The organism is Chryseobacterium gotjawalense (genome assembly GCF_030012525.1).
Taxonomy (GTDB): domain Bacteria; phylum Bacteroidota; class Bacteroidia; order Flavobacteriales; family Weeksellaceae; genus Kaistella; species Kaistella gotjawalense.
Genome location: NZ_CP124855.1, coordinates 1,153,431 through 1,268,773, shown reverse-complemented (window position 1 = coordinate 1,268,773; position 115,343 = coordinate 1,153,431). Strand labels below are relative to the sequence as shown.

98 protein-coding genes, 1 tRNA gene and 1 pseudogene (1 of these 100 only partly in view) are annotated in these 115,343 nt (G+C 37.6%); 69 read left to right on the top strand and 31 right to left on the bottom strand.

Translation table 11 applies throughout. From position 1 onward, the window contains the following. The first annotated feature begins 389 nt into the window (after positions 1–389). The 16 genes and pseudogenes from secD to QGN23_RS05680 all read left to right on the top strand — a co-directional run bounded on the left by secD (position 390) and on the right by QGN23_RS05680 (position 17,795). On the top strand, positions 390–3,311 hold the full coding sequence (secD, locus tag QGN23_RS05750; protein WP_282906041.1) for a protein translocase subunit SecD: 2,922 nt from the start codon (positions 390–392) through the stop codon (positions 3,309–3,311). Positions 3,312–3,515: 204 nt separating this feature from the next. Further along, entirely contained in the window at positions 3,516–4,403 is an 888-nt protein-coding gene (locus QGN23_RS05745) for an AraC family transcriptional regulator (RefSeq protein WP_282906040.1), read from the top strand. 73 nt (positions 4,404–4,476) lie between these two features. Continuing rightward, complete coding sequence (locus QGN23_RS05740; protein ID WP_282906039.1) at positions 4,477–5,658, top strand: muconate cycloisomerase family protein; 1,182 nt, start codon at positions 4,477–4,479, stop codon at positions 5,656–5,658. A gap of 1 nt (position 5,659) precedes the next feature. Beyond that, positions 5,660–5,950, top strand: a complete 291-nt coding sequence (locus QGN23_RS05735; RefSeq protein ID WP_282906038.1) for a muconolactone Delta-isomerase family protein — start codon at positions 5,660–5,662, stop codon at positions 5,948–5,950. Positions 5,951–5,989: 39 nt separating this feature from the next. Then, a complete protein-coding gene (gene catA / locus QGN23_RS05730) occupies positions 5,990–6,913 on the top strand; it encodes a catechol 1,2-dioxygenase (protein ID WP_282906037.1) in 924 nt (307 codons plus the stop codon). Between the two features lie 148 nt (positions 6,914–7,061). Next, positions 7,062–8,402 carry a Rieske 2Fe-2S domain-containing protein gene (locus QGN23_RS05725; protein ID WP_282906036.1) on the top strand — a complete coding sequence of 447 codons (1,341 nt, stop codon included), beginning with the start codon at positions 7,062–7,064 and terminating at the stop codon, positions 8,400–8,402. Between the two features lie 12 nt (positions 8,403–8,414). Further along, positions 8,415–8,900 (top strand): benzoate 1,2-dioxygenase small subunit, encoded by a 486-nt coding sequence (gene benB / locus QGN23_RS05720; RefSeq protein ID WP_282906035.1) that lies wholly within the window; start codon positions 8,415–8,417, stop codon positions 8,898–8,900. A gap of 12 nt (positions 8,901–8,912) precedes the next feature. Next, positions 8,913–9,923 (top strand): benzoate 1,2-dioxygenase electron transfer component BenC, encoded by a 1,011-nt coding sequence (benC, locus tag QGN23_RS05715; protein WP_282906034.1) that lies wholly within the window; start codon positions 8,913–8,915, stop codon positions 9,921–9,923. 9 nt (positions 9,924–9,932) lie between these two features. After that, complete coding sequence (locus tag QGN23_RS05710) at positions 9,933–10,718, top strand: 1,6-dihydroxycyclohexa-2,4-diene-1-carboxylate dehydrogenase (protein WP_282906033.1); 786 nt, start codon at positions 9,933–9,935, stop codon at positions 10,716–10,718. Between the two features lie 18 nt (positions 10,719–10,736). Beyond that, positions 10,737–11,516, top strand: coding sequence for a 3-oxoadipate enol-lactonase (gene pcaD / locus QGN23_RS05705; RefSeq protein WP_282906032.1), 780 nt, complete (start codon positions 10,737–10,739; stop codon positions 11,514–11,516). Positions 11,517–11,528: 12 nt separating this feature from the next. Then, positions 11,529–12,875, top strand: coding sequence for a 3-oxoacid CoA-transferase (locus QGN23_RS05700; RefSeq protein ID WP_282906031.1), 1,347 nt, complete (start codon positions 11,529–11,531; stop codon positions 12,873–12,875). A 9-nt stretch (positions 12,876–12,884) separates the two neighbouring features. After that, positions 12,885–13,403, top strand: coding sequence for an FUSC family protein (locus tag QGN23_RS05695; protein WP_282906030.1), 519 nt, complete (start codon positions 12,885–12,887; stop codon positions 13,401–13,403). Positions 13,404–13,411: 8 nt separating this feature from the next. Next, entirely contained in the window at positions 13,412–14,626 is a 1,215-nt protein-coding gene (gene pcaF / locus QGN23_RS05690; RefSeq protein ID WP_282906029.1) for a 3-oxoadipyl-CoA thiolase, read from the top strand. 33 nt (positions 14,627–14,659) lie between these two features. Beyond that, positions 14,660–15,199 carry a TetR/AcrR family transcriptional regulator gene (locus QGN23_RS05685; RefSeq protein WP_282906028.1) on the top strand — a complete coding sequence of 180 codons (540 nt, stop codon included), beginning with the start codon at positions 14,660–14,662 and terminating at the stop codon, positions 15,197–15,199. Positions 15,200–15,263: 64 nt separating this feature from the next. Further along, positions 15,264–15,356: pseudogene (locus tag QGN23_RS14900) on the top strand (DUF417 family protein); the annotation flags it as partial. Positions 15,357–16,529: 1,173 nt separating this feature from the next. Next, on the top strand, positions 16,530–17,795 hold the full coding sequence (locus QGN23_RS05680) for a M20 family metallopeptidase (RefSeq protein WP_282906027.1): 1,266 nt from the start codon (positions 16,530–16,532) through the stop codon (positions 17,793–17,795). Between the two features lie 390 nt (positions 17,796–18,185). On the opposite strand, the gene QGN23_RS05675 is transcribed toward QGN23_RS05680, so the two are convergent. Both QGN23_RS05675 and QGN23_RS05670 read right to left on the bottom strand, forming a co-directional pair. Next, a complete protein-coding gene (locus QGN23_RS05675; protein WP_282906026.1) occupies positions 18,186–19,133 on the bottom strand; it encodes an aldo/keto reductase in 948 nt (315 codons plus the stop codon). A gap of 30 nt (positions 19,134–19,163) precedes the next feature. Then, positions 19,164–19,958 carry an SDR family NAD(P)-dependent oxidoreductase gene (locus QGN23_RS05670; RefSeq protein ID WP_282906025.1) on the bottom strand — a complete coding sequence of 265 codons (795 nt, stop codon included), beginning with the start codon at positions 19,956–19,958 and terminating at the stop codon, positions 19,164–19,166. 94 nt (positions 19,959–20,052) lie between these two features. On the opposite strand from QGN23_RS05670, the gene QGN23_RS05665 reads away from it, so the two are divergent. The 11 genes from QGN23_RS05665 to QGN23_RS05615 all read left to right on the top strand — a co-directional run bounded on the left by QGN23_RS05665 (position 20,053) and on the right by QGN23_RS05615 (position 33,309). After that, positions 20,053–20,958 carry a LysR family transcriptional regulator gene (locus tag QGN23_RS05665; RefSeq protein WP_282906024.1) on the top strand — a complete coding sequence of 302 codons (906 nt, stop codon included), beginning with the start codon at positions 20,053–20,055 and terminating at the stop codon, positions 20,956–20,958. Between the two features lie 273 nt (positions 20,959–21,231). Further along, positions 21,232–22,476 (top strand): cation:proton antiporter, encoded by a 1,245-nt coding sequence (locus QGN23_RS05660; protein WP_282906023.1) that lies wholly within the window; start codon positions 21,232–21,234, stop codon positions 22,474–22,476. 528 nt (positions 22,477–23,004) lie between these two features. Then, positions 23,005–24,228, top strand: coding sequence for a TCR/Tet family MFS transporter (locus tag QGN23_RS05655; protein WP_282906022.1), 1,224 nt, complete (start codon positions 23,005–23,007; stop codon positions 24,226–24,228). A gap of 94 nt (positions 24,229–24,322) precedes the next feature. Then, positions 24,323–24,646, top strand: a complete 324-nt coding sequence (locus QGN23_RS05650) for a Sec-independent protein translocase subunit TatA/TatB (RefSeq protein ID WP_282906021.1) — start codon at positions 24,323–24,325, stop codon at positions 24,644–24,646. Position 24,647: 1 nt separating this feature from the next. Next, positions 24,648–25,235: a phosphatase PAP2 family protein gene (locus QGN23_RS05645; RefSeq protein WP_282906020.1), complete on the top strand. Its 588-nt coding sequence runs from the start codon at positions 24,648–24,650 to the stop codon at positions 25,233–25,235. Between the two features lie 470 nt (positions 25,236–25,705). Then, positions 25,706–28,537: a DNA polymerase I gene (polA, locus tag QGN23_RS05640; RefSeq protein WP_282906019.1), complete on the top strand. Its 2,832-nt coding sequence runs from the start codon at positions 25,706–25,708 to the stop codon at positions 28,535–28,537. 100 nt (positions 28,538–28,637) lie between these two features. Continuing rightward, entirely contained in the window at positions 28,638–28,901 is a 264-nt protein-coding gene (locus QGN23_RS05635) for a YciI family protein (RefSeq protein ID WP_133438456.1), read from the top strand. 193 nt (positions 28,902–29,094) lie between these two features. Further along, positions 29,095–29,559: a transposase gene (locus QGN23_RS05630; protein WP_282906018.1), complete on the top strand. Its 465-nt coding sequence runs from the start codon at positions 29,095–29,097 to the stop codon at positions 29,557–29,559. A 93-nt stretch (positions 29,560–29,652) separates the two neighbouring features. Further along, a complete protein-coding gene (locus QGN23_RS05625; RefSeq protein WP_282906017.1) occupies positions 29,653–30,531 on the top strand; it encodes a glycosyltransferase family 2 protein in 879 nt (292 codons plus the stop codon). Positions 30,532–30,537: 6 nt separating this feature from the next. Further along, the gene (locus tag QGN23_RS05620; protein ID WP_282906016.1) at positions 30,538–32,232 is read left to right on the top strand and encodes an amidohydrolase; all 1,695 of its coding nucleotides are present in this window, start codon (positions 30,538–30,540) and stop codon (positions 32,230–32,232) included. Positions 32,233–32,250: 18 nt separating this feature from the next. Beyond that, the gene (locus tag QGN23_RS05615; RefSeq protein WP_282906015.1) at positions 32,251–33,309 is read left to right on the top strand and encodes a hypothetical protein; all 1,059 of its coding nucleotides are present in this window, start codon (positions 32,251–32,253) and stop codon (positions 33,307–33,309) included. A 4-nt stretch (positions 33,310–33,313) separates the two neighbouring features. On the opposite strand, the gene QGN23_RS05610 is transcribed toward QGN23_RS05615, so the two are convergent. Then, a complete protein-coding gene (locus QGN23_RS05610; protein ID WP_282906014.1) occupies positions 33,314–34,792 on the bottom strand; it encodes a lipopolysaccharide biosynthesis protein in 1,479 nt (492 codons plus the stop codon). A 289-nt stretch (positions 34,793–35,081) separates the two neighbouring features. Between QGN23_RS05610 and QGN23_RS05605 the strand changes: the two genes are divergently transcribed. Together QGN23_RS05605 and QGN23_RS05600 are read left to right on the top strand one after the other, a co-directional pair. Beyond that, positions 35,082–36,707 (top strand): alpha-amylase family glycosyl hydrolase, encoded by a 1,626-nt coding sequence (locus QGN23_RS05605; RefSeq protein WP_282906013.1) that lies wholly within the window; start codon positions 35,082–35,084, stop codon positions 36,705–36,707. 2 nt (positions 36,708–36,709) lie between these two features. Continuing rightward, complete coding sequence (locus QGN23_RS05600) at positions 36,710–37,234, top strand: TlpA family protein disulfide reductase (RefSeq protein WP_133438450.1); 525 nt, start codon at positions 36,710–36,712, stop codon at positions 37,232–37,234. Here QGN23_RS05600 and QGN23_RS05595 read toward each other — a convergent pair. The 3 genes from QGN23_RS05595 to QGN23_RS05585 form a co-directional block, all read right to left on the bottom strand. Then, complete coding sequence (locus QGN23_RS05595) at positions 37,231–37,887, bottom strand: DUF2461 domain-containing protein (RefSeq protein WP_133438449.1); 657 nt, start codon at positions 37,885–37,887, stop codon at positions 37,231–37,233. The genes QGN23_RS05600 and QGN23_RS05595 overlap by 4 nt on opposite strands. Positions 37,888–38,056: 169 nt before the next feature. Next, positions 38,057–38,638 (bottom strand): cupin domain-containing protein, encoded by a 582-nt coding sequence (locus tag QGN23_RS05590; RefSeq protein WP_133438448.1) that lies wholly within the window; start codon positions 38,636–38,638, stop codon positions 38,057–38,059. A 96-nt stretch (positions 38,639–38,734) separates the two neighbouring features. Further along, a complete protein-coding gene (locus QGN23_RS05585) occupies positions 38,735–39,325 on the bottom strand; it encodes a DUF1572 family protein (protein WP_133438447.1) in 591 nt (196 codons plus the stop codon). Between the two features lie 227 nt (positions 39,326–39,552). Here QGN23_RS05585 and QGN23_RS05580 point away from each other — a divergent pair, with 227 nt between their 5' ends. Beyond that, positions 39,553–40,389, top strand: a complete 837-nt coding sequence (locus QGN23_RS05580) for a DUF3667 domain-containing protein (protein WP_282906012.1) — start codon at positions 39,553–39,555, stop codon at positions 40,387–40,389. A gap of 92 nt (positions 40,390–40,481) precedes the next feature. Further along, entirely contained in the window at positions 40,482–42,140 is a 1,659-nt protein-coding gene (gene glgP, locus QGN23_RS05575; RefSeq protein ID WP_282906011.1) for an alpha-glucan family phosphorylase, read from the top strand. 86 nt (positions 42,141–42,226) lie between these two features. On the opposite strand, the gene QGN23_RS05570 is transcribed toward glgP, so the two are convergent. Continuing rightward, positions 42,227–42,538 carry a DUF962 domain-containing protein gene (locus QGN23_RS05570; protein WP_282906010.1) on the bottom strand — a complete coding sequence of 104 codons (312 nt, stop codon included), beginning with the start codon at positions 42,536–42,538 and terminating at the stop codon, positions 42,227–42,229. A 4-nt stretch (positions 42,539–42,542) separates the two neighbouring features. Further along, positions 42,543–44,231, bottom strand: a complete 1,689-nt coding sequence (locus QGN23_RS05565) for an APC family permease (RefSeq protein WP_133438443.1) — start codon at positions 44,229–44,231, stop codon at positions 42,543–42,545. Between the two features lie 127 nt (positions 44,232–44,358). On the opposite strand from QGN23_RS05565, the gene QGN23_RS05560 reads away from it, so the two are divergent. Beyond that, positions 44,359–47,904, top strand: a complete 3,546-nt coding sequence (locus tag QGN23_RS05560; protein WP_282906009.1) for a T9SS type B sorting domain-containing protein — start codon at positions 44,359–44,361, stop codon at positions 47,902–47,904. Between the two features lie 198 nt (positions 47,905–48,102). Further along, on the top strand, positions 48,103–48,756 hold the full coding sequence (gene fsa, locus QGN23_RS05555) for a fructose-6-phosphate aldolase (protein ID WP_133438441.1): 654 nt from the start codon (positions 48,103–48,105) through the stop codon (positions 48,754–48,756). A 115-nt stretch (positions 48,757–48,871) separates the two neighbouring features. On the opposite strand, the gene QGN23_RS05550 is transcribed toward fsa, so the two are convergent. After that, a complete protein-coding gene (locus QGN23_RS05550) occupies positions 48,872–50,293 on the bottom strand; it encodes a T9SS type A sorting domain-containing protein (protein ID WP_282906008.1) in 1,422 nt (473 codons plus the stop codon). Positions 50,294–50,480: 187 nt separating this feature from the next. Here QGN23_RS05550 and QGN23_RS05545 point away from each other — a divergent pair, with 187 nt between their 5' ends. The 3 genes from QGN23_RS05545 to QGN23_RS05535 are packed head-to-tail and all read left to right on the top strand — an operon-like array spanning position 50,481 to position 52,002. Continuing rightward, a complete protein-coding gene (locus tag QGN23_RS05545; protein ID WP_282906007.1) occupies positions 50,481–51,113 on the top strand; it encodes an NAD(P)H-dependent oxidoreductase in 633 nt (210 codons plus the stop codon). A 29-nt stretch (positions 51,114–51,142) separates the two neighbouring features. Next, entirely contained in the window at positions 51,143–51,583 is a 441-nt protein-coding gene (locus QGN23_RS05540) for a MarR family winged helix-turn-helix transcriptional regulator (RefSeq protein ID WP_282906006.1), read from the top strand. After that, complete coding sequence (locus QGN23_RS05535; protein ID WP_282906005.1) at positions 51,580–52,002, top strand: organic hydroperoxide resistance protein; 423 nt, start codon at positions 51,580–51,582, stop codon at positions 52,000–52,002. Before QGN23_RS05540 ends, QGN23_RS05535 begins: the two co-directional genes overlap by 4 nt. Before the next feature lie 203 nt (positions 52,003–52,205). Here QGN23_RS05535 and QGN23_RS05530 read toward each other — a convergent pair. The 11 genes from QGN23_RS05530 to acs form a co-directional block, all read right to left on the bottom strand. Then, positions 52,206–52,279, bottom strand: a tRNA-Arg gene (locus QGN23_RS05530). Positions 52,280–52,336: 57 nt separating this feature from the next. Beyond that, on the bottom strand, positions 52,337–54,112 hold the full coding sequence (locus tag QGN23_RS05525) for a TonB-dependent receptor (protein WP_282906004.1): 1,776 nt from the start codon (positions 54,110–54,112) through the stop codon (positions 52,337–52,339). Positions 54,113–54,193: 81 nt separating this feature from the next. Continuing rightward, on the bottom strand, positions 54,194–57,157 hold the full coding sequence (locus tag QGN23_RS05520; RefSeq protein WP_282906003.1) for a tetratricopeptide repeat protein: 2,964 nt from the start codon (positions 57,155–57,157) through the stop codon (positions 54,194–54,196). A 276-nt stretch (positions 57,158–57,433) separates the two neighbouring features. Then, complete coding sequence (locus tag QGN23_RS05515; RefSeq protein ID WP_282906002.1) at positions 57,434–57,688, bottom strand: acyl carrier protein; 255 nt, start codon at positions 57,686–57,688, stop codon at positions 57,434–57,436. A 19-nt stretch (positions 57,689–57,707) separates the two neighbouring features. Further along, positions 57,708–58,979 carry a beta-ketoacyl-[acyl-carrier-protein] synthase family protein gene (locus QGN23_RS05510; protein WP_282906001.1) on the bottom strand — a complete coding sequence of 424 codons (1,272 nt, stop codon included), beginning with the start codon at positions 58,977–58,979 and terminating at the stop codon, positions 57,708–57,710. A 1-nt stretch (position 58,980) separates the two neighbouring features. Then, on the bottom strand, positions 58,981–59,415 hold the full coding sequence (locus QGN23_RS05505; RefSeq protein WP_282906000.1) for a 3-hydroxyacyl-ACP dehydratase FabZ family protein: 435 nt from the start codon (positions 59,413–59,415) through the stop codon (positions 58,981–58,983). Between the two features lies 1 nt (position 59,416). Further along, positions 59,417–60,214, bottom strand: coding sequence for an enoyl-ACP reductase FabI (locus QGN23_RS05500; RefSeq protein ID WP_282905999.1), 798 nt, complete (start codon positions 60,212–60,214; stop codon positions 59,417–59,419). Further along, positions 60,208–61,260 carry a type III polyketide synthase gene (locus tag QGN23_RS05495; protein WP_282905998.1) on the bottom strand — a complete coding sequence of 351 codons (1,053 nt, stop codon included), beginning with the start codon at positions 61,258–61,260 and terminating at the stop codon, positions 60,208–60,210. The genes QGN23_RS05500 and QGN23_RS05495 overlap by 7 nt, the downstream gene beginning before the upstream one ends. Continuing rightward, positions 61,257–61,970 carry a methyltransferase domain-containing protein gene (locus QGN23_RS05490; protein WP_282905997.1) on the bottom strand — a complete coding sequence of 238 codons (714 nt, stop codon included), beginning with the start codon at positions 61,968–61,970 and terminating at the stop codon, positions 61,257–61,259. The genes QGN23_RS05495 and QGN23_RS05490 overlap by 4 nt, the downstream gene beginning before the upstream one ends. Beyond that, positions 61,961–63,112 (bottom strand): NAD(P)/FAD-dependent oxidoreductase, encoded by a 1,152-nt coding sequence (locus QGN23_RS05485; protein ID WP_282905996.1) that lies wholly within the window; start codon positions 63,110–63,112, stop codon positions 61,961–61,963. The genes QGN23_RS05490 and QGN23_RS05485 overlap by 10 nt, the downstream gene beginning before the upstream one ends. Positions 63,113–63,422: 310 nt before the next feature. After that, positions 63,423–65,330 carry an acetate--CoA ligase gene (gene acs, locus QGN23_RS05480; protein WP_282905995.1) on the bottom strand — a complete coding sequence of 636 codons (1,908 nt, stop codon included), beginning with the start codon at positions 65,328–65,330 and terminating at the stop codon, positions 63,423–63,425. A gap of 457 nt (positions 65,331–65,787) precedes the next feature. On the opposite strand from acs, the gene QGN23_RS05475 reads away from it, so the two are divergent. From QGN23_RS05475 to argH, 8 genes are read left to right on the top strand one after another with little or no spacing between them, the layout of a single operon-like run. Next, positions 65,788–66,375, top strand: coding sequence for a GNAT family N-acetyltransferase (locus QGN23_RS05475; protein WP_282905994.1), 588 nt, complete (start codon positions 65,788–65,790; stop codon positions 66,373–66,375). Beyond that, complete coding sequence (locus QGN23_RS05470; RefSeq protein ID WP_282905993.1) at positions 66,347–67,540, top strand: argininosuccinate synthase; 1,194 nt, start codon at positions 66,347–66,349, stop codon at positions 67,538–67,540. The genes QGN23_RS05475 and QGN23_RS05470 overlap by 29 nt, the downstream gene beginning before the upstream one ends. Then, on the top strand, positions 67,537–68,499 hold the full coding sequence (argC, locus tag QGN23_RS05465) for an N-acetyl-gamma-glutamyl-phosphate reductase (protein WP_282905992.1): 963 nt from the start codon (positions 67,537–67,539) through the stop codon (positions 68,497–68,499). Before QGN23_RS05470 ends, argC begins: the two co-directional genes overlap by 4 nt. Positions 68,500–68,522: 23 nt before the next feature. After that, entirely contained in the window at positions 68,523–69,659 is a 1,137-nt protein-coding gene (locus tag QGN23_RS05460) for an aspartate aminotransferase family protein (protein ID WP_282905991.1), read from the top strand. 55 nt (positions 69,660–69,714) lie between these two features. Then, on the top strand, positions 69,715–70,671 hold the full coding sequence (locus QGN23_RS05455) for a Rossmann-fold NAD(P)-binding domain-containing protein (protein WP_282905990.1): 957 nt from the start codon (positions 69,715–69,717) through the stop codon (positions 70,669–70,671). 12 nt (positions 70,672–70,683) lie between these two features. Then, complete coding sequence (gene argB / locus QGN23_RS05450) at positions 70,684–71,481, top strand: acetylglutamate kinase (protein ID WP_282905989.1); 798 nt, start codon at positions 70,684–70,686, stop codon at positions 71,479–71,481. Beyond that, positions 71,456–72,538 (top strand): M20 family metallo-hydrolase, encoded by a 1,083-nt coding sequence (locus tag QGN23_RS05445; protein WP_282906370.1) that lies wholly within the window; start codon positions 71,456–71,458, stop codon positions 72,536–72,538. Before argB ends, QGN23_RS05445 begins: the two co-directional genes overlap by 26 nt. Positions 72,539–72,571: 33 nt before the next feature. Further along, on the top strand, positions 72,572–73,876 hold the full coding sequence (gene argH / locus QGN23_RS05440) for an argininosuccinate lyase (protein WP_282905988.1): 1,305 nt from the start codon (positions 72,572–72,574) through the stop codon (positions 73,874–73,876). Here the strand turns inward: argH and QGN23_RS05435 are convergent. Beyond that, positions 73,873–74,328, bottom strand: a complete 456-nt coding sequence (locus QGN23_RS05435; RefSeq protein WP_282905987.1) for an Lrp/AsnC family transcriptional regulator — start codon at positions 74,326–74,328, stop codon at positions 73,873–73,875. The two genes, argH and QGN23_RS05435, sit on opposite strands and share 4 nt — an antisense overlap. Positions 74,329–74,569: 241 nt before the next feature. Between QGN23_RS05435 and QGN23_RS05430 the strand changes: the two genes are divergently transcribed. The 7 genes from QGN23_RS05430 to QGN23_RS05395 all read left to right on the top strand — a co-directional run bounded on the left by QGN23_RS05430 (position 74,570) and on the right by QGN23_RS05395 (position 83,721). Next, positions 74,570–75,475, top strand: coding sequence for an aspartate carbamoyltransferase catalytic subunit (locus QGN23_RS05430; protein WP_282905986.1), 906 nt, complete (start codon positions 74,570–74,572; stop codon positions 75,473–75,475). Positions 75,476–75,578: 103 nt separating this feature from the next. Beyond that, positions 75,579–76,685, top strand: coding sequence for a carbamoyl phosphate synthase small subunit (locus tag QGN23_RS05425; RefSeq protein ID WP_282905985.1), 1,107 nt, complete (start codon positions 75,579–75,581; stop codon positions 76,683–76,685). A gap of 149 nt (positions 76,686–76,834) precedes the next feature. After that, on the top strand, positions 76,835–77,662 hold the full coding sequence (locus tag QGN23_RS05420) for a BRO-N domain-containing protein (protein WP_282905984.1): 828 nt from the start codon (positions 76,835–76,837) through the stop codon (positions 77,660–77,662). 43 nt (positions 77,663–77,705) lie between these two features. Next, complete coding sequence (gene carB, locus QGN23_RS05415) at positions 77,706–80,888, top strand: carbamoyl-phosphate synthase large subunit (protein WP_282905983.1); 3,183 nt, start codon at positions 77,706–77,708, stop codon at positions 80,886–80,888. A 277-nt stretch (positions 80,889–81,165) separates the two neighbouring features. Beyond that, a complete protein-coding gene (locus tag QGN23_RS05410) occupies positions 81,166–81,765 on the top strand; it encodes a DUF2911 domain-containing protein (RefSeq protein ID WP_282905982.1) in 600 nt (199 codons plus the stop codon). A 255-nt stretch (positions 81,766–82,020) separates the two neighbouring features. Beyond that, the gene (locus QGN23_RS14870) at positions 82,021–83,064 is read left to right on the top strand and encodes a bifunctional transcriptional activator/DNA repair enzyme AdaA (RefSeq protein WP_317622316.1); all 1,044 of its coding nucleotides are present in this window, start codon (positions 82,021–82,023) and stop codon (positions 83,062–83,064) included. A 111-nt stretch (positions 83,065–83,175) separates the two neighbouring features. After that, positions 83,176–83,721, top strand: a complete 546-nt coding sequence (locus QGN23_RS05395; protein ID WP_282905981.1) for a GNAT family N-acetyltransferase — start codon at positions 83,176–83,178, stop codon at positions 83,719–83,721. 2 nt (positions 83,722–83,723) lie between these two features. Here QGN23_RS05395 and QGN23_RS05390 read toward each other — a convergent pair whose 3' ends face one another. Continuing rightward, the gene (locus QGN23_RS05390; RefSeq protein ID WP_282905980.1) at positions 83,724–83,882 is read right to left on the bottom strand and encodes a hypothetical protein; all 159 of its coding nucleotides are present in this window, start codon (positions 83,880–83,882) and stop codon (positions 83,724–83,726) included. A gap of 218 nt (positions 83,883–84,100) precedes the next feature. Here QGN23_RS05390 and amaB point away from each other — a divergent pair, with 218 nt between their 5' ends. The 3 genes from amaB to QGN23_RS05375 all read left to right on the top strand — a co-directional run bounded on the left by amaB (position 84,101) and on the right by QGN23_RS05375 (position 87,554). Further along, positions 84,101–85,651, top strand: coding sequence for an L-piperidine-6-carboxylate dehydrogenase (gene amaB / locus QGN23_RS05385; protein WP_282905979.1), 1,551 nt, complete (start codon positions 84,101–84,103; stop codon positions 85,649–85,651). A 201-nt stretch (positions 85,652–85,852) separates the two neighbouring features. After that, complete coding sequence (gene lat, locus QGN23_RS05380; RefSeq protein ID WP_282905978.1) at positions 85,853–87,187, top strand: L-lysine 6-transaminase; 1,335 nt, start codon at positions 85,853–85,855, stop codon at positions 87,185–87,187. Positions 87,188–87,311: 124 nt separating this feature from the next. Next, positions 87,312–87,554, top strand: a complete 243-nt coding sequence (locus QGN23_RS05375) for a putative signal transducing protein (protein WP_282905977.1) — start codon at positions 87,312–87,314, stop codon at positions 87,552–87,554. A 135-nt stretch (positions 87,555–87,689) separates the two neighbouring features. Here QGN23_RS05375 and QGN23_RS05370 read toward each other — a convergent pair whose 3' ends face one another. Next, positions 87,690–89,057 (bottom strand): helix-turn-helix domain-containing protein, encoded by a 1,368-nt coding sequence (locus QGN23_RS05370; RefSeq protein WP_282905976.1) that lies wholly within the window; start codon positions 89,055–89,057, stop codon positions 87,690–87,692. Between the two features lie 535 nt (positions 89,058–89,592). Between QGN23_RS05370 and QGN23_RS05365 the strand changes: the two genes are divergently transcribed. From QGN23_RS05365 to QGN23_RS05325, 9 genes are all read left to right on the top strand, one after another. Further along, a complete protein-coding gene (locus tag QGN23_RS05365; RefSeq protein ID WP_282905975.1) occupies positions 89,593–89,823 on the top strand; it encodes a hypothetical protein in 231 nt (76 codons plus the stop codon). 461 nt (positions 89,824–90,284) lie between these two features. Continuing rightward, a complete protein-coding gene (locus QGN23_RS05360) occupies positions 90,285–92,714 on the top strand; it encodes an alpha-ketoacid dehydrogenase subunit alpha/beta (RefSeq protein ID WP_282905974.1) in 2,430 nt (809 codons plus the stop codon). 282 nt (positions 92,715–92,996) lie between these two features. After that, positions 92,997–93,185 carry a hypothetical protein gene (locus tag QGN23_RS05355; protein ID WP_282905973.1) on the top strand — a complete coding sequence of 63 codons (189 nt, stop codon included), beginning with the start codon at positions 92,997–92,999 and terminating at the stop codon, positions 93,183–93,185. Next, positions 93,186–93,851: a response regulator gene (locus QGN23_RS05350; protein ID WP_282905972.1), complete on the top strand. Its 666-nt coding sequence runs from the start codon at positions 93,186–93,188 to the stop codon at positions 93,849–93,851. Between the two features lie 373 nt (positions 93,852–94,224). Then, on the top strand, positions 94,225–95,616 hold the full coding sequence (gene lpdA, locus QGN23_RS05345; protein WP_282905971.1) for a dihydrolipoyl dehydrogenase: 1,392 nt from the start codon (positions 94,225–94,227) through the stop codon (positions 95,614–95,616). Positions 95,617–95,984: 368 nt separating this feature from the next. Continuing rightward, complete coding sequence (locus QGN23_RS05340; protein WP_282905970.1) at positions 95,985–96,236, top strand: type II toxin-antitoxin system RelE/ParE family toxin; 252 nt, start codon at positions 95,985–95,987, stop codon at positions 96,234–96,236. A 6-nt stretch (positions 96,237–96,242) separates the two neighbouring features. Then, positions 96,243–96,527 carry an addiction module antidote protein gene (locus tag QGN23_RS05335; RefSeq protein WP_282905969.1) on the top strand — a complete coding sequence of 95 codons (285 nt, stop codon included), beginning with the start codon at positions 96,243–96,245 and terminating at the stop codon, positions 96,525–96,527. Between the two features lie 155 nt (positions 96,528–96,682). Then, entirely contained in the window at positions 96,683–98,620 is a 1,938-nt protein-coding gene (locus QGN23_RS05330) for a S9 family peptidase (RefSeq protein WP_282905968.1), read from the top strand. A 70-nt stretch (positions 98,621–98,690) separates the two neighbouring features. Next, positions 98,691–99,476: a patatin-like phospholipase family protein gene (locus QGN23_RS05325; RefSeq protein WP_282905967.1), complete on the top strand. Its 786-nt coding sequence runs from the start codon at positions 98,691–98,693 to the stop codon at positions 99,474–99,476. On the opposite strand, the gene QGN23_RS05320 is transcribed toward QGN23_RS05325, so the two are convergent. The 6 genes from QGN23_RS05320 to QGN23_RS05295 all read right to left on the bottom strand — a co-directional run bounded on the left by QGN23_RS05320 (position 99,460) and on the right by QGN23_RS05295 (position 104,972). Beyond that, positions 99,460–99,813 carry a diacylglycerol kinase family protein gene (locus tag QGN23_RS05320; protein ID WP_282905966.1) on the bottom strand — a complete coding sequence of 118 codons (354 nt, stop codon included), beginning with the start codon at positions 99,811–99,813 and terminating at the stop codon, positions 99,460–99,462. The two genes, QGN23_RS05325 and QGN23_RS05320, sit on opposite strands and share 17 nt — an antisense overlap. After that, positions 99,813–101,177, bottom strand: a complete 1,365-nt coding sequence (locus QGN23_RS05315) for a M20/M25/M40 family metallo-hydrolase (protein ID WP_282905965.1) — start codon at positions 101,175–101,177, stop codon at positions 99,813–99,815. The genes QGN23_RS05320 and QGN23_RS05315 overlap by 1 nt, the downstream gene beginning before the upstream one ends. 56 nt (positions 101,178–101,233) lie before the next feature. Continuing rightward, a complete protein-coding gene (locus QGN23_RS05310) occupies positions 101,234–102,478 on the bottom strand; it encodes a DUF1015 domain-containing protein (RefSeq protein ID WP_282905964.1) in 1,245 nt (414 codons plus the stop codon). Positions 102,479–102,481: 3 nt separating this feature from the next. Further along, complete coding sequence (locus QGN23_RS05305; RefSeq protein ID WP_282905963.1) at positions 102,482–103,444, bottom strand: D-2-hydroxyacid dehydrogenase; 963 nt, start codon at positions 103,442–103,444, stop codon at positions 102,482–102,484. Beyond that, positions 103,445–104,509, bottom strand: coding sequence for a 3-phosphoserine/phosphohydroxythreonine transaminase (gene serC / locus QGN23_RS05300; RefSeq protein WP_282905962.1), 1,065 nt, complete (start codon positions 104,507–104,509; stop codon positions 103,445–103,447). 112 nt (positions 104,510–104,621) lie between these two features. After that, a complete protein-coding gene (locus QGN23_RS05295) occupies positions 104,622–104,972 on the bottom strand; it encodes a 4Fe-4S binding protein (protein WP_133441003.1) in 351 nt (116 codons plus the stop codon). Positions 104,973–105,500: 528 nt separating this feature from the next. Here QGN23_RS05295 and QGN23_RS05290 point away from each other — a divergent pair. Continuing rightward, positions 105,501–106,535, top strand: a complete 1,035-nt coding sequence (locus tag QGN23_RS05290) for an acyl-CoA reductase (protein ID WP_282905961.1) — start codon at positions 105,501–105,503, stop codon at positions 106,533–106,535. A 58-nt stretch (positions 106,536–106,593) separates the two neighbouring features. On the opposite strand, the gene QGN23_RS05285 is transcribed toward QGN23_RS05290, so the two are convergent. Then, complete coding sequence (locus tag QGN23_RS05285) at positions 106,594–106,908, bottom strand: DUF4286 family protein (RefSeq protein WP_282905960.1); 315 nt, start codon at positions 106,906–106,908, stop codon at positions 106,594–106,596. Positions 106,909–107,054: 146 nt separating this feature from the next. Here QGN23_RS05285 and gyrA point away from each other — a divergent pair, with 146 nt between their 5' ends. The 3 genes from gyrA (at position 107,055) to QGN23_RS05270 (ending at position 113,276) form a co-directional block, all read left to right on the top strand. Then, on the top strand, positions 107,055–109,652 hold the full coding sequence (gene gyrA / locus QGN23_RS05280; RefSeq protein ID WP_282905959.1) for a DNA gyrase subunit A: 2,598 nt from the start codon (positions 107,055–107,057) through the stop codon (positions 109,650–109,652). Positions 109,653–109,682: 30 nt separating this feature from the next. Beyond that, positions 109,683–111,071, top strand: a complete 1,389-nt coding sequence (locus tag QGN23_RS05275; protein ID WP_282905958.1) for a tetratricopeptide repeat protein — start codon at positions 109,683–109,685, stop codon at positions 111,069–111,071. A 432-nt stretch (positions 111,072–111,503) separates the two neighbouring features. Next, complete coding sequence (locus QGN23_RS05270) at positions 111,504–113,276, top strand: aminopeptidase P family protein (protein WP_282905957.1); 1,773 nt, start codon at positions 111,504–111,506, stop codon at positions 113,274–113,276. A 53-nt stretch (positions 113,277–113,329) separates the two neighbouring features. Here the strand turns inward: QGN23_RS05270 and QGN23_RS05265 are convergent, their stop codons facing one another. After that, positions 113,330–113,623 carry a hypothetical protein gene (locus tag QGN23_RS05265; protein ID WP_282905956.1) on the bottom strand — a complete coding sequence of 98 codons (294 nt, stop codon included), beginning with the start codon at positions 113,621–113,623 and terminating at the stop codon, positions 113,330–113,332. A gap of 308 nt (positions 113,624–113,931) precedes the next feature. Between QGN23_RS05265 and QGN23_RS14895 the strand changes: the two genes are divergently transcribed. Further along, on the top strand, positions 113,932–114,015 hold the full coding sequence (locus tag QGN23_RS14895; RefSeq protein WP_396127351.1) for a hypothetical protein: 84 nt from the start codon (positions 113,932–113,934) through the stop codon (positions 114,013–114,015). Between the two features lie 791 nt (positions 114,016–114,806). After that, positions 114,807–115,343, top strand: the 5' portion of a protein-coding gene (locus QGN23_RS05260; RefSeq protein WP_282906368.1) for a polyprenyl synthetase family protein. The gene runs 435 nt beyond the window's last position; the window shows 537 of its 972 coding nt (coding positions 1–537); its start codon is at positions 114,807–114,809; its stop codon lies beyond the right edge, outside the window.

Genomic DNA, 115,343 nt, shown 5'->3' with positions numbered 1-115,343 from the left:
ATCATGGACTCAATGTTATCGAAAACTTTATCGCCGACAAAATACGCAGTCGCAAAGGTTTGGGAAGGAAGATTAAAAGTAGCGACAGCGAACTTCCAACTTTGTCTTCCAACTAAAAAAACTGATTGTTTGCTAAAAGGGATTGAAAATGTAGCAGAAAAATAGGTTTCATTCGACCGGAATTTGAAAATGAATGATTACATAAATAATATTGTTTCCTGAAAAACAATAGGGATTATGCATTTACATGTTTGAATTTTCATCGCTGTGTTAAGGCTTTCTGCCCCTTGGTTTGTGAAATTTTGAAAATCAATTGTTAAATAATCCTTAATTATATTGAAAATCATTATATTTGCCGACTATAATTTTAATGTTGTAAACTATTAACGATGCAAGGAAAAGGACTTATTAAGCTGGTTGCGATTATTCTGGGACTTATTTGTCTTAACGAATTGTTACCAACGTGGTATGCTGGTAAAGTTGAAAGACAGGCCACTGCTATTGCGGGAAACAACCCCGAAAAATATAACAAGGAGATGGCTCGTCTTTCTAAAGACACTCTGAATCTTGGATTTACAAAATTGTACTATTCAAGAGCAAAAGAAAGAGAAATGAAGTTGGGTCTGGATTTGAAAGGAGGAATCAACGTTCTTTTGGAAATCAATCAGAGAGATTTGGTTAACGATTTGACCCAATATTCTACGAATCCGATTCTTTTGGAAGCGTTGGACAGAACAGATAAAGACCAAAAAAATTCTACGAAAAACTATATCGAGAATTTCTTTACTGAATTTGCTAATGTAAATAAAGAGAAAGGAACCAACTTGAAATTGGCAGATCCGGAAATCTTTGGGAATACCAATCTTACAGAAATTAAATACAACTCATCTGATGATGAAGTAAAAAATATCGTCAGAAGAAAAATCAGCGCTTCTGAAGGTGCCGCTTACGAAGTGATCAGAACGCGTATCGATAAAATGGGAGTTACCCAGCCAAACGTGCAGCGTGTTCCTGGAACAGGTAGAATCTCAGTAGAAATGCCGGGAAGTAAAGATATCGACCGGGTAAAGAAAATGTTGGCGACTTCTGCGAAATTACAGTTCTGGGAAGTACAGACGGTGCAGGAAGTTATTCCTTACTTAGAACAATTGTCAACAATTGTTCCTTTGAAAGCTGATTCTATCGGTGTTGCAAAAAATACCAATTTAATGAATATGCTTCAGTTGAACTCTTTGAGATCAAGTGGAGTTGGTAACATTAAATTATCAGATACTGCGGCAGTTAATAAAATATTAAATTCGAAAGTAGCGAAAGACCTTCGTCCTGCGAATATTAAATATACCCAATTCATGTGGGGTTATAAGCCGGAATCTACCGACGCAAATAATTTAGTGCTTTACGCAATCCGTGGTAATATCAACCAGAAAGCGCCAGTTGATGGTGCAGTAGAATCTGCGAGAGTAAATTATGACGAAATGGGTAGAGTAGTTGTTGACATGCAGATGGACTCTAAAGGTTCTAAAGAATGGAAAGCAATGACTGCCAAAAACGTGAACAAATCGGTAGCGGTTACTTTGGATAATGTAGTTTATACTGCGCCAAATGTTGTCAATGAAATCCCGAACGGTAGAACACAGATTTCCGGAAACTTCTCACAGGAAGAAGCGCAGGATTTAGTAAATGTTTTGGGAGCAGGTAAACTTCCTGCAAGTGCTAAAATTGTACAGGCGGATGTGGTTGGACCATCATTAGGACAGCAGTCAATCGACGCTGGGATGTTTTCTTTCTTTATCGCATTTTTGCTAATTGTGGTCTACATCATTTTCTATTACGGTGGAGCCGGAGTTTATGCGGTTATCGCGATGATAATTAATTTATTCTACATCTTTGGAATCATGGATTCGGTGGATGCAACATTAACTTTGCCTGGTATTGCAGGTATCGTGCTCTCCATGGCGATGGCGGTGGATACCAACGTAATTATTTATGAAAGAACCAAAGAAGAACTCTTCGCCGGTAAAAATATTCTGCAGGCTTACAAAGACGGTTTCAAACACGCATTGTCATCGATTATCGACGGTCACTCGACTACGATTTTAACGGCAATTGTTTTGTATATTTTCGGAACAGGTCCCATCAAAGGATTTGCGGTAACATTGATTATTGGTATTCTGATGACCTTCTTTACTTCGGTATTGTTATCAAGAGTAATGATTTTTGCCAGATTGAACAAAGGAAAAGGATTGTCGGTTTGGACTCCTTTAACGAAAAACTTGTTCAGAAATGTCTGGATCGATTTTATCGGAAAAAGAAAATATGCCTACATGATTTCTGCATTCCTTACTGTGGGAAGTTTACTTTCAATCGCAGTAAATGGATTTAAATATGGGATCGACTTTACAGGGGGTAGAAACTATGTGGTTAAATTCGATAAACCAGTAGATGCAACAAAAACGGAAGAAGCTTTGACGAAAATGTTTGCTACCGAAGACGGGAAATTGTCTGCCGTAGAAGCAAAAACTTTGGGAAGTGGTAATCAGCTGAAGATCTCTACGGATTATTTAATTGATGATGAATCTTTGAAAGCCGATCAAACGATTGAGCAGAAATTGTATGAAGGCTTAAAACCAAACCTTCCTGCCAACATGACTTTACAGGATTTCAAAGCCGCCGATAAAGATCACGCAGGAATTGTTTCTTCGACCAAAGTGGGACCAACCGTCGCCGATGATATTAAAACAGGAGGAACTCTTGCAGTAATCGCGGCCTTAGCGGGAATCTTCCTATATATTTTGGTGCGGTTTACCAAATGGCAGTTCTCATTGGGAGCGGTCGCGGGACTTGCGCATGATGCCATTGTTATTCTCGGAGTATATTCGTTATTGCACAAATACATGCCATTTAATATGGAGATCAATCAGGATTTTATTGCTGCAATTCTTACCGTTTTAGGGTATTCCATCAATGATACCGTAATTGTATTTGACAGAATCCGGGAATATTTAAGAGAGAAAAAATCCACTACATTGGCAGGATTATTTGATGATTCTATTTCAAGTACTTTGGGTAGAACCTTCAATACTTCATTCACCACTTTATTGGTAATTTTAGCGATCTTCATTTTCGGTGGAGAAAACCTAAGAGGATTTATGTTTGCTCTATTGCTTGGGATTGGTTTCGGTACCTATTCATCAATCTTTATCTCATCAGCAATCGCCTACGATTTCTTGAAAGGAAAAGGAAAAGAAGAAACTCCACACGGAAAAACTTCGGTAGATGTAGAAGTTATCGATAAAAGAACTAAGAAATAACTTATTATAATAGAATTTTAAATGTCCTTCGAAAGAGGGACATTTTTTTTGTACAAAAAGGAATGATGTTTTTTTATTCGGATAGTCTTTTTGGCTTTCAACTCATGTTTTGATTTGGTCTGGGTCTTTTAAACCAGACTGGCAGTTTACTGATCTTAAAAAAGGTGTATCTTTATTTCATCTTATTATTAAAAATCAATGATTATGAAAAATACGGATCGTACTTTTTTTGATGGATTATATGGAAAAAACTCTATTGAATTTGTAAAAGGTCTGGTTTTTATATATCCCTTTGGAGTTATTGGAAAAGAAAACAACAATAACGTAAAGCCACATATTCATAATAACCAGTTTCAAATTTTTTTAATTACCCAGGGCAGTACCGTATTACTTCATAATGACGAAAGGATTCCTGTGTCTGCACCTTCCTTTATAACCATTCCTAAAAATACCGAACACGGTTTTGAACATCAAACGGAAATGAAAGGCTGGATCATCAGTTTATCAGATGCGGTATTAGAGCACATGATTAAGAGAGAAACGGAAGCCGTGATTGCTATTGAAACTTTTCAGCTGACCGAAGTAATAAAGGATAGCTTTTCAGAAATCGTTTATAAAAATATGCTCGAGTGTGTAGATGAATATCATCAGGATAACATCGGTAAATTGTTGATGCTTGACAGCATGATCGGAAAAATTATAGTACAATTAAGTAGAATTCCTAAAAGCACGCCGCTTAGAATTTTCGACAAAGACAATTCCTCCATTATTTATTTCAGAAGGTTTTCACAACTCATTCGTGAAAGCCGTACCTACAAGAAATCGATTGAACAGTATGCTGCCGAACTTCATATAACCACCGGACGTTTAAACAGGGTTTGCAACATTATAGCCAGGCAGAATCCCAAAGAAGTGATCACGGACTACTTTATTAATGAATCAAAAGTGCTGCTGTCGGATATAGAAAAAAGTATCAATGAGATAGGGTACAGCATTGGTTTTGAAGACCCAAGTTATTTTTCCCGGATATTTAAAAAGAAGACGGGATTTACTCCCAATGAATTCAGAAAAACCATCGGAGGTATATCTTAATTAGCATTTATGAACTATTTGTCATAGTAATAAATTAAAAGTCCTATTCCTGAAACATACTTTCAAGGTAATTTTGTTATTAAGTAAGCGAGTGCTTACTAACGTGATGAAACACTTACTATTACAAGAAATTATGTCAGCCATTAAAATTACCGGAATTGAGACATTTATTGTTGATTTGCCCACTATAAGACCCCATCATCTTTCGATGACGGTCATGAGAAAACAGTCGTTGGTGATCATCAGACTTTTTTCTTCGGACGGAATTGAAGGGATCGGAGAAGCCACAACCATCGGTGGAATTTCGTATGCCGATGAATTCCCAGAAGGCATAAAATTAGCCATCGATACTTATTTTACACCATTACTTTTAAATCAAGATCCAACAAGCGTCAATTTTTTGATGAAACTTCTTGATAAAAATATTTCAGGAAATAATTTCGCCAAATCAGGAATTGAAACCGCATTATTAGATGCTCATGCCAAAAGACTTGGAGTGCCTTTGCATCAACTGTTTGGCGGTGCTATTTCAAATACCCTTCCAGTTCTTTGGACTTTAGCCAGTGGTGATACTGATAAAGATATTGCCGAAGCTAAAAAATTAATTATTGATAATAAACACAATGTCTTTAAACTCAAAATTGGAACTAAGACCCCCAGCGAAGATATTAAACACGTTGCTGCCATAAAAAAAGCGTTAGGTGCCGATATAAAATTGACGGTAGATGTGAATCAGGCCTGGAGTGAACAGGTGGCTAAAAGAGCCATACAAAAACTCCAAGATGCTGGCGTTGACTTGATAGAGCAGCCTTTAGCTAAGCATAATTTTGAAGGAATGGCCAGATTAACTTCTTATTTTGAAGTTCCAATCATGGCAGATGAAGCCGCCGCCACCGTTCAGGATGCTTTTAAATTAGCTAAACTGAATGCTGCCAGTGTTTTTGCCCTCAAAATCTCCAAATCAGGTGGATTAACAAATATAGCAAAACAAGCTGCCATCGCGCAAGGAGCAGGAATTTCACTGTATGGTGGTACCATGCTCGAAGGAACCATTGGAACTGCCGCTTCGGCGCACATTTTTTCCACACTGCCTAACCTTGATTGGGGTACAGAACTTTTCGGGCCGCTTTTATTAACGGATGATATTGTTAAAAAACCAATTACCTATGAAAATTTCAGTCTTGAAATTCCTAAAGGAGTAGGACTCGGAATAGAATTAGATATGAATCAAGTTGAAAAATACAAAAGAAAATAATATGGTTTACGTAGTAGAAATGGATGTGAACATCCCAGAAACCTGGAGCGACGAAAAACTGGCCGACGTTATTGCCAGAGAAAAAGAGTGCTCTCAAAAATGGCAAAACTCCGGAAAATGGAAATATTTATGGCGAGTAGCAGGGAAGTTTTCTAACATCTCCGTTTTGGAAGTGGAAAGTCCCGAAGAACTGCATCAGATCATCAGCTCTTTGCCTTTGTTTCCTTACATGACGATAAAAGTAACGAGTGTCTGCAAGCATCCCAATGCCCTAAGAGAAACAATCTTATAATTCAAATTTTAAAAATCTTAACCGAAAATAATTAATATTATGAAAAGAATTGATCAAAAAAGAATTGACGAAACATTAGCGCTGATAAAATCTTCAGAAAAAGAGGGTGCGGGAAATGAAAGAATTAAAACCATTGTTAACCGTCTTCTTGAAGATTTGTTTAATGCAATGGCCGATTTAGACATTACCTCTGAAGAAATGTGGAAAGCTTGTGACTGGCTTACCCAAACAGGAAAAAATAATGAATACGGATTGGTATTTGCTGGTTTAGGTATTGAAAAATTCATGGATGTTCAAATGGATTGGGAAGACGAACAAGCGGGTATCGAAAACAAAACTCCTCGTACGATTGAAGGTCCTTTATACGTAGCCGGTTCTCCGGAATCTACTTCTTATGCAACATTAGAAACAGAACCGGAACCAAATGGAGAGCGTTTATTTATGAGCGGAGTTGTTCGTGATGAAAAAGGAAATCCTATTCCTAACGCAAAAGTCGAAATCTGGCATTGCAACCTGAAAGGACTGTATTCTCACTTTGATTCTTCACAACCGGAATTCAATTTACGTCGTGCAATCAATGTAGTTGAAGATGGAAAATACGAATTCAAATCTTTCGTTCCTGTTGGATATGCCTGTCCACCAAATGGTTCTACAGATACCCTGATGCAGTTATTAGGCCGTCACGGAGCACGTCCGGCACACATTCACTTTTTTGTTACCGCTCCGGGTTATAGAAAGTTGACCACTCAGATTAATATTGAAGGTGATCCATTAACATTTGATGATTTCGCATTCGCGACGCGTCCGGAATTGGTTCCTCATATCGAAAGAATCTCTGCTGAAGATGCGGCCAAGTACGGAAAAGATGAAGCTTTCGCGAAAATTAATTTCGACTTTAACATGGTTCATGAAATAGCAAATGCTGCTCCTGGCGAAAACCACAGATCACATGCTACTGCATAATTGTAAACATAGTTTAACAATACGGCCCAAAGGATTTGCATAAAGAAAAGCGACAAATCCAGATTTCAATAAGGTTATATACTGAAAATTTGAATTGTTATAATTCGAATAAGGAGTTTATGGTCTTGAAATTTAAAAATTTTAAATTATGAAAAAAGTAACTTCTGAATACCTGGACAGCCTGATCGTTCACGACAAAGAGCATGGTATTTACCGTCATAACAGGGAATCTTTTACAAACGAAGAATTGTTTGAGTTGGAAATGAAATATATTTTCGAGGGCAACTGGGTTTATCTTGCTCACGAATCTCAAATCCCCAACATAAACGATTATTATACCACTTCCATAGGAAGACAATCCGTAGTCATTACCAGAGACAAACAGGGAGAATTAAATGCTTTAATCAATTCTTGTACCCATAAAGGAGCCCAGTTGTGCCGTTATAAAAAAGGAAACAAGTCCACTTTTACCTGCCCGTTCCACGGCTGGACTTTTAGTAATGCTGGAAAATTATTAAAAGTAAAAGACGGAAAAACAGGCGGCTATCCAGAACAGTTCAATTGCGAAGGTTCTCATGATTTAGTAAAAGTGGCAAAGTTTGAGGCTTATAAAGGTTTCTTATTCGGATCGCTTAATCCCGATGTACTTTCTTTGGAAGAATATTTAGGGGATTCAAAAATTATTATCGACCACATTGTAGATCAGGCACCGGAAGGATTAGAAGTGTTAAATGGTTCGTCTTCTTATGTTTACAATGGAAACTGGAAACTGCAAATGGAAAATGGAGCAGATGGTTATCATGTTTCATCCGTGCATTGGAATTACGTTGCAACTATGGGCAGACGCGATTACGAAAAGGAAGGAACCAAGGCTGTAGACGCCAATAATTGGTCAAAATCTGTAGCCGGTGTTTATGGTTTCGAAAACGGTCATATTTTATTGTGGACCAATAAATTAAATCCGGAAGTCAGCCCAATCTATCAACAAAAAGAGCGTCTGATTGCCGATTTTGGGGAAGAAAAAGCAGGCTTTATGGTAAATATGACCCGTAATTTAGGATTGTATCCCAATGTGTTCTTAATGGATCAATTCTCTACTCAAATTAGAGTAATCAAACCCATTTCTGTTAATGAATCCGAAATTACAATTTACTGTTTTGCACCAAAGGGAGAAAGCACCGAAGAACGTGCTACGCGTATTCGTCAGTATGAAGACTTTTTTAATGTAACCGGGATGGGAACACCTGATGATTTAGAAGAATTTCGTTCGTGTCAAATTGCCTACCAATCTTCTGCTTTAAAATACAATGACATGAGTCGTGGTGCTACCCACTGGATTTACGGACAGGATGAACAAGCAAAAAAAATGGACATTCAACCAATAATCTCCGGAATCAAATCTGAAGATGAAGGTTTATTTATTACGCAACACGAATTCTGGAAAGATTCTTTAAAAGAAGGCCTTTCTAAAGAAAATCTAGCAGTTTAAAAAATATAAATCATGACAAATTATCAAGATATACTGGCATTCTTATACGGGGAAGTCCGCCAATTAGATGACAAACAATGGGATGAATGGTTGAAATTTTATGATGAAGACTGTGTTTTTTGGATGCCAGGATGGGATGACGAAGATGAATTGACCAAGGATCCTCAAACCGAAATTTCTTTGATTTATTATCCCAATAAAGGCGGATTAGAAGATCGGGTGTTCCGCATCAAAACAGAACGTTCATCAGCATCTATGCCCGAACCGAGAACCTGTCATTACATCAGTAATGTGGAAATTATGGAAGAAAATGAGGAGGAGGTAAAAATTCGTTTCAATTGGAATACCTTATCATTTCGATACAAAACAACCGATACTTATTTCGGCGTTAGCTTTTACACGCTGAAAAAAAACGAGGATTCCTTCCTGATTTCAAATAAAAAAGTAATAATCAAAAACGATTACATCCGTCAGGTTTTAGATGTATATCATATTTAAAGAATAAAAATTATGGCAAAAGTTGCATTAAATTTTGAAGATGGCGTAACACGTTTTATTGAAACCTCGGGCGATGAAACCATTGCTGAAGCGGCCTACAGAGTAGGAGTCAATATCCCTTTAGATTGTGCCGATGGTGCTTGCGGAACGTGCAAATGCTTGTCAAAATCAGGCTCATTTGATCCTGGAGATTATATCGATGAGGCTTTGTCGGAAGAAGAAGCAGAAAAGGGTTTTGGATTAGCCTGTCAAATGCGTCCAGAATCAGATATGATCGTTGATATATTAGCAAGTTCGGCAGCCTGTAAAGTGGAAGTCTCAACCTATGAAACAGAAATCACCGAGCTCACTTTTCTATCTTCAGAAATTGTAAAACTAAAAGCCAAAATAAAAGACGGTTCAACCATTACTTTTTTACCCGGACAATATGCCAATATTTTAGTTCCCGGCTCTGAAGAAACGCGGTCTTATTCTTTCTCTTCCTTATCAGATACTGATGAAATGGAATTTATCATCCGACTGATTCCCAATGCTGGTTTAATGAGTGATTATCTAAGACAGGCAAAAGTGGGCGAAACACTGAGTATTACAGGACCTGTCGGTAGTTTTTACAGTCGGGAAATGAAACGTCAAACTTTATTTTTTGCCGGCGGAACGGGAATTGCTCCTTTCATTGCCATGTTAGAAAAGCTTAATAAAGAAGGAAATAACCAAACGATTAAATTATTTTATGGCGCAACAACAGCCGAGAATGTTGTTGAATTGGATCGTCTCAAAAATTATACAAATCTTACAATACAGACCTATCCTTGTGTATCCAATGAAAAATGTGGGAATTATGCATCAGGATTTGTGACCCAATGGATTAATAAAGAGGAATTATCTGCAGCGGTTTACGATATTTATATATGTGGTCCAAATGCAATGGTTGATGCCGTAAAATCTTCTCTAGAAGAACATCAAATACATTACGAAAATTTCTATACCGAAAAATTTATTCCAACAGGAATGGCAACCGTTTAATTTAAACTTATGATATTTCAAGATAGATTTAAAGATAAAATTGCCATTGTTACCGGTGCCGCACAAGGTATCGGTAAAGGTGTTGCCGAACGAATTGCTAAAGAAGGAGCTAAAACCGTTTTAGTTGATCGGTCGGATGTAGTGCTGGAAGTAGCGGAAAATTTAAAAAAAGAAGGATACAATGTTATTGCTGTACAAGCCGATTTAGAAACTCTTGAAGGTTTTGAAAAAGTGTCAAATCGTGCTATTGAAACTTTTGGCAAGATTGACATTCTGATCAATAATGTGGGTGGAACCATCTGGGCAAAACCTTTTCAACATTACCAAGAAGACGAAATCATTAAGGAAGTAAGCCGATCATTATTTCCAACCTTATGGGGATGCAGCAGCGTTTTACCCAATATGATTGCCAATGGTGGAGGCGTAATTGTTAATGTTTCATCGGTAGCGACACGATCTGTTAATCGGGTTCCTTATGCGGCTGCGAAAGGTGGCGTGAATGCCATTACCGCGTCTTTGGCATTTGAACAGGCAGCAAACAACATACGAGTTATTGGAGTTGCGCCTGGCGGAACTGAAGCTCCGCAACGGATAATTCCGAGAAATGAAAATACACAAACAGAAGAAGAGAAAATGTGGTACCAACAAATTGTAGATCAAACAAGGGAATCTTCTTTACAGAAAAAATACGGCGCCATCGACGATCAAGTGAGTACCATATTATTTGCAGCTTCTGACGAAGCCAAATATATCACGGGTGTGACCATACCGGTTGCCGGTGGAGATTTAGGGTAATGTTTTAAAAATAATAAAATGTCAAAAATTCAGTTAGAAAATTTTATTTGCAATTATAAATTAGAAAATTTCGGACATAAAAAAACATTGGTTCTTTCTAATTCATTAGGAACCAATTTTTCAATGTGGGAAGATAATATTGCCATTTTGAGTCACCATTTCAATATTTTGAGATACGATAAACGGGGTCACGGTGAAAGCACAATCAACCAGGACAAAGTTTCAATCGCCGATTTGGGAAACGACGTGATTGAACTGTTAAACTATTTAAAATTAGATAAAGTTTACTTTTGCGGACTTTCTATAGGAGGCTTAACCGGTCAATGGTTAGGAATTAATCATCCTGATCGTTTCGAAAAAATAATTATAAGTAATACTGCTGCAAAAATTGGAACAGAGGAAGGTTGGGCAGCTCGGATAAAACAAGTTACGGAAAATGGGTTGGGAAGTATAGTAACCGCAACAGCTGAACGTTGGTTTACTCCCGATTATAGAAGTAAAAATCCTGATAAAGTTCAAGAGGTTCTCCATGATTTTGAGGCTACTTCTTTACAAGGATATACCGCTTGTTGTTATGCCGTTGCTGGTGCAGATTTTAGGGAACAACTTCATAATTTAGAAGTTCCCACTTTAATAATCGCAGGTACACAGGATGAGGTGACCACTTTAGCCGATGGGAAATTCATACAAAAACGCACACCGATTGCCAGTTTGGTCACGCTTGACGCTGCCCATTTGTCGAATATGGAGCATCCGGAAGAATTCGCAAAACACATTATTCATTTCACACAACATTAAAAAAATATACTGATGAAGACCATACCACAAATATCTTTACAGCAAGCAGTTGCAATGGTAAAGGACGGAGATACTTTATTGCAGGGAGGATTCGGGATGACCGGAAATCCGGTTCATTTAATGCATGCCCTTGCCGAAACAAAAACTAAAAACTTGACTTTCATTGGAAATAACGTAGGCGAAGCAGGCATTGGCGGCGGAAGACTTCTTAGAAACGGACAACTCAAAAAGATGATAGGTTCTTTCTTCACTTCCAATCCCGAGGCTGTAAAAGCAGCTCAGGAAGGTGTCGTGGCATACGAATTATTGCCGCAAGGTACTTTGGCGGAAGCCATACGCGCGGGAGGTGCCGGTATCGGTGGGTTTTTCACCCCAACTTCGGCTGGAACTGAGTTAGCAAAAGGAAGAGAAACAAAAATACTGAATGGCGTGGAGCAGGTTTTTATTCCCGGAATCAGGGGAAACGTGGCATTTATCCGTGCTTGGAAAGCCGACACTGCCGGAAATCTTCAGTACCGAATGACGGAACAGAATTTTAACCGGGCCATGGCCACCGCGGCCGATTTGGTGATAGCTGAAGTGGAAGAAATAGTTCCAGTTGGAGAAATTGCCCCCGAAAGCATACATACTCCGGCATCCTACGTCGATTATCTGGTGCAAGCCACCTTGGAATTAGACGATCTTGGAAGTTCTGCAACCGTGTCCTCGAGCAAGAAAGTTTCTGAAACCCGAATAAACATGGCGAAAAGAGCTTTGAAGGAACTTAAAAAAGGCGATGTTGTTAACCTCGGAATCGGAATCCCGACACTAGTTGCCGATTTTATCTCGGACGAAGCCGGCATCATTTTGCATACTGAAAACGGAATGCTTGGCGTGGGCCCTGCGCCAATAGATGGTGGCGGCGCCATGGATTATCCTGTAAACGCCGGAAAAGTGCCGGTAACGGCTCTTAAAGGTTCTTCGTATTTTGATTCGGCAGAGTCTTTTGCCATGATACGCGGCAACCACGTTGACGTTGCCATTATGGGAGGATTACAGGTTGACGAAGCCGCAAACCTTGCCAACTGGGCAGTTCCCGGACAACCGTTACTGGGCGTGGGCGGTGCCATGGATTTGGCTTCGGGTGCTAAAAAACTGATCATCACCATGATGCATAATGAAAAAAACGGGGATGCCAAAATAGTTCCATTGTGCGATCTTCCGCTAACGGCTCTAAATACTGTTGACATGGTGATAACCGATAAAGCCGTTTTTGAATTCATCGACGGAAAACTTACTTTAACCGAAATTATGCCGGGAGCTACAGTAGAAGAAGTACGTGAAAAGACCACCGCTAAATTTACAGAAAGTTTATCATAATCCTAAAAAGTGTTTCAAAAAATAATACGAAATAGTATTGGTTCTGATTTGGTGATCTATATTTTTAGGTGCCTGATCGGTTTTTTAATTGGATATCAGCTTTATTTACAGTTTCCAAAATTTGAGGCCTATTGGACGCTGCTTTCCATCATCCTGGTCATTTCACCCGAAGCTAAAGATGCCAAACGCCTCTCTGTTGAAAGATTTAAATCCAATTTGATCGGATCCATCGTCGGCTTGGTATGTTTCTTTATATACGAGCCCAATATTTACCTCATGTTGACAGGTATTGCTCTTACAGTGTTGGTTTGTTATTTCTTTCAGTTGATGAATGTGGCCAGAACCGCAATGGTGGCCTTTGTTATTGTTACTATTCAGGAACAGGCACAACTGAGTTCATGGGCAGCGGTTTATCGGTTTATTTCGGTAACACTTGGTTGTCTGATCGGTTTATCGGTTACAGTGCTTACGTCGTACCTCATTAATTATTTGAGAAATAAAGTGGATCTCCCACATGAAAAATTATAAAAGAAAAGATGATGAATACAGAAGCTTATATTATTGATGGAATCCGAACTCCGATTGGAAGTTTCGGAGGTACTTTAAGTGCCGTCCGCGCCGATGATCTTGCGGCCATGGTCATTGAAGAATTGGTAAAAAGAAATCCGGCTATTCCAAAAGATGTCATTGATGATGTTATTTTGGGATGCCATAACCAGGCGGGTGAGGATAACAGAAATGTAGCACGAATGGCAGCATTGCTCGCCGGGCTGCCGGTTACTGTTCCGGGCGAAACGGTAAACAGGCTTTGTTCTTCGGGAATGTCGGCCATTATTCATGCGAACAGAGCAATCAAAGCTGGAGACGGAGATATTTTCATCGCTGGCGGTGTAGAGCACATGACCCGCGGACCATTGGTGATTTCAAAACCATCAAAAGCATTTGGTACCGATTCAAAAATGGAAGATTCTTCTTTCGGATGGCGTTTCGTAAATCCGAAAATGAAAGAAATGTACGGCGTAGATCCTATGGGAATTACCGCTGAAAATTTGGTTGAGCTGTATGGCATTTCGAGAGAAGATCAGGACAAATTTTCTTTAGCTTCTCAATTAAAAGCTTCAGCTGCCACTAAAAATGGCAGATTGGCAGAAGAAATTTTTCCAGTGGTTATTCCGCAGCGCAAAGGAGAGCCAATCGTTTTTGATAAAGATGAATTTGTCAGAGAAAATTCTACGTTAGAGTCGCTTTCGAAACTGAAACCAGCCTTTAAAAAAGACGGTACGGTAACCGCCGGAAACGCTTCCGGTTTAAATGACGGAGCTGCAGCAGTGTATGTGGCATCAGGAGAAGCCGTCAAAAAATATGGCTTGAAACCTTTGGCCAGAATTGTTGCCTCCGCAGTAACAGGCGTTGAACCTCGAATTATGGGAATAGGTCCGGTTACAGCAACCCAGAAAGCACTCAAAAAAGCGGGACTTACTTTGGATGATATTGGCGTTATGGAGTTTAACGAAGCCTTTGCAGCCCAGGCATTGGCGTGTACAAGAGCGCTAGGATTAAAAGATGACGATCCACGAATAAATCCTAATGGCGGTGCAATTGCATTGGGGCATCCATTGGGCATGTCCGGTACACGGATAACGTATTCTGCTGCGCTGGAGCTTCACAAGAAAAATGTAAGATATGCCTTAGCTACAATGTGTGTTGGTGTTGGACAAGGATATGCTGTTATTTTGGAAAAAGTGGACTAAGTAATTTATTTCTTAATACTATAGAATCAGAAAATGAGTAAGAAACAGGACATACTGGATGCCGCATTAAATATTTTTACGGAGGTAGGGACATCAGCTGCGTCAACGAAATCTATTGCTATAGAAGCCCATGTGTCTGAAGCGCTTATTTTTAAACATTTTAAAAATAAAGACAACCTTATTGAAGAAATTGTAAAATCGGGATACCGGGAAGCTACCAGATTGGTTGCGGAACATTTGGAATACAAAACACCTGAAAATTATATTTCTAATCTGCTCGATTTACCAAAAATACTCGTCCTTTCGAATAAAAACTTTTGGCAGATGCAGTATAAAATCACGCCACTTAACGTAATGGCCATGACGCATCATCAGCTGTTTATGAAATCGAGTCACGAATTGCTGGTAAAAGCTTTTGCGGCATTGGGCTATGAAGAACCAGAGTTGGAAGCAGAAATACTGTTGTTTATTATCGATGGTTTGTGGAAATATATTGCGGCCAATGAGTTCGATACGGATCATATCGATGCTATAATCCGACTTGCCAAAAAGAAATACAGAATATATTCCTAATAATCCATAGAATTCTAAACAAGTTTTCAATTACAGATTAGTCCTTAACCTAAGCCGAATCTAGATATTGGTTATAATGGCTTGGATTGGCGGATTGAAAATGTCTCAGGATGAGGCCGATGGAACTGCCGGCTTTATTGAAAACAGTCCTATGATGTGATTTTTCAATTATAAAAATTCAGAAGGGGAAACGTTCAGAAGAATGATTGGTGCTGAGAGATATTATCATGTTAGCTGGATTAATTTGCGCTGCGGACTGTGCTGAACAAATTACTCTAAAGCAACTGTGTACATGATGGAAGTTGCAAAACGCTGATATTTAATTATTTAAATAGATTTAGCAAAATTTTATTTAAATAATTAAAACATTTGAAAACACTAAAGGCCTTTCTTTGGTGTTTTTTAACTTTTATACATTTTATAGCTGCATCAACATGGTCACCAATTTTGTAGCACCAAACTAAGGCAGTCATTACAATCATAAAGAGTTTTTCCACTCTTTTTTGGTTTGCGACGTAGAGTTCCCGATGAAAGGACCAAACTGCTAATTCGGTTTAAATACTAAATTTACAATACCTAAAGTTTGTGTGCCATTAACTGGTATAAGAAACGCTGGGCAATTTGAGGAACTTTTTAGAATGATCAAAACAAAAGGATTTGAAGTCGAGTAAAGTCAACTTGCGGTTGTTTTAAACTCAAAAAGATATTCGTGACGACTCCGAAAGTTACTTTGCAAAATTATTGAATTACATGGAGAATCGCTCATAACAATGGTTCAATTGGTTGTGAATCACGAGTTGCGCCAGGTTATATCACAATAAAAAAAGGTTGGATAAATATCTATAATATCGAGGTTATTTAATGTTTCTATTGATTAGGATTTGTGTATTAAAATTACAAACTGCTTGGTGTTAGGATTTTAAATTACTACCTTTATTTTTTAAAATTGTATTTTCCTAGCTATCCGAAGATGATTCAATCTTTCTGCATTTTTCAACTTCACAGCAGATGTAGGCTCAAAAATAGCGGGGTCACTGCCGGGGAAATGGGTTATCAGAACCAATATTAAAATCACTTTGGTAATTTAATTCGTTGATTAAACTGAAGCATTCAAAGTACAAATTCCATCCACATAAAGAATTTTTTAATAATTTAGGAAATGGAGAATTTTAACTGGAGTGTCTTTAACAGCTTTGAATAGATGTAACTGTGGTTGTGCTCATGATGAGAAAAAAACCAATGAATATTTTGGGATAACCCAAGAACGACAATAAAAGCAATACTTGAACTGATATTCGAACCTCATTTTAAATTTTTAACATTAAAAATTATGGAAATCACCAAAATTAAAGCATTCAATGATACGATGGATCGCTTCATCGATCAACTGCTTCCGGAATTAGAAGAAATCTATAAAGATATTCATAGAAACCCCGAGCTGTCGATGCAGGAATTCCGCACGGCTAAAATTGCTGCGGATTATTTAACCAAGTATCAATATGAGGTTTCAACGGGGATAGGGGTAACCGGTGTGGTAGGCCTTTTGAAAAATGGAGAAGGGCCTACCGTGATGCTTCGTGCTGATATGGATGCGCTTCCCATTGCAGAATCTACGGGGTTGCCTTACGCAAGCACAAAAGTAGCCAGAGATGAAGAAGGTCTGGAGGTAGGGGTGTCGCACGTATGTGGCCATGATTTGCATGTGACTTGGCTAATGGGAGCTGCACGTTTATTTTCGGAGCACAAGGATCAATGGAAAGGAACGGTAATGGCGGTTTTTCAACCTGGAGAAGAAGTCGGCCGTGGCGCACAAGGTATGATAGATGATGGCATGATGGACCGTTTCCCCAAGCCAGACATCATTCTTGGGCAGCATGTAATGGTAGGCGAAGCAGGTACCGTTAGACATCGCAGTGGTGCCATATTATCCGCAGGAAACAGTCTGAAAGTTAAACTTTTTGGTCGTGGCTCACATGGTTCACAGCCACAAACATCCATTGATCCGGTGATTATGGCAGCGGCTACCACGATGCGCTTACAAACCATTATTTCACGTGAAGTAGCACCGATTGAAAATGCGGTACTCACCATAGGATCATTGCAGGCCGGTACCAAAGAGAATATTATTCCTGATGATGCCACCATAAAATTGAATATCCGAACTTTTGATGACGGCGTTAAAGATCATATCCTTTCAGCGGTCAAACGCATCTGTTGTGCAGAATGTGCAGCATCCAATGCACCAAGAGATCCTGAATTCACCACAATAGACAGCTATCCGATGACGGTGAATGATGTCGCATCTACCGCGAAAGTGGCCGAAGCCTTCGATGCTCAGTTCGGTGATAAATCATTTGAAACGCAGCCGGCTTCTGCCAGTGAAGATTTTAGTGTTTTTGGAACGAATTGGAAAGTGCCTTATGTTTTTTGGTTTGTTGGCGGAACGGATCCTACAATATATTTGGAAGCTCAAAAGAACAATCAAATAAACGCTATACCCAGCAATCATTCCCCCAAATATGCACCAGTAATCAACCCAACTCTAAAAACGGGTTTACAGGCTATGATGACAGCCGCTCTGGTATGGCTGGATTAAACTGCAATTATGGATCAATTACATGCGCTTTATAATTTTTTGATCGGGCAGGTACTTGTGTATTGGTCATAAGCGTAGCAGCAGGAGCAAAGCAGCAAGGTCTGGATGCACCATTGCATTTTCAGTATCATGTGGTGGAGAAATTATGTGTGATCTTGTAGTAACCGGTTATACCAACAGCCCGCGCTCAAAATTCTGAGAGAAAATTATAATTGCAAAAATGTTAGCTATCGCAGTTACCATCGGCGGTTCTTACGAGAAAAGTTCGGGAGCTCCTTGTATGCGTGAACAGAGCGAAATGTTTTGCTGGATAATTAGACACCGCTATTCCATTCGAAATTACAGCCACCTCATTATCACTAATAAGCCATAATCAGGTGACTGTTTTAGTTATTTACTTGCTTCATTCAATAATGCGAGGTCTTCATTATCTAAAGATAAACCGGGAGCTGCCAACAAGCCTTCTAATTGGAAAAGATTAGTAGCACTTACCACTGGAGCACCCACATTTGGTTGCGCAAGTAACCATGCTAAAGCAACAGTGCTTGGAGCCGATTGGTGTTTTTCTGAAATTTTATCCAAAGCTGCCAAAACAGCAAAACCTTTTTCATTGAGGTATTTTGCAGCGCCACCGCCACGGATACTTTTGCTAAAATCAGCTTCTGAACGGTATTTTCCCGATAAAAAACCAGATGCTAAAGACCAATACGGGAAAACACTCATACCATATTTTTCTGCCAATGGAGCATAGTTAGTCTCATAGTACGCTCGCTCTACCAAATTATAGTGCGGTTGTAATGCCTGGTATTTTGGCAGTCCATACTTTTCGGAAGCGTCAAAAGAGGCAGTTAAGCGTTCCGGCGAAATATTAGAAGCTCCAATATATCTGACTTTTCCCGACTTGATGATTTCATTGTAGGCTTCCAGCGTTTCCTCCACCGGTGTTTTTTCGTCATCATAATGGGTGTAATACAGATCAATATAGTCGGTTTGCAACCTTTTCAATGATTCGTCAACTGATTTCAGAATATGTTTTTTGCTGGTGTCAATTGGATGAACACCTGTTGCGCCTCCAACTTTTGTCGCTATAATCAGATTTTCTCTGTTTCCTCTCGCCTTCAACCATGCGCCAATGATCTTTTCAGATTGACCTCCGGAACCACCATCAACCCAAAATGAATACATATCGGCAGTATCAATAAAATTAAATCCGCCTGCTGTAAAAGCATCCAGGATTTCGAATGATTTTTTTTCGTCCAAAGTCCATCCGAAAACATTTCCACCTAAATTAATTGGTGCTGCTTCAAGGTCTGTTTGTCCTATTTTTATTTTTTCCATCGCTATATTTTTAAAATTTTAATTAAGGGATTAAAAAGCCGTATCTACCACACCGCCATCCACACGTAATGCAGCACCTGTCGTCGCCGAAGATAACGGACTGGCTACGTACACCACCATATTGGCTACTTCCTCTGTTTTTGCAAAACGTTGGATGATTGACGAGGGTCTTTTTTCCTGTATAAATGCCATCGGTGCTTCTTCTACGGAAATATTTTTCGCCGCAGCAATTTCCTCAAACATTTTATCGGTTGCACTGGCCAGCGTAGGTCCCGGCAAAACGGCATTCACGGTCACATTGGTTCCTTTCAGGTATTTGGCCAAGCCTCTGCTTAAGCCTAAATAAGCCGTTTTGGTCACGCCATACAGTATCATGTCTTCAGGAATATTAATGGCCGATTCACTGGAAATGAAAATAATACGCCCCCAGTTTTTTGCTTTCATCAGCGGCGCATAATGACGCGAGAGTCGCACGCCACTCATTACATTAATCTCAAAATCACGGAACCAGTGTGCATCGTCAGTAGTTTCAAACGGCTGATTTCCATAAACGCCCACATTATTTACCAAAATATCGATTTCAGGCAATTGTTCTATCAAAGCATTTACTTCTTCTACTTTTGAAAAATCAGCGACAATGCCGTCAACTGATGCATCAGCTACTGCTGACTTGATAGACTGAATCGCATTTCGCAAAGTTTCTTCCGTCCGGCTGTTGATATACACTGAGGCTCCTTCTTTTGCCAAGCCTAAAGCAATGGCATATCCGATACCGGAAGCAGAACCTGTTACTAATGCTGTTTTTCCTTTTAACTGTAAATCCATTCGATTATATTTTACATTATACCTGCAAATTTAAGGCTAATAGGTGTATAATAAAAATTATTTAACTTTGCCACTTATATAAGTTTAGTTATAGATGAAAACAAATTTAGAATGGTTTAGAAGTTTTAAAGCTATCTATGAGACAGGGACCTTAACCGCGGCGGCCAAACAATTGGCGCTTTCACAACCCGGTGTTAGTTTGCACTTAAATTCACTGGAAGTCTACACGGGTTTTCCGCTTTTTGAACGGAAGTCGAAAAAAATGTATCCTACAGAAAAAGGAAAGATTCTTTATAATCAGGTAGAAAATCTACTGACTTCTTTCGACAGTGTAGAAGAACTGTTACACAGAAAATCCGGGGATATTCGCCCTACCGTCAGTGTCGGTGTTTGCGTGGAACTGTTTCAGTATTTTTTAGAAGATCAATTATATCAATTCGATTTTAACCTGATTGCTAAATTTGATAACGATGATTATTTGAGACAGTTACTGGAAAAAAACATTTTGGATTTCATCATTACCAACAGAAAAAACAATGAAAAGGATTGGGAATATGAAGATTTTTTTGTAGAAAAATTAGTTTTGGTGGCAGGTAAAAATGCAGATGTAGCAACCATACAGAATTTAATGGATCAGAAAAAATGGAGCGAAAGCAAGGATTGGTTAAGAAATCAGAAATGGTACGGAACGGCAGCCGACATGGAACATGTCATCAAATATTGGAAAGTACATTTCAATGAAACTCCTGATTTTTCACCGAACTTTATCGTTCCCAATAAATTTTCGATCTTGAAAAGTTTGTCAAATGATAATGCGTTCTCTGTTTTACCTGCATTTTTATGTAAAAATCATCCCCATATACACCTCATCAACAGTCCCAAAGAAGTGAACAATCCGCTGTATCTCTGTAAAAGAAAAAAATTACAGAGCCCAATTGAAATCAACTGGATCACCCAATTTCTCCATGAAAAAGCTAAAAACTTATTGAATGACACCTAAGCGGCAAAAGTCCGCTGTGATGCACAAGTGAAACAGGGATTTGATGTGTTTCTGACACGGATCCCTACATTAAAAAAAAGGCGGATTACCAGATGAGGAAAGGAATAAATCATTTTCGGGAATAATGGGATGTTTCAGGAAAATAAAGCTGAAATGATCCCGGTTACATTTATAAATTAAGGTCTTCAATTACCGAAGTATAACCAAATCTTTTAGAAGTGAAGTAAAATTAAACGAAATGGCTTAAATTTGAAATTTACAAAATAAATTAGCTTGGATATACTGACCATCATAACTGTGCTTATTCTTTTATGCACGGCTTTTTCTTTTTTAAACGAAAAATTTATCAAGCTCCCTGGTACAATTGGTGTCATGGCTGTTTCTTTAGTTGTTTCTATATTGATATTAGTGGCAGGAAAATCACATTCCGGAATTAGTGCAACCGTAACTCTGATGGCGCGCAGCATTAACTTTTCCAAAGTGCTACTGGATGTAATGCTGGGTTTTTTGCTTTTTGCCAGTGCTATTCATTTTGATTACAAGAAACTTAAAATGCTCAGGCTCCCAATATTTATATTAAGTACGATCGGGGTACTGATATCTACCGGTATATTCGGGGGTTTACTATATCTTGTTACCTTGTTTATCAATCTTCCAATCCCTGCAATTTATTGTTTCATTTTCGGGGCACTGATCTCTCCCACAGATCCGATTGCCGTGAGTTCTATACTGAAAAAATCGAAAATACCAGCAAGACTCAATATTATTATTTCTGGCGAATCGCTATTCAATGATGCTGTAGGCCTGATTTTATTTGTAACACTTTTGGGTATAGTTCATGAATCCGGCACAACTACCGTGACAAGCACTATTAAACTGTTTGCACAAGAAGTGATTGGCGGTATCGTGATAGGAGCGATCGTTGGTTATCTGGGATATAGACTTATTCGCTCCATACGCGATTTTCAAACTATCGTACTGATCTCTATTTCAATGATTTTATGCATATCGCTCATTGCCGGTAAATTTCATGCGTCCGTTCCGCTGGCTGCGGTTACTGCAGGATTATTGATCGGCAACCTGAATTTTGGTGTGGGGCATCCTGCCAATGAACACCTGAACCAGGTTTGGCAATTATTGGATGAAGTACTGAATACCATTCTTTTCGTAATGATCGGATTACAACTGATCATGATGTCTTTTTTAAACAATTACTGGCTGGTTGGATCACTTTCTATTGTAATCTTATTATTCGCAAGATTGGTAACGGTAACTCTGCCCGCTATGTTTGTGCTGCGTAAAGTGAATTTTAACAATCTTACGATCCTAACCTGGGCGGGATTAAGAGGCGGTATATCCGTTGCGATGGCACTTTCATTACCAAATTCACCGTACCGTGAAACAATACTTTCCGCTACTTATTTTATTGTTATATTTTCTATATTAGTCCAAGGATTAACGCTTAATAAAGTGGTAGCAATGTTAGTCAAAAACGACGCAAACAAAAACAAAAATTAAAACCTCACCCTCTTAAATATACATGTCGTTATAGAAGAAAGAGAAGCCAGCACAGGCAAATTTATGCTGGGTCGATTGCTGCCTGTCCGTCAAAAAACAATGGCTGGTCCTTTTATTTAAATCAACCACATGGATCCGTTAAACTATACTGCAGATCTAAAAGGTGACCCATGCCAAATGAAGCGTCGGGATGATTATTATCAATGTTTCCTTTAAGAACTTTATCCGACCTTTCCGTAAATTTAATGGACTATATAACCAAAAAGGTTGCGGTAAAAGGGCTTCCCGAGGACGCACCATTTTTCCTGGAAGACAGACCAATTTGCGGTGGTATTTTTCCCTTAGCAGTGCGAAAATGTATTCAAATGATATTTTTAGCGCAGTGCGCAGCGGGAGAAAAAAAAGCATATCAAAAATGACGTTTTCATTTGCTAAGATGATTTTTTATCAGGCAGCGTAGCAGTCTATTATTTTTTATCTTTATTCTATTTAAAAAAAACCTCACAAAAAAGTATCTTTACACCCGAAATGAAAAAAAATCAAAAATCAGCTGCAATTGGTTTCATTTTCGTCACGCTGTTAATCGATATTACAGGGTGGGGAATCGTGATTCCTGTGGTTCCGAAACTGATTCAGGAATTAGTAGGGACTTCCGATGTAAGTGTTGCCTCTCAATATGGCGGTTGGCTGAGTTTTTCCTACGCCGGAATGCAGTTTATTTTCGCATCCGTTTTGGGTGGCTTGAGTGATAAATATGGCAGAAGACCAATCATCCTTTTTTCGTTATTGGGATTCTCATTGAATTTCTTCATCCAGGCAATTGCGCCCACCATCTTCTGGCTGTTTGTAGGGAGACTTTTTTCTGGAGTTACCGGAGCGAGTATTACGACCGCGAGTGCATATATCGCTGATATTTCCAATGATGAAGACCGGGCAAAAAACTTTGGCGTAATCGGTGCTGCCTTCGGTTTAGGGTTTATAATCGGCCCTGTCATCGGAGGGTTTTTGGGGCAATATGGAGCGCGCGTTCCTTTCTACGCAGCTTCGGTTTTATGTTTGATCAACTTTCTTTATGGCTGGTTTATTCTTCCCGAAAGTCTGGACAAAGAACACCGGCGACCTTTCAACTGGAAACGCGCAAACCCTGTGGGTTCTCTGCTGCAACTGAAGAAGCATCCGGAAGTTTTGGGATTGATTTCAACTTTAGTTCTTGTGTATATCGCTGGACATGCCGTTCAAACGAACTGGACTTTCTTTACCATGTACAAATTCGGCTGGAGCGAGAAACTGGTTGGTCTTTCCTTAGGCTTCGTCGGTTTGATGGCGGCTTTGGTTCAGGGATATTTAATCCGGCTTATACAGCCTAAACTCGGCAACGAAAGAACCATTGTTTACGGACTGGCACTTTATGCAGTGGGTTTGGTTCTCTTTGCTTTTGCCAGTGAAAGTTGGATGATGTTTGCTTTTCTGGTACCGTATGGTTTAGGTGGAATTGCCGGGCCGGCACTACAGTCTGTAATATCAACTCAGATTCCTAAGAATGAACAGGGAGAATTGCAGGGTGCTTTAGCCAGTTTAATCAGTTTCACTGCGATTATAGGTCCGCCGTTAATGACGAATACTTTTTATTATTTCACGCATGATTCAGCACCTTTTAAATTTCCGGGAGCTCCCTTTTTTCTTGGATTTATATTGATGGCAGTGAGTGTTATTTTGGTCAATCGCCTTTTTCCCAGAAAGAAAAAATTTTAGCGGCCGGATCTTATTATTTATTTCGCTATAATTTTAAGAATAATTTAATTTTAAAAATGAAAAGGGATACCATAATCTTTTGTAATTTTACGCCATGGAATTAAGTATAGGTGAAATGCTCGTGATTGCCCTGGCAATCGTTGTCTTGTTTGGTCCTAATAAATTGCCGCAGATTGCACGCGATTTGGGGGAAGGAGTACGCAAAATGCGTGGCGCCATGGAAGACGTAAAAACTGAAATACTCAAAGAAACAGATAATCCTGTCTCGGAAATCAAAAGGGAAATCGACAAAGTGAAGCAGGCAGCCATGGACTTTAATCCTATGACTGAGCTGGACAAAGAGGTTCTTGCCAGAAGAGACGAGCCGAAAGTCAATCTTGCCGATAATGATACCCACGAGGGACCAGTAAGCCGCTAATATGCAGGAAATTATTCAGAAAGATCAATCCATTTTTCTTTTTCTCAATAATATGGGAAGTGAGCCTTTTGATCAATTATGGCTCATGATTTCAGCAACTTGGATTTGGATTCCGCTCTATGTTATTTTTCTTTACCTATTATTTAAAAACTTCAAACTCCGAAATTTAGTTTTTATTCTGATTTTCATTGCTTTGGGAGTTACTGTGTCTGATCAGTTGGCAGGTATTTTCAAAACAGGAATCGGCCGCCTACGACCGTGTCACGATCCTGCATTCATCGGAATAATGCGTTCTGTACAATGTGGCGGACAATATGGGTTTTATTCCAGCCACGCAGCAAATACCTTTTTTATCGCCACTTTTATGACTTTGCTTTTGCACAAAAAATATCGATTCTTACCCTATATTTTATTTGCTTGGGCAATCATTGTTTCTTACAGCCGAATTTATCTGGGTGTACATTTTCCGTTAGACGTTTTGATGGGAGCTTTGATGGGCTTTTTTGCAGGAGGCTTTTTCGCCACTTTAGCCTTAAAAGTAATTCACAAGCAGAACAGTTCAAATTCTACAACTTCCGTTTCAGAATAGTTTTCATTAAAATTTATTTTTAATAACCCTCTTCAATTTCTCAAGGAACCTTAATGAACTTAATTTCTTAACCAGAATCTTAATGGTTAATTTTCCGTAGCACATTCTTAAATTTTTCAAATTGAATTAGTGAAACTGTTAGTGAATTTAGTGTTTGAATCATTCTTTCAATCCCTCCAAGTTCGCAGAAATCATAATGGTTAATTTTCCTTAGCACATTCTTAAATTTTCAAATAGTGAAATTGCGGAAACTATTATTGTAATTCATGTTTGAATCATTCTTTCAATCCCTCCAAGTTCGCAGTAAATCTTAATGAACTTAATTTCTTAACCGAAGTCTTAATGGATAATTTTCCTTAGCACATTCTTAAATTTTAAAATGGTGGAATTGCGGAAATTATTAGTGCAATTCATGTTTGAATCATTCTCATTTCTTCGGCCACTCCTATCTTTTTTATATCTTTGCTTCTATGTCAGAAAATAACGATAAACGTCTCTTCCTCATCGATGCATTTGCGATGATTTTCCGTGGATATTATGCTTTAATCAGAAGCCCGCGGGTAACAAGTACCGGTATTGATACTTCCGCAATTTTTGGTTTTACCAACTCTTTAATCGAATTGATTCGCAGAGAAAAACCAACCCATCTCGCAGTGGTTTTCGATGTCGGCCAAGCCAGTGTGAGAACCGCTGATTTTGCGGATTATAAAGCCCACAGAAGCGAAACTCCCGAAGCGATAAAATTAGCAATTCCTTATATTCACCGTATTTTAGAGGCAATGCATGTGCCGATTTTGGGTCTGGAAGGTTATGAAGCCGACGACGTTATCGGAACGATTGCCTGCAAAGCCGAAAAAGAAGGTTATCAGATTTTTATGGTAACGCCCGATAAAGATTTTGCCCAATTGGTCACTGAAAATGTCAAAATTTATAAGCCAGGATTAAAAGGGGCTGAATTTGAGATTTTGGGCATTGAAGAAGTTAAAACGAAATATGAAATCGAAGATCCCAAACAGGTCATCGATTTTCTAGCAATGATGGGCGACGCGGTCGATAATATTCCCGGCTTGGAAGGAGTCGGCGAAAAAACGGCCAAGAAATTTCTGAAAGAATACGGCAGCATCGAAAACCTTTTAGCCAACACGGCAGATTTAAAAGGGAAAATAAAAGAAAAAGTGGAGAATTCAGCCGAACGGGGAATACTTTCCAAAAAATTGGCAACCATTATTTGTGATGTGCCGATTGACTTTCATCAGGAACAATATGATCTGGATATGCCCGATTTTGAAAAGGTAAAAGAGGTTTTTGATGAAATAGAATTTCGGCGTTTGTACGAAAACCTATACCGTGCTTTTGCTCCCACAAATGAAAGTGCAAAATCTAACATTAAACCATCACTTTCAAATCCTCAACCTGTAAAGGGTTCAGACCAATCCATGCAATTGGATTTGTTTGCAAACTTCGAAGAATTGGACCAGGCAACAACCACCAAAGAAACTGTTTTCGATAACGATCATCTTTATCAATACATCGATTCTCCAAAAGCGCAGCATATTTTAGTTCAAAATTTATTGGCTAAAAAAGCGGTTTCGTTCCATATAGAAACCACTTCTTCAGATGAAATGGAAGCCGAATTGATCGGAATGAGTTTTTCCTACAAAAATGGATTGGCGTATTATATTCCGTTATCAGAAAATCGGGATGAAGTTGTAGAAACCTTAGAAATCTTCCGCCCGTTTTTTGAGAAACAGGAGATTTTAAAAATCGGTCACAACATAAAATTTGATTACAAAGTTTTAAAAAGATATGGCATCTCTGTTGAAGGATTGCTCTTCGACACGATGATTGCGCATTATTTACTCAGTCCAGACGGTCGGCATGTTTTGGAGTATCTTTCGGAAATGTACCTTAATTATAAACCGATTTCAATTGAATCTTTAATTGGTAAAAAAGGAAAAAATCAGGCAACGTTCCGGTCACTTACCATCGAAGAACAGACAAAATACGCCGCCGAAGATGCCGACATCAGTTGGCGGTTGTACGGCGTTTTTGCGCCGCAACTTCAGAAAGAAAATCTTGAAGATTTATTTTTTAAGGTAGAAATGCCTTTAATGAAAGTTCTGGCCAAGATGGAATTAGAAGGAATTGCCCTCGATAAAAAATGGTTGGCGCAGGAAAGTATCGATTTAGAAAATGATTTGCGCAATCTAGAGAAAACGATTTTTGAACTTTCGGGGGAAGAATTTAATATGAATTCACCGAAACAGTTGGGAGAAGTTTTATTTGAAAAAATGCAGCTCGATCCCAAAGCCAAGAAAACGAAATCCGGTCAGTATGCAACTTCCGAAGATATTTTACAAAAACTATCATCGAAGCACGAAATCATTAAACACATTTTAGAATACCGGACTTATCAAAAATTAAAATCTACTTACGTCGATGCTTTACCGCTTCAAATCGATAAAAAAGACCATCGTGTTCATACCAATTTCTCGCAAACTACCGCAGCAACAGGACGTTTAGCAAGTGTAAATCCAAACCTGCAGAATATTCCGATCCGGACTTTACGTGGTCAACAAATCCGGGGAGCTTTTGTCGCCAATCCGGGAAATAAATTGATTGCAGCGGATTATTCTCAAATTGAACTGCGCTTAATTGCCGTAATTTCGGAAGAAGAAAATATGATTAAAGCCTTTCAAAGTGGCGAAGATATTCACGCTTCCACGGCTTCAAAATTATTTGGAGTTCCTTTGGAAGAAGTTACGAAAACCCAGCGTTCACAGGCGAAAACCGTTAATTTCGGTATTCTTTATGGTCAAGGAGCTTTCGGATTAGCGGAACAAACCGGTCTTTCCAGAAAGGAAGCGAAAGAAATGATTGAGTCTTATTTTGAAACCTATCCAAAGTTGAAAAAATACATGGCTGATCAAGTGGTGAAAGCGCAGGAAATGGGTTATGTTGAAACTATTTTACATCGCAAAAGACATCTCAAGGATATCAATTCTGCCAATTTTGTCGTAAAAGCGCACGCTGAAAGAAACGCCGTAAATGCACCAATTCAGGGAAGTGCAGCTGACGTTATTAAACTGGCAATGATCAGAATTGATGAACAACTTACCGAACAGAATTTAAAAACGAAAATGCTTTTGCAGGTTCATGATGAACTCGTTTTTGAAGCACCGGAAGAAGAACTGGAAACCGTAACCGCTTTAATTAAAAAAGAAATGGAATCCGCTTACGAAACCACCGTTCCTTTATTGGTGGAAGTTGGAGTAGGAGATAACTGGTTAGAAGCGCATTAGATTTGAATTTTTAATGCATAAAAACAGAAGGATTTAATTTAAGCAGTCGTTTGGTAAATCAGTGGAATAAGAAGTTCAATTAATTTTAAATGTAAAAATTATGAAAGCAGTAGTATTTTACGAACACGCAGATGCGCCAATGGAAAAATTCATGGAAGTTTTTCCCAAACATCAAGTGGTAGAAGATGAATTTATAAAAGCCGGAAAAGTTTTGGGAACCGGTGCGTTTGCTGTTCCCGGAGAAGGCGCGATGGCGATTTTTATCGATAAAGCCGTTGCCGAAGAGTTTGTGAAAAGAGATCCTTTTGTTTTGGAAGGATTGATCGCAAAAGTTACCATCAAAGAATGGAACGACGAAATGTAGATTATGAAATTCCTGAGTTTGTATAAAAATCATCAAAATTTGTAAATGATATCATTTTTACAAAGATTTAAAAAACTCCAGCGGAGTTTAATCTCTGTAGTAAAATATGAAGTCAAAATTCTGCGTTCCGTAGGAACGCCATCTAAAAAAGATAGAAATAATGTTATATCTTATTTAAATTGATATTTTAAAAATGGCAAATACCTACACACAGATTTACATTCAACGGTTTTTTGCTGTGAAATTTCGGGAAAATAAAATTTCAGAAGAAATAAGAGATGAGGTAGAAAAATATATCTGCGGAATTTTTAATCATAAGAAACAAAGCGTTTTAGCCATTTACGCAAATCCGGATCACATTCATATTTTCTTTTGCTACAGAAATCTTCAAATTTCAATTCCAGATCTGGTAAAAGTGGTTAAGGTTGAATCAACTAATTTTATTAACGAAAAGAAATATTTAAAAACTCATTTTTCATGGCAGGAGGGATATGGTGCTTTTTCCTATTCGAAAAGCCAAAAAGAAAATGTGATCAAATATGTTTTAAATCAAAAAGAACATCATCAAAAACAAAGTTTTAAACATGAATATATCGGTTTTTTGAAAAAGTTTGAAATAGAGTTTAAAAATGAATATCTATTTGAATTTTTTGAATAACCAGTAGATGGCATTCCTCTGGACCGCTATTTTAAACTGCAAACCTAAATCTACAGAGATAAGATTCCTATGGAATCTTGAAATAAATATTAAATGAAATTCCTGATCATCATTCCCACACACAACGAAGAGAATAATATTCTATTCACCCTGAAATCTCTGCAACAACAGACTTTTCAGGATTTTTCCTGCATTGTAGTCAATGATGGTTCTACGGACAAAACCCAGCAGGTTGTTGACGGATTTATTCTTAACCATCCTAAATTTAAAATTCTGAATTTACAGGAATCAGCGCATCAACCTGGCGCGAAAGTAGTCCGGACTTTTAATAAAGGTTTAGAAACCGTTGTTTTAAATGATTTTGATGTCATCTGTAAATTCGATGCAGATATTATTTTTCCGCCCAATTATTTAATGAAAGTTAATCAGATCTACGAAACGCAGCCTAAAGCAGGAATGGTATCGGGGATCGTTAAAATACCGAAATCTATTTTTGAAATGGCGTTGGCATTCGATTTTAAAGATGAAAAGCACCAATGGAAATTCGAAAATTTATCCTCCAAAAATCATGTTCGCGGCCCGATAAAATCCTATAGGAAACAATGCTTTCAGGATATGAAGGGTTTGCGCCCGGTTTTGGGCTGGGATAATATCGATGTGATGTTGGCCAGAAAAAACGGTTGGGAAACGATCACTATAAAAGACTTGTGGGTCAAGCATTTACGTCCGACCGCTTTTCAGTATAAGAATCAGAAAGCCGAAAAACTCGGTGAGTATTTTTATAATATTGGGTTGAATCTGCCTTTGATTCTGATTTCATCGGCAAAATCATCATTGAAAAACAGATCATTGGGAGAGTTTTTAACGACGATGAAATCTTTTTTTAAACAAAAAGGAAAACGGGAATTATCAAAAGATGAAATCAAATTTATAAGAAAATTACGCTGGAAACAGGTATTCACTAAAAAATAAACAAATATGAAAAAAATAATTTCCCTTTTAACGGCGTGTTTTTCGATTTTTTCAATTGCCCAAAAAAATGCTGATCTCATCATCACCAATGCGAAAATCTACACGGTCAATCAAAATTTTGATACCGCAGAATCGATGGCGATTTCTAATGGGAAAATTGTTGCGGTGGGAAAATCTGCGGATATTCTGAAAAATTACAAATCTAAAAACGTTCAGAATCTTCAAGGGAAAGCTGTTTTCCCTGGATTAATCGATGCGCATTGCCATTTTACCGGTTTTGCCACCGACAAATGGAAATGTGAATTGTGGGGTACCAAATCCTGGGATGAGATTGTAGCAAAAATTTCAGATTACGCAAAAACTGCTCCGAAAGAATGGTTATACGGCAGAAGTTGGGATCAGAATGATTGGGCAGTTAAAGAATTTCCGAACAAAGAAAAGCTCGATCAACTGTTTCCAAACCGACCGGTTTATTTGAAACGAATCGATGGTCACGCGGCGGTTGCGAATCAAAAAGCGTTGGATATTGCCGGAGTGACGAAAGATTCAAAAATTTTGGGCGGCGAAATTGAAGTTAAAAACGGAAAACTGACGGGGATTTTAGTCGATAACGCCATGTTATTGGTAGAAAAACACATCCCGGAAATTGAAGATAAAGAGGCCATTCAGTATTTTGCAGATTTACAGAAAGAATGTTTTTCTTACGGTTTGACCTCGCTTCATGATTGCGGAATTTCCGAAAAAACCTTAGGTCTTTTAGAAAAAGCACAGGCACAGAATGCTTTGCAGATGAAAATTTTTGCTTTGATGGAAGATAATCCTGATTACTATGACCGCTGGATTAAGAAAGGTAGATATACCAATAAAAACATTACTGTTGGCGGTTTTAAAGTCTATTCCGATGGAGCATTAGGTTCACGGGGCGCTAATTTAATTCACGATTATTCGGATAAAAAAGGCTGGAGAGGTTTTCTATTAAGTGAAAGAACCCATTTCGAAAATTTAGCCAAGAAATTAAAAAACAGTGATCTTCAAATGTGTACCCACTCGATTGGAGATTCTGCTAACCGAACGATTCTTCAGATTTATGGTGAAGTTTTGGGTGTGAAAAACGACCGAAGATGGAGAATTGAACATGCCCAAATTGTTAATAAAAACGATTTTGGTTTGTTTGGAAAATATTCGGTTATTCCTTCAGTACAGCCTACTCATGCGACTTCCGATATGTATTGGGCGGAAGACCGTTTAGGAAAAGACCGTTTGAAATATGCGTATGCTTATGAAGATTTATTGAAACAGAATGGCTGGCTTCCGTTGGGAACCGATTTTCCGGTGGAAGAAATAAATCCCTTAAAAACTTTTCATTCTGCCGTGGCGAGAAAAGATTCACAGAATTTTCCTGCAAACGGATTTCAGAAAGAAAATGCGTTGACCAGAGAACAGGCAATTCGTGGAATGACCATCTGGGCGGCAAAAGCTGCGTTTCAGGAAAATGAGATCGGAAGTTTGGAAGTTGGGAAATCTGCGGATTTTGTAGTTTTAAACCAGGATTTAATGCAGGTGGAGGAAAGCAGGATTTTGGAATCTAAAGTTCTGGAAACTTACAGTGGCGGAAAAAGAGTCTTTTATAATAAAGAATATTATGATGATTTAGCCCAAAAGTTGTCAGGAAGAACTTATGGAATTTCCTTTTCTAAATAATTCCGAATACCCTTAACCTTGAAAAAAATCGCCTACATAGAGCTCGATACCCACGCAGAAATTGCGGGAAATTTCATGGAATTAATGAAAGAATCTAAAGCGTTTGAGGTGGATTATTTTTTTTCTGAAAGAATCATTAAACAAATCGGGAAACCTCATTTCAATATTCATTTAAGTGAAAATACCGAACTTTTAAACCAGTTAAATAAGAAACAATATGATCTGGTAATCATTGGAACGGCGCATCGGTATTTTAATTTATTTAATGAAATTGCCGGGAAATTCAATACTTCGGTTATTGTTCATAATCTGAATTTTACGAAGATTTCCCGTTTTCAACTTTTCAAAAATATCTTTAAAAAAGACTTTAAATACCGTTTGAAACTCTGGTTAAAAGAAGATTTGCTTTGTGCACCGAAAGTCTTTAGAAAAGTAAAAAACCTTCTGGTTTTAGAAAAAAGTTTACTGCAGCAAAATCTTAAATATTTTCCTGTTTTCTTTAATCAATTTAAAGAGGTGAACAATGGAGGAATTTATACGGTTGTCATTCCCGGCGCGGTTTCTCAGGCACGAAGAGATTATAAAAAAGTGTTTGCTGATCTCAAGAATTTTAACCGTACCGAATCTCATTCTGCAAAGTCTGTGCAAGTTATTTTTCTCGGAAAAGCAGAGGGGAAAGAACTGCTGTGGTTAAAAGATTTTGACAAAGAAAAATCCCCAAATATTTCAATTCAGTATTTTACCGAAAAAGTTCCTCAACCTGTTTTTGATGAATGGATGAATAAAGCCAATGTTTTGTGGTGTCCCATTCAAAGTGAAACCGAATTCTTCAGCAACAAAGAAATCTACGGAAAAACTAAAATGAGCGGTAATGTCGGCGATGCCATTAAATATGGAAAAGTGGCTTTCTTTCCCGAAAATTATCCGTCGGATTTTGAGTTTATCATTAATGAAAAGGCAAATTCAGGACAGGAAATTTTCGACTTTAATTCAGAAAATTCTTACGATTTTCAAAAGGAATTTGGTGAACATATAATCGCTGAGGAACTCGAAGAAATCTTGAAATCTTTACTCTAATTTTTTAAAATTTAAAGATACTTTTAAAAAATTTCTTATTCAGATAATCTTCGATTGGGAAGATCTTCATTACGTGATTGGCGCCGAAAATTACGATTAAAACAAATGCAGGTTTGTACAGAAGGTTGATCAGATTGCTTTTTGTTACCGGAAACATGATTGCTAAAGTAATTGCTAAAGTACAGATAATAAAAACGTACATCATCTCTATGGTCAGCGGGAAAACTTTAAATTTCACGTAATTAAAATAAATTTTAATCATATTAAATAAGGTAAGCGAAATCGCTGTTGCGATCGCAATTCCGATAATTCCAAATTCGGTTTGCGTGAGAAAAAGATAGTTCAAGGTGATCGTAGTAATGGCTAAAAACAGCATTACTACAATATTGAACCGGTAATGTTTTGACAGCGAAATAATATGTCCGTTGAAGCCGGTAGCCAAATCGAAAAGCATGGCGAATCCTAAAATCCAGACCACAGGTTCGGCTTGTAGTAACTGTTCGCCATTTTTTATAAAATTACTCAGATAAGGGAATCCCACCAAAATACACGAAAATAATACGGCACCCAGAAAAAACAGGGTTAATGAAGTTTTTTTGTGAAAACGGTCGAGTTCTTCGAATTCGCCTTCAGCAATGGTTTTATTGATAATCGGAGCCGAGATATTGAACAGTCCCATTTGGGGAATGAGGATAAAAGAGAGAATTGATAAAATAATACTATAAACTCCATTTTCTTCAAAATTGAGGAATTCTCCGATCATGAAATTATCAACCCGGAAAGCAATATAATTTCCGATATTTCCTAAAAACCCGTAGAAACTATAATTCAGGATTTCTTTCCAAAGGTTGTCTTTTTTTATATAACCTGTATTGAAATCAGGCTGTATTTTTTCCAGTTTATTGGCATAAAAAAAATAGCCTACCAACGATAAAATAAACATGCCTATGAAAAATCCATACGAACCTTTTTCGGAAACTCCTAAAAAGAAAAACAAACAGAAAGCTCCCAAATTGGCGATTTTTGGAAAGAGATTTTCGAAAATATTTGGAACAACAATTCGCTTGAAGTTGGTGAGATACTTATTAAAAACAGCAGATAAAGCCATTATCAGAATAAGCGGGAGAATCAGAAGTTTCATTTTCCACAGTTGCAAAGTTTGGAATTGAGGAAACAAGAGAAAAAAAGCGAAAAATAATAGCGAAAAAATGACGAAATTCAACAGAACCCCGGCAAAGGAAAGGGAAAGTAAATTTTGATGTTTGCCCTCTTTTTGGGTCTGATGAAAAAACTTAACCGTAGAAAAAGAAAGTCCAAAAACGACGATGGGCAAAAGCATTTCGGCGGTTGGCATTATGTAGCGCAACTTTCCGTAAAACTCCATGTCATACGGGAAAATGAAAATCGCAGAAATGGTTCCCAGTAAAAAACCAAAATATCCGATTAAGGAATATTTAAAACCTTGGCGAGCAACTATACTCATAGTTTAGTGGTTTTTGAGGAATTTAAATTTTCTTTGAAAGTGAAATTTCGCACCATATTATTAACGGTAAATTGGTTTTTTAAATAGAATTAGTTAGTAAATTTCTAAATCATCAATGTTGTTTTCAAATTCAAGAAAACAAAGATAGTAAAATATGTTAAATAAATGTTAAATTCGCAAGCGGATGTGAAATGATTTTAAGTTGACGGGATTTTGTATTAAATTTAACAATATTCTGATCTGACCAAAATTAAATCTGGACAGACTAAAAGTTTCTGCCTAAAATATTATGAAAAAAGTTCTTATTCTCCTCGTTTTTAGTTTAGTGACCTCCTGTAATTCCGTTAAAAATATTCAAGAAAAACCATTTGTTTGGGAAGGTGCCAATGTTTATTTTCTTTTGACTGATCGTTTTAAAAATGGAGACCCTTCCAATGATATAAATTATGAAAGAAAGGAAAAAGCTGCCGTTCTTCGTGGATTTGAAGGTGGCGATTTAAGAGGAGTCATTCAAAAAATTGATGATAATTACTTTTCTGATTTGGGAATTAATGCGATATGGATTACCCCTGTTGTAGAACAAATTCACGGCGCAACAAATGAAGGAACAGGAAACACTTATGGTTTTCATGGGTACTGGACAAAAGACTGGACGGAACTCGATCCGAACTTCGGAACCAAAAATGACCTTAGAGAATTGGTAGAGAAAGCCCATAAAAAGGGAATTCGAATTGTCTTAGATGCAGTTATTAATCACACCGGTCCGGTGACTGATGTCGATGAAGTATATCCAGATTCCTGGGTGAGAACTTCGCCCACTTGTACTTATAATAATTTTAAAAATACAACAGAATGTACTTTGGTGGCTAATCTTCCAGACGTTTTAACAGAATCAGATGAACCTGCTGAACTGCCGCAAATGTTAGTGGATAAATGGAAAAGAGAAGGAAAATATGAATCTGAAATGAAATCCCTTGACGCCTTTTTTGGGAGAACAGGTTATCCGCGGGCACCGAAATATTACATTATGAAATGGCTGGCAGATTATGTTCAGGAATACGGAATTGACGGTTATCGCGTTGATACCGTAAAACACACCAACGAAGATGTTTGGAAAGATTTCCAGAAAGTTTGTCAGGAAGCTTTTGATATTTATAAAAGAAATAATCCTTCAAAAGTACTTGATAACAATCTGTTTTTTACCGTTGGTGAAGTGTATGGCTATGGAATCTCTCAAAAACAAAATTACGATTTCGGTGATAAAAAAGTAAATTATTATCAAAACGGTTTTAAGTCGCTCATCAATTTTGATTTTAAAGGAGATGCAAACAAACCTTATGAAGAACTCTTTTCTAATTATTCAAAATTATTGCATTCTGATTTAAATGGAAAGACAGTTATGAATTATTTAACTTCTCATGATGACGGTTCACCCTTTGACAAGGAAAGGAAAAGAACTTATGAGGCAGGAACAAAATTATTATTAGCACCTGGAATTTCACAGGTTTATTACGGAGATGAAACGGCCAGAATATTAGCGGTCGCTGGTGCAGAAGGCGATGCAAATCTCCGTTCGAACATGAACTGGAATGATTCAAAAAATAATTTAGCTACTCAAAAACTATTGGAACATTATCAGAAATTAGGGAAATTCAGAGCGGATCATCCTTCAGTAGGAGCGGGCGTTCACCAAATGATTTCCTCTTCGCCATACTGGTTCACGAGAAGTTATAATGATGATAAAGTGTTAATCGGTTTAGACTTGAATTCTGGAATTAAAGAAATTTCGGTATCGGGAATTTTTGATGATGGCATTCGTCTTCGGGATGCTTATTCGGGGGAAATCATTACTGTTCAAAACGGAAAAGCAACAATTAATACTCATTATTCCATCGTTTTATTTGAAAAAATTTAAAAATGAAAAAACTAATTCAACTATTTCTATTATTAATTTCAACGATATTTTTTGCACAAAAAGTTCCCGAAATTAACAAAACCGAATTTTCAGAAGAGGCTTTAAACCAAAAAATAACCGCTCTGGAAGGAAAGAAAATTTCCATCTCAGATGTTTTGAAAAAACACGAAGGCCGAATCTTAATTATTGATTTCTGGGCGAGTTGGTGTCGCGACTGTATCCTCGCACTGCCTGCTACAAAAGAGTTAAAAGAAAAAAATCCCGAAATAGACTTTGTGTATTTTTCGCTGGACCGTTCCCACGAACAGTGGAAAAGAGGATTGGATAAATATGAAATTACCTCCCAGGAAAATTATTGGTTTGACGAAGGTTGGAAAAACAATTTCAATAATTACATCGATTTGAATTGGGTGCCACGATTTATGATCATTGATCAAACCGGTAAAATTGCCAAGTATTACTCCATTCATCCGAACGATCAGGATATTCAGACAACGATTGATTCTTTAAAACAGAAGTCTTTTTAATGGAAAGGCAATTCCAGGAAATTATTCAGCGGTTGAATACTCCGGAAAATTTCCGCGAAATTTTTGGCTGCCTCCCGGGCAAAAAGTGAATCGTCAGAAACCGGATGGCTAACGGTAAAACTTTTCAGTTTCAGATATTCTGCCATCGGATGGTTCTTTTCAAAACCGGTGGGAACTCTTTTTAATTTGCTTTCTACACTTAATCCACGGAAATTATTCCGGAAATCGTTCTGTTCTAAAATCTTTAAAAAATCGTCACCACTGGCCGAAATTTCCTTTCGGATTTCTTTTAAAATCGCAGGTTCCGGATTATAAACTCCGCCAGCCAGAAAAGATTTGCCCGGTTCGATATGCAGGTAATATCCCGAAATTTTACTGCCTTTTCCCATCCCTAAACTTACGCCGAAATGCGTTTTATACGGAGTTTTATCTTTAGAAAAACGCGTGTCACGATAAATTCGAAACAGAGATTTTTTAGGATCAATTTTCAAAATTTCTTCATCAAATTCAGCAATTTCCTGAATTAAAGTTTCAACAAAAGATAACACATCGTCTTTCGCTTTTTCGTATTGATCTTTGTTTTCATTAAACCAGACGCGGTTATTGTTTCTTTCGAGAGTTTTTAGAAAGCTTAAAGTTTCGTTTTTTATCATTTTAGTTTTTTTTGAAACGGTCAGATTAACCGGAATTTTTTTTGCAATTAAGGATATCACAAATTTAAAGATTATTCCTTTTCAACAATAAAATGAATTGAACAAAAAAACCACAACAAGTTGTGATTTTCTAATGAATGAAATTTAATTTGAAATGAAATTTAGTATGTTATATTTGAATGATTTTTTTGTAATGATTTTGCGGTAAATTCCAGGAGCAGGATTTCGCTTCACTGGAGAGGTAGGCGATTTTTCGGTTTTCAGTGTCAAAAATTCTGACGCCTTCCACCCATAATTTCGGAGTTCTGTAAATATGAAGACTCACCGAAATGCCTTCCGAATTATTAATGATAGAATTGATGTCGGTTTGTTCTTCTACCAAAACATCACCAACTCTGGCAGTTGTTTTCGAGTCATATTCGATAAAGTTTGAATTTTCACGATAACTGGCTTCGGTTAAGCTTCCTTTTAAAACTTTGATTTTTGCGTCGTAATTGGAATGGTCTCGGATTGCAGAATAATTATTAATTCCCCAGATCTTTAGCGAAGCCACAAATTCATCATGATAAACCGGAATTCGCATCAGGGTTTCGTTCGGAACTTCTAAAGGAGAAATTTGAAATAATTCGTCGAAATCTTTGAACTGAAACGTAAACAACAAGTCGCAGACATCGTCGAAACTTAAATGTTTCTTGGTTTTTAAATCCAGTAAAACCTGCTCCAGATTATGTATTCCACCATTTGTTTTCATGTGTTTTAGTTTGATGGTGTAAAATTAGTCACAACCTTCTGGAATGTTTTATAAAAAGGTGCTGACTTTTATCACAAGTGATTTATGTCAGCGTTTTCAGATCTTATAATCGTCCCGAATTTCATCGCTTTTTGCGAAACAAACCGGTGAAGAATTTTCCTGAATTTCCGGTGAATCAAGACTTTTTAATTTTTCTGAATTAAATTTTTCAGACTCATTTTTTGCGATGGACAGGGTTTTCCAGTTTGTGTTTGTCAACATTTTTCCGAGATAAACGATTTGCCCGATGTGGTAAGGATGATGGGCGAACTGTCGTAGAACGGCATCCAGAATGCTGAGTTGTTCACCACGGATGAGGATGGTATCATTCCAGTTTTCTTCTTTAATCTGGTTCAAAGCACCGAAAAAAACAGTCCATCCTTTTTCCCAGACCGTCAGCATTTCTGCTTTGGAATTAATGTCATTTTCAAATTCGGCGTCGCGGTTGCGGTTCGGTTTTTCGCCGTCTTCGGTACGGAAATCAGTCCAGCGCGAAAGCATATTTCCCGAAAGGTGTTTTGCTAAAGTGGCGATAGAATTACTTTCTTCATTGTATTTCCAAAACAGCTGTTCCTCAGAAACCTGATCGAAAGTTTTTTCGGCAAGTTCTTTATAATATTGAAAACGTTTGATGAAAAGCTCTTTCATTTTAAATCTTTTTTAATAAAAATTGGAACGATCAAATTTAGTGAAAAGTAAAAGACAGGAGATGCTTTTTTTATAAAATGCGTTTCAGAATATTATTTTTTTATAAATTTAATATTTTGATATCTAGATAATTACCAGCTTGAAAAGTCTTTCTTGCTACAGTTGATTTTCTCTTTAAAATATTATTTATTTTGCCTGAAAGTTGTAATTTTGATAAAAACAAAATCATGATTGGCCTTGAGAACCGTTGCAAAAATTGCAGTCAACATTTGCTTTTGAATCAAAAATACTGTCACGCGTGTGGCCAAAAAAGTGATACGCACCGGATTAATTTTCACTTTCTTCTGCATGAAGTTCAGCACGGTATTTTGCATGTACACAGCGGAATTGTTTTCACCATAAAGGAACTTTTTACAAGACCCGGCCACATGTTGCGCGAATATCTCGATGGCAGGCGAAAACAGCACTTTCCGCCGCTGCTTTTTGTTTTGGTAATGGGTTCGGTCTGCGCGCTGATTCAGTTTTTTTTGAAACATAAAACGGAAGCAAAAAGTGATCATACACTGACGACAAATTTATCAAAAACAGAAATCGCCAACTATATTGATTTTAAAGGTCTTATCGCTTATTTTGAGCATATTTTCGAGTGGCTGGGCGGACATCTGGCTTTTACCATTTTGCTGATGCTTCCCATTGCGGCGCTCGCTTTCTTTTTGGGTTTCAGAAAGTATCGGTATAATTATCCTGAATGGCTGGTTATCCTTCTTTTTCTTGCTGGACAGTGCCTAACTTTTTATGTTCCGTTTATTTTTCTCAGTCATTTTGCAGGGAATTTTAATTTTCTGTTTTTCGTGCTTTGTTGGGCTTTTGTTACTTTTTCACTTATTCAGCTTTTTAACAGCCGCGGGAAATGGTATGTTTTTTTACGGGCATGTTGGTCTCTGTTTCTCAGTTATTTATTTTCAGTAATCTACATCATATTTGCGATTTTATTGATCACCGCAGTAGGAATTTTGCTGTATGGCTATGATAATATTATTCCTAAAATAATGAATAAACTGTGATAAGTAACAGCTATTCAAAAAATGCAAGGATATTTTTAATATTTAAAAGTTTTAATCAATACATTTGTAATCGACTTTTTTAAAATATTAAGATGGACTTTAAAAACTTTTCGATGCCGTACAGCATCAACCCCGATTACGCACAAAAAGTGGCTTACTTTTCAATGGAATTTGCCATTGATCAGGCGTTAAAAATATATTCCGGAGGCCTTGGGTTTTTAGCCGGTTCTCATATGAAAAGCGCTTATAATTTGAAGCAGGATATCGTAGGAATCGGTATTTTATGGAAGTTCGGTTATTACGATCAGGCCAGAAATCATGACCAGACCTTGCAGCCAACCTGGACCCGGAAAATGTATTCGTTTTTGCAGGATACGGGAATCATGTATCAGATCGAAATTCATTCTGCTCCTGTTTGGGTAAAAGTGTATTATTTGGCACCTGAAATTTTCCATACAGCTCCGATGTTTTTTCTTTCCACGGATGTTCCTGAAAATGACCATGTTTCAAAAACCATCTGTCACCGCTTGTATGATGCCAATGAATCGACCAAACTCGCGCAGTATATTCTGTTGGGAAAAGGGGGAGCAAAGTTGTTGGACATGATGAATTTCGAACGGGATGTTTATCATTTGAATGAAGCGCACGGTCTCCCGGCAGCATTTTATCTGTTGAAAAAATTCGGCGGCGATTTGGAAAAAGTGAAAGAGAAACTGGTATTTACCACCCATACGCCTGAAGAAGCCGGAAACGAGAAGCACAATATTTTTATGTGCCATGATATGTCGTATTTTTCGGGATTATCGATTGACGAAGTGAAAACGATTGAAGGTGTTGAAGATGACCGTTTTAACCATTCTCTCTGTGCGCTGCGCATGGCGAGAATTGCCAATGGAGTTTCCCAGTTGCACGGCGTAGTGTCGCGGGCAATGTGGAGCAAATATTCTAAAATTTGCGAAATCAAAGCGATTACCAATGCGCAGGAATATAAATACTGGGCAGATAAACCTTTATATCAGTCGAAAGATGAAGATGATTCGACGATGTTTGATTTCAGGAAGAAACATTTAAAGAAAAGATTATTCAAAATTGTGGCAGATCAAACTGGAAATTTATTTGATTCAAATGTATTCACCATTGTTTGGGCCCGAAGATTCGCCGGTTATAAAAGAGCGGATTTATTACTTCACGATAAAGAACGGTTTGAAAAATTATTAAATAATCCGAAATATCCGGTACAGATTATTTGGGCAGGAAAGCCTTACCCAATGGATTATTCAGCGATTTCTACTTTTAATGGTTTAGTAGAAGAGAGCAAGAATTACAAAAACATGGCGGTGCTTACCGGTTATGAATTAGCATTGAGTAAATCGATGAAGCAGGGATCGGATCTTTGGTTAAATAATCCGCGCGTACCGAGGGAAGCATCCGGAACCTCTGGAATGAGCGCTGCGATGAACGGCTCCGTAAACCTGTCCACCGATGATGGCTGGATTCCTGAGTTTGCAAAACATGGCGAGAACTCTTTTGTAGTTCCAAAAGCAGATTACGAAAATATGAGCGTTTACGATCAGGATAATTACGACCTCGGGAAATTATACGAAATTTTAGAAAACGAAATTATTCCCATGTATTACGACCGGCCGGCGGAGTGGAGAAAAGTGCAGCAAACCGCAATGGATGATGTTAAAATTGCCTTTAATTCTGACCGAATGGCCGATGAATATTATAAGCAGATTTACATTAAATAAACTTGTTAAAATAAAAAGAAATCCGGAAGCAGCAATGTTTCCGGATTTTTTTATGAATTATTGTAGAATTATTTTAGAAAAAAAAATTAAGGTCTGAACTTCTGCTTGCCCATTATCAGATCAAAGAACATTTTGAAATCAGCTATCAAACTCCACAAAGGATATCTGAAGGTGGCCGGTTTGTTCTTTTCGAATACCGCGTGGCTGAACCAGGCAAATCCATATCCAAATATAGGAATATACCACAGAAATCTTTCTTTTCCCGATCGGATAACATAAAAAATAACCACAAATATTAAAAGTGTTCCCACGAAATGGAAAATCCTCGTCCATTTATTGGAATGCTCCGTGAGATAAAAGTCGTAAAAGTCCTTGAAATTTTTAATTCTGTTCTCCATAATTTTAATCTAAATCGCCATTTAATTCTTTTTGTAATTTGCTGTTTCTGTAACCATATGAGAAATAGATTATAAGGCCAATGGCGAACCAGACCAGAAACCAGAACCAATTGTTATGCGTCATTCCGGTTAGCAAATACAGACATGAACTTAAACCCATTAATGGGATAAGTGATAGGTTTTTCACAAAAGCTAAAACACAAAGTCCCAAATTGATGATCAGGAAGAAGAACATCGAGATTCTAAATTCACTTTCATTCGGATCTTTCCAATCCATAATCGTATGAAAAAATGAAGGCTGCCAAAAGTAGAAAAACGTTAATCCTCCCAGGAATATGATGGGGAATATAATTTTAGAATTGATATAGGGCATGTGAAATCTGCCGGGTATTTTTTTCTTTGAAGGCAGTAACAACACGCCACCGCAAACGAGTACGAAAGCGAAAATGGTTCCAATGCTTGTAAAGTCCAGGATGAAGGACTTGTCTGTAAATAAAATAGGGATTCCGACCACGATTCCGGTAATAATTGTCGCGAAAGAAGGAGTTTTGTGTTTCGGATGAATTTCCATGAATTTTTTTGGCATCAAACCATCTCGACTCATGGCATACCAAATTCTTGGCTGTCCCATCTGAAAAACAAGTAATACGGTGGTGATGGCGACGATTGCTCCCAGAGAAACTACGAATTCCATCCAGGCGACATTGGCATTTGTCTTTTCGAAAATGAAAGCCAGTGGATCCCCGATACCATCAAATTTTCTATAATCAACCATTCCGGTAAGAACCAAGGTTAAAATAATATAAATTATGGTACATAAAATCAACGAAATAATCATTCCCCGCGGGAGATTTTTCTGTGGATCTTTGGTTTCTTCGGACAGGACACTTAAGGCATCAAAGCCGATATAAGCAAAGAATACTCCGGAAACCGCACTCATTACTCCGGCAAAACCATTCGGCATAAATGAATGTTCACCCGTGATTATACTTTTTGGAAACCAGTTATCGGTATTCATATATCCGATTCCGACTGCAATAACCAGAAGGATGATGAATAATTTTAAAATGACAAAAATGTTGTTGAAGTTTTTTGATTCTTTGATCCCAACATACACGAGCCAGGTGATTAATCCATTGATGACCAGTGCGGGAGCATCAAAAATTATTTTTAAATTTCCGATTAAGGGAGCATTTTTCCAGGCATTAATTAATTCTAAATTTTGGGAACCTTTCAAAAACGCTTTATGTGCTTCAGGATAACTACAGGTTAAATATTCGGGAATAAAAACACCGATCCTGCCCATAAAACTGGTGAAATAATCGGACCAGGAGAATGCGACATAAATGTTTCCGAACGAATATTCCATGATCAAAGCCCAACCTATAATCCAGGCAATGAGTTCGCCGAAACTTGCATAAGCATAAGTATAGGCGGATCCTGCGGTGGGAATTCTACTTGCGAATTCCGCGTAACAAAGGGCTGTAAAACCGCAGGCAAAGCCACAAATAATATATAAAACAATGACGCCGGGACCGCCACGAAATACGGCTTCCCCCAAAGAACTGAAGCTTCCGGCACCAATAATGGCAGCAATACCGAAAAAAACAATATCCCAAACGCCTAAAACGCGCACCAAACCTGAGGGTTTATCACTTGCACTGTATTGTTTTCTTCTGAAAAGTTGGTTCATCTTAAAAATTTAATTTACACAAATGTAACAGAAAATTTTAAAAAACATAATTTTTCAACACTTTTATACGAAAATAGGTGAATATTGTGTTTTAATAAATAACGTATTTTTGGCAAAAATTGATTTGATGAAGAAGTTTTATTTTCTAGTCTTTACCTTTTTACTCGCGCTCGGATATGGACAGTCTGTTCAGCTCTATAATCCGGCCACGAGCGAAATCTACCAGAACGAACAATATTTTTGTGCCGGCGAAAAATTTAATTTTAAAGTGGATGCGGTTGCGAGTTCTACAGGGGATTATGTGATGAGCAGCGCGTTACCTACTGATTTTGGGCTTTCTACAGGATCGCTACCAATAAATTTTCCTTCTTCCGGTGCAGATAAATTCAGTGAAGCATTTCCGATCGGATTTAATTTTAGTTTTTATGGAAAAACGTATTCCAAAGTGGTCATGGGTAGCAATGGCCGATTGGTTTTTACAGATGATCCCGAATTAGAAAATCTCAAAAATACAGCGGTTTACACAGATCGCACCTTCAGTGGGGTTACAGGTTACAATTCTTTCGCTGCCTTACCTTCTGCAGACTATAATAAGATTTTCAAAGCTAATAGAGCCCAAGAGTTAAATCTGGCACAGATATTTTTTGGTTATACCGATTTGGTTCCTAAATCTGCGAATGGTTCCGTTGTTTATTTATACAAAAATGTAGTAGTGGGCGGAGTAAATGGGCTGATGGTCTCTTTTCAGAATCAGATTAGAACCAACGGAACAGGCGGTATTTCGAGTACAGGATATTACAGTTATATTTTGCTCCTGGAGGACGGAAGAATAGTAATTTATGTCAATAATAAATCGGAAATTACGTATAATGCAATCCTTGGGATACAAAATGATGATGCGATTAAATTTAAAGTTCCTACACACAGTATTTCAGGAGAAAATTATAATAACGGGCCGTGGAAAAGTGAAGGTAAAGCTTGGCTTTTCACCCCGAATCAAAATTTAACCCCAGTTTTTAAATGGTTTCAAAACGCAACTTTATTGGGAGAAACTACCAATACTTTACTCAATTTCTCTCCTAATGATGGCGATATTCTGAAAGTTGAAGTTACGTATCACGATCCTTCGGGAGCGCAGGTTGGCGCGATGGTTTCTGATCAGGTGATATTTAAGAAAATTGCAAAACCTATGATTTCTTATAACGCTGGAGCTGCCTGTGTGAGTGGCGTTTCGATGACGGTTCCGAATGATCCCGATTTAAATTTTGAATGGTATCGCGTCGGAAATGCAACAGCTCTCGGTACAGGAAATTCTTATTATGCAACACAAAATGGAAGTTATTTTGTACGGGCTACCCGGAAAACTTTGCCTATATGTTCCGTAGATTCTGATTCTGTTCCCGTTAATTTAAATTCTACGATTCCGCCTTTTAACCCAAATAATGTTTCTCTCAAATATTGTGACAATACGGGAGCGACATCTAAAATAATTAATTTATATGATTACTATCCTCCAGGTTCTAATTATACCTTACAGTTCATTGATGGGGTAACTCCAGTTGCAGATCCTACGAATTTTATTATATATGCAAATACAACAAGAACAGTTGGAATTTATGCTAATGATCCAGTTTCTGATTGTACAGTTTTGAGAAATTTTGATCTTCGGTTCGATTCATTACCAGTGGCTGCTAATAATTTAACAAAAAGATTTTGTTTTGGTGAAACTTCCGTAGATATTTCCCAATATTTGCAGGATCTGGCAGGTTCTAATTTTTCTGTGTTTGATTATCAATATTCTAGTGATGGAATCAACTATTCAATAAACTCAATTATTAATCCCAGACAATTTCCAAAAGTTTGGGTGAAAATAGTTCCTAAAAATGTAAGTACAGGATCTTGTAACACTATTTCTACCCTTATTTTCACTGAAGATGCGAAAGTTATTGCAAATGCTCCTACAACACAACTTGCGCCGCAATGCTCAAGCTCTTTTTCTCCTTTTAATTTAAATTCTTTAAAACCTGAAATTAATTCTGGAAACGTTACGGTTACTTATCATAACACTTTAAATGGTGCAATTTATGACAATGATTTATTTCTGAATGATAGCGCAGTAGGATCGAAGACTGTTTACGTTCGTGTGGTAGATAATGTCACAGGTTGTGTTTCGCCTGATCATCCTTCGGCTAGCCTTTTGGTTTATGCAAAACCCACTTTACTCCTTACTTCAATTCCTAAAAGTAATTGTCAGGGAAATACAATATTTAATTTAAAACAAAACGTAAGTGACCTAGTAACTGTAGCAGCGCCCATCACTGTAACTTTAGAATACCACGCACCCAATGGAGATCTACTCGTGGGTAGCCAAATTACAGCTTATGATGAATCGGTTTATGGGCCAAATCCTTATATTAAAGTGATTTATAATACGACTTGCAGCGATTCGGTTTCTTTCAGCTTATCATATAATCTAAAACCTGTTGCAATAACTTCTTCGATTTTACTTTGTGCCGAAACAACCTATTCCTTGCAGGATTTTAAAAATAAAGCAATCAGTAATCCAGTAAATTATACTTTTACGGATCTTTCAGGCAGTCCGCTTCCTGCCAGTTTTAATCTTTCAGTGTTGCCGAAAAGCGTTGACTTTTTTATTAAAGATAATGCGACCGGCTGTGTTTCTGATCACCAAACCGTTACTTTTGTTAAGGGCGGAAGTTCTGTCCTGATGCAGTCCGAAGCAGATTATATTCTTTGCGATATCGATTTTGACGGGAAAACCGCTTTTAATTTAGATTCAAAAAAAGCTGAATTTACAAATTCTTCCGCCACTTTTGAGTATTTTAAAGATTCCGGGTTCACTCAGAATATCAGTTCGGGTTATACCAACGAAACGCCTTTCGCGCAGACAGTTTATGTTCGAATTACGGTTGCTGGTTTCTGTCCGTCTACTGCGAAAATTAATTTAAAAGTCAATACGCCCACAAAATCGATGTCGCTTTTAAACAAATACATGATTTGTTTTGGCGAAACTATTCTCGTAGATGCCGGTTCTGAAAATGTGATGTATAAATGGAGCACAGGTGAAACCACAAGAACGGTCAACTTTTCAAAAACTGGAAATTATTCCGTTGTATTAACAAACGCTAATGGCTGTTCTTACACTCACAACTTCACGATTTCCGATGAAAATCAACCCAAAATTCAGGTTGTCAACCAAACCAATAATTCGATCGAAGTTATTGCGGAAGGAGGTGCAAAGCCTTATCAATACTATTTTAACGGAGTTGCTCAAAGTTCAAATATTTTGCAGAATCCTGCGGCATCCTCTTATGTAATTCAGGTTAAATCGGCGGCAGGCTGCTTAGGTCCGCCAAAAACGGTTTACTTTATAAAAATCAATAATACGTTTACGCCCAATGCCGATGGTATCAATGACGTCTGGAAAATCGAAAATCTAGCGAAAATGCAGGAGGTATCGATTCTGATCGTTGACCGAAACGGAACGAAAGTTTTTGAATCCACCAATCCCACTAAAACGGAATGGGACGGAAAAGCGAACGGAAGAACGTTACCAACTTCTACTTACTGGTACGTCATTTCGTGGTATGATGCAGTCACACAAAAAGCTGAGCAGCGCCAAGGTTGGATTCTGATGAAAAATAGAAATTAAACGTGGAAAATTTAAATGTAAAAACTGCAGAATTGATTCTGTGTTACTGAAGAAGAGTAAATTGAAATTCCTGCAATAACTTTTGCGCCAGATAACTCAGATTATTTTTACGGTTTACCAATTTTTACCCCGATTTAAGATCAAAATCATTTTCCTGTTGCACCCGAAAATCTTACCTTTGCGAAAACAAAAAGTAATATGAAATTTTTTATCGACACTGCTAATCTGGAGCAAATTAAAGAAGCACAGGATTTAGGGATTTTAGATGGAGTTACCACCAATCCATCACTGATGGCCAAAGAAGGAATCAGTGGGAAAGACGCAATTTTGAACCATTACAAAACCATTTGCGAAATTGTTGACGGAGATATCTCTGCCGAAGTTCTGAGTACCACTTATGAAGAAATGATTAAGGAAGGAGATGAATTAGCAGCAATTCACCCAAATATCGTGGTGAAAATTCCAATGATTAAAGACGGTATTAAAGCGTTGAAATATTTCTCCAACAAAGGAATTAAAACCAACTGTACTTTGATTTTCTCGGCCGGTCAAGCTTTATTGGCAGCAAAAGCTGGAGCGAATTACGTTTCTCCTTTCCTCGGAAGATTAGATGATATTTCAGTAGACGGCATGAACCTGATCGAAGAAATCAGAATTATTTTCGATAACTATATGTTTGATACAGAAATTCTTGCAGCGTCGATTCGGTCGCCAATGCATATCATCAACTGTGCAAAAATCGGTGCCGATGTGATCACTTCGCCATTAGATTCGATTCTTAATTTATTAAATCATCCATTGACCGATAAAGGTTTAGCGCAGTTTGTTGCTGATGCTAAAAAAATGGGATAAAATATTTTTATTTAAAAGAGTAAACCGTCCGAATTTTTCAGGCGGTTTTTTGTTTGATAAAATTTTGAAATGAATTTTAAATATTAAGTTTAAAATTATAATTAAAAGAACGGTTTTAATTCTTAATGAGTTTTTTTGAAAATATTTCTCCGTTTTTCATACTCATTTTTATGATGTAATTTCCTTTTGGAAGATTTGCAGTATTGATGTTTTTAAAATTTCGGGAAGCTAAAATCTTTCTTCCTTCCACATTGTAAATCTCAAAACTTTCAGCGTTTTCGGCATTTGTAATATTTAAAAAATCTTTGATGGGATTTTCTACTTCTATCTTTTTAAGTGTATTATTAGAAGTCGAAAGCTGTTCTTTTGAGATTAAAAATTTTTCTATTTTCACCCGGACCAGATTTTGCTGATCATCGGGAAGTATAGAATTCACTAAGATATAATTGTCTTTGATCTCAATTTCGTGACCCGAAAGAAGATTATAATCTCTCTGGCTGTTAATTTTTAAAGAAGTTCCGCTTTGAGAATAGGCCTTGAGCGCTTTTTCATTTCCTTTCTGATTTAATATGAAAAATACATTATCAGCAAAACCCGAATCTAAAAATTGCTCATAGTTCTCAGAAGTCACAAACCCTTTTGCATTAAAATCAGGATCTAACTGCTCATTCCTGATCACCACCAGTCTGCTGAAATCCGGAAGCGGATAATTCTGATATTGAAAAACGGAATACACCATTCCACTGCTGGTCATTCTTGTAGAGGTATTGGTTTTGTTCTGCAACGGAAAACCATTGTATTGGTGGCATTCTTTCTCATTTAAATTCAAGACAGTGTTAGCAGTCAGAGCATTGAGGTTATAAAATGAATACACCGAGGAAGAAAGAGAACTCACATCACACGTGGCAATTTTTCCGGTCGAGGACTGGCCAAGCGGAAAGTAATAATTATAAATTATTTCGCCATTACTTCCAAACCCAGTATCCAGCCGGCCATCAACTGTAAATTTTTTCGGATAAATACTGTTGGAATTGGTCACCACTAAACTTTGATCCTCAAGAACCAAAACGCTCAGTGATTGTGGATTTGTACTTTCCGTAACTTCATTGATAACGCCGTTGTTCCCAAAAGTGCTGTCCAGCGTTCCGTTGAGATGGTATCTCAAGATTTTCGAATCTCCGTAAGTATTATAATCAAGCGGTTTTGGTCCCAGATAAACGATTATTTTATTGCCTTGTAAAACAGCATTGAGAAAATTATTTTCTCCGAATTCCAACCTGCCATTGTCAGCAAAATCTGAATCTAAAGTCCCGTTCGGATGCAGCTTGAGGATATAATTCCTGTTCGCGGTATTAATAATGTACAGCATCGCATTATTGGGCAAAACCAGAACATTACTGTTGAGAACGTTTTGGTTGGAATGGAAGTTGGCAGTGAAGACGCCGTTGTTTCCGAATGAACTATCCTTTGTGATAGTAATCTGCGGAAATATCTGAATACCGCATAGGGTAATCAGAAAAAAGGTAAATTTTTTCATAGCATTTGTGTGTATGCAAATTTAGAAAATTTAATTAATCTAAAAAGGGCGAAATAACCCTATTTAAGAAAACCATGAAAGACAGCGGAAATTCACAGTAAGAATTTAATCGTAATTAAATTGCACACAATATAATTGTTTGCTATATTTGCAGTTCGAAAATACATAATCATTTAAAATACAAAATATGTCATTACTGGAAGATTTAAAATGGAGACATGCCGTAAAAGCTTACGATCCTGCAAAAAAAGTATCTGAGCAAGATTTAAATAAAATATTAGAAGCGGCCAGACTGGCGCCAACTTCATCGGGATTACAGCCTTTCCGGGTGATTGTGGTAGAAAATCAGGAACTGAAAGAAAAAATGGTTCAGGGCGCGCTGAATCCTGAAGTGATGAGAGATTCTTCGCACGTTCTTGTTTTTGCTGCTTGGGACCGTTATTCTGATGAAAAAATCGATAAAGTTTACGATTACCACACCGATGTGAGAGAATTACCAAGAGGAAGATTCGGCAGTTATACCGATAAACTGAAAGAAATTTATAACGCTCAAACTGCGGATGAAAATTTTTCTCATACCGCTCGTCAAACATATATTGCTCTTGGTTTAGCGATGGCTCAAGCTGCAGAATTAAAGATTGACAGCACACCAGCCGAAGGTTTCAGCAATGAGGTTGTAGATGAAATTTTAGGTTTGAAAGAACTGGGTTTAAAAAGTGTCAGTCTTTTATATTTAGGCTATAGAGACATCGAAAAAGATTATCTTTCTCACATGAAAAAAGTGAGAATTCCGATGGAGGAATTTATCATTCAAAAATAAGTTATTTAATTAAACCTTCTTTTTGCCTTATGGAAAATCAGGATACTCCAAAATTGGGAAATCAAATTTGTTTCCCGCTGTACGTCATCGCCAAAGAGATTACGGGAATGTACCGGCCGTTTTTAGATGAACTGGATATTACCTATTCTCAGTATTTAGTGATGATGGTACTTTGGGAAGAAGAAGGTTTAACGGTAAATCAAATCGGTGAAAAACTGTATCTGGACAGTGGAACTTTGACGCCTTTATTAAAAAGACTGGAAGCAAAATCTTTTTTACAGCGAAACAGAAAAAAGGAAGATGAGCGTGTAGTGCAAGTTTTTTTAACCCAAGAAGGCAAAGATCTGCAAAAACTGGCTTGTGCAATTCCGGGTAAAATGAAAGAGAAACTCAATTTTTCAGATGAAGATCTGCTCGAATTAAAAATGACAGTCGATAAAATTTTAAACAAAGTAGAAAATAAGAAGTGAAAACATTATATACAACAAGCGTCACCGCAAAAGGTGGCCGCGACGGACACATTAAAAGTGAAAATGGAATTTTAGAATTGGATGTTAGAACTCCGAAATCTTTAGGTGGCGCAAGTGACGGTTTTGCTAATCCTGAGATGCTTTTCGCTGCAGGATATGCCGCGTGTTTCGACAGCGCTTTGAATTTGGTCATCAAAAAATCAAAGAATGAAACTGGCGAAACTTCGGTAAAAGCAAAAGTAAGTATCGGTCAAACTGAAAACGGCGGTTTCGGTTTAGCGGTAGAATTAGACGTAAATATTCCCGGCGTTTCGCTAGAGGAAGCACAGTCGCTCACAGAAAAGGCGCATCAGGTTTGTCCTTACTCGAATGCGACAAGAAATAATATTGAGGTTAAATTGGCAGTAACCAATAATTAATCTTTTCAGATTCATTTAAAAACACATTTATTATATATCGAAGGTTGAATTAATAACTTGATTTAATCATCATTAAAACGACAAAACCATAACCGGTTTTGTCGTTTTGTTTGTTGCGCATTTCAGAAAGATTGAAATTGTAAAATAAATGAGAGTCCTAAAAAAACAAAAAAGGATAAAAAATTAATTTTATCCTTTTTGTGTGACCGCGAAGGGATTCGAACCCCTAACCCTCAGAGCCGAAATCTGATATTCTATCCAGTTGAACTACGCAGCCTTTTTTTATGAGTAATGAGTAATTGGTAATAAGTAATATTGCTCATTGCTCATTTTTTTAAAAACTTATCTTCACTCCTCCCAAAATCTGTGCTCCCAAAACTTTATAACCTTTGTAAGTTTGATACTGGGTGTTGAGTAAATTGTTTCCGAGTGCAAAAATACTGAAATTTTTGTGAACTTTGTACTCTGCGGACAAATTTAAATCAGCAAATCCACCAATTTTGTCATTTTTGTTTTCCAGAGCGCGAAAATTAGGATCAATTGCTTCATGATTTACTTCAAATGAATTGGTTGTCTGATCCGTCGCAAAAATCGCTTTCGCTCCCAAATTCAGTTTTTTGTCCAACATCGAATATTTTCCACCCAAACTGGCTTTTACCAAAGGTTTATTGTAAATGTTCTCATAATTTTCAAGATTATATTTCTCAAACTTTAATTCTGCATCCAGCGCCAAATTCGCCAATGGAAAATATTGCACACTCGCTTTTGCCTCACTCACCGTTCCATTATCGTAAACAGATGAAAAAGTGTTGGCATAATCATAAGGCAAACGGTTATATTCAGCGGCTACATTAAACAAATTATTTGCTTTAAAGAAAAGAATATCATTCATTTTCCCAAATCCTGCGCTGAAATCGTATTTGATGTTTTGGTCAATGTCGCCCCGCAAACCAAAGTAAAATTTATACTTCGTTTCGGTCGCACGCAATTCCTGGTCCGAGATCAAATAAGGATTTTGTTCCAGTAAATCGGCGTAGGTATTTAATTGTAAACCACCGGTAATCCCAGCATAAAACTTGAATTCATCGGCGGCTGCAAACTGCAGTTCTGCTTTTGGGAACCAATAGGTTTTATTATTTTTCACCTCTTCTGCTAAAGTCATATTTGAATTCTTTGCATTTAAAAATGAAAAATCCGAACCGATGATCAAATAAGATTTTCCTTTAAAGAAAGTCATTTTCGGTGCTAAAGTCGCATTGAGAAATTGAGAGGAATTTTTAGTAAGCAATTCAAAATCAGATTTTACGGTTTCTAAATTTAAACCCAGATCCGCATTGAAATTCACATCATCAAAACTTGGCAATTCTACGCCGTGCTTTGATAAATTCACCAAAATTTCAGCCTGATTTTCCTTCGCTCCAAAATGATCGCTCAGGAAAGAAGATTTCGCGCGGACATCATTCAGGATTTCATTGGAATAAAAATCGTAGTAACCGTTTACTTTAAAACGGTTGGTTTTCTGCTTTAAATCGACATTGTTTGAAGCCGGAGCTAATGCATAAATTCCGTAATAATTATAATCGTTTAAACCATAATCTGCATTCACGCTGAATTTTCCTTTCTCACCATAAGAATTTAGAAAGGCGCCAATATTCGCAGTACTTTGTTTGGAATCCCAGGCATAAACTTTCTTTAGACCGCTTGTAGAAAGGAAATGAACGTCGCCACCGGCTTCCATTCCGTTTTCCAGTTTGGTGGAAATATTTCCGTCGGCAAGAATTTTTCCGTAATTTCCCATTCCAAGCTGGAAATAGTTATTCTGATATTCGGCATCGAATTTCGGCGAAATATCTTCTCCCTGAATCAGCGAAGTTTTAAAATCTGAAGACGCCGGAACATTGGTAATGTCGTACGTCGGCGGATTCGCGGATTTTTCCTGCGGCGGATAATTTTTCTCTGCTTCGATGGATGTTTTTTTCTTCTCGATTTTCTTTACTTCCGGTTCACGTTTTCGGTCCAAAATCAATTTCTCTTCTTTGATCTGGGAAAAAACTGCGGTCGAGGAAAATAGTAAACCGAGGAAAAATATATGTTGAATGGTCTTGTTCATTGTTTTTATATTACTGTAAAATGTGGAGTGTACAATGTCGATACGTTTTACATTGTACATGATACTTTGTACAATTTAATTTTACTTTTTAATTTGCTTTTTTAAATCTTTCGCTTCGGCGACAATTTCCGGGAAATCGCCATAATTGGCAATAATCTGATCAGCGGTGTAACTCGCCTGATAATTGTCTTTCAAACCGATGTAATTTTTAACCATTAAAACCAAAGATTTTGCACCCCAAAACTCCTCGGAAGCGTAATTATTCGCCAGTTTGAAAATGGTTTCATTCGATGATTTAAAGGCTTTTCCTTTGTTCTGATAAAAAGCTTTAGCATATAAAGCTTCGGCCGCAACTTCGGTATTCGATGATTTTTCTAAAGCTGTATAAGCTGCTTTTGCCTCATTATCTTTTCCGTTGTTCATCAGACTTCGGGCTTTAATGACTTTAGCCTGTTCATTCACAGAAGCAGAGTTTTTAGGATTTTGCAACACTAAATCAGCCAGCATTTCTGCTTTTTTGAAATCTTTTTCGTCAGAATAAATTTTCATTAATTCTACATTGGCAAAGTTTTTCACGTTGACATTGGTCGAACTGGAAAGTGAAACCAGATATTTCTTGGCTTCATTCGTATTATTCTGCGCTAAATAAATCTGTGCAATTCTGGTTTGTGCATCTTCCTGATAATCGTTCTGAACATTCGCAACTTCCTGTAAAACCAATAATGCTTTGGTGGAATTCTGGGTCTGGAAATAACTTTCGCCCAATTCATATTGCGCCTGGTACAAACCTTCACCCGTTGGATTCTGCGTCAAGTATTTTTCAAAAAGCGGAATGGCATTTTTGTAATCTTTAGTGGCATAGAAAGTTTTCGCGCGGTTCAGATTAATTTCATCGATTTCAGAGGCATCGATTCTTACGCCAACACTTTGTGCGAAATTCTGATACCCTGAAACATCATTATTTTTAATAAAAATTGGTCTTGCTGCCTGAACAATTTTACTGGCGAATGCCGTATTTTTATACTGATTCCCGAGCGACTTTAATTCAGATAAAGCTTTTGCATCTTCGTTCTGATCGATGTAATTCTGGGCGCGGTAAATCTGCGCATTGGCTACCAAATCCTTATCGGTACTGGTTTTAATAACCTGTGTAAAATAATCATTTGAGTTTTTGAAATCATCATTTGCCGCATAAGAAGTTGCAATTTCATATTGTGCATCATCGAAATATTCTGAATTTTTATACTGCGCAAGCAATTTTTTCAATTCGGCAATTTTCGCCACGGTATCACCTTTGAATCCTAAAGCCATCGCTTTTTGGAACAGCGTATAATCGTCGGCATTTTCTGTTTTATCGTAAATGGCGATCGCCTCGTTCAGATCGTTATTCGCATAATAGGTATCTGCCAAACGAAGTTCTGCATCGTTTTTAAATTCAGGTTTTGGATTATTTAAATAGGCTTTAAAATATTCTTTGGCCTTATCAAATTTCTTTGATTTAAAATAAGCATAACCCAAATCGTAATTCAACTGTTGTTTTTCCGGGAAATTTGCATTTTGAAGTTTTTCAAAACGCGTGATGGCAGAAGCATAATTTCCTTTTTGATAGTACGTCTGAGCCAACCAATACAGCGCTCGGGAATTGAATTCTTTATTGATATTAAATTCTAAACTTCGCAGGAAATATTTTTCAGCGGCATCCAGATTTCCTTTATTAAATTCTTCAGTTCCCAACAAATAGGAAACTTCCTGATCGATTTTATCGGTTTCCGGTGTAGAATTCGGCATTTTATCAATCGCGGCCAAAGTTCCTTTATAATCGCCTGAATACAGATAAGATTTTACCAAAAGAGATTTCATGGCGGAAGTATCAGGACTTTTCGGATATTTTGTAATATAACTTTGAATCACATTTGATGATGATTCAAAAGGATTTCCGAGCTCGTAACTCAGTTTAGCATATTGCAGATGAGCGAGTTGCTGCACTTTCGGATCATACGTCATTTGATACGCCGAACGGAACGCAGAAAGCGCTTCCTGTTTTTTACCGACTTCCAAATAGGCATTTCCCAACTGATAATAAGCGTTTTGGGAAGTCGCCGAATTGCTGTTCAGTAACTGGTTATAATAAGAAACAGCTTCATCATATTTTTTGAGATGCGCAGAGACGAATCCCATTTCGTACAAATCACTCTCAGAAGGTTTTCCCTTGCTTTCCAAATAAATTTTCAAATGAGGATAAGCGGAACTGTAATCGCCTTTCATGAAATAACTTTCGCCAATCATCTTATGAACTTCCGCTTTATAATCGGCAGAAATATTTTCATTCAACAAAGCATTTCCTTCTACAATCGCTTTATCATAATCTTTATTATTAAAGTAAAGCTGCACGTAGTAAGGTTTTACAACACGCGCATATTTCCCGTTATCTTTAATCTGATCGAAAAAAGAAAACGCTTTATCATTTTGCCCGTCTGCGTAATACAGATGTCCCAACATATAAGCGATATCGTTTTTATCGGAACCATCTGTGGTTTTATAGGCTTCTTCCAAAGCTTCGATCGCGCCTTGAGAATCGCCCGTCATGAATTTGGCATAACCGAGTTTCATGATATACTGCGTGTTTTCTTCTTTTGAAAGTTGATATTGATTGACGCTTTTCAAAGTTTCCAATGCTTTGTCGAAATCCTTCTGGGCCAAATAAAAATCTGCCAAAGGTAAATTGGCCTGCGCAAAATATGCCGAGTTTGGATATTGTTTAATAAAGGCATCCAATCCTTCTTCCGCGTGATTTTTACGGAGAATTACACCGATGACATTATCGAAAAACTGGGCCGCTTCTTTTTTCGAATTCGAGAGATTTTCGTTGTAGAAATACTGCCGTGCGTATTCAAACTGAGAAGCGTTGTAAATTTTATTTTGGTAAAGGTTTTCCGCTAAATTGAAACGGTAGTTTTCGCGGTCGCTGAAGTATTGAGATTGCTGAGCCTCGGATAAGCCGAAATAGAATATTGCCGTGGCAATTAAGATTTTTTTTGAATTCATTTACTCCTGATTTTCGGAAGGTTTTAAGGAATTTGCTTTTCCACATTTAATCAACGAAAATAAAGAAAACTTATTGCTTACACAAGTTAATTTGTTGGTTGTGGAAATGTGGATAAGTTGAAAATTGAGGATTTTTCAAAGCATTTTTTGACGTAAGAAAATCAAAAAGTTTTGGATTCTTTAGAATTTATCAAATGTTCGTAAAAATCCATTGAAAATTAAAAAATAATTTTCAACATTCAATATTATGTTTTTTAATCTCTTTGGTTTAAAGAATTATTTGAGCGCCAATTTCTCTTCGATCACTGCCAACGCAGATTTTACATCCCGCATTTTCTCCATCGAAGCCGCGTCGATTTCAATATCGAAAGCTTCTTCCACATCTAAAACGACATCTACTAAATTAGCAGAATTAATATTAAGGTCATTAATAAAATCAGTATCTTCATTAATGTTTTTTAAAAGTTCCGCCTCTTTAACATAAGGTTTTACGATTTCTTTTAATTTTTGAATAGTCTCTTCCTTGTTCATGTTTTCGTATTGAAATTTTTTAAGAATATTTTTTAAAGATAACACATCCATTCACATCGCCAAAACCAAAACTTACTTTCGCGGCAATGTTGATGGGTTTTTCTATAGTTTTTTGCGGAATACTTTCCGGATCGATGATTGAAGTAATTTCAGGATTTAAATCTTCGCAATTGGTATTCGGAGCAATAAAATTTTCAGCAAGCTGCAAAACGGTTGCAACGGCTTCAATACTTCCTGCAGCGGAAAGACAATGTCCTGTCAAAGCTTTAAGAGAATTGATGTACGGAAAATCTTTGCCTGAACGGTTCAAAGCTTCGGCTAAATTTTGAATTTCTGTTGAATCTTTCGAAGTCGCCGTCAAATGTCCGCTGATATAATCGATATCTTTTGCCTCAATTCCGGCTTCTAAAATAGCGTCTTTTACACATTTCTGTACGGCCGCAGAATTTGGTGCGGTCATACTTCCGCCGCCGCGTTGTCCGCCGCTGTTCAGGTTTCCGCCAAGGATTTCACAATAAATTTTCGCATTTCTTCCCAGAGCAGATTCCAGATCTTCGATGACCAAAGCTCCGGCGCCACTTCCGGGTACAAATCCAGCTGCCGAAGCACTCATCGGTCGGGAGGCTTTTTCGGGATGATCATTGGATTTGTAATTACAGACTTTTATGGCATCAAATCCGGCCCAAATATACGGTCCCGAATCACTTGTACTTCCGGCTAGAACTCGTTTCGCTTTCCCGGATTTAATTCGTTCAAAAGCCATTAAAATACTTTCTGTTCCTGTTGTACAGGCCGATGAATTGGTGGTAACTTGATTTCCTAAACCTAATTTTCCACCAAGATAGGCGCTGATTCCGCTGTTCATGGTTTGCGAAACGGCAGTACTTCCCAATTTTCGGGTTTGAAGTGCATCGATTTTATAAATGCTTTCCCGAAACTTTTCAATTCCGGACGTCCCGGTTCCGAAAATGGTTCCGCTGTCCCAATCGGGATTTTCGGCCTCTGAAATTTCCAAACCCGCATCTTTCCAGGCATCTAAACCTGCGATAACGCCGTACATGATTCCAGTGGAATTGAAATTTCGTAATTCTAAATCGCTAAAATAGGGATGTAAATTTTCTTTGTCGATCGGTGGCGTTCCCGAAACCTGACAGGAAAATTGCAGATCTGCCAATTGTTGGTCAAATCTAATTCCGGAACGGCCTTCCTTTAAAGCTGATCTGAAAGCTTCCAAACCGACTGCATTTGGGGCCACGACTCCTAATCCGGTGATGACAACTCTTCTTTCCATTTTAGCTGATTTTAATAATTCCGGCGATCGTTCCTTCACAAACAATTTCTGATTTTTGGTTCAGCATCTTTACTTTGCATTTTAATTTATTGAATCTAAAATAAATTTTCTCTGAAATCACGGTGACTTTTTCATTCGGAAATACCGGTTTTAAAAATTCAATTTCTGTGGAAGTTAAACCAATCTGACTTTCTTCAGTCAAATCATTTCCCACCAAATAAATTCCCAGACAAACCAGTCCGATTTGCGCCATCATTTCCGTTAAAATGACTCCAGGCGTTACAGGATTGTTTTTAAAATGACCTTTGTAAAAATCTAAATTATCTTTAAAAGTAAAATTTCCGGTCACGCCGTTTTCGTCAACGCTCAGCAAATTATCCACAAATAAAAACGGAGGAGAATAGGGGAGCTTTCGTAAAATTTCTTCGGTATTCATTTTATCCTAAATGTTCGCCACCATCTACGGGAATTATACAACCATTAATCCAGGACGCTTCGTCCTGACACAATAAACACACTACATTCGCAACATCTTCCGCCGTTGTTAGTCTTTTAAAAGGATTGCGTTTTTTCGAATGTTCTTTTATTTCTTCACTTCCCGGAATCATTTGCAAAGACCGCGTATCAGTTACGCCAGCCTGAATGCAGTTTGACCTTAAGCCAAAAGGCGCGAATTCCAAAGCGATATTTCTGGATATTGCTTCCAGAGATGCTTTAGCGGCGGAGACTGCTGCGTAATTATGGATCGGTTTTACACTTCCTTCACTTGTAAAAGCGAGAATTCTGGCATCTGTCGCGAAAAGATTTTCATTAAAAATTAATTTCGTCCAGTCGTATAAGCTGGTTGCCATCGCCTGAAGTGTAATGCTGAAATCATCGGTGGAAAGACTTTCATGCGCTGAACCAATCATCGGTTTTAAGTTTCCTTTGGCAATGCTGTGTAAAAGAGAACGGATTTTTCCGTCGGAACTTAAAATTGTTTTTAATTCTGATAAAATATCCTGCTGGTGTTGGAGATTTAAAATGTCTTTATTTAAACTTAAAAATTGAATATTTTCATTTTGAATCTTCGCAAATTCAATATTAACCGTTTCCATTTCAGCGCGCGAATTCCGGTGAATGATGCAGATATTCATTCCTTCTGAAGCCAGTTTTTTCGCCGCAGCCAAACCTAAGCCCGAACTTCCGCCCAGGACTAAAGTCCAGTAACCTGTATTTTCAAATCTTCTTACCATTGCAATAAAATTCTTTGTGCAGAAAAGCCCGGACCGAAACTGAGCATTAATCCTTTCTCGCCTTTCTGCGGCTGTTGATTCATGATTTCTTCTAAAACATAAAGAACGGTTGCGCTCGACATATTTCCGTACAAACGTAAAATTTCTTTTGTCACATCAATGTTTTTCCCCAAATCTTTAAATAAATTTTCTACCATTTGAACAATTTTTTTTCCGCCCGGATGAAAAATTAAATGATCAATATCTTTAATTTCTAAATGCTGTTTGGCTAGAAACGGATGAATAATATTCGGGAAATGTTCGCCGATTTTGTCGGGAACTTCAATATCCAAAATCATTTGCAAACCGGAATTGGTGAGTTTGAAACCCATCATGTGTTCATTATTATAGAAATGGTACATTTCTTCCGCAAGAATCTCCGGACCTTCCGCATTTTCGTCAGAAGAAAGCAGGACACACGCTGCGCCGTCGCCGAAAATCGCGGCACTTACAATATTCGCCATCGAAAAATCTTCCAGCTGAAAAGTAGCAGTCGGACTTTCGACTGCAATTACTGCAGCGCGTTTCCCCGGATTTGCGTGCAGGAAATTCTTCGCATAAATAATTCCGGAAACTCCGGCGGCGCAACCCATTTCGGTCACAGGCAAACGAACAATGTCCTGACGTAAATTTAGTTTATTAATCAAATAAGCATCAAGTGATGGAATCATAATTCCGGTACAGCTTACCGTGATGATATAATCAAGAGATTGCGGCTCCCAACCGGCTTTTTTTAAAGCTTTTTCTAAAACCTGTTCCCCCAAAATGACGACTTCGCGTGCGTAAATATCATTTTTAGCTTCAAAAGAAGTGGCGGTGAAAACTTCCGCAGGATCCATTATAGAATACCTTTCGTCAACGGCTGCGCCTTCAAAGATTTTTTTTACTTTACGTACAAAACGGCTTTCCTGACCTTCTAACCAAAGATCGATAAAAGGTAAAATTTCGTCAGTTTTTCGGGAATATTTCGGCAGTTGCTTGGCAACACTCACTATTTTTACACTCATATTTTTTCAATTATCCATTGGTAACGGAAAGCCCACTTCCATTTGATGCTGTATTTTTTTAATGATAATTGGTTTGAAAACTTCTCCAGATCGTGTTTTTTAAAACCTCTTAAAATTGAAATCAATCCATCATTCGCGGTCATTTTTTCTAATCTGAAAATAAAGATAATCATTTGAAACAAGCGGTACGCTAATTTACTCCGCTGTAAATCATTGACAACGATTCCTTTTTCGACCAAATTTAAAATAACACGCAGTATTTTTAGAATTTCATTATCTTTAAAATGATGTAAAGTCAAAGTAATCAATGCAATATCAATTTTGTATTTTGAAAAATCGTAGAGGAAAATGTCTTCTGCCAAATAGGAAATATTTTCAAATTCGGTGGAGCATTTTTCGGCGTGGCGAATTGTTGCTTCATTAGCATCAATTCCGATTAATTTAAATTTCAAATTATTTTGAGTTCCGAATTTTGACAACATTCGAAGCATATCGCCGCTTCCACAGCCGAAATCCATAATGGTAATGGTTTGGTCTTTTGGAAAGTTTTTTATTAAATATTGAACGCCTTTTAAAGTCACCGCGTTTCCGCCAAGCAACTGATTGATTCGCGCAATGTCGTTCAAAGCGGTTACCAATCCGTCATTATCCATCGAAAAATCGTCCATGGATTCTTCCAGATCTGTTCTGTACGCTGTATTTAATGCCATTGATTTTGAGCGGTTTTGATTTCTTTTCCGTGTGTTTTTCTGATGATGGCCGGCAGTAAAAAAGGAGCGTAAGTCATTAGATTAGTCAAAACCTCAGAAAGTTTTGAATGCTCTAAAATAGTTCCTAATAACCGTCCGTACCATAATCGTTGTTTGAAATTTCTGTTCCAGTTTGCAGCATAATTCTGCTCCAATTCCGGGCGGGAAATTTCACCTTTTAAAAAAGCGGTGGTTTCTTCTGATGCCAGTTTTGCGCTGTGAATCGCCATTGCCATTCCGTTTCCACACAGCGGATGAATTAATCCTGCTGTATCGCCCATCATTAAAATATGATCTTCTACGTTTTCTTTTTTCTCAAAACAGATCTGACTGATGGTTAAAGGTTTTTCAAAAATAGACTCAGAATTTTCCAGAATGTTTTTCAATTGGGGATTTTTACATATAATTTTTTCTTGAAATTCTTCGATGTTTTTATATTTCTTAAACGATTTAAAATTAGTTAAATAACAGATATTGAGCAAATTATTTTCAACTTTCGAAACGCCGCAATAACCGCCTTTAAAATTATGCAGGCCAACAACATCATCCGGGAAATTTCCTTTGTAATGGGATTTTACCGCTAACCACGGGGATTTCTGTTCTGTAAAATGACGTTTCATTTTCACGTCTAAATTGGAGCGTTTTCCAAAACCGCCCAACACCACTTTCGAAGTCAGTATTTTTCCTGAAGCCAAATGAACTTCAAAAGAATCGTCTTTAAAATCCACCTCATTCACCTGATCTTCGATGATTTCGCAATTTTGAGAAAGCGCCTTTAAATAAAGTGCATGATCCAAAGTGTAACGGCTGATTCCAAAACCACCGAGCGGAAGTTTCGTTGTAATGGTTCTTCCAGACTCAGAGGAAAACTGCAGCGATGTAATATGAGTGGGTTTTAATTCTTCGATATTAATATTCAACCAAGCAAAATAAGGCCGTACTTCATTGGAAATATATTCGCCACAAACCTTGTGTTTTGGATAGTGATTCTTTTCAATAACAATTACGCCAACTCCCATTTTTGAAAGGTGAATTGCGCCCGTTAAACCTGCCAAACCGCCGCCGATAATGATGACTTCGGTAGTACAATTTGAATCGTCCAATTTTTTTATTTAAATGTAGTAAAAAATTTTCCCACACCGTCACAAAAGTTTTAATTTGCTATTTAAACATAGAATTACATTTTAATTTTTCAATTTCGGTAAGGGATTTTAATCATCTTAACTCCTTAACCAAAATCTTAATGGTGAAATTTTTTTTTGTGAATTCTTGTTCAATCTTTTGAAAGTCTTTTATTTCAGACCAATTTCTTTTCTCACTTCGGTTAAAAACAAAACCTCACGTTTCCGCGAGGTTTAATTATTATAAAGTATTGTGTTCATTAGCACATCAACACATTTTCAAATCAACAAATCAGATCTTCTCATTCTTAATCTCATCCACAATTTCAGGGTTCAAAAGGGTAGAAGTATCACCGAAATTGGCGAAATCACCTTCCGCAATTTTTCTCAAAATACGGCGCATTATTTTTCCTGAACGGGTTTTTGGTAAAGCTGAAACAAACTGAATTTTATCCAGTTTTGCAATCGGTCCAATCGTATCGGAAATCACGTTATTAATTTCTTTTCTCAAATTATCTTTATCACGGTCTTCGCCACTGTCTTTCAACATCACGAAACCGTAAAGCGCGCTTCCTTTCACATCGTGCGGATAACCCACGATTGCTGATTCCGCGACGGCTGGATGTAAATTCACGCTGTCTTCAATCGGTGCAGTTCCCAAATTATGACCTGAAACGATAATCACATCATCAACTCGTCCGGTAATTCGGTAATAGCCAACTTCATCTCGCAAAGCGCCATCGCCAGTGAAATATTTCCCCGGGAAAGCGGTGAAATACGTGTCTTTGTACCTTTGATGATCGCCCCAAATTGTCCTTGCAATTCCCGGCCACGGAAAACGGATGCATAAATTTCCATCAACTTGGTTTCCGGTGATTTCATTTCGTTTATCATCCATTAAAACAGGTTGAATTCCCGGCAAAGGCAAGGTTGCGTAAGTCGGTTTTGTAGGCGTAATAAAAGGAAGTGGCGAAATCATAATCCCACCAGTTTCTGTCTGCCACCAAGTATCAACAATCGGGCATTTTCTTTTGCCGACATGGTCATTGTACCAGTGCCACGCTTCATCGTTAATCGGTTCACCCACGGAGCCAATGACTCGTAAACTCGACAGATCATGCTTTTCAACCCATTCGTAAGATTCTTTTGCAAGAGCTCGGATCGCCGTCGGAGCCGTGTAGAATTGCGTGACTTTATGTTTTTCGATGACTTCCCAGAAACGGTCCGGTTCCGGATAAGTCGGCACGCCTTCGAAAATGACCGTCGTGGCGCCATTTGCAAGCGGTCCGTACAGAATGTAGGAATGGCCGGTGATCCAGCCAATATCTGCGGTGCACCAATAAATATCATTCTCTTTATAATTAAAAACATTTTTAAAAGTATAGGCCGTGTAAACCATATAACCAGCCGTTGTATGCAGCATTCCTTTTGGTTTTCCCGTGGAACCGGAAGTATATAAAATAAACAGAGGATCTTCGGCATCCATGATGACAGAAATAAAATCTGATGCTGCTTTTTCATACAGAGGTTCCAGCCAAAGATCGCGTCCTTCTTTCATTTTTACTTCGCTTCCGGTTCTTTTTACGACCAGAACTTTTTCCACCGTCGGACATTTTTCTACAGCTTCATCAATAATTCCTTTTAAATCGATTGATTTTGAGCCGCGGAAACTTCCATCCGAACAGATAATCATCTTCGCGCCACAATCGTTTACCCTCGATTCCACAGCGTTAGCCGAAAATCCTGCAAATATCACGGAATGTATCGCGCCCAATCTTGCACACGCCAACATCGAAACCGCCAGTTCAGGAATCATCGGCAGATAAATACAAACGCGGTCACCTTTTTGCACACCCTGATCGCTCAGCACATTTGCCATTTTGCAGACACGGTCCCGCAGTTCACTGTAGGAAATATGTTGCGCTTCCTCTTTCGGATCATTCGGTTCAAAAATAATCGCCGTTTTGTCGCCACGCTCGTTCAAATGACGGTCAATACAGTTTTTGGTGATGTTTAGTTTTGCGTTTTTAAACCATTTAATTTTCGCGTCCTCCATGTTGTAATCCACAACTTTAGACCAGCGCTGGTACCACACGAAATTTTCATCGGCCACTTTATCCCAGAATTTTTTCGGGTTTTTGATGGATTTTTTGTACTGTTTAAAATAGTCCGGCAAATCGTCTATCACGTAATTTTTCATATGCTGTTATTTTTTAGTTTTCTAATTTTTTTCAGGAGCTTTATCCTGCTATCCGCTCATACTCCTCGCCCCAAAGCTTTCCCAACGCTTGCTGCGGGGTAACCGCTTCTATCAGGGCTAGTTACGACCCGGCTTCTTTTCCAAGGTTTTTGTTTTATCAATATTTTTCTGTTTTTACTCAAGATATAATGAAAAGATGGTTTTCAAATTTTGTATGAAGATAAAAAAAACGGTACTGTAAAAAGATATTTTTTACAATTTTTATTTTTTCTCACCCCATTTAGTGATTTTTTTTCTCTGATGCTCCCTTTTGATTTTATAGATATTATATCCTTTAATATTGGATGAGTTGGGTTAAAAATCTTTTTAATTAATTTTAAACAGTCATTAATTATTGTTTTATTTGTTTGTTAAAGATTTTTTATCTTAAATTTGCTGCTTTAAAAGTTGTAAATAAATGAAAATAGAAGTTTCTTCAGATAAACATTTGAAATACGCAGAAGAAATACAGCATGAAATTGCAGATTCAGCCAAGAAACGGGGAACGGGTATTTCTAAACGGTCGCTGGAATATATCACTGAGAAAATTTTGGAAGGAAAAGCAGTCGTTGCTTTTGAAGATGGCGGAACATGGGTTGGCTTCTGCTACATCGAAACCTGGTCACATGGTGAATTCGTTGCGAATTCCGGACTTATTGTTTCCTCAAAATTTAGAAATAAAGGCTATGCTACTTTAATTAAGGAAAGAGTTTTTCAATTATCCAGAGAAAGATATCCGAATGCAAAGATTTTTGGTTTAACCACGGGATTGCCGGTCATGAAAATTAATGCTGAAATGGGATATAAACCGGTTATTTATTCAGAATTAACTCAAGATGAAGAGTTTTGGAACGGTTGCAAAAACTGTGTGAATTACGAAATTTTAATGAGCAAGGAACGTAAAAACTGTTTGTGCACCGCAATGCTTTATGTACCCAAAAACGACAAAGACCAATTAACAAAAGAAAAACAAAACGATGAAGAAAAGTGTAGTATTAGCATTTAGTGGCGGATTAGACACTTCTTATTGCGCCAAATATCTGAGTGAAAATTTAGGGTATGATGTTCATGCAGTGACCGTCAATACCGGAGGATTTTCTAAAGAAGAGGAGCAGGAATTGAAAATGAAAGCTGAGAAATTGGGCGTAAGTTCCTATACTTTCATCGATGCAGTAGAATCCTATTATAATGAGTGTGTCAAATATTTGATTTTTGGGAATGTTTTGAAAAACAATACTTATCCGCTTTCTGTAAGTGCAGAACGAACAGTTCAGGCGCAGAATATTGCAAAGTTTGCGCAGAAAATTGGGGCAGCTGCGATTGCTCACGGAAGTACAGGAGCGGGAAATGATCAGGTTCGTTTTGATTTGATTTTTCAGATTATGTGTCCTGGAGTTGAGATTATTACACCAATTCGGGATAGGTCTTTATCACGGGAAGAAGAGATTTTATTTTTAAAAAATCACGGTTATGAAATGAATTTTGAAAAAGCGCAATATTCCATTAATAAAGGACTTTGGGGAACTTCTGTCGGCGGAAAAGAAACCTTGACTTCCAAATATAATTTGCCCGAAGAAGCTTTTCCATCTCAAGTAATAAAAACACAACCATCCGATTTAGTAATTGAATTTAAAAATGGCGAAATCATCGGTGTAAACGGCGGGCAGTTTTCTCATCCGGTTTTAGCGATTCAGAAGATTGAAGAACTTGCAAAGGTTTACGGAATTGGCCGGGATATTCACGTCGGTGATACGATTGTTGGAATTAAAGGCCGTGTCGGTTTTGAGGCTGCAGCGGCGACTGTGATTATCAAAGCGCATCATTTGTTGGAAAAACATACGCTTTCAAAATACCAGCAAACGATTAAATCGCAACTGGCAGATTGGTACGGAAACTGGCTTCATGAAGCACTTTTCCTGGATCCGGTAATGAGAAATATCGAAGTTTTCTTTAATGATTCTCAGAAAAGCGTGAACGGAAAAGTTTTTATAACGCTTCATCCTTACCGTTTTGTTTTGAATGGAATTGAATCTGAAAACGATTTAATGTCCGCTGAATTCGGAAGTTATGGCGAAGCAAATCTAGCGTGGACGGGCGATGATGTGAAAGGATTTACCAAAGTTCTCAGCAATTCATTGTCGATTTATCATCAAATAAACAAAACGACATGAAGTCGGTAGGAATAATTGGCGCAAATGGTTATACCGGAAGCGAACTCGTGCGGTTGCTGGCTTTTCACCCGAAAATTGAACTTCAGTTTTTATACAGCCGCTCGAATTCCGATACAAGAATCTCGGAGATTTATCCGGATTTAATTTCCGTTTGCGAAATGACTTTAACCAATCAAACTGAAGAAGTTGACATTTTATTTTTGTGTTTGCCTCATCAGGAAAGCAAAAATTGGTTGACGGAAAATCCGGTAAAAGAAAATGTTTTGGTCATCGATTTAGGGAATGATTTCCGGTTAGAAAGTAATTTTCAGGATAGAAATTTTATTTACGGTTTGCCGGAAATTTTTAAAAGTGAAATGAAATCTGCCAAAAGTATTGCAAATCCGGGCTGTTTTGCCACCGCGATCCAATTGGCATTATTGCCTTTAGCCAAAGAGAAATTGCTTGCAGCTATTTATACTACAGGAATTACCGGCTCCACCGGAGCGGGACAATCGCTGCAATCGACGACTCATTTTTCCTGGCGGAATGATAATGTTTCAGCGTATAAAACCTTAACGCATCAACACGTAGATGAGGTTTTATTAACATTAAATCAGGCAAATGAGAATGAAGTTCAACTGCATTTTGTTCCTTGGCGTGGCGATTTTGTAAGAGGGATTTTCACCAGTTCTATCATTAAATGTGATTTGGAATTAAATGAAATTCAGGAAAGATACTGCGATTTTTATAAAGATGCTGCTTTTGTGACTATTTCAGAAAAACCAATCGATATGAAGCAAGTTGTTAATACCAACAGATGCGCCATTCATATTGAAAAAAATAAAGAAACGATCGTGGTTCATTCTGCGATTGACAATTTATTAAAAGGCGCCTCCGGACAAGCTGTGCAAAATATGAATATCGCTATGGATTGGGAAGAAAATACCGGTCTTCAGTTAAAACCTACTGCATTTTAAAAATGCATTATTAAAAAGTCAAAATGAATTTATTCCAAGTATATCCTTTATTTAATATCAATCCTGTAAAAGCAGAAGGTTCTTTTCTTTGGGATGACAAAGGCCAAAAATACCTTGATTTTTATGGTGGTCATGCTGTGATTTCCATCGGTCATAACCATCCTCATTATCAAAATAAACTAAAAAGTCAGTTAGAAAAAATCTCGTTTTATTCGAATTCTGTTCAAAATGATTTACAAACAGAATTAGCAAAAAAGTTGGGTGAACTTTCAGGATATGAAAATTATTCACTTTTCCTATGTAATTCTGGTGCAGAAGCGAATGAAAATGCTTTGAAACTCGCTTCGTTCCACAACGGAAAACAGAAAGTGATTTATTTTTCTGGTTCATTTCATGGCCGGACTTCCGCGGCGGTTTCTGTCACCGATAATCCGAAAATTGTTGCACCGGTTAATTTTTCAGAACGTTTTATTAAATGTGAATGGAATAATGTGGCGCAGTTAAAACAATTGTTCGCAGAAAATCAAGGCGAGATTTCGTCAATCATAATCGAAGGAATTCAGGGTGTTGGCGGAATTGTTTTACCAACTGAAGAAATGATTCAGACGCTTAAAAATCTTTGTGCTGAAAACGAGGTCGTTTTAATTATGGATGAGGTTCAGTCCGGTTACGTTAGATCCGGGAAATTTTTTGCACATCAGGAATTTGATATTCAACCCGATTTGATTACGGTGGCAAAAGGAATGGGAAATGGTTTCCCGATGGGCGGCGTTTTAATCAGTCCGATATTCAAAGCCAGCAATGGTTTATTGGGAACAACTTTCGGTGGAAATCATTTGTCTTGTGCTGCCGGAATTGCAGTTTTAGAGGTCATTAAAAATGAAAATCTCCTCGAGAATTCAGAAAAAATGGGCGCTTATATCGAATCTGAAATTCAGAATTTCAACCACATCAAATCCATCAGGCGAAGAGGTTTGATGATCGGAATTGAGTTGGATCAACCTTGTGCAGAAATCCGTTCCAACTTATTGATGAAACATCATGTTTTCACGGGGAATTCTAATGATGCAAATGTTCTAAGAATTCTTCCGGCGCTTAATATTACAGAAAAAGAAGCCGATATATTCATCGGTGCTTTAAATTCTGTTCTTGAAAATTAGGAGTCTTTTTTAAGATTCATTTCAACTGCCAAAAGGCAAACTTTAAATAAAAAAAATGAAAAATTTCACCTCCATAGAAGATATTAATGATCTTCAATCGATGATAAAAACGGCACTTCAGATTAAAAATAATCCTTTGTCAGAGCCGAATAAAGGAAAAGGAAAAACAATTGGTCTGGTATTTTTAAACTCCAGTTTAAGAACCAGATTGAGCAGTCAGATTGCCGCTCAGAATTTAGGATTAAATGTACTTATTTTAAACGCATCGCAGGAAGCCTGGAATCTTGAATTCGCAGATGGAGCCGTGATGAATGGCGGAACTGTGGAGCATGTTAAGGATGCGGTCGAGGTTCTGAATCAATATTGCGATATCATTGCGGTGCGTTGTTTTGCAGGAATGCAGAATAAGGAAGATGACGTGAATGAAAGTATATTGTCACAGTTTTTGAAATATGCAAAAGTTCCGGTGATTTCTTTGGAATCCGCAACGCGACATCCTTTGCAAAGTTTTGCAGATTGTATAACCATAACGGAGAATTGGAAGAAAAATCGTAAACCGAAAGTGGTGTTAATCTGGGCGCCACATATTAAACCAATTGCACACGCAGTTGCCAATTCATTTACGGAATGGATGCAGTCGATGGAAGTAGATTTCATAATTGCCAATCCCGAAGGCTATGATTTGGATCCAAAGTTTGTAAAAAACACCACTGTTTTTCACGACCAAAATGAAGCCTTAAAAGATGCTGATTTCATCTATGTTAAAAACTGGTCGTCATTTGAAGATTACGCTGCAATGCCTGGAGTGAAAGAAAACTGGATGTTGACGCAGGAAAAATTGAACGCAACACAAAATGCAAAAGTAATGCATTGTTTGCCGGTTCGCAGAAATGTAGAATTAAGCGATGAAGTGATGGACAGCGAAAACTCAATTATCTATCAACAGGCGAAAAACAGAATCTTTTCTGCACAAACTGTTTTTAGTGAAATTTTAGAGGAATTGCCGATTTAAAAGTAAATCATCATGGATAAACAGAAATTGTATGTCGTTAAGATTGGCGGTGATTTAATTGATAAAGAAAAAGATTTGGCGGATTTCTTAGAAAAATTTACGACCATAAAAGCGATGAAAGTTTTAGTTCACGGCGGCGGAAAATTGGCTTCTGATTTGGCTGGAAAATTAAATATTCCGCAACAAATGCTGGAAGGTAGGAGGGTGACGGATCAGGAAACTCTGAATATTGTCACCATGGTTTATGCCGGGAAAATCAACAAAAATATCGTTGCAAAACTTCAGAATGTTGACTGTAATGCGATTGGATTTTCCGGTGCAGATGGGAATTTAATTAAAAGTGAAAGAAGAGCAGTTTCAAATGTTGATTACGGATTTGTTGGAGATGTCGATTCGAAAAGTGTCAATGTTGATTTACTTCAAAAATTTTTAGAATTAAAATTAACTCCAGTTTTTTCGGCAATTACGCATGATCAAAAAGGTGATCTACTCAATACGAATGCGGATTCCATTGCCTCTGTTTTGGCGCAGGCTTTATCTGAAAATTACGATGTCGAACTTTTATATTGTTTCGATAAAGACGGCGTTTTAGAAGATGTTGATAAACCGGATTCTATGGTAAAGACTTTGAGCTTTGCAAAATATGAACAGTTAAGGTCTGAAAATAAATTGCATCAAGGAATTTTACCCAAACTCAAAAATGCTTTTACAGCCAAAGAAAACAATGTAAATAAAGTGGTTTTACTCAATGAAACCAAATTACAAAACCAAATTAATCATCAAAATGAAGGAACAGAAATCATATTATAGCCAAGAAGAATTATTGTTAAATGCAACGGAATTATTAAAAAAAATCATTGCAACACCATCTTTAAGTAAAGAAGAATACGATGTTTCTTTAGTTATTGAAGGGTTTTTTCATCAAAGAAATATTCCTACAAAAAGACTGAAAAATAATATTTGGGCGGTCAATCAATATTTTGATGAAACCAAACCTTCCATCGTTTTGAATACGCATCACGACACGGTAAAACCTAATAAAGCATTTACAATTGATCCGTTTATTCCCATTGAAAAAGACGGAAAAATATTTGGTTTGGGAAGCAATGATGCAGGTGCTTCTCTGGTTTCGATGGTTCAGGTTTTTCTACATTTTTATAAGCATGAAAATTTGTCGCATAACTTAATTATTGCATTAACAGCCGAAGAAGAAATTTCCGGACAAGAAGGAATCGAATTGCTTTTTCCGCAACTTCCGAACGTAGAATTAGCAATTGTTGGCGAACCTACAAAAATGGATTTAGCCATCGCAGAAAAGGGATTATTGGTTATCGATGGTGAAATGTTGGGAACTGCTTCCCATGCGGCGCATCCAAATCAGGATAATGCGATTGTGAAATGCATAACAGATTTACAGCACATTTTAAACTTTAAATTTCCGAAAGTTTCTCCATATTTGGGTGAAGTGAAAGTCACACTTTCTGTCATCAATGCAGGAACACAACACAATGTGGTTCCCGAAAAATGCAATTTTACTTTAGATGTTCGTGTAACAGATGAATACAGCAATAAAGAAGTTTTTGAAATCATTCAGTCCGAAATGGAATCGAAATTAACCGCAAGATCATTCAGGTTAAATTCTTCGAGAATTAATGAAGATCATCCGATCGTAAAAGCAGGTTTAGAAATCGGCAGAACAACTTACGGCTCACCAACTTCCTCGGATCAGGCGATTATTCCTTGTACATCGGTGAAAATTGGTCCCGGAGACAGCACACGATCTCATACCGCCGATGAATTTATTTACATTAATGAAATAAATGAAGGCATAGAAATCTATATTAAAATTTTAGAAAAAATAGTATAAACCTATTTTAAAGGTTTTTAAATAAAAGAAATAATGAAAAAAATTTGGCAAAAAGATAAATCATTAACTGACCAGCTGGTGAGTATATTTACCGTTGGAAAAGATTTAGATTTCGATGATCGATTGGCAAAATACGATGTTTTGGGATCGATGGCACATTGCAAAATGTTGGCAGAAGTAGGACTGATTTCAAATGAGGAATCGCTTGAATTGCAATCTGTTTTAAATGAAATTTTAAGCAGTATCGAAAATAACACTTTCGAAATCGATACCGAAGCAGAAGATATTCATTCTCAAATTGAATCTGTTTTAATAGAAAAATTAGGCGATACCGGAAAGAAAATTCACACCGCCCGTTCCAGAAACGATCAGGTTTTGTTGGATATTAAATTGTATCTGTTAGATGAAATCAGAGCAATTGGTGAACTGACGGATTCTTTATTTCAGCAGCTGATTCGTTTGGCAGACCAGCACAAAAAGGTCCTGTTGCCAGGTTATACGCATTTTCAGATTGCCATGCCGTCATCGTTCGGATTGTGGTTTGGCGCGTATGCCGAAGCTTTGGTCGATGATTTGGAGCTGTTGCTGTCTGTAAAAAATATCATTAACAAAAATCCTTTGGGATCTGCCGCCGGTTATGGTTCTTCCTTCCCAATTGATCGGGAAAGTACGACCTATCATCTGAATTTTAAAACCTTAAATTACAATTCCGTTTACGCACAAATGACGCGTGGAAAATCTGAAAAATTGCTCGCTTCTTCCATGGCAGTTTTGGCAGGAACTTTGGGGAAATTTTCTTATGATATTTGTCTGTATTTAAGTCAGAACTTTGATTTTATAAGTTTTCCGAAAGAATTTACTACCGGAAGCAGTATTATGCCGCACAAGAAAAATCCGGACATTTTTGAGTTGGTAAGAGCGCGTTGCAACCGTATTCAGTCTTTGCCCAATGAACTTATTCTGCTCACCAACAATTTGCCTTCCGGCTATCACCGTGATATGCAACTGACCAAAGAAATCCTTTTCCCGGCGATTGATTCTTTAAAAGAATGTCTGGAAATTCTGATTTATACTTTACCAAATATCGAGGTAAAAAATCGAATTTTAGAAGATGAAAAATACAAATATTTGTTCAGCGTAGAAAAAATAAATGAAGAAGTGAAGAGCGGAAATTCATTTCGGGATGCCTATGTAAAAGTAGGAAATGATATTGAAAATAATGATTTTCAGTATGATACAAAAGATTTGAACCACAGCCATCAAGGCAGTATCGGCAATTTGTGTTTAGACGAAATTGCCCATCAATTTCATAAAATCTCTTCTAAATTATTGGCTTAATCCAATTTAAACTTGGTCGATTTTTTTACTTCATGTAAAGCAATCGAGCTGTGATATTGCCAGATATTTGGCGAGTTAGAGATGACATTGACAGCGAAGTCGTTGTAAGAGTTAATGTCTTTTGCGATAATTTTCAACATATAATCATATTCCCCGGAAAGGCTGATGATTTCCTGTACTTCCTCGAAAGTTTCGATATGTTTTTCAAAATCTTCCAACGTTTTTTGGGATTGTTCTTTTAATCGGATATTGCAATAAACAATAATATTCAGCCCGAGTTTTTCCCGGTTAAGGATGGCGACATATTTCTCGATGACATTCTGTTTCTCAAGTTGCTTGATCCGTTCGTAAGTGGGCGTAAAAGTCAGACCAATCTTCTCCGAAACTTCTTTCACCGATATTGTAGAGTCTTCCTGAAGTAAACTGAGAATCATTCTGTCCTTGGCATCCATAAATTTGATTTTGAACAAAACTATTAAAAATTAAACAAAAAATTAGGTGTTCATCACGAATAGTTTGATTTGTTGAAAAAACCTTTTTCAGATTTCAAAAAAAATGATATCTTTGTATCTAATGAAAAGAAGATTTCCATTAGACGATTTACACAAAGGCAGCAATGCCGATAATTACGATATTTATTAATACAACGAAGTCATTTTGGCTTCGTTTTTTTTTGAATTAAAAACTAAAATTATGCTCAGAACAGCCGATCTATCCGTAGAAAAAATCAACAAATTACTCCAGGAAGCAGAAGAGTTTTCAAAGGGGAAAGTATTGAAAGCGAAACAGGAAATTTATGTGTCCAATCTTTTTTTTGAAGACAGTACGCGTACAAAAACCAGTTTTGATGTTGCCGAACGAAAGTTGGGACTAAATGTAGTTCCTTTTGATATCTCCGCGAGTTCCCTTAACAAAGGAGAATCACTTTACGACACGGTAAAAACCATGAAAAGTTTGGGAATCGATCTTTGTGTCATCCGTCATAAAAAAGAAAAATTTTACGATGAGTTCATAGGGATTGATATTGCTATTATTAATGGGGGAGATGGAACAGGGAATCATCCTTCCCAAAACATTTTAGATCTGATGACCATTCAGCAGGAATTTGGGAAATTCAAAGGGTTGAAAGTCGGAATTGTAGGCGATGTGAAACACAGCCGCGTTGCGAATTCGAACGCTGAAGTTTTAAGAAAAATGGGGGCAAAAGTATATTTCTCCGGTCCGGAACAGTGGTTTGATGAAGGAACGATTATCAACGGAACCTATTTATCCATCGACGATTTGGTGAAAGAAGTGGATGTTTTAATGTTATTGAGAATCCAGCATGAAAGACATGAAAGCGACGAAAAGTTAAATCTCTCTCCCGAAAAATACCACCGAAAATTTGGATTAACCAAAGAGCGCGAAACAGCAATGAAGAAAAATGCGATCATCATGCATCCGGCACCCATTAATAGAGGAGTAGAAATTGACGGGGAATTGGTAGAGTGCCCACGTTCCCGAATTTTCAAACAAATGGAAAACGGTGTTTTCGCCAGAATGGCCATTTTAAAAACCGCTCTGGAAGCAAAAGGATTTGAGTTCGAAGAAATGCAGTGATAAGTCGAGGCCTTTCTAAAATCCAGGATTGGCGCAGGATTATGAAAGAAATTTTGCGTCTTTGCAATAAAAATAAAAAGTGACGATTTAGTAAAAAGTAAAAATGAAAAAGAAATTAATATTAGAATCCGGCGAAGTATTCCACGGAAAAGGTTTCGGCGCTGATCAGGAAATTGAAGGCGAAATCGTTTTCAACACGGGAATGACCGGTTATCAGGAATTGATATCCGATCCTTCTTATTGCGGACAGATTGTCTGTATGACCTATCCGCTCATCGGAAATTACGGAATTAACCGTGATGATTACGAAAGTATCGAACCTGCCATCAAAGGTTTAATTGTAAAAGAAGTTTGCGATTTTCCCTCCAATTTCAGGACACAAATGAATCTGGATGAATTTTTCCAAAAACGTAATCTCTCCGGAATTTCTGGAATTGACACGCGGAGATTAACAAGAATCCTTAGGAATTCAGGAGTTGTAAAAGGAAAAATAGTGAGTGAAGATGCTGATGAAAATGCAGTCATTGAAGCTTTAAAAGCCAGTGTTTTAGCCACTGATCAGGTTGCTCAGGTTTCTACAAAAACCTCGTACGCAAATCCGGGAAGAGGTTTGAAAGTTGTTTTAGTCGATTACGGTTCCAAACTCGGTATTTTACGGGAACTTGCTCAGCGGGATTGCGACGTGATCGTAGTTTCCCAGGATACAACCGCAGAAGAGATTCTGTTGATCAATCCTGATGGAGTCATGCTTTCAAACGGTCCTGGAGACCCGGTAGATGTAAAAGGAGCGACCGAAATGATTCAGAAACTTTTGGGTAAAGTTCCCATTTTCGGAATCTGTTTGGGACATCAACTGATTGGTTTGGCATGTGGAGCAAAAACTTTTAAACTCAAATTCGGACACCGTGGCGGCAATCATCCAGTTTTGGATGTAAAGAAAAACAAAGTCGCTATCACGTCCCAAAATCACGGTTATGCCGTCGATCAGGAATCTTTAAAAAATACCGATTTAGAAGAAACCCACATCGCTTTAAACGACCGAACCAATGAAGGTTTTAAACATAAAATTCACCCATGTTTCTCCGTTCAATATCACCCGGAAGCAAGTCCAGGACCGGAAGACGCGAATTATTTGTTCGATGAGTTTATCGTTTTAATGGAACAATTTAAAACTGGAACAGTTTCACAATTTTTCAATCCTCCAATTTAAAAGGGTATCATTCTTAAAATTACGAATATGATCAATTTTGAAAATAATCCTCAAAAAACAGTTCAGTTTTCTTTTAGATAGTATTGAGTATTGAGTATTGTGAACTTTTGGAAGAAAAAAGAAAATTCATAGATCGTTAAATTAATTGTATGAAAACCACGAATATCCAACTTTTTGAACAAAAACAAGTTCGTTCGGTTTGGGACGAAGAGCAGGAGAAATGGTATTTTTCCATTATTGATGTCATTGAAATTTTAGTTGAAAATAAACGGCCAAGAAAATATTGGAGTGACTTAAAAGCCAAACTGGCAAAGGAAGGAAGTGAACTGTCCGAAAAAATCGGACAGTTGAAAATGACTGCGCCAGATGGGAAATCAAGATTAACAGATGTTGCAGATACTCAACAGCTTTTGAGGCTAATCCAATCCGTTCCTTCCAAAAAAGCAGAGCCATTCAAACTTTGGTTGGCTCAGGTTGGTTCTGATAGACTCGATGAAATGCAGGATCCGGAATTAAGTATTAATAAAGCAATGCAGGATTATTTGAATCTGGGATATTCTGAAAACTGGATTAATCAAAGATTGAAAAGCATCGAAATCCGGAAGGAATTAACTGATGAATGGAAACGTCTTGGAATGAAAGAAGGACAACAATTCGCGGTGCTCACAGATATCATAACAAAAGGTTGGAGCGATAAAAACACCAAAGAATACAAAAAACACAAAGGTCTGAAAAAAGAAAATCTTCGCGATAATATGACCAACACCGAATTGATTTTAAATATGTTGGCAGAAGCATCAACGAAAGATATTTCGCAGGCAGTAAATCCCGGGACTTTTGAGGAAAATAAAACAGTCGCCAAACAAGGTGGAAATGTTGCAAAAGTGGCGCGCTTGGAACTGGAATCGAAAACCGGTAAAAAAGTAGTGAGCGGTTTATCTGCGAAAAAAATGCTAGAAAATAAACCTAAAAAATAATTTAAAAGTATCTAATCTTCACTTTTAAATCAAAGTAAAAAAAATGAAAAGAAGCGACATAAAAACAATTTTAGTAATCGGCTCCGGTCCCATCATCATTGGTCAGGCCGCTGAATTCGATTATGCAGGAACGCAGGCTTGCTTATCTTTGAGAGAAGAAGGCTACAAAGTAATTTTGATCAATTCTAATCCGGCAACGATTATGACGGATGTAGAAATTGCTGACAAAGTATATATTGAACCCATTTCTCTGGAATTTGTAAGTCATATTATCCGCAAAGAAAGACCAGATGCGCTTTTGCCGACTTTGGGCGGACAAACCGGTTTGAATATGGCAGTAGAATTACAAAATTCCGGAATTTTGGAGGAATGTAAAGTGGAGGTTTTGGGAACCAAACTTTCGGCTATCAATCAAGCTGAAGATCGGGATCTGTTCCGTAATTTAATGAACGAACTCAACGAACCCGTACCTGATTCCGATATTGTAAATAATGTAGAAAATGCGTTGAAGTTTGCCGATAAAATCGGTTATCCTGTTATTGTGCGTCCAGCTTTTACAATGGGCGGAACCGGCGGCGGAATTGCAAATACCAAAGAAGAACTGAAAGAAATTACCGAATTTGGTTTGAAATACAGTCCGGTTGATCAATGTTTAATCGAAAAATCCATCGCCGGTTTCAAAGAAATAGAATATGAAGTCATGCGCGACAAAAACGACAACGCGATTGTGGTTTGTAACATGGAAAACATTGATCCGGTTGGGATTCATACCGGAGATTCAATTGTAGTAGCGCCTTCGCAAACGCTTTCGGACAGAGAGTATCAAATGCTGAGAAACGCTTCGTTAAAGATTATCCGCGCTTTGGGAATTGAAGGTGGTTGTAATGTTCAACTGGCTTTGGATCCGAATTCTTACGATTATTATATCATCGAAGTGAATCCAAGAGTTTCCCGTTCATCCGCTTTGGCGAGTAAAGCAACCGGTTATCCGATTGCGAAAATCGCTGCAAAGATTGCAGTCGGTTTGACTTTAGATGAAATCATGAATCCGGTTACAGGAAAGACCTACGCTTGTTTTGAACCCGCTTTGGATTATGTCGTAACGAAATTCCCGCGTTTCCCTTTCGATAAATTTGAAACCGCGGACCGCAGACTTTCCACCCAAATGAAAGCAACCGGCGAAGTGATGGCGATTGGACGAAATTTTGAGGAATCTTTACAGAAAGCCATCAGATCTCTGGAAACGGGTTTAAGACATATCGGTTTAAAATCAAAAGACGCGGCAGCTTTAACGGACGAAGAAATCGAAAGAAGAATCCGGGTTTGTGATGATGAGCGTTTATTCATTATTGGCGATGCTTTGCGACGGGGTTACGACTGGGAGAAAATCGTAGAGTGGAGTCAAATCGATAAATTCTTCATCTGGAAAATTAAAAAACTCGTCGATTTCGAAAAGGTAATTGCTGAAAATAAATTTGATAAAGAAACTTTACTGGAAGCCAAGAAATTAGGATTCTCCGATTTAAATATCGCTCATTTATGGAATTCCAACCAAAAAGAAATTTTTGAATTCCGGAAGAAAAATGGAGTGATGCCGGTTTACAAAATGGTAGATACCTGTGCCGCAGAATTTGAAAGCGAAACGCCGTATTTCTACGGAACTTACGAAGAAGAAAATGAAAGTATTCCTTCAAATAAAGAAAAAATAATCGTTCTGGGTTCGGGTCCGATTCGGATTGGTCAAGGGGTAGAATTCGATTACGCCACGGTTCACTCGGTTTGGGCGATTAAAGAAATGGGGTACGAAGCCATTATCATTAATAATAATCCGGAAACGGTTTCCACAGACTTCTCGATTTCGGATAAACTCTATTTCGAGCCTTTAACAGAGGAAGATGTCATGAATATCATCGAACTCGAGAAACCAAAAGGCGTAATCGTTCAGTTTGGTGGACAAACCGCCATCAATTTGGCGGATAAATTGGCCGCGCACGGTGTTCAGATTTTAGGAACTTCTCTGGAAGATTTGGATCGTGCTGAAAACAGAAATAAATTTGAAGCCGCACTTCAGGAAATGGGAATTCCGCAACCTTTGGGAAAAACCTGTTTTACGAAAGAAGACGCTTTGTTAATCGCGAACGAAATCGGTTTCCCGGTGTTGGTTCGTCCGAGTTATGTTTTAGGTGGAAGAGCGATGGAAATCGTTTATGATGATGTGGAACTCGCTCATTATATGACCAATGCGGTGAAAGAAAATTCGGAACATCCGATTCTAATAGACCGGTATTTGACCGGAAAAGAAATTGAAGTTGATGCCATTTGTGATGGTGAAACCGTGGTGATTCCCGGGATTATGGAACATATTGAAAGAGCAGGAGTTCATTCAGGAGATTCCATCGCGGTTTATCCGCCGCAAAATATCAATGCTGAACAAATCGCAACTTTGGTTGATTATACCGAAAGATTGGCGAAAGGACTGAATGTCATTGGTTTAATGAATGTTCAATATGTTTTGTCTGAAGGAAATGTGTATGTCATTGAAGTGAATCCGCGTTCGTCCAGAACCGTTCCTTTCTTATCGAAAATCACCGAAATTCCCATGGCCAACTTAGCAACGAAAGCAATTCTTGGACAGAAATTGACAGATTTAGGATACAAAAACGGTTTGGCACCAAACAAAGAAGGTGTCTTTGTAAAAGTTCCGGTCTTTTCTTTTTCAAAATTAACTAGAGTTGATATTTCCCTCGGCCCGGAAATGAAATCGACGGGAGAAGTTATGGGGAAAGATGTAACTCTGGAAAAAGCCTTGTACAAAGGTTTAATTGGTGCAGGCCGAAAAATGCCTTTACACGGTTCAATCCTTTTCACTGTGGCAGACAAACACAAACCGGAAGCATGCGAACTGGCGAGAAGATTCCAGGAAATCGGATTCAGAATTTGGGCAACCGAAGGAACCGCCAATTATTTTGAACAACATGGAGTCCGGACAAAAATCGGTTACAAAATCGAAGAAAACCCGGAAATCAATTTGATCGATTTGATCCAAAAAGGGAAAGTTCAATACATTGTAAACACCATGACCAAAGGAAAACAATCCGAAAGAGACGGTTTCCAGATCCGCCGGACTTCTGTAGAAAACGGTGTTCCTTGTTTAACTTCGATGGATACGGTGGAAGCGATTTTGAAAGTGATTGAGAGTATGAGTTTCAAAATGGAGCCGATGTAAGCTGTTCAAACCTTCAAGGATTTAAAATCCTTGAAGGTTTAGCAAAAAAGAAGCTGTATCATATAGTGATGAGACGGCTTCTTTTTTTTATTTAAAAATGGTGTTTTCTTAAACCGTTTCCATCACGTACATTTCATCCGTTGTCGGGGTTTTCATGGAACCACCTGAATTTCGGTCTAGATGGTTTTATTTTTTTTAATTCGATATGCTATTTTTTAATATCTTTAAACCTTATTAACGTCGACTTTCAATATCTATTAATTCAAATCAACTATTTATGAAAAAATTATTCATTACCGTATTTTTATCGCTTTCTTTTTTGGGGTTTTCCCAGTATAGTATTCCAGCGGCAAGTCCGAGTCAAAAGGTTGTCCAGCAGTTCTCTATGACCAAGATTTCTATAGATTACAGCAGACCTGGTGTGAAGGGAAGAAAGGTATTTGGCGAACTCGTTCCTTACGGGAAAGTTTGGCGTGCCGGTGCAAATTCCGCGACCAAAATTACATTTGAACAAAATGTTAATTTCGGTGGAAAAGACGTAATGGCAGGAACTTACGGTCTCTTTATCATTCCAACAGAAAAGGAGTGGAAAGTCATTTTAAACAAAGATTCCCAACAGTGGGGCGCTTATAGTTTTGATGAAAAACAAAACGTAGTTGAAGTAACCGTTCCCACGCAGAAATTGAGCGACAAACAGGAATGGTTTGAGATTTCCTTGATGCCGGTTGACATTCATTCCGTTGATTTGGTTTTTAAATGGGATATGGTGAAAGCAGTAGTTCCAGTGAAAGAAGCCAAACCCGAAACGGTTGCCAAAATCATCGACAAACTCAGTGAAATAAAGCAGATTGAAAAAGAGGCAGCTGCAAAAAAATAAGTAAAAGGTGAACTTCGGTTCACTTTTTTTATCATCAATGCTGTTTTTTTTGTCTTTAGGCTGTCGAAAATTCCCGATGAATTGTTTCAGAATCAATATAAAAACGGTCGCAATAATAAATAGAGATGGCGTTAAACCTGTCTTTCATCTCTCATCTATCAGCGAAGCGGTCTGTCATCTTTTTAAAAAAATACTTGTCGAATTTTCGGTTGTCATCAAATTTTAATTAAAATAAATTTGCTTTAAATTTACAAAATGGAACTTTCAGACCAAATCATGTATCAAGCCTCATTCGATAAAAATCCTGAATTTGAAGGCGTTTTCTGGATGGGCGTAAAAACCACCGGAATTTTTTGCCGGCCAACCTGCACGGCAAGAAAACCCAAACCCGAAAATGTAGAATTTTTTCAGAATACAAAACAGGCTATTTTAAAAGGATATCGTCCTTGCAAAGTCTGTAAGCCACTCGAAAATCCTGATGAAACTCCGGAATATATTCAAAAAGTTTTGGAAGAACTCCGAGAAGATCCTTCTCTGAAATTCAAAGATTTTGATTTGGTTCAGCGAGGGTTAGAACCCGCAACAGTTCGAAGATGGTTTCAAAAAAATCATGGAATGACCTTCCATGCTTTTCAAAGAATGTTCCGGTTAAATACAGCATTCAAAAAAATTCAACAGGGAGAAAATATTATGGAAACTGCTTATGATAGCGGTTTCGGAAGTTTAAGTGGTTTTAATGAAAGTTTCAAAACCATATTTGGCGTTTCTCCGAAAAATTCAAAAACGCAAAGAATCATTGATTTAAAAAGACTCGAAACGCCGATTGGAACCATGTACGCCGCTGCAGTGGAAGAGGGAATTTGTATGCTCGAATTTACCGATAGAAAAATGTTGGAAACGGAATTCAGAGATTTAGCAAAATCATTAAATGCAACAATTGTTCAAGGTGAAAATCCACATTTCAAAACTTTGGAAAAAGAACTTTCAGAGTATTTCGCTGGAAACAGAACAGAATTCACTGTTCCACTTTCTCCTGTAGGAACAGAATTTCAAAAAAGTGTCTGGAAAGTTTTAATGAAAATCCCCTACGGCGAAACCTGGACTTACCGCAAACAATCGGAAGTTTTAGGCGATGCCAAAAAAGTTCGGGCCGTCGCCAATGCGAATGGAATGAATAAAATTTCGATCATCATTCCTTGTCATCGAGTCATCGGAAGCAACGGAACGTTAACCGGTTATGGTGGCGGAATCTGGCGGAAGCAGAAATTACTGGAACTGGAGAAAGCGATTCTTTTCTAAACAAATTAAAGAGTTCAAAACCTGTGGAGTCCTCCCAGCCGTGAGCGCAGAATTTTCATGATTTGTACAAATCAGGCAAAAATAATTTTTATCTTTGAAAAAATATCGGCTATGAATTTCTCCTTTCAACCCACTTTAGAAACCGAAAACATCAAATTGCTTCCATTAAAGGAAAGTGACTTCGAAAGATTATTCACGGTGGCTTCAGATCCCGAGGTTTGGGCAATGCATCCTAATAAAGAGAGGTATAAAAGAGAAGTTTTTCAGAACTTTTTCAAAGGAGCATTGGAAAGCAAAGGTGCTTTTTTAATCATCGACAAAAATTCAGAGGAAGTTTTAGGAAGTACACGGTTTTATGATTTTAACGAAAATGATAAAAGTATTTTCATCGGTTATACTTTTTACGGCACTAAATCCTGGGGAAAAAACATCAACGCGGGCGCAAAAATAATGATGTTGGATTATATTTTTCAGTTCGTTGAAAAAGTGATTTTCCATGTCGGAAAAGATAATATCCGGTCTGTAAAAGCGATGAATAAGTTAGGTGCAGAAAATTTGGGTGAAGAAGAAGTTGCTTATTTCGGTGAAGATTCAAAAACAAATGTCGTTTTTCAAATCAAAAAAGAGGATTGGAAATTGAAGCAGAACTTACATTAGAGTTAATTTCCACTACAATTCTGAAATAACTCCGCGCCATAATAAAACACAAAAAGCCACGCAATTCCTTTCACGGTGAAAAAGATAAGACCACCGATTCCAACGCGTTTGAACCACTTTTTAAATTTTGAATTTTTATCTTCAGGCTGTAAATTTTCCATGGAGAACTTTTTTCAAAATTAGTACTATTATTTAAACCTTTCAAATTTATGAATCGAAATGATCTTACTTATTTTCTTTTGTGGCAAATTGGGCTATTAATCGAATTTATGGTATTGTTTTCTAAATCTTCAATTTGTTTAAAATTCAATAAAACTCTCTTAAAATTTTTCTGATTTCAGTAATTTTTCTATCTTTAAGGACAATTCAAATAAATATTATGTCCCATACAAATCAGGATTTTGGAATCGAAAAATCCCTTTCTAATTTAGGTATTACAAAAGAAAATAAAGGCGTCTCTTCTGGCGGAAATTACTTTGCCAATGGCGATTTACTCGAAAGTTATTCTCCAACAGACGGAAAATTAATTGCTAAAGTGATCACCGCAAATTCAAACGATTATGATCAGGTAATCGAAAAGGCTAAAAAAGCCTATTTAGAATTTCGTCAAATTCCGGCTCCGAAAAGAGGAGAGTTAGTTCGTCAGTTTGGTTTAAAACTCCGTGAATATAAAGATGATTTAGGAAAACTCGTTTCTTATGAAATGGGAAAATCTCTGCAGGAAGGACTTGGGGAAGTTCAGGAAATGATCGATATCTGTGATTTTGCCGTAGGATTATCCCGCCAGTTGCATGGTTATACGATGCATTCTGAAAGACCTGGTCACAGAATGTACGAGCAATATCATCCGCTTGGAATTATTGGAATTATTTCTGCGTTTAATTTCCCGGTGGCAGTTTGGTCTTGGAATACCGCTTTGGCGTTGATTTGCGGAAATGTTACCATTTGGAAACCTTCAGAAAAAGCGCCACTTTGCGCCATCGCCTGCCAGAATATCATTACCGAAGTTTTAAAAGAAAATAATCTTCCGGAAGGAATTTCTACCATGATTGTAGGTGATCATAAAATTGGTGATAAAATGGTGAATGATAAAAATATTGCCTTGATTTCTTTCACCGGTTCTACGAAAGTTGGAAGAGTTGTGGGAACGAATGTTGCGCAACGTTTCGGAAAATCGATCCTTGAATTGGGTGGAAATAATGCAATTATCATTACCGAAAATGCCGATTTGGACATGTCGATTATCGGTGCTGTTTTCGGCGCAGTAGGAACTGCGGGACAAAGATGTACTTCTACAAGAAGATTAATTATCCATGAAAATGTCTATGATGAAGTGAAAAACCGCCTGGTAAAAGCTTACGGACAACTGAAAATCGGAAATCCGTTAGATGAACACAATCATGTTGGTCCGTTGATCGACAAAGCAGCGGTTCACCAATATCTGAATTCCATTGAAAAATGTAAAAAAGAAGGTGGGAAATTCGTCGTTGAAGGCGGTGTTTTGGAAGGAGACAATTACGAATCCGGTTGTTACGTAAAACCGTGTATCGCAGAAGTTCAAAATTCTTATGAAATCGTGCAGCACGAAACTTTCGCACCGATTCTTTATATTATGAAATACAAAACTTTGGAAGAAGCCATCGCCATGCAGAACGATGTTCCGCAAGGTTTAAGTTCAGCGATTATGACCACGGATATGCGCCAGGCAGAATTATTCCTTTCACAAAATGGCTCCGATTGTGGAATTGCCAATGTGAATATCGGAACATCCGGAGCAGAAATCGGTGGTGCTTTCGGTGGCGAAAAAGAAACCGGTGGCGGCAGAGAATCCGGTTCCGATGTTTGGAAATATTACATGAGAAGACAAACCAATACCATTAATTATACCGACAGTTTGCCTTTAGCACAGGGAATTAAATTCGATCTGTAAAATATTAATATTTATTTGGGCAACTGATCCGCCCTCCGTTCCCGCTTTTTTGTTCCGCTGCGCTGCACAAAAAGAGCTCCACTCAGGTCGGGTTGCAAAAGATTACAAATACAAAGATTTTTTTTAATTATAAAATAGCGTAAAATAAATTCTAACCTTGAACTTCCGACTTCGGACTTTCAGCTTTTAACTTCAAAAAATATGAACAACGCAATAGCATCTCATCCACAACCGACCAATACGGTGAAAGAAACCTTGTCCAGACACATGCTTGCCGACGGTTTCGATTTCGTAATGGATTTTGAAAAGTCCCAGGGTTCGTGGATCCATGATAGGATTACTGGCAAAAATTTCCTCGATATGTTTTCCATGTTTGCTTCGGCTTCCATTGGTTATAATCATCCGTATTTAATGGAAAGATCTGAATGGCTTGGGAAAATGGCCATCAATAAACCAACTTTAGCCGATGTTTATTCTCAGGAATTTGCAGACTTCATGACCGTTTTCGAAAGAGTGGCCATTCCCAAAGAACTGCAGTATTGCTTCTTTATCGAAGGCGGAACCATGGCCGTAGAAAATGCCATGAAAGCTTGCTTCGACTGGAAAACGCGCAAGAATTTCGAAAAAGGAATTGATCAAGAAGCTGGAATTTGCATTCATTTCAAACAGGCCTTTCATGGAAGAAGTGGCTATACATTGAGTTTAACCAATACTTCTGACCCAAGAAAATACCAGTATTTTCCGAAATTCGATTGGCCAAGAATTATTAATCCTCATTTGAATTTTCCGATTACAGAAGAGAATCTGGAGGAAACCATTAAAAATGAAAATCTTGCGCTCCTCAATATTGAGGAAGCCATTCTTTCGAATCCCAATAAAGTGGCGTGTATCATCATTGAACCGATTCAGGCAGAAGGTGGCGACAACCATTTCCGTGATGAGTTTTTTGTCGGTTTAAGAAATCTTTGCGACCAAAATGAAGTTTTACTGATTTTTGATGAGGTGCAAACCGGAGTAGGAATGACCGGGAAAATGTGGGCTTTCGAACATTTCAGTGCAAAACCGGATATTATTTCTTTCGGTAAAAAAGCACAGGTTTGCGGTGTTTTGGCCAACAAAGAAAAGTTTGATGAAATTCCTAATAATGTTTTTAGAGAAAGTTCCAGGATCAATTCAACTTTCGGTGGAAACTTTATCGATATTCTGAGATTTCAATTAATTTTGGAAGTAATCGAAAAAGAGAATTTGGTCGAAAACGCTCGGATTGTCGGTGAATACTTACTTTTCGGTTTACAGGGTTTAGCCCAGAAATATCCAAATAAAATTTCAAATGCAAGAGGACGCGGCTTAATGTGTGCGGTTGATTTACCCACTGGTGCAGAACGCAATAAGCTGCAGGAGCTTTTGTACCAGGAAAATGTAATTATTTTATCTTGTGGCGATCATTCCCTCCGATTCCGGCCGCACCTGAATGTTACCACGACAGAAATTCAAATGGCGCTCGATAAGATCGAAGTTTGTATGGCAAAAATGTAATTATAGAAATGGATTCAGGCGGTTTTTAAACAAAACAGGTTTGAATTCTTATTTATTTTTCATTATTAATGAATAAAATACAATTATTTTATTGTAACTTTAACAATCGAAAATGAAATGAAAAATGGAAAGAGAAACGAGAGTCGCGGTTTTTGAAAGTGAGAAACCGTCTGAAATTCAATTGGTAAAATCAAAACTGGAAGCCCAAGACATTACAAGTTTTTTAATTGATAATTATATGTCTTTTACCACCACGCCCACTGCAAATACGGTGCAATTAATGGTCAATTTATCAGATGAGCAGAAAGCATTGGAAATTATCGATAAGATGCTCCGGGAAATGGAATTTAACCCAAGTAATAATTAATAACAGCTAAAACCAAGTTCATATTTTTAAATTTTACGTTTTACAGAAATCGAAATCTTGAAAAAGATTTCGATTTTTTATTGTTAAATCCGGCATCAATCCAAAAATTTCTGAAAATGATGAATTGAAAATAGACTACAGTTTGTCTTTCATCATTTTTATAAATACAGAAGGTTTCAAATCGAATTTCCTGCGGAAATTATCTGAAAAATTTTCGGTACTGGAAAATCCGGCAATTCTGGCAAGTTCCTTTACATCCATATTGATATATTTTACATCATTTTTAAGATGATCAATAATATAATCTAACCGAAGATCGCTAATGTAAACTGCGAAATTTTTCCCTTTATAGGTATTGATGATTTTTGAAAAGTAAGTGGAGTTTGTTCCCAACTCTTCACTCAAAGATTTTTGGGAAACCTGCGAATCCAGAAATTTATTTTCATTTTCAAAAAGTTCCAGTTGCTTTAAAATATTTTCTACAAATATTGGATTGAGCCCCGAAATTTTATTGTAAAAATCATAATTGAATTTCTGCTTGTAATCGGGTGAAGCTGGAATCAGTTTCTCTTCCGTTGTATTTACTTTATTTTGTTGGGCAATAATTTCTTCGAATCTCTTTTTATAATTTTGTTTTTCCTTTTGAATACGGAAGCCAAAAAATAAAAATACAAACAACAAAAAGACAACTAATACCACAAAAATAATTCTTTGGTTTTTGAGCGTACTTTCAATCCTGTTTTTTTCTGACACTAATTTTTTGGTATCGTATTCTTTAACGATCCTTCCATAAAGATATTTATAGTTTTTCTCGTAAGATCTGTCCAGGACCATTAGTTTATTAATATATTCCAATTGTTTTTCAGTATCGCCGACAGAATTATAATATTTAATCAGGATCTCATAAGCAGACCGGAATTGCGGATCCAGCTTTTTGGTTTTGGTATAATATTTATCGATTTCCTCCAGGTATTTTACCGCTAATTTTTTTTTGCCAGTATGCCAATAAGAAAGACCCAGATAGAAAACTTCAGTATTATGCTGCCACTGATCGTTGTATAATTGAATAGCTTCAGAAAGTTTGGAAATGGCAGTGTCATAATTTTTGGAGTAATAAGCATTAGTACCTTCCGAGGAAATAAAATAGGGAATGTACTGATTGAGTTTGTTTTCTTTCAGGTAGTCGAAGGCCTCTTTCAAAAGCGTTTCGTTTTCTTTAAATTTTCCAAGTTTTGTATTCGAATCGATGAGACTCATCAGTGAATAAATATAATACATCTGGTAATTTTTCCCTAAAGATGTTTCGGTGTGCAAATTATCCTTAAAAAATTGTAAGCATATTAAAAGTTCTTTATTGGCATCCTCATATTGTCCGAGATAAATTTTATTTTGAGCGATGATGTATATTGTTTTATTGAAAATATAAACATTGCCATATTCTTGTGATAACTTGTTGGCTACCAAAATGTCATCGAGCGCCTTTTGGTAAAATTCTTCAGACATATTGATGTTACCCCTGTTAAGATAAGCGTCCAAAAGTATTTTTTTAACCTTAGATTTTTTTGCAGTAAGTAGTGCACTGTCTGCATATTTTATGTTTAGAGGATATGTACTGGCAATACTTGCATATCGGTATGCATAAAAAAGGGCTTCGTTATTCTGGTCTTTTTTGGATTTTTTAATGTAGAAAGTTATGAGTTCCCACCTTTTTGTAGGATTACTATTGTAATTATCTATCTTTTTTTCAATTTCCTCATTAGTTAAATTAGACTTTGATACAGTTTGAGCACGAAAATTTGTAAAATAAAACAGGAAAAAAATAAAGAGAAGAGGGAATGTGTATTTCAGCTGCATAAACCGTAATGAAATGATTAATAATGATATAAGTTATTTTAAGTCATTTGTTTTACAATATTACTGCTATTTTTTTAAAAAAACAGTACAAAATTTACAATTTGCTTGTCATTTTTTATAAACTAACGGTTTGTTTTATTGCTTCATATCTGCTTTCTACAATACATTTGTAAAAATTAAACGAATGAAAAAATTTGCACTTATCGCAGCCGTAGTTTTTACTACAATTACATTACAATCATGCAGACAGTCAGACGATGTATTATCACCGGAGGAAGCAGCAACTTTACAAAGAGTCCAGGATTCCTCATCTGTTTTATTGCAACAAGATAATGCCGGTACATTAAATACGCAGACAGCTGACAATCTAGCTTCTGAATTAGAAGGAGAATTATTACCTCCCCCAAAAAAGTAACCCCTTAAACTAAATAATTTTTTTTTCATCATTTGTGTTGGTTCTTCCGCGGATTTATTCGCGGAAGAATTGTTTTTAGGATACTTTAAATTTTATTTTAAAAAGAGATTTAACCTTTTTATGATAAATTTCAAACGACCAGAACAACCGTTATAGAAATAGGAAGTAATGCCATAATATATAAATATGCTGCAATCTTTTCAAACATCAAGTTATGGTTTCTTCATTGCTTCTGGTTGTCGTCAAAGGACAAAAACTTTTAATTTTCGCAATTTAATCACTAACACAGAAATCTGTTTAAGAGATGACGTGATATTTATCACTATTTAATGTGATATGTTCAACATACTGATTGTCAAATTTATAAAAAAGGGTCAGTAAAAATAGAATATTATCAAAAAATAAAATTCAAATTTTAAAAATTCAATTCATTTATTTATCTTTGTGAAAATTCAGCTTTTATGGAAACGACCTATATTGAAACTCAGCAGATTACCTTTCAGGACTTTAAAAACCAGATCTTAGAAGATTATAAACTGGGCAGAATTTCCAGAGAAATGTCTTACCTCGGAAGAAGGGAAGTGTTGACGGGAAAAGCAAAATTCGGAATCTTTGGAGACGGTAAAGAATTGCCGCAATTGGCCATGGCAAAGGTTTTTAAAGATGGTGATTTCCGGTCTGGTTATTACCGTGACCAAACGTTTGCCTACGCCATCGGTGCTGTGAGTGTTGAAAGTTTTTTTGCACAGCTGTACGCCGATACCAATATTGAACGGGAACCCGCGTCTGCTGGGCGGCAAATGAACGGCCATTACGCGACCAGAAGTTTGAATGAAGATGGAAGCTGGAAAGACTTAACAAAACAAAAAAATATATCCTCTGATATTTCCCCTACAGCCGGACAAATGCCAAGATTATTAGGATTGGCGCTGGCTTCGAAAGTTTATAAAACTGTTGAATTCGATGGTTCAGAAAAATTTTCAAATAAAGGAAATGAGGTCGCTTTCGGAACAATTGGTGATGCCTCAACAGCAGAAGGTCATTTTTGGGAAACTCTAAATGCTGCCTGTGCTTTGCAGGTTCCGATGATTACTTCGATTTGGGATGACGGTTACGGAATTTCGGTTCCTACACACAACCAAAGAGCAAAAGCGGATATCGCTGAAATGCTTTCAGGTTTCCAAAGAAAAGAAGGTGAAAATCAGGGTTGTGAAATTATTCAGGTAAAAGCCTGGGATTATCCTTCCTTATTAGATGCTTATGCACGGGCAGAACATTTTGCAAGAACAGAAAGCGTTCCTGTTGTAGTGCATGTTATCGAAGTAACGCAGCCGCAAGGACATTCAACTTCCGGTTCACACGAAAGATATAAAGATGAAAACCGTCTGAAATGGGAAGGTGATTTCGATGGTTTGGTGAAATTCAGAGAATGGATTCTGGATTATTCCATTGAAATTGAAGGTGCCGAGCAACAGTTAGCAACCGCTGAAGAATTAGATAGTATTGAATCTGAAGCGAAGAAATTTGTAAAAGACGGTCAGAAAAAAGCCTGGGAAAATTATCAGAAAACGATTCAGGATTTAAAAGAAACCGTTCTTCCTTTGGTTGAAAATTTAAAATCTCAAAATACTGAAGTTGCCGCAGAATTAGAAAAATTCAATAAAGTAATTTCTGTAGCGAAAAAAGATATTTTCCATTTGGTGAGAAAATCTTTATTACTAACGAGAGCCAATCAATCGACAGAAAGACAAAGACTTCAAAACAAATTTGAAGAAGTTTTCGCCATCGAAAAAGAAAATTATTCTTCTCATTTATATTCTCAATCCGAGTGGAAAGCGACCACTGTTAAAGAAGTTGCACCCGTATTTTCTGACGCTTCAGAAACGGTGGACGGTAGAGTAGTCGTTAGAAATAATTTCGATAAAATTTTTGAAAAATATCCGGAAGCATTAATTTTTGGTGAAGATGCCGGAAATATTGGCGATGTAAATCAAGGTTTAGAAGGACTGCAGGAAAAATATGGCGCACTGAGAATCGCAGATACCGGAATCCGGGAAGCAACGATTCTTGGACAGGGAATCGGAATGGCGATGCGTGGTTTAAGACCAATTGCAGAAATCCAGTATTTGGATTATATCCTCTATTGTCTGCAGGGAATGAGCGACGATTTAGCAACCGTTCAATACCGGACAAGAGGCGGACAAAAAGCGCCGTTGATTATCAGAACACGTGGCCATCGATTGGAAGGAGTTTGGCATTCAGGTTCGCCGATGGCAGGAATTATTAATCTCTCAAAAGGGATTTTAGTCCTCGTTCCGCGTAATTTAACAAAAGCGGCTGGATTTTATAATACCATGCTTCAGGCAGATGAACCGGCTTTAATTATCGAATGTTTAAACGGTTACCGATTAAAAGAAAAACAACCTGATAATCTTGGTGAATTTACCGTTCCGGTAGGAAAAATTGAAGTAACGAAAGAAGGAAAAGATGTTACTTTAGTAACTTACGGTTCTACGTGGAGATTGGTCATGGAAGCCGCTCAGGAATTAGAAAAAATCGGAATTTCTGCGGAAGTGATCGATATTCAGTCATTAATTCCATTCGATCTGAGTCATGATATTTTAGAAAGTGTAAAAAAAACCAACCGATTGGTGGTCATCGATGAAGATGTAGAAGGTGGCGCATCGGCATTTATTCTTCAACAGATTATGGAAAAACAGAAAGCATTCAGATATTTGGATTCCGATCCGTTAACCATTTCTGCAGAAAATCACCGTCCGCCTTATGGAAGTGATGGAGATTATTTCAGCAAGCCAAGTGTTGATGATATGGTGGAGAAAATTTACGGATTATTTACTGAAACCAATCCTGAGAAATTCCCGAAGATTTAGGCGGGGAATATTTTTTAATAAGTAGTTAATTATCAATTCACTATGTTTTTAATGAAATTTTTGTTTCGATAAAGTATAGAAATTGATCCGTAACTCCCACCTCCAAAAATATTAAACTTATTCACAGAAAACAGCGAAAATTAATTTTTCGCTGTTTTTTTATTTAACTTTGGATTATATTTTAAAAATTGAAATTAAATTACTACTTGCTCGCCTGTTTTTCATCTCAATTTCCTGTATTAAAAACACAGCGAAGCGAAAAAAATATTTTTAAAGTTTGAAATGATTGCAAACCACCTTCAAATCGATTATTCTGATGATGAAATTGGTCTTGGAAAAACCATCCAGAAGAAAAATGACTTGCAAAATGTGGAAACCCGTATTTTTTCTCAAAAAGGAAATCTTATTTTTGACGAAATAATTGAGAATGGAACTCAGAAGACGATTTCCTTTCCCTTAAAAAACGGATAAATGTTTCAAAAAATACTGGCTGCGGAAGATTTTGAAAGCGCAAGCATTTCTGTGCAGAAATCCTTAGATGATTTAAAGATACCAAACAAAAGTTTTGTTCATTATTGTGATGAAGCTTTTCGCCTGCTCAAAAAAAGTGTTGAAGAAGATGAGCCATTTGATTTGCTGATCACGGATCTCTCTTTCGATGAAGACTTTAAAAAACAAAAAATCAAATCCGGCCAGCAACTCATCACCGAGTCACGAAAAATACTTCCTGAATTAAAAATCTTAGTATTTTCAGGTGAAAAACGGCCTCAAATAATAAAAGAACTTTTCAATGATTTACAAATTGACGGATTTGTAAGCAAAGGCAGAATGGATGTTAAAAATCTAGAAAATGCAATTACTGTAATTTCTGATGGGCAAAAATATCTTTCCCCGGAAAACCGGATTCAGCTTAGAACTACAGATACCATCGAACTGACTTCGGTTGAATATTCTATTCTAAAATTACTTTCGGAAGGTATTTTGCAAAAAGACATGACCGAAATTTTGAAAGGAAAATCGCTAAAACCGAACAGTTTAAGTTCTGTTGAAAAAACTTTAAATTACCTCAAAGAAACGTTCAGGGCCAAAAGCAACGAACATTTAATTGCGATCTGCAAAGATTTGGGAGTGCTGTAAAAACCTTTTCCGCGCCCATTCCTGTTGTTTCTCACTGTTTCCAAAAATAAATGCAATTTTTAGAGATAAATTTTACTGCTTTACGGTTTCCCGTAAGGAAGTTTTGCAGTGATGTTTTACTTTTGCTGAATATAAAAAACAACACATTTTTCAAGACACCGAAGCTCCAGAGAAAGCAAATTTTCAACAAAAACACAACTTTATTATAATCAGGCTGAATCTGGAGCTGATGGTGAATAATTTCAAATTTATCCCAGTATTTTTTTCTTAAATATTGTTTATTCTGGTGAAAAACTAAAGCTATTTAATTCCTCGATAGGCTTTAAATATAAATCATAAAATTTTCCGTAAATTCGCATCAAATTTTTAAATAATGAACTACGATATTATTGTCATCGGAAGTGGTCCTGGTGGTTACGTTACGGCAATCAGAGCTGCACAATTAGGTTTTAAAACAGCCATTATTGAAAAAGAAAATCTGGGCGGAATTTGCTTAAACTGGGGTTGTATCCCAACTAAAGCATTATTAAAATCTGCACACGTTTTTAAATATTTACAGCAAGCCGAACAGTACGGTTTAAATAAAGTAGAAAATCCAGGTTTTGATTTTTCTAAAGTTATTCAGAGAAGTAGAGGAGTTGCCACTAAAATGAGTGGTGGAATCGCTTTCCTGATGAAGAAAAACAAGATCGATGTGATCATGGGAACTGCCAAAGTTCAAAAAGGTAAAAAAGTTTCTGTAACTGATAAAGACGGAAAAGCAACTGAATATTCAGGGCAGCATATCATTATCGCAACTGGAGCGCGTTCCAGAGAATTGCCGAATCTTCCACAGGATGGAAAAAAAGTAATCGGATACAGACAGGCATTGAATCTTCCTGAGCAGCCAAAATCGATGATCGTTGTCGGTTCAGGTGCGATCGGAATTGAGTTCGCTGATTTCTATAACACCATGGGAACGAAAGTTACCGTTGTAGAATTCATGCCAAACATTCTTCCTGTTGAAGACGAAGATACTTCAAAACACGTAGAGAAATCTCTGAAAAAATCAGGGATCGAAATCATGACCAATGCTTCCGTAGAATCTGTGGATACTTCCGGAAACGGCGTAAAAGCAACCGTGAAAACTGCTACTGGAAATATCGTTTTAGAAGCTGATATTTTATTGTCTGCTGTTGGAATCGCTTCGAATATCGAAGGTCAGGGGTTCGAAGAAGTGGGAATCCAAACCGATAAAGGAAAAGTTTTGGTGAACGAATGGTACGAAACTTCTGTTCCGGGATATTATGCGATTGGTGATATTTTGGCGACACAAGCTTTAGCACACGTTGCTTCAGCAGAAGGAATTACCTGTGTGGAGAAGATCAAAGGTCTTCACGTAGAAAAGATCGATTACGGCAATGTTCCGGGATGTACGTACTGTCATCCGGAAATCGCTTCTGTTGGTTTAACCGAAAAACAGGCGAAGGAAAAAGGCTACGAACTGAAAGTGGGTAAATTCCCTTTCTCCGCTTCCGGAAAAGCCACTGCCAACGGAGATACCGATGGTTTCATCAAAGTGATCTTCGATGCGAAATACGGCGAATGGCTCGGTTGTCACATGGTCGGCGACGGCGTTACCGATATGATTGCAGAAGCAGTTGTGGCGCGTAAATTAGAAACCACCGGTCATGAAGTTTTAAAATCAATTCACCCGCATCCAACGATTTCAGAAGCCGTGATGGAAGCCGTTGCCGCCGCTTATGGCGAAGTGATTCATATCTAAACTTAACGAAATATTTTCATATAAAACTCCAGTGATTTGCTGGAGTTTTTTTATTTAGATAATAGTTTCAATATTTGTGATTATTTTTATTTGGGCAACTAATCAGCCTTCCGTTCCCGCTTTTTTGCTCCGCTGCGCTGCACAAAAAGAGCTCCACTCAAGTCGGGTTGCAGGGTGTTTTTCAAATTACTTTTTTTGTTTCTTCAGTTCTTGTACATATTTAAAAGTTATGCAGTATTTTCAACGAGAGTTTCGTAAATATTTAATTTTTAAATTGAAATATTTTCATTATTTTTGTATCCAAACGAATACAGTTTTGCGATGTACTTATTGAAAAAACGTCAGAGTTTGACAAGTGGTTTAGAAAATTGAAAGATGTAACAGCAAAGGCGAAAATTTTGTTCAGAATTCAAAAATTGGAAAACGACGAGCATCTTGGAGATTTTAAACCAGTTGGAAATGGAATTAATAAATTGAAATTTAATTACGCAAAAGGGTATAGAATTTACTTTATGGAAATTGACGGAAAAATTATTATTCTCCTAATTGGCGGTGACAAATCAACTCAACAAAAGGACATTGAAAAAGCGAAGGAAATTTGGAAGAAATTAAAAAAATAATGAAAAATGAATACCTCAAAATTTGACATTGCAGATTATTTAGACAGTAATGAAATGATTGCTGAATATCTTAATGCTGCTTTGGAAGAAGGAAATGAGTCAGAAATAATTGCAGCAATTGGAAATGTAGCCAAAGCAATTGGTATGACTAAAATTGCGGAAGAAACCGGGCTTAGCAGACCCAGTTTATACAAAGCGCTATCTGAAGGCGCTAAACCACAATTTGCAACAATAATGAAAGTTCTAAAAGCCGTTGGAGGACATATACACATTAATCCGGCTACTGCTTAAAAAACGACAACGCGGATCTGTAATCCTTCCTTTTCAAAACCCGTAGGCAAAGTCTCCGAACTCTGAGCCATCACAGACAAAAACCACAACTCCAAATTGTGGTTTTTTTAATTCCCAAAAATTACTATCTTGACCTCAAATTATAATATATGCACATGAAATCTTTTATTCCGGTTTTTTTGTTGACTGGAGCCGCATTTTTTGCTCAAACTAAAAACGATATTGTCGTTCCTAATGAGAATTTAATAACGGAAAATATTCCGGCGATCCCTAAAAGTTTAAACGAAAAAATTAAGAAATATTCGGAAAGCAGAGGAGCAAACTTTACCGCAATTCATCCCAACGGAAAAGAATTGATCATGGTGACCCGATTTGCTTCTACCAATCAGCTGCACCATTTGTCCCAACCCTTGGGAAACCGAAAACAGATCACCTTCTTTGATGAACCTGTAAATTCCGCAGATTACGAACCGACAAACGGAAAATATTTAGTGTATTCCAAAGATATGGGCGGAAACGAATTCGGTCAGCTTTTCAGACTGGATTTAAACTCCATGGAATCAACATTATTAACCGATGGAGGAAGATCTCAAAACGGCGGAATGCGGTGGAAAAAAGACGGTTCCGGTTTCTACTTTTCTTCCACCAAAAGAAACGGTGGCGACCGCGATATTTATTTCATGAATCCATTGAAACCCAACGAAACCAAATTGATTCTGGAATTGAAAGGAGGCGGCTGGGGAATCAGTGATATTTCAGAGGATGGCAAAAAACTTATCGTCAGCGAATATGTTTCGGCGAACGAATCTTATCTGTATTTATTAGATACAGAAACAAAAAAGCTGGAACCGATCACCGATAGAACTGAAAAACAGATCGTTCAAAGCAGCGCGAAATTTGCTAAAAACCCAGACGAGATTTACTTTGTCACCGACCGTAATAATGAGTTTGACCGTTTGGCGTTGATGAATTTAAAAACGAAAAAGATCACCTATTTCACCACTGATATTCCCTGGGAAGTTTCTAATTATACGTTATCGAAAGATAAATCCAAAATCGTTTTTGAAACCAACGAAAGTGGTTTGAACAAGTTGTATCTAATGGATACTGCCTCCCAAAAATATACGGAGATCAAAGGATTACCCATCGGATTAATCAATAATATTAAATTTACCGACGACGGAAAATCCCTCTTTTTCTCGCAATCAACTTACGATTCTTCCTCAGATATTTACCGTTTAGACTTAGCGACGAAAAATATTGAAAGATGGACAGACAGCGAACAGGGCGAAATGCGGAAAAGCGAAATGGCACAGCCGAAACTCATCGAATGGACGAGTTTTGACAAGATGAAAATCTCCGGATTTTATTATCCTGCTTCTAAAAAATTTACCGGGAAAAGACCGGTGATGATTAACATTCACGGCGGTCCCGAAGGTCAGTCGATGGCTTCTTCTTTAGGTTCGAATAATTACTATACCAATGAAATGGGCGTGGCGTTGATTTACCCAAATGTGCGTGGTTCTTCAGGTTTTGGCAAAACATATATCGCATCTGACAATGGTTTCAACCGGATGAATTCTGTAAAAGATATTGATGCTTTATTGGACTGGATCGCAAAGCAACCGGAATTGGATAAAGACCGAATTATGATTATGGGCGGCAGTTACGGAGGCTTTATGACTTTGGCTACAGCTTACGAATATGCAGATAGAATAAGATGTTCCGTAGATGTAGTCGGGATTTCAGATTTTAATACCTTTCTGAAAAACACTGAAGAATACCGCCGGGATTTGCGCCGAGCAGAATATGGCGACGAACGTGACCCGAAAATGAGTGCGTTTTTTACCAAGATCGCCCCTTTAAATAATACCGATAAAATTAAAAAACCTATGTTCATCATCCAGGGAACCAACGATCCAAGAGTTCCGGTGACGGAGGCGATGCAAATGCGTGATAAACTGAAAGCGCAGGGAAATACGGTGTGGTATTTAGAAGCCAAAAATGAAGGGCACGGTTTCCGTAAAAAAGAAAATGTAGATTTTCAAAGACTGGCGGTGATAAAATTTATGCAGGAATATCTCTTGAAATAGAAATTTTCCATTTTTACTTATTTTCAAAACCACAGGTTCGCTTGTGGTTTATTTTTATTAACTTTTATTTATGAAAGAAATTAAAACAGGGCTCGTTCTTTCCGGTGGAGGTACCAGAGGAGTTGCCCATGCAGGCGCTTTGCAGTTTTTAGCAGAAAAAAACATTAAGCCTGAAGTTTTGGCCTGTTGCAGTTCCGGTTCGATTGTAGGTGCGCTTTATGCCGTGGGTAAAACGCCGCAGGAAATCCTGGCTTTTTTTAAATCGGTTTATTTTTTCAATTGGCGGCATTTTACTTTTAACAAGCCCGGGTTGCTCTCTTCGCTGATTTTTGCGGATTATCTGACACCAATTTTTGAAGACATGACCATCAGTGAATTAGAGTTAGACGTAAGAATTATTGCGACTGAACTGGTTTCGGGGGAACAGAAAATTTTCAGCGGAACGGATAAAATAGTAGACGCTATAATCGCATCCTGCTCCATTCCGGGAATTACCGTTCCCTATATTGTTGGCAATGTAATGTACAGCGATGGGGGAGTTTTGAATAATTTTCCGGCAGATATCATTCATCAGGATTGCGACAAGTTGATTGGCATGTATGTTTCGCCAGTTCAGGATGTAAAGATTGAAGATCTACAATCTATAAAATCGGTTACTACAAGAGCGTATGAACTGATGTCGCACCGCATAGAAATTCATAAATTCTCCTACTGTGACTGGATCATCACTTCCAAAAAATTAGCTAATTATGGAACTTTTGAACGAAATGCGAGCCGTTTGCAAGAAATTTTTGAAATCGGTTATCAGGCAGCGAAAATGTCTTACGATGAGACGGTGTTTAAAGAAGATATTTAGCATAAATTAAAACCCCGGTAATTACAGAAGCGAGAGCCATTAAGAATACCGCTCCTGCCGAAATGTCTTTAATGATTTTTATTCTTATATCATAATCCGGTTGTATGATATCGCAGATTTTTTCTACGCAGGTATTGAGAATTTCGAAACTTAAAACCGAGAATGCTACCCCTAAAATTATTGATGCTTCAGTGGCGGTTACTTTTAAAAAAACGATCAAAAAAAGGTTGGTAAGCAAAGCAAGAACTTCAATCTGAAAATTACGTTCAGATTTCAGCAGCCAGATGACTCCTTTGATGGCGTTCCAAAAACTTCTGTAAATGGGAGGTTTTCTCATTACCAGTTTTTATCGACCATATAAATTAACTGTCCCATGGCCGACGCTCCTAAGAGTAATTCTCTGCGGTTTACTTTGTCGAAAGTGTCTTCTTCGGAATGGTGGATATCGAAATATCTCTGAGAATCCGGAATCAGTTCTGCTAAAGGAACATCTAAAGGTTGCATCGGCTCGATATCGGTTCCTGCATATTGAACCTCGAAATTATGAATTCCATACGGCAGGAAAAGGGCTCTCCAGGATTGAATCTGGAGTCGTTTTTCAGGATTCATGACCAAACCAAATCCGCGCGGTGTAAAACCACCACCATCACTTTCGATGGCAAAAAGGTGTTTTTCGTTATTCTTCTTGATGTTTGCGGCGTACTGATTTCCACCCCGAACGCCATTTTCTTCATTGGCAAAACAAACGACCCGAATCGTATGGTTGTTATCAATGCCCAGTTTTTTAAAAGTCCGCAGCACTTCGATACTTTGAACAATTCCGGCGCCGTCATCTTGTGCACCATCGCCCACGTCCCACGAATCCAGATGGCCACCAACTACGATGACGCTTTGATCTTTATTGCCGGTAATTTCTCCAATCACACTATAAGAAAGTTTCTCACCTTTCATGGTTGCGTTAGAATTTAATTTAGCAATTACTTTTTGTTTTTTCAGAGTTTTCTCCAGCTCATCAGCGCTTTTGGGACCAATCGCTACTGCCGGAATTTTTGCCATATCATCTTCGTCATAGCGCATCATTCCGGTATGTGGAACATCATCCAAAGCTGAAGAAAGCGAACGGATAATGACTGCTTTTGCGCCTCTTTTTCCGGCCCAGGAAGCGGCGCTTCTGCGGTATTTGTTGGCATCACCATAAGCTTGTCCGGTAGTAATGAATTTTTGGTTAAAGGCGTAATTAAAGAATATGATTTTTCCTTTTACGGCTGCATCAGGAAGTTTGTCGAAATCTTCTTTATTCTTAACAAAGACAATTTCGGCTTCTACGTCTTTTCCTTTTGTTCCCTCAGAATTCCCTAATGAAAGCATTCGCAGGGTTTTCCATTTGCCGTTTCCTTCTTTTATCTGAAGAGATTCTTTGCCACGTTCCCAAACCGGAACCATCACTTCTTCTTTCCAGACTTTATCTGCGCCGGCTTCTTTTAATTTTTGAACCGCCCAGTCTGCCGCCTTTTCGTAAGCAGCGGAACCGCTCAAACGGTGACCGATGTTTTGGGTTAACTCCCGTAAGTTTTCATACGCAGTTCCATTCACCAATATTTCATCGGAAATGTTTTTGAACTGAACAGAATCGGTGGATTGCTGAGCAAATAAAAATCCGCCCAAAAAGAGCGGAAGTGTTTTTATAATTGAATATTTCATAGGTTTTCACAATTGATAGACCCAAATTTAAAAAAAATTAATAACAAAAAGTAAAATTACTGCTTCATATCGTACATTATTAATGCAGTTACCAATTTCGGCTCGATATAAGTGCATTTTGGCGGCATGATTATTTTGTTATCGGAAACCTTTAATAAATCATTAAAACTGACCGGATAAATTCCGAATCCTACTTTAAAGTCGCCGGAATCCACCTTTGCTTTGATGGTCTTAATTCCCTCGATATTTGAACTTCCTTTGATATAGGTTATTTTCTCAGTTGTTTTTGCATCATCGATTCCTAAAATATCTTTAAAAATATATTCTTCCAATAAATAATGGTCGAGATCATTCATTTCCCCCTGTTGTTTCCGTAAGTCATGATGAACATGAAGCGAATAAAATTTGCCGCCCAGATACATGGAGATGTGGAATTTCTGAGAAGGGTAGTACGGTTCTTCTCCTTTTTCATGAATTCGGAAATTCTTCTCAATTTTCTGGAGGAATTCTTTTTTATTCAATCCGTTCAGATCACTCAAAAGTCGGTTATAATCATGAATCTTGATCGATTGGTTGGAAACAACGAAACTGAAGACATAATTATAATGTTCCGTTCCGGTATGTTTTTTATTTTTTTGCTTTTGATTTTCAGCGTTCAGTGCGGTGGATCCGATTCTGTGGTGACCATCGGCGATATAAAAGGAATCAATCTGCTCCAGAACTTCTTTAAACTGAAGCATCTTCAGGCGGTTATCTATCTTCCAAACCTTATGTCTGATGCCGTTGTCATCTAAATAATTTAGAACAGGCACATTTTTTTCCTCATGGTTCATGAGCATTTCCACTTTTGGGTTTGCCAAATACGTGAGCAAAACGGGTTCTGCCTGTACATTGACTTTGTCCAGATAATAAGCCAGTTTTTCTTTTCTGTAGGTAAGTGTAGATTCGTGTTTTTTTATTTTTCCATTTCGAAAGTCTTCTACACTGACCAAGCCTAAAAGTCCGCGGAATATGGTTTTATTAGGCAAGATCTGCTCATACAAGTAATAGGACGAATGATCCTGCACTAATTTCCGGTCCGCCAAAAGCTCTTCGAAATTAGTTCTGATTTTCCGAAGGTTCCGGTCGATATCTTTTGATTTGCTTACCACATAGGGTTTGACCATCTGGATGTAGGACGAATCCACTTGAGATTTTTTATTAATCTCTTCCTGGGAGTAATTATCCAATGGATGGGTTGGGAAAATATCTACGTAATCTTCGGTTGGTCTGATTCCCCGAAATGGTTTAAATATAGGCATATACTACTGTAGTTTCTTTTTAATTTCAATAATCTGTTCCGCAAGTTCTTTGCCAATTTTCTGTTGGGCATCTTGTGTATTTCCACCTAAATGGGGCGAAAGAGACAAATTAGGATTCATTAAAAGTGCAAGTTCAGGGCTGGGTTCATTTTCAAATACATCCAGCGCTGCTCCGGCGACTTTTCCATTTTCGATGGCCTCCAGCAAGGTGACTTCATTGATCACGCCACCTCTCGCGGTGTTAACGATAAAAACGCCGTCTTTCATTTTTTCGAATTGGGGTGCATCTAAAAGATAGCCGTCCGTTTTTGGGGTGTGAACGGTCAGGAAATCCAAACCGGTCAGGAACTCATCCATGTCATTTCCTGTGGAAATTTCAAAATGCAGTTGTTGCCCATCAAAAAAGTCTAAACTAACTTTTTCGGTTTTCGGTTTTCTTGTAAGAACTTTTACTTTCATTCCTAAAGAAATCCCGATTTTTACGACTTCTTTTCCGATACCGCCAAAACCGATCACTCCTAAAGTTTTCCCTTCTAATTCCACCGCACTTGAAAAAGATTTTTTCAAAGCTTTGAAATGGGTTTCCCCTTCCAGCGGCATCAGTCTGTTGGATTCGTGCAGAAATCTTGCCAACGAAAAGAAGTGGGCAAAAACCATTTCTGCTACCGAACGGGAGGATGCTTTCGGTGTATTGATAATATAAATCCCTTTTTCAATCGCATGCTCTACGTCGATATTGTCCATGCCAACACCTCCGCGACCGATGATTTTCAAACCGGGACAAGCGTCGATTAAATCAGTTTTCACTTTTGTAGCACTTCGGACTAAGAGTACGTCTACCTTGTTTTCATTAATAAAACTGATAAGATGTTCCTGTGAAACTTTTGTTTCCAGAATTTCAATTCCTGCCTCTTTCAGCAGTTGTTCTCCGGCTTTTGAAATGCCGTCATTAGCAAGAACTATCATTTATTTTAAATTTTGCATTACATCCACTAAAACCTGAACACTTTCGATTGGCAGGGCATTGTACAGACTGGCACGGTAACCGCCTAAACTTCGGTGGCCATTCAGTCCACTGATTCCGGCAGCTTTCCAGGCGTTATCGAATTCTTCTTTTTTAGACTCATCCATTAATTTAAAAGAGACGTTCATCAATGACCGGTCCTCTTTCACACAGAAGGTTTCGAATAATGGATTACGGTCAATTTCGCTGTACAGTAATTTGGCTTTTGCTTCATTTCTTATTTCTGCGGCTGCGATTCCACCATGGTTTTCTAAATGCTGCAATGTTAAAAGCGAAGCATAAACCGGGAAAACAGGTGGTGTATTGTACATGGATTCTTTAGCAATGTGTAAAGAATAATCCAACATTGAAGGAATATCTCTCCCCGTTTTGCCTAAGATTTCTTTTTTTACCACAACCAGAGTTGTTCCTGCAGGACCCATATTTTTCTGAGCGCCGGCATAGATTAAATCAAACTGGGAGAAATCAATCACTCTCGAGAAAATATCAGAACTCATATCGCATACCATCAGCGTATCCACTTTCGGGAATGTTCTCATTTGGGTTCCGTAAATCGTATTGTTAGAAGTACAGTGAAAATAATCGTATTCGGTTCCTACGGTATAATCTTTCGGGATGAAAGAATAATTTTCTGCTTTAGAAGAGCCAACAATATCAACTGTTCCAAATTTTTCCGCTTCCTTAATCGCTCCTGCGGCCCACGTTCCGGTGTCTAAGTAAGCGGCTTTTCCGTTTTCGGATTTCATTAAATTAAAGGGGACCATTGCAAACTGCAAACTCGCGCCTCCACCTAAATATAAAACTTCATAATCGTCGCCGAGATTCATCAGTCTTTTTACAATCGCTCTGGCTTCGTCCATTACCGCTACAAAATCCTTGCTGCGGTGAGATATTTCTAAAATCGACAGTCCGCTTCCATTAAAATCGAGAATTGCTTCGGCAGATTTCTGAAAAACTTCCTGCGGTAAAATGCATGGTCCTGCACTGAAGTTGTGTATTTTGCTCATACTTTTTGGTTTTTATAAGAACTGGTGCGGCAGAGTGGTCGTTGATATTCCTGAAATTCGAATGATTTAAAATGTCATAAAAAAAACGCCCACGGTTTGTGAGCGAATCTACTTATTCTCCGTGTAAAAAGGCTTTTTTCTCGAGCAAACTTTCCTCAGATTCCACATGATCTTCATCTGGAATACAGCAGTCAACCGGGCAAACAGCCGCGCACTGCGGTTCTTCATGAAAGCCGATACATTCGGTACATTTATCGGTGACAATGAAATAAACATCGTCGCTTACGGGTTCTTGCGGGTCATCGGCATCCACTGCCAAGCCTGATTTCAAAACTACTTTACCTTTCAGGGCAGTTCCATCTGATGCTTTCCAGTCTACTGCTCCTTCATAGATCGCGTTGTTGGGACATTCCGGCTCACAAGCGCCACAATTAATACATTCGTCGGTTATTTTAATAGCCATTGCTACTTTATTTTTTTAAATTTGTACAAAGATAAAGAATTTTCTCTGTATTGTCCAGCTTTTCACTCAATTAGTGATGGATAGGACACTTATTTTTTTTTAATCTTTCAATTAAAAGTAATTGAAAGCATCCAAATTAAGAGTTTGTTATATCACTTGTTGACCTTTTAACTGACATTTTTCTTAACAAAAACGATTCCTTTTCATCAAGAGGTAACTCTGCATTCAGTAAGCAATTGCAAAATCCTTTATTCGCCGCAAAATTGCATCTATAAGTTATTACTGAAAAACGGCAGGGGAAAACCGTCAAATAATTATTATTGCACTTGTTTGCAGTACTTTCAACAAATAAGTAACTTTGCAAAAGCAAACAATAAAGGAATATATAAGTTTCTCAAGGATTTTAAAAAGTGGTACCCATGCTGTACCGCAGAAAGTAAGGAGCAGGCAAAGTCCTTGCTGGAAGACTGTTCCGAAGAACTTTATTGCTTTGTGTAAATTACTGAAAATACCTCAATTATCCATACAATGAACATAGAAAAGCAAATTTCGGGACTGTGTAAACTAAGTACTTATATTAAAGAGTTTTTACACAAAAATCCCGCTGATTTTAATGAAGAGGACGAACGGTTTTCTGCGGTTTTGAGAAAGTCGCAAATTGAGAATTCATGGTTTACCATTGAAAATCAAAAATTTGCCTTGAAGCAATGGGCGGATTTACTGACCGAAACTCAGCTGAAAAAATGGCTTGCCGGATATCAGGTTGCCAAAACTCCTAAAAAGGTAGGACTCATTTTAGCGGGAAATATCCCATTGGTGGGATTTCACGACGTGATTTCAGTGATTTTAAGTCAGCATATTCCCGTCATTAAACTGTCGTCCAAAGACAAAACAATGTTGCCTTTTCTACTCAGCAAATGGGAGGAGTTTTCCGATGGAAATATAAGGTACGAATTTGCGGAGCGCCTAACTGATTTTGATGCCGTTATTGCCACTGGAAGTAATAATACCGCAAGATACCTGGAGTATTATTTTAAAGATTCATTAAGTATTATCCGTAAAAACCGAACGTCAGCCGCGGTGCTAAGAGGAGATGAAACCCCAGAAGAACTGCAGCTTTTGGCAGAAGATATTTTCAGGTATTTTGGGTTAGGCTGTCGCAATGTTACGCGGCTTTTTATTCCGCAGGATTTTTTAATCGACAGAATATTTGAAAGTTTCCTTCATTTTAAAGAAGTCATCAATCATAACAAATACGCCAATAATTACGAGTACAACCGTGCGGTTTACCTGTTGAATGCGGAGCGCTTTTGGGATAATAATTTCGTGATGCTCAAGGAAGATGACGCGCTGTTCTCTCCACTTTCTGTGTTGAATTTCAGCCGGTACAGTGACATCGGAGAAGTGAAAAGTTTCATTGCTGAAAATGAATCCAGTATTCAGGCGATTGTTGCAAAACCGGAATTGGGACTCGACTCGATTAACTTTGGAGAAGCTCAGAATCCCGGCTTGGCTATTTATGCCGACAAGGTTGATACGATGAAGTTTCTGGAAGTGATTTAGAGCCTGTTTAAATGTGTTTTAAATATTTTTTATCATTTATAAACAGGATCTTAAAGGATTAAAATCTCGATTGTTTTGGATTCAGATATGTTTTGAAAATCATCACGTTTTGGCCAAACTCTTTAAGAATCCGGTCGGTAATATTGATTAATTCAATTTCAACGAAATCCTGACGTTTTTCCTCATTTTCAAAAATCAACAGCAGGTTCGTGTTTTTCCCTTCCGAGATCATTTCAGTTTCAACTTCGGAGAGGATGTATTTTTCTGCATCGATTAGGTTTTCGACCATTTCATGAAGATTGTTTTCCAGGTAGTGATCCCACTCTTTGGTGATGGTTTCGGTGGTATGAAAAGTGATGCTTAAAACACTCATTTTTTTAACTTTTTTTATGATTTTCTAAGGAAATTATAGCGCAAAAATCGGTAATTTTTTCGTACTTTAGCACGTTATTAAAATTAGAATTGTAAGAAAGATCAAGTATAGCTATAACTGCTTGATTTTCATTTTATTAAAATACTATGCATACAGAAGGAGAAAGGTTAATTCCTATCAACATTGTTGATGAAATGAAATCCTCTTATATCGATTATTCGATGTCGGTAATTGTTTCCAGAGCGTTACCCGATGTAAGAGATGGTCTTAAACCCGTACACAGAAGAGTTCTTTACGGAATGTACGGATTGAACGTATTTTCAAACAGAAAACATTTAAAATCAGCGAGAATCGTAGGAGATGTCCTCGGTAAGTATCACCCACACGGTGATACCTCTGTTTATGATGCGATGGTAAGAATGGCGCAGCCGTGGAGTTTGCGTTATCCTCAAGTCGACGGACAGGGTAACTTTGGTTCTGTAGATGGCGATCCACCAGCAGCAATGCGTTATACGGAAGCAAGACTGAAAAAGATTTCTGATGAAATATTAGCAGACCTTGATAAAGATACCGTTGATTTTCAAAATAACTTTGATGATTCCATGACGGAACCTACCGTGATGCCTACGAAAATTCCAAACCTTTTGGTGAACGGAACTTCGGGGATCGCAGTGGGGATGGCTACCAATATGGCGCCCCATAATCTTACGGAATCAATTGATGCCATCTGTGCCTATATCGATAATCCGGAAATCACCATCGATGAGTTGATGAAACACATCATCGCTCCCGATTTCCCAACGGGTGGGATTATTTATGGTTATGACGGCGTACGTGACGCATTACATACCGGGCGTGGCCGGGTGGTTCTCCGTGCAAAAGTAGGTTTTGAGGAAATTGGAAACAGAAATGCCATCATCGTTACCGAAATTCCTTACCAGGTCAACAAGGCGGACATGATTGCCAGAACAGCAGAGCTTGTAAAAGACGAGAAGATTCCGGGGATTTATGAAATCCGTGATGAATCTGACCGACAGGGAATGCGTGTGGTTTATGAACTTAAAAATGATGCGATACCGAATGTAGTATTAAATATGCTTTATAAATATACGGCATTGCAAACTTCATTCAGCGTGAATAATATTGCCTTGGTTAAAGGACGTCCGGTTCAGTTAAATGTGAAGGATTTAATTCTTCATTTTGTTGAGCACAGACATGAAGTTATTGTCCGCAGAACGAAATATGATTTAAGAAAAGCCAGAGAAAGAGCCCATATTCTTGAAGGTTTCATGAAAGTGATCGGAACTCAGGATTCTCTGGATAAAGCAATAGCGATTATCCGTCACAGTTCAAATCCTGCGGAAGCGAAAGAAGGTTTGATTAACGAATTCGACCTTTCAGACATTCAGGCGCAGGCAATCTTAGATTTAAGATTAGCCCGATTAACCGGAATGGAACTCGACAAAATCCGTGCGGAATATGACGAGATCATGGCTTTAATCAATGATTTGGAAGATATTTTGGCAAACGAACCAAGAAGATACCAGATCATCAGAGAAGAAATGATAGACATGAAAGAAAAGTATGGCGACGAAAGACGTACAGAAATTGATTATTCAGGAGGCGAAATGTCAATTGAAGATTTAATTCCAGACGAAAAAGTAGTGCTTACGATTTCTCATGCAGGCTATATCAAAAGAACTTCGCTTTCAGAATACAAAGTACAAAGCCGTGGTGGCGTAGGAAACCGGGCAGCAACCACCAGGGATGAAGATTTCCTGGAATATATTGTAGCGGCAACCAACCACCAGTACATGCTCTTCTTCACCGAAAAAGGGAAATGTTTCTGGCTGAGAGTATTTGAAATTCCGGAAGGTTCTAAAATTTCCAAAGGCAGAGCGGTTCAGAATTTAATTAATATCGAACCCGATGATAAGATCAAAGCCTACATCAGAACCAATGATTTAAAGGATTTGGATTATGTAAACCAAATGAATGTAGTGATGATTACCAAAAACGGAACCATCAAGAAAACTTCATTGGAAGCCTATTCAAGACCGAGAACCAATGGAGTGAATGCCATCGAAATCAGAGAAAACGATCAGCTTTTAGGAGCAAGACTGACCAACGGAAGTTCCGAAATCATGATTGCCACTAAAAACGGTAAATGTATCCGGTTCCCGGAAGAAAAAGCCAGAGCTGTAGGACGCGGTTCCATCGGAGTCCGTGGTATTACTTTGGATGAAGGGGATGAAGTGATTGGAATGATTGTGGTCAACGATGTGCAGAATGAATCGGTATTGGTCGTTTCTGAAAAAGGATACGGAAAACGTACGGCGGTAGAAGACTACCGGGTAACCAACCGTGGTGGTAAAGGTGTAATCACATTAAATATTACTGAAAAAACCGGAAATCTTATCGCTATTCAAATGGTAACTGACGAGGATGGTTTAATGATCATCAACAAATCAGGGGTTGCCATTAGAATGGGAATGGATGAGATGAGGATCATGGGTAGAAATACGCAGGGAGTAAAAGTGATCAACCTGAAGAAAAATGACGAAATTGCGGCCATCGCGAAAGTGGAAATGGACAAAGAAGTAATCGTTGAAGAAGAAGAATTAACTGAGGGCGCAGAAGATCAGGAGGAAACTCCAGTAACTGAAACCCCGACGGTCGAGTCAGAAAACAATCATCCAGAAGAAAACAATCAGTCAGAAGACCAAGAGGAATCTGCAGAATAATAAATTAACCAAATTTTTAATTAAAATAAAATGAAAAAAATATTTTTAAGCGCAGCAATGCTGACCGTTGCACTCGCATTTGGACAAAAAAAGGAAATCGCAGCAGCGGTTAAAGCCATCGACGCTGGAGATATCGCCACCACCAATGCGCAACTCGCACAGGCGGAAAGCACTATGGGGAATAAAACCTATCTTCTGGAACCGGCTGTTTTAGAACAATATTATTATGCTAAAGGACTGGCGCTTTTAAAATCAGGAAAGACTGCGCAAGGCGCTTCTTATTTGGCAAAGATTAATGATCTGTCGAAAAATAAAATCTATGTCGGAAAAGATTCCTCGAAAAACAAAGTCTATTATGTTGGGAAAACAGTGGCTGATGAATCAGGCGTGCAGGGTTTGAAGGAAGAATCCTACAATCCGACTTTAACCAATAAACTGGCGGGATCGATCAATCCCGTTGTCGAATCCGCAAATAAAGCAGCTTTAGAAGCATATAACACAAAAAAATATGCTGAAGCCGCACCTAAATTTCAGGAGGTGTATGACTTACTGAAAGCTGCCGGCCAGGACAATAAAAAATACCTGTATTATTCCGGGCTCACTTACGCGCTGGCAGACAAGAAAAAAGAAGCTACTGAGGTTTATATGGAGTTGATTAATTCCGGATTCACAGGAGTGGAAACCACTTATACTGCAAAAAATAAAAAAAGCAATGAAGTTGAAAATCTGGAAAAAACGACTTGGGAACTGTATAAAAAAATTGGAGCCTCAGGAGATTATTCTGATTTTAAAACCGAAACTTCTAAAAGTTTAGAGCAGGAATTGTACGAAACTACCGTGGCATTGCTTATTGATACTGACAGATCAGAAGAAGCTTTAGCGTTAATTGAAAAAGGACTGAAAAAATTCCCGGCAAGTTCTAAATTATCTGAACTTCAGGGAACTGCTTATTTTAAGTCAGGAAAAACCAATGAATTTGTAGCAAGCTTAAAAGCACAATTGGCGAAGAATCCAAATGACGCGACCAGCTGGTATAATTTAGGAGTTCTTCAAAGCAAAGACCCAGCGACTCAGGCAGAAGCCGCCGCGTCTTATAAAAAAGCAGTCGAAATCAATCCGAAATTTGCACAGGCCTGGCAAAATCTTACTTACTTAACCATGGGTGACGATGCAAAATCAGTAGATGATTATAACGCAACCAGAAAAGCAGGTAAATTCGAAGAAGCCAATAAAATCATCGAAGCAAGAAGAGGCAGACTGGCAGCAACTTTACCTTATGCAGAAAAATGGTATCAGGCTGATCCCGAAAATTTAGATGCGGTAAGTTTATTAAAAGGATTATATTTATCCAATAAAAACGAAGCAAAGCACCAGGAATTTAAAGCAAAAGAAGCTGCAATGAAAGCTGCGCAAAAATAAAACCGGTATCAAACCGATTCATTAAAGCATACCGGATTCAGTTCCGGTATGCTTTTTTTTTGGTTAGTAAAATAATTTTCAGGAGCTACAGGATTATTTTGTTTCCAGAAAATCAGTCCAGCTTTCCACTGTATCTTTTTCTTTCACTGTCGTGAAAAGAAAAAGGATGCCGTTTCAATCTGGGCTAAATAAAGGATATTTTTATATTTGCAAAGGGCAGTGAACCTGTTTTCCCCGATTAAAAAGTGTAAATGAAATTATTTAACCTGTAGAAATTTGGGATTAAATGATTTAAAAAAAACATCCAATTCCGATAAAATGAACCCTCACTCCAATTAAATTTTGAAGAAAATCAATTTTTATTAAAATTTTAGGACCCTTCTTTTTCCAAACCCTTAAATTCTTTGTAAATTCACGTCAAATTTAGAGCTTATGACCTCATCAGAAAAAATAGTGGCCCTTCGCCAAAAAATGTCAGAAAATAATATCGATGCCTTTATTATCTATTCTGCGGATCCTCACATGAGTGAATATTTACCTGCAGAATGGCAGGAAAGAACCTGGCTTTCGGGCTTCACCGGATCAGCGGGCTTCGTTGTTATCACCCACAATAAAGGCGGTTTATGGACCGACGGAAGATATTTTGTACAGGCACCCGTAGAATTGGAAGGTTCCGGAATTGAACTTTTCAAAGAAGGAATGGAGGGAACACCAAATTATATCGACTGGATTAATTCTGAGATCCCGGCAAACGGAACAGTTGCCGTCAATGCCATCGCAACTTCGCATGCAAACTGGGAACTGCTTTCTGATAAATTAGCCGCAAAAGGAAATAAGCTGGTTGATTTGCCTTTGCTGAAAGATATTTGGACCAACAGAAATCCAGGCGCTAAAAAGAATCCCATATTTGTACAGCCCGTTGAAAGAGCCGGTAAATCGGTTACCGATAAATTGATCGACATCCGCAATAAAATGGAAGAGCTGGGCGCTTCGGTGCACGTGATTTCCAGTTTAGATGATGTTGCCTGGACTTTAAATTTAAGAGGAAGCGATGTACAATCCAACCCTGTCTTTTTAGGATATATTATTCTGACGAAAAATGAGGCAAAACTTTACGTTGATTTAGAAAAATTAGAAGTAGAATCCAGAAAGCAACTGGATGAGTCCTGTGTGAAGATGCTACCTTATGAAGCGTTTTACACCGATTTGAAAAATATCAGCGACGAACAGATCCTGATTTCACCCAACAGCAATCAACTGATTTTCGAAGCTTTAAAAAACAACAATACTTTTATTAAAGCACCCGTTCCGGGAAATTTAATGAAAGCCATTAAAAACGAAACCGAACTTCAGGGCTTCAGAACCGTGATGCAGAGGGATGGAGTAGCGATGGTTAAATTCCTTTACTGGCTGACTCATCAGGCAGGGAAAGAAACGATGACCGAATATTCGATCGGTGAAAAACTGACAGGATTCCGGGCGGAAGGGAAAAACTTCGTCGGTGAAAGTTTCGGCAGTATCGTGGGTTACAAAGAAAACGGTGCGATCATGCACTATTCTGCAAAAAAGGATGGCAGCAAAGAGGTTACGGATGAAGCAACGATTCTCGTAGATTCAGGCGGTCAATATCTGGAAGGCACCACCGATATCACCCGGACTTTCGCCCTGGGAAATGCTTCGGAAGAATTTAAGCACAACTGTACTTTGGCATTAAAAGGACTGATCCAGCTTTCAATGGTGAAATTTCCGAAAGGAACCCGTGGCGTACAGCTCGATGCCTTTGCCAGAATGGCGCTTTGGCAGGAAGGGAAAGATTACAACCACGGAACCGGACATGGGGTAGGAAGTTTTATGAATGTTCACGAAGGTCCGCAAAATATCCGGAAAGACATGAACCCGCAGGAGCTGATACCGGGAATGGTTTTGTCCAATGAACCCGGCTTCTACTATGACTACCATTACGGAATCCGTCATGAAAACCTAATCGCCGTAAAAGAAGTGGAAACTACAGATTTCGGGACGTTCTACGAATTTGAAACATTAACCATCTGTCCGTTTGACAAAAAGGTGATTGCCCCGGAATTATTAACTGATCCGGAACGAAACTGGCTCAACAGATACCACGACTGGTGCAGGGAAAAATTAGAAAATGATTTGGAAGGCGAAATTAAATCATGGTTTTTGGAACAGGTAAAACCACTTTAATATAAAAGTGCAGATTTTAGATCTGCACTTTTTTTATGTCAACAATTCTGAATTTATTTGATCGGAACTGTTTTCACATTTTTTTCCATTTCACCGGCTTTTTTAGTTTTGATGGTGGCGGTTTTATTTTCCGTGTTCACTCTCTTTACGTATTTATTGCCTTTTCTGGTTTTTTTCTTAACCTTGTAACCGCTGTGTTTAGGGTGTTTAGGATCCACTATATTGTGAATTTCCTGCGGAATGGTGGTTGTCTTTTTTACTTCATCTTTTTCTTTTGGTTTGGTCTGCTGCGCTTGAGCTACGGTCAGGCCACCAAAGAAAATTATTGCTAAAACTAATTTTTTCATACTATAATTTTTTAATTTGTTATGATGTGTTTTAACCAATATTAATGCCATATCATTGTTAAATATTAGTTAAAATATTTCATGTTTTCAGTTATTGACAATGTATTTACGTTGTCGATTGAAAAGTCTTAACCTGATAGAGCGTTCCTAAAATTCATTTTTATTTCTCTAGCAGCCAGTAATTAAAAGCAAAATCCCGAATCAAGTTTAGGAATTATGTACAGCTATATTGGAAAATGAGGAAATAAACGTTCCTTAAGCGGATTAAACAGAAGCAAAAAGTAAAAGGAATTAAACGACATGTGCTGATGGATCAAAACGGATTTTTATTTGCAATCATGGTCACCGTAGCCAATGTATACGATAGGAAATCTGCAGAATTATTAATGTGAACTCAGGCTTGCTTTTTAAGTCTAATAAGGGTTATTCTTGCACACGCAGGCTACAAAGGAGATGTTATAGAACAAGTGAAAAACTGCTTTGGTTATCTGAGTAATGTTGTAATGAGAAGAAAACCGGTTTTCAGCCCAGCTCCAGAAGATGGATTGTATGGATTGTTGAAAGTATATTTACATGGTTTGATAATTTCAGAAGATTGTGTGAAAATTATGAACTCTTATGTAAATTTCTGAAAATATGATCAAATGATCCGCCATAAAATTTTTATTGAATAAAATTTAAACAAGCTCTAATAAAAATAGAGTTGTTCCGCTCCTTGTTAAGTGAAACCGAAAATTCGACGAAGTTAACCGGCTCTTTCTTGTTTTTTAGAGGAATTGGTGAATCTTCAATTTGCGTCCTTAAAAAAAGGGAGAAAAACAAACCATTTGTAAATAAAATCTTTTGGCTCTTTCACGACGAGATTAAAAGTTTTAATGATGATTAACACCATTGATACATTAAATAATTTGTATGACGGTGAGTTTTGCTGAAAACACTTCTAACAACAAATAAAATAAATCAACCCGTTACCGATGCCACCCCGATCTCCTCTCTTATTTAACCCAGCCAGATTCACAATCTGCCAAAAACACTATTAATCATCCGTTTACGCATTACCCATAATCTTTTAAAACCACTCCTTTTTATGAAAAATAAGGAAATAGGTTTGTCAGAGCTTTTTCTCATTGATTTTGAAGGTCAAAACTTTTTTAAATTGTATTTTTGCGCAAACAAGAAATTTATGCAGTTTTTAGATGAATATCAGGGGATGGTTGCCAGCGCAATTGAAAAATACATCTTCAAGGATAAACCCGAGGAACTTTATGCTCCGATGAATTATATTATCTCGCACGGTGGAAAAAGACTTCGCCCGATGATGGTTTTGATGGCGTGTGAAATGTTTGACGGTGATTTAAAGAAAGCCCTTAAACCCGCTTTGGCCATCGAATTCTTTCACAATTTCACGCTGATTCATGATGATATTATGGATGAAGCTCCTCTGCGACGGGGAAAGGCCACCATTCATACCCTGCACGGAATCAATACGGGAATTCTTTCCGGAGATGCCCTGATGTTCAAAGCCCTTAAGTTTTTTGAAAATTTAGAACCCAACTTATACAAAGCGTGTATGCGCGTTTTCATTCATACCGGTTTATTATTGTGCGAAGGCCAGCAGTATGACATCAATTTTGAAACTCAGGAAGAAGTGACTTTCAATGATTATATCAGAATGATTACCTATAAAACGGGGGTGTTGAGTGCGTCATCGTTTGAGATT

Coding starts and splice junctions, on each gene's coding strand:
- secD (WP_282906041.1), top strand. CDS start 390: ATGCAAGGAAAAGGACTTATTAAGCTGGTTGCGATTATTCTGGGACTT.
- QGN23_RS05745 (WP_282906040.1), top strand. CDS start 3,516: ATGAAAAATACGGATCGTACTTTTTTTGATGGATTATATGGAAAAAAC.
- QGN23_RS05735 (WP_282906038.1), top strand. CDS start 5,660: ATGGTTTACGTAGTAGAAATGGATGTGAACATCCCAGAAACCTGGAGC.
- catA (WP_282906037.1), top strand. CDS start 5,990: ATGAAAAGAATTGATCAAAAAAGAATTGACGAAACATTAGCGCTGATA.
- QGN23_RS05725 (WP_282906036.1), top strand. CDS start 7,062: ATGAAAAAAGTAACTTCTGAATACCTGGACAGCCTGATCGTTCACGAC.
- benB (WP_282906035.1), top strand. CDS start 8,415: ATGACAAATTATCAAGATATACTGGCATTCTTATACGGGGAAGTCCGC.
- benC (WP_282906034.1), top strand. CDS start 8,913: ATGGCAAAAGTTGCATTAAATTTTGAAGATGGCGTAACACGTTTTATT.
- QGN23_RS05710 (WP_282906033.1), top strand. CDS start 9,933: ATGATATTTCAAGATAGATTTAAAGATAAAATTGCCATTGTTACCGGT.
- pcaD (WP_282906032.1), top strand. CDS start 10,737: ATGTCAAAAATTCAGTTAGAAAATTTTATTTGCAATTATAAATTAGAA.
- QGN23_RS05700 (WP_282906031.1), top strand. CDS start 11,529: ATGAAGACCATACCACAAATATCTTTACAGCAAGCAGTTGCAATGGTA.
- pcaF (WP_282906029.1), top strand. CDS start 13,412: ATGATGAATACAGAAGCTTATATTATTGATGGAATCCGAACTCCGATT.
- QGN23_RS05685 (WP_282906028.1), top strand. CDS start 14,660: ATGAGTAAGAAACAGGACATACTGGATGCCGCATTAAATATTTTTACG.
- QGN23_RS05680 (WP_282906027.1), top strand. CDS start 16,530: ATGGAAATCACCAAAATTAAAGCATTCAATGATACGATGGATCGCTTC.
- QGN23_RS05675 (WP_282906026.1), bottom strand. CDS start 19,133: ATGGAAAAAATAAAAATAGGACAAACAGACCTTGAAGCAGCACCAATT.
- QGN23_RS05670 (WP_282906025.1), bottom strand. CDS start 19,958: ATGGATTTACAGTTAAAAGGAAAAACAGCATTAGTAACAGGTTCTGCT.
- QGN23_RS05665 (WP_282906024.1), top strand. CDS start 20,053: ATGAAAACAAATTTAGAATGGTTTAGAAGTTTTAAAGCTATCTATGAG.
- QGN23_RS05655 (WP_282906022.1), top strand. CDS start 23,005: ATGAAAAAAAATCAAAAATCAGCTGCAATTGGTTTCATTTTCGTCACG.
- QGN23_RS05650 (WP_282906021.1), top strand. CDS start 24,323: ATGGAATTAAGTATAGGTGAAATGCTCGTGATTGCCCTGGCAATCGTT.
- QGN23_RS05645 (WP_282906020.1), top strand. CDS start 24,648: ATGCAGGAAATTATTCAGAAAGATCAATCCATTTTTCTTTTTCTCAAT.
- polA (WP_282906019.1), top strand. CDS start 25,706: ATGTCAGAAAATAACGATAAACGTCTCTTCCTCATCGATGCATTTGCG.
- QGN23_RS05635 (WP_133438456.1), top strand. CDS start 28,638: ATGAAAGCAGTAGTATTTTACGAACACGCAGATGCGCCAATGGAAAAA.
- QGN23_RS05630 (WP_282906018.1), top strand. CDS start 29,095: ATGGCAAATACCTACACACAGATTTACATTCAACGGTTTTTTGCTGTG.
- QGN23_RS05625 (WP_282906017.1), top strand. CDS start 29,653: ATGAAATTCCTGATCATCATTCCCACACACAACGAAGAGAATAATATT.
- QGN23_RS05620 (WP_282906016.1), top strand. CDS start 30,538: ATGAAAAAAATAATTTCCCTTTTAACGGCGTGTTTTTCGATTTTTTCA.
- QGN23_RS05610 (WP_282906014.1), bottom strand. CDS start 34,792: ATGAGTATAGTTGCTCGCCAAGGTTTTAAATATTCCTTAATCGGATAT.
- QGN23_RS05605 (WP_282906013.1), top strand. CDS start 35,082: ATGAAAAAAGTTCTTATTCTCCTCGTTTTTAGTTTAGTGACCTCCTGT.
- QGN23_RS05600 (WP_133438450.1), top strand. CDS start 36,710: ATGAAAAAACTAATTCAACTATTTCTATTATTAATTTCAACGATATTT.
- QGN23_RS05595 (WP_133438449.1), bottom strand. CDS start 37,887: ATGATAAAAAACGAAACTTTAAGCTTTCTAAAAACTCTCGAAAGAAAC.
- QGN23_RS05590 (WP_133438448.1), bottom strand. CDS start 38,638: ATGAAAACAAATGGTGGAATACATAATCTGGAGCAGGTTTTACTGGAT.
- QGN23_RS05585 (WP_133438447.1), bottom strand. CDS start 39,325: ATGAAAGAGCTTTTCATCAAACGTTTTCAATATTATAAAGAACTTGCC.
- QGN23_RS05580 (WP_282906012.1), top strand. CDS start 39,553: ATGATTGGCCTTGAGAACCGTTGCAAAAATTGCAGTCAACATTTGCTT.
- glgP (WP_282906011.1), top strand. CDS start 40,482: ATGGACTTTAAAAACTTTTCGATGCCGTACAGCATCAACCCCGATTAC.
- QGN23_RS05570 (WP_282906010.1), bottom strand. CDS start 42,538: ATGGAGAACAGAATTAAAAATTTCAAGGACTTTTACGACTTTTATCTC.
- QGN23_RS05565 (WP_133438443.1), bottom strand. CDS start 44,231: ATGAACCAACTTTTCAGAAGAAAACAATACAGTGCAAGTGATAAACCC.
- QGN23_RS05560 (WP_282906009.1), top strand. CDS start 44,359: ATGAAGAAGTTTTATTTTCTAGTCTTTACCTTTTTACTCGCGCTCGGA.
- fsa (WP_133438441.1), top strand. CDS start 48,103: ATGAAATTTTTTATCGACACTGCTAATCTGGAGCAAATTAAAGAAGCA.
- QGN23_RS05550 (WP_282906008.1), bottom strand. CDS start 50,293: ATGAAAAAATTTACCTTTTTTCTGATTACCCTATGCGGTATTCAGATA.
- QGN23_RS05545 (WP_282906007.1), top strand. CDS start 50,481: ATGTCATTACTGGAAGATTTAAAATGGAGACATGCCGTAAAAGCTTAC.
- QGN23_RS05540 (WP_282906006.1), top strand. CDS start 51,143: ATGGAAAATCAGGATACTCCAAAATTGGGAAATCAAATTTGTTTCCCG.
- QGN23_RS05525 (WP_282906004.1), bottom strand. CDS start 54,112: ATGAACAAGACCATTCAACATATATTTTTCCTCGGTTTACTATTTTCC.
- QGN23_RS05520 (WP_282906003.1), bottom strand. CDS start 57,157: ATGAATTCAAAAAAAATCTTAATTGCCACGGCAATATTCTATTTCGGC.
- QGN23_RS05515 (WP_282906002.1), bottom strand. CDS start 57,688: ATGAACAAGGAAGAGACTATTCAAAAATTAAAAGAAATCGTAAAACCT.
- QGN23_RS05510 (WP_282906001.1), bottom strand. CDS start 58,979: ATGGAAAGAAGAGTTGTCATCACCGGATTAGGAGTCGTGGCCCCAAAT.
- QGN23_RS05505 (WP_282906000.1), bottom strand. CDS start 59,415: ATGAATACCGAAGAAATTTTACGAAAGCTCCCCTATTCTCCTCCGTTT.
- QGN23_RS05500 (WP_282905999.1), bottom strand. CDS start 60,214: ATGGTAAGAAGATTTGAAAATACAGGTTACTGGACTTTAGTCCTGGGC.
- QGN23_RS05495 (WP_282905998.1), bottom strand. CDS start 61,260: ATGAGTGTAAAAATAGTGAGTGTTGCCAAGCAACTGCCGAAATATTCC.
- QGN23_RS05490 (WP_282905997.1), bottom strand. CDS start 61,970: ATGGCATTAAATACAGCGTACAGAACAGATCTGGAAGAATCCATGGAC.
- acs (WP_282905995.1), bottom strand. CDS start 65,330: ATGAAAAATTACGTGATAGACGATTTGCCGGACTATTTTAAACAGTAC.
- QGN23_RS05475 (WP_282905994.1), top strand. CDS start 65,788: ATGAAAATAGAAGTTTCTTCAGATAAACATTTGAAATACGCAGAAGAA.
- QGN23_RS05470 (WP_282905993.1), top strand. CDS start 66,347: ATGAAGAAAAGTGTAGTATTAGCATTTAGTGGCGGATTAGACACTTCT.
- argC (WP_282905992.1), top strand. CDS start 67,537: ATGAAGTCGGTAGGAATAATTGGCGCAAATGGTTATACCGGAAGCGAA.
- QGN23_RS05460 (WP_282905991.1), top strand. CDS start 68,523: ATGAATTTATTCCAAGTATATCCTTTATTTAATATCAATCCTGTAAAA.
- QGN23_RS05455 (WP_282905990.1), top strand. CDS start 69,715: ATGAAAAATTTCACCTCCATAGAAGATATTAATGATCTTCAATCGATG.
- argB (WP_282905989.1), top strand. CDS start 70,684: ATGGATAAACAGAAATTGTATGTCGTTAAGATTGGCGGTGATTTAATT.
- QGN23_RS05445 (WP_282906370.1), top strand. CDS start 71,456: ATGAAGGAACAGAAATCATATTATAGCCAAGAAGAATTATTGTTAAAT.
- argH (WP_282905988.1), top strand. CDS start 72,572: ATGAAAAAAATTTGGCAAAAAGATAAATCATTAACTGACCAGCTGGTG.
- QGN23_RS05435 (WP_282905987.1), bottom strand. CDS start 74,328: ATGGATGCCAAGGACAGAATGATTCTCAGTTTACTTCAGGAAGACTCT.
- QGN23_RS05430 (WP_282905986.1), top strand. CDS start 74,570: ATGCTCAGAACAGCCGATCTATCCGTAGAAAAAATCAACAAATTACTC.
- QGN23_RS05425 (WP_282905985.1), top strand. CDS start 75,579: ATGAAAAAGAAATTAATATTAGAATCCGGCGAAGTATTCCACGGAAAA.
- QGN23_RS05420 (WP_282905984.1), top strand. CDS start 76,835: ATGAAAACCACGAATATCCAACTTTTTGAACAAAAACAAGTTCGTTCG.
- carB (WP_282905983.1), top strand. CDS start 77,706: ATGAAAAGAAGCGACATAAAAACAATTTTAGTAATCGGCTCCGGTCCC.
- QGN23_RS05410 (WP_282905982.1), top strand. CDS start 81,166: ATGAAAAAATTATTCATTACCGTATTTTTATCGCTTTCTTTTTTGGGG.
- QGN23_RS14870 (WP_317622316.1), top strand. CDS start 82,021: ATGGAACTTTCAGACCAAATCATGTATCAAGCCTCATTCGATAAAAAT.
- QGN23_RS05395 (WP_282905981.1), top strand. CDS start 83,176: ATGAATTTCTCCTTTCAACCCACTTTAGAAACCGAAAACATCAAATTG.
- QGN23_RS05390 (WP_282905980.1), bottom strand. CDS start 83,882: ATGGAAAATTTACAGCCTGAAGATAAAAATTCAAAATTTAAAAAGTGG.
- amaB (WP_282905979.1), top strand. CDS start 84,101: ATGTCCCATACAAATCAGGATTTTGGAATCGAAAAATCCCTTTCTAAT.
- lat (WP_282905978.1), top strand. CDS start 85,853: ATGAACAACGCAATAGCATCTCATCCACAACCGACCAATACGGTGAAA.
- QGN23_RS05375 (WP_282905977.1), top strand. CDS start 87,312: ATGGAAAGAGAAACGAGAGTCGCGGTTTTTGAAAGTGAGAAACCGTCT.
- QGN23_RS05370 (WP_282905976.1), bottom strand. CDS start 89,057: ATGTCTGAAGAATTTTACCAAAAGGCGCTCGATGACATTTTGGTAGCC.
- QGN23_RS05365 (WP_282905975.1), top strand. CDS start 89,593: ATGAAAAAATTTGCACTTATCGCAGCCGTAGTTTTTACTACAATTACA.
- QGN23_RS05360 (WP_282905974.1), top strand. CDS start 90,285: ATGGAAACGACCTATATTGAAACTCAGCAGATTACCTTTCAGGACTTT.
- QGN23_RS05355 (WP_282905973.1), top strand. CDS start 92,997: ATGATTGCAAACCACCTTCAAATCGATTATTCTGATGATGAAATTGGT.
- QGN23_RS05350 (WP_282905972.1), top strand. CDS start 93,186: ATGTTTCAAAAAATACTGGCTGCGGAAGATTTTGAAAGCGCAAGCATT.
- lpdA (WP_282905971.1), top strand. CDS start 94,225: ATGAACTACGATATTATTGTCATCGGAAGTGGTCCTGGTGGTTACGTT.
- QGN23_RS05335 (WP_282905969.1), top strand. CDS start 96,243: ATGAATACCTCAAAATTTGACATTGCAGATTATTTAGACAGTAATGAA.
- QGN23_RS05330 (WP_282905968.1), top strand. CDS start 96,683: ATGAAATCTTTTATTCCGGTTTTTTTGTTGACTGGAGCCGCATTTTTT.
- QGN23_RS05325 (WP_282905967.1), top strand. CDS start 98,691: ATGAAAGAAATTAAAACAGGGCTCGTTCTTTCCGGTGGAGGTACCAGA.
- QGN23_RS05320 (WP_282905966.1), bottom strand. CDS start 99,813: ATGAGAAAACCTCCCATTTACAGAAGTTTTTGGAACGCCATCAAAGGA.
- QGN23_RS05315 (WP_282905965.1), bottom strand. CDS start 101,177: ATGAAATATTCAATTATAAAAACACTTCCGCTCTTTTTGGGCGGATTT.
- QGN23_RS05310 (WP_282905964.1), bottom strand. CDS start 102,478: ATGCCTATATTTAAACCATTTCGGGGAATCAGACCAACCGAAGATTAC.
- QGN23_RS05305 (WP_282905963.1), bottom strand. CDS start 103,444: ATGATAGTTCTTGCTAATGACGGCATTTCAAAAGCCGGAGAACAACTG.
- serC (WP_282905962.1), bottom strand. CDS start 104,509: ATGAGCAAAATACACAACTTCAGTGCAGGACCATGCATTTTACCGCAG.
- QGN23_RS05295 (WP_133441003.1), bottom strand. CDS start 104,972: ATGGCTATTAAAATAACCGACGAATGTATTAATTGTGGCGCTTGTGAG.
- QGN23_RS05290 (WP_282905961.1), top strand. CDS start 105,501: ATGAACATAGAAAAGCAAATTTCGGGACTGTGTAAACTAAGTACTTAT.
- QGN23_RS05285 (WP_282905960.1), bottom strand. CDS start 106,908: ATGAGTGTTTTAAGCATCACTTTTCATACCACCGAAACCATCACCAAA.
- gyrA (WP_282905959.1), top strand. CDS start 107,055: ATGCATACAGAAGGAGAAAGGTTAATTCCTATCAACATTGTTGATGAA.
- QGN23_RS05275 (WP_282905958.1), top strand. CDS start 109,683: ATGAAAAAAATATTTTTAAGCGCAGCAATGCTGACCGTTGCACTCGCA.
- QGN23_RS05270 (WP_282905957.1), top strand. CDS start 111,504: ATGACCTCATCAGAAAAAATAGTGGCCCTTCGCCAAAAAATGTCAGAA.
- QGN23_RS05265 (WP_282905956.1), bottom strand. CDS start 113,623: ATGAAAAAATTAGTTTTAGCAATAATTTTCTTTGGTGGCCTGACCGTA.
- QGN23_RS14895 (WP_396127351.1), top strand. CDS start 113,932: ATGGATCAAAACGGATTTTTATTTGCAATCATGGTCACCGTAGCCAAT.